We start from the raw sequence: 115343 nt of genomic DNA, 5'->3' as shown, positions 1-115343 counted from the left end.
ACCTATTAGTTACTACGGAGGCAAGCAAAACCTCGTATCTACCATAATTCCCTTATTTCCAAAACATCAGACCTATATCGAGCCCTTTGTCGGTGGAGGCGCCATCTTCTGGGCAAAGCGTCCAAGTGAAGTTGAAGTGATCAACGATTACAATAGGGAGTTGATCAATTTTTATGAGGTATGCAAAAATGAGTTTATCGAACTTGAAAAAATGGTACGTATAAGCCTTCACTCAAGATCCCTTCATTCTGATGCAACGGTGATGTACAATAATCCCCATCTGTTCACCAGGATACAGCGGGCATGGGCGGTGTGGGTATTGTCAAGCCAATCATTTTCCGCAATGCTGGATGGTACCTGGGGATACGATGTCATAAAGGGGACAACCTCTAAAAAGATAGCAAATAGACGGGAATCATTTACTGAAGAATATGCTATTAGGCTCCAGAACGTTCAGATTGAAAACACTGATGCACTAAGGGTGATCAGGTCACGGGATTACGAGGGGGCTTTTCATTACTGTGATCCGCCTTATTTCAATTCGGATTGCGGCCACTATGATGGCTATACAATTGAAGATTTTGAGGCTCTTCTCAGTACGTTATCGCAGTGCAAGGGTAAATTCCTTATCAGTAGCTATCCTAGCGATATACTCTCAGATTACACGGGGTCAAACGGCTGGTTTACAAAAAAGATAGAGCAGACGGTTAGTGTCGCTAATGGAACCGGTGGATCAGGCAAACGAAAGATTGAGGTAATGACAGCAAATTACGATCTTAGTAATCCAATGCAGCGCCTGACATTATTTGATATTTAATAGGTTTTAATGGCCGTTTAAATCTAATTTAAACGGCCATTAAATTACATGTATTCCCTAAGTGCCCATCCAAGGTGAAAGATATCTGTAGGATCGTACTGAAACCCCTCCCGCGGTTCAATCTCAATGCTCATCCTATTCAACTTGACTTCATATTTTTCAAAGAATCCAGAAACAAACATATGGTCTTCTTTAGCTTCGTTTATTGCCGCAATAACGTCACTGCTGGGTAATACTATTTTTATCATAGGGCTAAGGTAATATCAAAATATTTATCTTAATTACGGGATACCGTAAGGAATTAAAAAAGGTCGATAAATCGACCTTTTTTTGATAGTTCCGCACTCCAAGAGTTTTATACAGGGCTTCTCTGTCTCGTATCTTTTCGGCCTTTGATGTTTTGGCGGGCAACCGCGGCACTCACAGATATTTATCCGGTGCTATCAACCGCGACTCTGCCCCATTGGAGAATTACTTGGGGTTAATTTTATTATTTAGATCACTGATGACAGTATCAATAAGACTCTTTATGATGATTTCCTCTTCTGTATCGGCTTCTTTAATCAACGTTAATTCGTTGTCTTTAGGGCTGTAAAGATACTTTGGAGACTTGCGCGCAGCCAATTCAGCTAGGCGATCGTAATATGGTCTAAGCATTAATTGGGTACTTTTGACCAAACTTTCAACTTCATGCCTATCGGGGATTATTTTAACGTCGCTCATTGCAGATTTGTTTTGATTCAAATATATCGAATTAATATTTTTGATCACATTTCGTTTTAAAAATTAGTACATTTCGTTTTTGCGTTTATAGTTCTATAGTAATAGGTCATTTTAACGGGAAGATGAACTAGCGCACAGCATTGTGCTCCAAAAAATGTATGTTTTTTAAGTTTTTTTATTAATTTCAACCTATTATTTAATCCCTGATGGACGACTGTTTTTCAGTTCCATCGCCAAACTAAATCTAAATGAAAACAGAAGACGAAAAGTATTGTGTAGAGTGCGGTAAGTTAATCAATATCAAGGCGGAGGTGTGCCCATTTTGTGGTGTGAGACAGCCTATTTTTTATGCTAACCAACCTTTTCAACAGCAAAACAACACCTTTCAGGATGACAGGTGGTTACCAGCACTGTTATTTTGTTTTTTTCTCGGCCCTTTTGGAGCGCATCGATTCTACTTGGGGCAAATTGGTACTGCTGTTATTCAGCTGCTTACCTTGGGGGGATGTGGTATCTGGTATCTAATCGATTTGATTATGATTATTGTCGGAAAATATAAAGATGCCAACGGTAATTATATCAAGAGTCCAATTAACAATAATTAATGATTTTGCTCGTCCTGAAATACCTTAAATGTCATTGGATATATTCGTTGGTGCTAGGGTATTTCGGGATTGCCATTGGCTTGTATCTTTTTACAGATATCCATATCCTTATTCCCTGTCTTTGGGAGAGTATCAGTGGTTCTGATTGTCCCGGTTGTGGGTTAACAAGAGCCTTTATCGCCTTGCTGCGGATGGAATGGCAAGAAGCTTGGTTAGAAAACCCGCTGATTTATATGCTTGTCCCATTATTAACTGTGCTGATTTTGAGGGACTTTATTCGGTTTCGGGAAGTCCAATCAATGGAAGGATAAAAAAATAAAAAATGTTTTCACTTTATAAGTGATATGTCGTAACTTTGTCTCCCGTGAAAATTAAAGTAGAGTCTTTACTGGTAGGTGCCTTAGGAAACGGTTTGTCAATCGTAATGATGCATTGTTAATTGATATTTAGCCCATTTGAGGGCTTTTTTTATATCCAGTCAAGAAGGCTTTAAAATTCATAAAAGTAAGGATACACATTTTTATAATATTACATCGATAATGACCAACTACAGCAAATTGCCTGCAATTTTAGTTTTAGAAGATGGTACAGTTTATCACGGTAAAGCCGCTGGTAAAATTGGTACGACTACTGGGGAGATCTGTTTTAATACAGGAACAACTGGTTATCAAGAGATTTTTACAGATCCATCTTATTTTGGACAAATCATGGTAACGACCAATGCGCATATTGGTAACTATGGTATTGATGCGGATGATACCGAATCAAATCAAATTCAGATTGCTGGATTAGTTTGTAAAAACTATAACATCAACTACAGCCGCAAAATGGCTGATGAATCGATCCAAAGCTACTTTGAGGAAGGAAATTTAGTTGGTATTTCTGATGTGGATACCCGTTCATTAGTGCGCCATATTCGTGATAAGGGGGCGATGAATGCGATTATTTCTTCAGAAACATTGGATGTTGAAGAATTAAAACGTCAATTGGCGGAGGTTCCTTCAATGGATGGTCTTGAATTGTCTTCGAAAGTAACGACAGCTGAGCCTTATTTCTTCGGTAATGAAAATGCTTCGTTGCGTGTTGCAGTTTTGGATTTGGGAATCAAGAAAAATATCTTGCGCAATTTTGAGGCTCGTGATGTATATACAAAGGTTTTTCCTGCGAAGACAACATTTGAAGAAATGGAGCAGTGGAATCCGGATGGTTATTTCATTTCCAATGGTCCTGGGGATCCAGCACCGATGGATTATGCTATCGAGACTGTAAAAGCTATTTTAAACGCAAATAAACCGATGTTTGGTATTTGCTTAGGTCACCAGATTTTAGCATTGGCAAATGGCATCCGCACAAGCAAGTTGCATAATGGACACCGTGGTATCAACCACCCCGTGAAGAACATTATCGCCAACCGTTGTGAAATTACGTCGCAGAACCACGGTTTTGGAGTTGTGGCTGAAGATATCCAAAATTCTGAGAACGTCGAAATTACACACGTCAATTTGAACGATCAGTCTATTGAAGGTATCCGTATCAAAGGACAGAAAGCATTTTCGGTGCAATATCATCCAGAATCATCACCGGGTCCACATGACTCGCGCTACTTGTTTGATGATTTTGTAGCAATGATCAAAAACTAAATTGCACAATATTCTATAAAAAACCCTTCAGATTTTGAAGGGTTTTTTATTGTTTTTAGTTGAACAGTTATGCCGATGGAGCATATTTTATTTCATAATAAATAGGGGAATAAATACATTTTTTATTATATTTGATTGTGAAAAATGTCTGTAGATAAGAGTGTGTCTTATCTACACTAAGTAATGAAAATAAATTATAGTCTAATAAAGAGATGAGTTTAATTATCGATGTTCATGCGCGTCAAATTTTGGATTCGCGCGGTAACCCTACAATTGAGGTAGATGTTACTACACAAAATGGTTTTGTTGGTCGTGCAGCTGTTCCTTCAGGTGCTTCAACTGGTATTCACGAAGCAGTAGAATTACGTGATGGTGACAAGTCAAAATATCTAGGAAAAGGTGTTTTGAAAGCTGTTGAGAATGTAAACATTAAAATTGCAAAAGCGCTAGAAGGTGTAGATGTTTTCGAGCAAAATGCCATCGATAAAATCATGATTGATTTAGACGGTAGCGAAAATAAAGGAAACTTAGGCGCAAATGCTATTTTAGGAGTTTCTTTAGCTGTAGCGAAAGCTGCTGCACAAGAGTCACGTCAACCATTATACCGTTATATCGGTGGTGTAAATGCGAACACGTTACCTATTCCTATGATGAATATCATCAATGGTGGTTCACACTCTGATGCACCTATCGCATTTCAGGAATTTATGATCATGCCTGTGGGTGCGCCTTCATTCTCTGAGGCTTTGCGTTGGGGTACTGAGGTTTTCCATACGTTGAAAAAAATCTTACATGACAGAGGTCTTTCAACTGCAGTAGGTGATGAAGGTGGTTTCGCGCCAACTTTTGAAGGTACTGAGGATGCTATCGAAACAGTTTTGAAAGCGATTGAAATTGCCGGTTACAAACCTGGTCAAGATGTTTGTTTAGCGTTGGATTGTGCTTCTTCTGAGTTCTACAAAGATGGTAAATACGATTATACTAAATTTGAAGGTGATAAAGGAGCTGTGCGTTCTAGCGAAGAGCAAGCAAGCTATTTGGCTGAATTAACAGCTAAATACCCTATTATTTCTATAGAAGATGGTATGGCTGAAGATGATTGGGCTGGTTGGAAAACATTGACTGACAAAATCGGTGACCATGTTCAATTAGTAGGTGATGATCTTTTTGTTACCAATACAAAACGTCTTCAACAAGGAATCGATACTCATACAGCAAACTCAATTTTAGTGAAAGTAAACCAAATTGGTTCATTGACTGAAACAATCAATGCGGTTACTTTAGCTCAAAATTCTGGTTACACTTCTGTGATGTCACACCGTTCGGGCGAGACTGAAGATGCGACTATCGCTGACTTAGCTGTAGCACTGAACTGCGGTCAGATTAAAACTGGTTCTGCTTCACGTTCTGATCGTATGGCTAAATACAACCAATTGTTACGTATTGAGGAGGAATTGGGTGGTAATGCACGTTTCATCGGTAAAAACTTTAAATACGCTAAAAAATAAGCGAAAGCTTATTTTTTATATAAAAAGCCGAAGTATTTTCTACTTCGGCTTTTTTTGTGGGCAAAATATGCTGAATGATTTTTTCTATAGTTGGCTTTAGCACCGGAACTGATATCCTGTCTTAGAATAATGTATTTCCTGTGTTTTTGTTGGGATAGGTTAGATCCAAGTCGAATGTTGTATTCAGTTTTTTGATAAAATGTGTTGCCAGTAATGGCGATTCTATCTCAATATTCTGGTGGATAAAGAAATACAGTTTTTGCAACCCGTTTTCGCGCCATAGTTTCAGCACATCGATCCATTGATCTAGGCGATCGTAATCTGACGCGTGGTTGGCACCTACATACCGTATAAAAGCAGTCGGTGTGGTTAAGCGCATATGGAGCATGTCCCTACGGCCTGCGGTATCGACCAGTACGTTGGTCACGTTGGTTTCCTCCAGCAGCGCATAGAGTTCTTTTGTTACTTCGGGTTTGGAAAACCAATCTTTATTTCGTACCTCTAAGGCTAGAGGGACTTCTTTTGGCCAGTCATGAAGAAATAGTTTTAGACGGGCCATATCCTTTGGACTATAATTGTCGTGCATCTGTAAAAAGGCCATTCCCAGTTTCTCATCGAAATGAACAATGGAATCCGTAAACAACTTCACTTTATCACCCGTATTTAATAATCTGCTAAAATGGCTGATGGATTGTGGGATTTTTGGGAAGAACTTGAAGTTGGAAGGTGTTTTCTTTTTCCAGGTTTCTACCTGGTCTATGCCGGGCGAATTGTAGAATGTGGCATTGAGTTCAATGCTGTTAAATTGCGTGGAGTAATAAGCAAGTTCGTCTTTTGTACCTCTGGGGTAAAAGCCTTTTAAATCTTGTTTATTCCATTTTGCACAGCCTACAAATACCTCAAAAGGTTGACCGTTTTTGAAATGCTGTAATAGGGTTAAGGTTTCCGGTGGAGTAGGAGGAAGGGTAAAATCGATTTCCTCCGGATGTTCAACTTGGCCGAATTTCATATTAGTTTTTTCTTAATTTATAATCAAATAATAGATGAGCCAACAGTGCCAATACCGTATAACATGTGCCTACGACAATAACACCGGGCCATTGGAAGTGTTGCCATGCTTGTGCAGCAAAAAAAGTGCCTGTTGATCCGCCAATAAAATAACTGACCATGTATACGGTGTTTAGTCGGTTGTTGGCCCCGAGGTTCAGCGCATAGAAATCGCTTTGATTTAGGATGTGCATCGACTGTAGACCAAGATCAATGAGAATAACACCAAGAATGAGACCCCAATAGGTATAGCCAAAGAGGGTAAATAATAACCAGCTGAATAACATCAATAAGATCGCATATAAGATGATTTTTGCTTTGCCTATATAAATGGTTAGTTTATTGACAAAAGCAGCGGCAAGCGCACCACAGGCACCTACGAGACCAAAGGCTCCTGCAGTTGCGGGGCCATCAAAAAAAGGTGGGGCCGAAAGATGGAAAACAAGCGTTGTAAAAAATGCGGAAAAAGCCCCAAATCCCATAGCTCCACGAAATGCAGCCAACTGTAATACAGGTTGTTTTCTGGCAAAGTTCCAGACTGATCGCATCAATTCCTGGTAAGAACCTTTAAAATTAGGCAGCACCTCTGGTAGCTTGATTGCTATGGCGATGGCTGTAATGACCATAATTGCTGAGGCTATCCAGTACATTTCGCGCCATCCGAAATAGGAGCCGACAAACCCGCTTACAACTCTAGATAGTAATATACCGATCAGCAGGCCCGACATGACCATTCCGATCGCTGAAGCCTGCTTTTCTTTGCTCGCAAGCTCAGCGGCCATGGGCACAAAAACCTGCGGAATAACGGAGGTGAAACCTATCAGAAAGCTGAATAGCAGGATCGATAGGATAGAAGTGGACATGGCCATACCGACTAAAGAAAAAATAATGAAAAAGAAATCGATCAAGATCATTTTTTTTCGCTTAAACATATCCCCTAAGGGGACGATCAGTAACAGGCCAAAGGCATATCCGATCTGCGTTAACATGGCCGAATTACTGACCATGGCCTCGTCAATATGTAGGTCTTTGGCAATCAGGTCCAATAGTGGTTGATTGTAATAATTATTGGCGACAACCAAGCCTGTGGCGATGGTCATCAGCCACAAGGTTGCTTTGGATATTTCGTTTTCGGAATCTATTGTTTGCGACATGAGCGACTAATGTAATTCATCCCAGAGATCCTGAAATTTCTGTTTCAATGCTGCAACTTCCTGTTCCAATTGTCCAATTCGTTCGAGTAAGGTCTGGTCGTTCGAGGAGCTGCCTGCAGGAACGCTATTTTCATACGCTTCCAGGTTGATATCTCCTAATAAATGAATATAGCGGACTTCTTTATGCCCTATTTGTTTAGGCAGGGACTTCAAGTAGCCTTCTTGTGCCAATTTTTCCAATTGTTCATTGATTTCGCCCAATGATTCAAATTCATAAAGTCTTCCAGAGTTTGAATTAATTTCCCCGGCGGTCATTGGTCCTCTGAGTAGTAATAAGCAAACAATGGTTAATTCGGAAGGAACCAGTGGAAATTGTATGGCAAAATTGTGTTTATACTTTGTTACGCGAGATCCTCCGCCAACAACTGTCGAGATTAAGCCCTTTTTCTTTAATATATCCAATGTAGCGATAATATCTTCTTCTGTATATTGTACAACCGGTTTGCGGGAAGTTTTTTGGTTGCAAGCAGCTTGTAAGCTGTTGATCGTCATCGGATAATATTCTGGGGTTACTTTTGATTTTTCGATTAGTGAGCCTAGCACACGTTGTTCCATGGCAGACAATTGGGGCAAATGAGTTGTTTCCATTTATCTTGAAGAATATAAATTTATGATTGAATACAAGTATGCTGTTATGGCAACATAACATTGGCTTGCCGGATTGTTCCTTCTCAAAGATGCCCTTTTTCTCCTATAACTCCAAAAGATCTTTTTCTTATCTTCGCATGAGTAATATTAGATTTAAGGTGCTTAAGATAGCTTTTCGTTCAGAATTTGTTCACCCTGTCAAAGAGGGGCATCGTTTTCCGATGCTGAAATACGAGTTGATTCCTTTACAGTTAAAACATGAGGGGATGGCGGACGAGTCTAATTTTTTCAGTCCTGAACTTGCGAGCTTTGAATCATGTTGCCTGGTGCATGATCCAGTCTATGTCAAACAGCTATTTGATTTGACCCTAGATACTAAAATGATCCGAAGAATAGGTTTTCCGTTGAGCCAAAGTCTTGTTGATCGGGAACGTTATATTTTGGAGGGAGCAATTCAAAGTGCTAAATATGCCCTTGAGTATGGTGTTGCTTTTAGCATCGCCGGGGGGACGCATCATGCAGGTTATGATTTTGGCGAAGGCTTCTGTTTGATGAATGATCAAGCTACTGCAGCGGGCTATTTGCTGAAGCACAGATACGCTAGCCGCATCCTCATCATAGACCTTGATGTGCATCAAGGAAATGGTACTGCCCATATTTTTGAGGGGCATAAACAGGTATTTACTTTTTCTATGCATGGCGAGAAAAATTATCCATTTGTAAAACAGCGTTCTTATCTGGATATTGGCTTAGCAGATAACATTCGGGATCAGGAATATCTGGTATTATTGGAAGATAGTTTATCCGATTTGTTTAGGCGGATTGAACCAGATTTTGTTTTTTACCAGGCCGGTGTGGATATATTGAAAACAGATAAACTGGGGAAATTAGGTTTAAGTCCCGAGACCTGCAGCCGACGGGATGAATTGGTCTTTCAGATGTGCCATGGATACAATATTCCGGTTCAGGTGAGTATGGGGGGAGGGTATTCTCCCGAAATTAAAGATATTGTCAATGCACATTGTCAGACTTTTAAAATAGCAATAGATTTATATAATTTATAAGATAAGAATATGTTTTTTCACCAAGATGCGACGTTCGAAGCATTGTCTGTTCATCGTGTGGGCAATAAGGCACAAGATGAATTTTATATTTTGTCAGATGCACCTGTTTCTCTTGAAGGAGATGAAGTGTTACCTGGATTGTTGATGCAGTATTTTATGAGTCCTTTTGCGAAGGTGAATGAGGTATACCGCCTATATCATCCTAATGAAGAGTTGGAGCTCAATGAAGTTTTTTATTTTGTAAGACAATATTTTAGAGAGCAGCTTCCATTTCACGATTTCTCACAACAGATTTCAAAACACCTTTATGAAGTATCTACCCATCCAAAAATAAAGGGGGGCGAGGTGTATATTGTTGCCTTAAAGAATGTTCAGATAGAAGGAGAGGAACATGATGCCATTGGTATATTCAAATCCGAAAATAAGGAGACCTATCTGAAAGTGTATCCGGAACAAGGAGCTTTTATGCTGGGATATGAGCAGGAGGCGATCAATATCAATAAACTGGACAAAGGCTGTATTATTATCAATGTAGAAGAAGAAGAAGGTTATAAGGTGCTGGTTCTCGATCAGACAAATCGTCAACAGGAGGCGGTGTATTGGAAGGATGAATTTTTACAACTGCGCGTCCGGAATGACAATTTCAATCAGACAGGTAATTATCTAAAAGTGTATAAAAACTTTGTTCAGGAAAAATTAGACGAGACGTTTGAATTGGAAAAAGCGGATAAGATTGATTTGATGAACAAATCAATGAATTACTTTAAGGAAAAGGAAACTTTTGTTCAAGAGGAATTTGAAGAACAGGTATTGGGTAATCCACAGGCGATAGCGTTATTCCAGGATTTTAAAGCTGGTTTTGAAGATGAATTTGACTCTCCATTTCAGGCTAGTTTTGAAATTGCAGATAAAGCCGTGAAGAAGATGGAATCTTCCTACAAATCTGTGTTAAAGCTCGATAAGAATTTCCATATCTATGTTCATGGTAAGCGTGAGTATCTTGAGAAAGGTTATGATGAGGATAAGGGCATGAATTACTATAAGGTTTATTTTGAGAACGAAAGTTAATCATTTTATATTCTATTGAATGGAAAAGCGCGATAGAATAGTTGGTTTCACCGCTGTATTACTTCTAATTGGGATTTTTCTTACTTCTTTGATCGAGAGAAATAGCCAGTGGATTGAAGTATTCTATGCGCGAGGTTTTTACCGCTTTTATAGTTATGTGCCAAGAATTATTTTTGGCAATATTCCTTTTAGCTTAGGCGATCTATTCTATGTCACAGTGGTTATATTTGTGTTCTATTTAGCGGTTAAACTGATCGGAAATTTATGGAGGGGAAGATGGAAGGCGTCTTTTCGCTCGCTTTTGTTTATCATCAATCTGATATTAGGGCTCTATTTTTTCTTTTACCTCTCATGGGGTTTGAATTATTACCGTAAACCAATTAGTACAAATGTACAATTGCAAGTTGATAGCTTAAAGCTGGCCGACTATCTTGTCGTATTGAATAGATTTCTGGATAGTACAAATAGTTTACGGGAAACTGTGGATCCATCGCAGTGGGAAGAGCATAAAGATTCAATTCAAGAGGACTTGAATAATTGGGTAGGACAGGATACGACTTTCGGAGATTTCCTGTCAAGCGGGCACATCGGAGCAAAATCTCCGCTAAATAGTAAAATAGTTTCTCTTTTTGGGGTTTCAGGCTATTTTAATCCATTTACACACGAATCACAGGTTAATACTGTAATGCCTGTAACCTTTATCCCCTTTACAACGGTACACGAACTTGCACACCAGCAAGGGATTGGTTTTGAAGATGAGGCAAATTTTATTGCTTTTGTGCGCTTAGAGCAACATCCCCAAGCTTTTTATCGATACTCAGCTTATCTACAGACGACGCTTTATATGCTACGTGAACTTCAGCACATGTATCCTGATTTAGGAAAAGATTATAAGAGAAGATTAAGTGTGAAAGTATTGAACGATATGGAAAAAGAAAGGTATTTCTGGAGTCAGTATACGGGTTGGGTTGACGATGTGATGGGAATATTTTATAATCAATACCTCAAGCACAACAATCAACAGGAAGGCATAGCACGATACGATCGGATGACACGGTTGGTGTTGGCCTATGAGCTTAAAAGAAGAGGCTGTAGATAATAATGAGCCCATTAAAAAAGGCGTATTAGAGAATAATACGCCTTTTTTATGGATTAAGGAATTTTGTTATTGTGTTGAAATTAGTTCAAATGTACCTTCAGTTCCGGCACTGCCCGAATAAATTTGCCCTTGAGGCAAGCCTCTCAATCCGGTGGGAGCGGTTTTAATCCGATCATAGATGTTTCTCAAGTCCGTGTTTGCATTGACAGCCCGCCCACCTGCTGCAACATCTCCATAAATATAATTAGGCGCTTTTTTATTTGTTGTCTGAGGTTTAAGGCTACCAGTTGTTAAATTGACTTTAATTTTTCCTCCGTTACCATTCGGAAAAGTTTTGGTGCCATTAAAAGCGTCATCTCCCTTTGCAATGATATAAAGAGAACCTAATTTTTGAAAATTAGCATTGATGTCAAAATTTGCACCATTATTCTTTCCATCTGTTCCATAGATGGTTGCTTTATTTCCAATTTCAGCATAACCAATTGTTAGCTTGACATTTTTCTTACCATAGAACGAAAGGGTAGAATTGTCTTTCATGATTAAGGTATCGATGTGCATGACAACAGTAGAGTCTCTATTATCGATATTTTTTTTCGCTTTTTTGCCAATTTCCAGTTTAGAAATATGTTGTGTTTCTTGTGCTTTCCCAGTGAAGGTCATTGCAAAGCAAAGAAAAAAGCCTAGAATAAATTTAAATTTCATAAAACTTTTAATTAATTGTAACTAACTAGTAGTTTGACAAATAAAAGGTAAAAGAGTTTAAAATTTAGCGAGATATTTTACAATTAATTTGGCAGTTTTCTCTGATGCGCCAGGAGAACCTAGCTTTTCGGCTAAAATATCATAGTTTTCCATCACACTTGCACGGTGAGCTTTGTTATTGATAAGTTCACCTACTTCATAGGAGATATCGTATGCCGTGCATTCGTCTTGAATCAATTCCCGTACTGATAAGAAATTGTTAATTAGATTGACTAGTGAGATAAATTTAACCTTGATGACTAATTTGGCAATCCATACCGATATTGGGTTAGCTTTATAAACGACAACCTGAGGTACTTTCAAGATACCTGTTTCGAGTGTAGCCGTTCCACTCGTTACGACTGCGGCTTCTGCGTTATGGAGAATGTCGTAGGTTTGATTGAAGATTACGGGAATATCAATACCTTTAAAAAATTGCTTGTAGTAGGCTTCATCAAAATTAGGCGCACCGGCAATGACAAATTGATGTCCAGGAAAGAAAAATGGAAGTTCGGCCATGATGGGAAGGAGGTTGGCAATTTCCATTTCGCGGCTTCCGGGTAAAAGGGCGATCAAGGGTTTTTCTGAAAATCCATGCTGCTCCCTGAACTTTGGGTTGAATTGATAGGCTGAAATCGCATCCAACAGCGGGTTTCCAACGTAATCAACGGGCATGCGCCACTTTTTATAAAAATCTACCTCAAAAGGCAGAATACAAAACATATGGCCGACAATCCGTTTGATTTTCTTTACGCGGCCTTGATTCCAGGCCCACACTTTAGGGGAAATATAATAACATGTTTTGATGCCATTTTTTTTTGCAAAATCAGCAATTTTCAAATTGAAGCCAGGGAAATCTATAAGAATGACGGTATCCGGTTTTTCTTTCAATAGATCATTTTTAACAAGTTTGAGATTCCTAGATATCTTGGGCAGATTTTTTAAAACCTCTATAAAGCCCATAAAGGCCATTTCTGAAGTATGTATCAGCGCTTTTTTTCCCGCCTCTGCTTGCATGAGATTGCCCCCTACGATTTGGAAAGTCGCATCGGGGTCTTCAATTTTTAATGCTTTAATAAGATTGGCACCATGTAAGTCTCCTGAAGTTTCACCTGCAATAAGATAGTATTTCATATGTCAATGATTTTATTCTTTATGATCTTATGAGATATCTTTTTTTCGTTAAAACTGCGTTTAGTCTTAACCATGGATATTTCATTCAAATGATCGTTTTTGAACTGTTAAAGATAAGATTATTCTAGGTATATGATGAATTCGAGCATATTATTCCATATCTTTAATTAAAGATGTTCAAGTTTTGAAGAAAATATCCGAAGTATAAAAGGTAAATAGTAATTTTGTCTTATGCAACGATTGTGGTCCTTAATAAGAAATAAGTATTTGTTAGCCGCTTTGGCTTTTCTCGTGTGGATGTTGTTTTTTGATCGAAATGACTTTGCCACGCAGTATAGTTATCAAAAGCAGAAAGCGAATTTGGAAAGTGAACGCTCCTTCTACCTTAAGGAAAATGCGGCTATCATTAAAACAATAAACGATATTCGATCAAATCCGCAGGAAGTACAACGTATTGCACGTGAGAAGTATAAGATGAAAAAAGATAATGAAGATATTTATGTGATTACTAAAGTAGCACCTAAAGAGAATCATTAAGATCTACGATATGATATAAAATGAGAAACAACGGCCATCATGTTTACATGACGGCCGTTGTTATATAGTATATAGATATGGGTATTTTAATTTGCGGCTTGGGCTACTAGACCAATATATAAAGGTTTCTTTTCATCATTAGCCTTGCCTATGAGTATTAATGAATAATAATAACCTTCAACCAATTTAATGTCGCTACGTGTTGCGATAGTTTTTCCGGCTTTATCACGAGCGGTGACAGTGAATGTGCCACTCTTTTGAGCAATAAATCCCTGATGGGCACTTGCTGAATTTTGTGTTTCTTGTGCTCTATTGGTCCATTCTGAGGGGGAAGCCTGATCGCCTATTTTCAGGGTAACTAAATCTGTACCTTCAGCAAGATTAAAGAAGCGTAAACCAGACTCTGTATTTTTGATGTCTTTATTGATTCGATCTGTTGTGATCACCTGTACGGGTTTGGCTTTAGTTCCAAATAAAAAGGATGTATAGATGGTGCTATCTTTGATTGTTACAGTTGTATCCGTTAATTTCGTGTTATATTCAGCGGAGACTGCAATTCTACGTGCTCCTGTAAATAGCCCAATTTGAGCATAACTCTTGAATCCCAATGGATAATTAGGGTTTTGAAGCGGGCCGCCGTCTGCAAAATATATAACTGCATTGGCATCCGTGTATCCATTAACCATGGTAAGCAATGCGGCAGGAATTGGCTGGTCATCGTTATCTTTTAGACAGCTTGTTAAAAAGAATGCCGCTAAAGCAATAGCAATAAAATTAAATAATCTATAGTTTTTCATAACCGTGTAATATTAAAATTTGTTTTTGTGACTCACATTGCGCTTGTGTTGTCTATTATACGGAGATGACTGACACTTTGCTACAGCGATTTGTAAAAATAATAAAAATCCATATTCAGACCTCGTTTTTTATTCCGATGACCGTTGTAAATGAATATATAGAGTAGTTGGTTGGACCGACAGCGGATCAATAAGGGTTTCTAGGCAAAATTTAGTCGGTGTGAGGGGAGGGATTTGGTTATGTCCGCTGCGCATTCTGATTCTGGTTCGTGTTTGGTTTAGCGCGAGGATTTGGATTGTTAAACTAGTAATCCTAATTTTGAAGTATGAACAATAGAATCAAAAGAATTGCGAAGGGAATGTTTGAGCAGTTTAGGCATCGTAAAATTACGGAATCTGAATTTGTACAGGCGGAGGCAAAAGCGAGGAATCTAGGAGGCTATATGGACGACTTCAACGTATTAATTGCGATGTGTAAGGACACCATTACGGGGAAGTATAAAATGGACAAATGGAATTTATCGATTATTATTGGAACGATACTTTATGTGGTTTCGCCAATTGATGCAATTCCCGATTTTATTCTCGTGGGCGGGTGGATCGATGATGTGGCCATTGTGGGTTATGCGATTCGCAAACTCAGCGCTGAAATGGAACAGTACAAGCGTTCAAAGTTTCCTGTCGAAACGAGATAAATAAAAAAAGCTACTTTTCTAAAGTAGCTTTTTTTATTTATTATTGATGTTCAATTAGTGCTTAAAGTGTCTAACACCTGTTGTCACCATGGAAATTCCTTTTTCATTGGCCATATCAATTGATAATTGATCTTTAATTGAACCACCAGGTTGTAACACGGTTGCTATTCCAGCTTCCGAAGCAATCTCCACACAATCAGGGAAAGGGAAGAAGGCATCAGATGCCATTGCACAGCCTTTAAGGTCAAAACCGAAAGAAATTGCCTTCTCAATAGCTTGTTTCAATGCATCTACTCGAGACGTTTGCCCTACGCCTGAAGCAAACAAAGTACCATTTTTAGCAAATACGATTGTATTTGACTTGGTGTGTTTTACAATTTTGTTCGCAAAATAAAGATCCTCCAGTTGTTCTGCAGTTGGCTCTACTTGTGTTACCGTAACCATTTGTTCAGGTCCTTCAATCGTATTGTCTTTATCTTGAAGAATGACGCCATTCAATAAAGTTTTGAACTGTTGGCCAGGTAATGTAACCTCTTTACGAACCAAAATAATTCTGTTTTTCTTTGCGGTAAGTATATTGATCGCTTCTTCAGAATAAGAAGGTGCAATCAACACTTCGAAGAATAATTTATTAATCTCTTCAGCTGTTGCAGCATCAACTTGACCATTCGTTATTAAGACTCCACCGAAAGCTGAAACAGGATCACATGCTAAAGCATCTAACCAAGCTTGTTTGATTGTTGACCGTGAGGCAACTCCACAAGCATTTGTGTGTTTTAAGATCGCGAATGTAGGCTCTGTGAACTCATCAATCAAAGCAACGGCAGCATCAACGTCAACCAAATTGTTGTAAGATAGCTCTTTACCGTTCAATTTGTCAAACATCTTATCTAAGTCGCCGAAGAAAATACCTTTTTGGTGCGGGTTTTCACCATAGCGCAACACCTGCGCTTTTTGCTCAGATTGTTTAAAAACCTGAAGCGGATTTTCTTGATTGAAATAGTTGAAGATTGCCGTATCGTAATGCGAGGATGTATTGAATGCACGTTTAGCAAATTCTTTACGTTGTTCCAACGACGTATTACCTTCTTGGTTTGCTAGTATTTCTTCCAATTCTTTGTAATCATTTTTGGAAGAGATAATAACCACATCGTTAAAGTTTTTAGCGGCAGCGCGTATCAATGAAATTCCACCGATATCTATTTTCTCGATAATATCTTGTTCCGATGCACCGGAAGCAACAGTTTCTTCAAAAGGATACAAATCCACAATAACCAAATCGATCTCAGGTATTTCATACTGAGCAAGCTGTTGTTGATCCGACTCAAGCGGGCGGCGCGCCAAGATACCGCCAAATACTTTTGGATGCAATGTTTTTACACGGCCTCCTAAAATAGAAGGGTAGCTGGTGAGGTCTTCAACTGGAACAACATCTATACCTAAATCTTTGATAAATGTTTCTGTTCCACCAGTGGAATAGAAGGTAACACCGTATTTGTTTAATAATTCAACTAAAGGAGCGAGGCCGTCTTTATAATAGACTGAAACCAATGCATTTTTAATCTTTACAGGATGGTTCATTATGATGGATTTGTTTCGTGGCGCAAAGATAGGTATTTAAAATCTTGATATCAATAAATCAAGTACTTTTTAAATAGAAAGGAGAATCTGTTTACGAGATTCTCCTTTCTAGATTGTTTTAATTTTATACCAAATTGAGCTTTAATTTTAGCTCTTCAGAAATTTGGTTGGTGATTTCCCAGATTGGCTCTGGTTCATCGGTATTGTTAAATATGACCTGATCGCAAGTGTCCTGATACGGCAGTAGGTACTCGTTGTAGGAGGGTAGAACATGGTTTACCCATTTGTACATGACATCATCTTCAAAGTATCCCCGTTCAACCAGATCACGGTGTAAGCGTCGTCTTAACGCGATATCCTGATCAGCGCTTAAAAATATCTTATGATTGATTAAATTATTTATCTCTGTATAATAGAAAATGAATAGACCTTCAATAATTAAAATAGGTGCCGGTTTAATCTCTAATATTTTGGGTGTTAATGAAGGGTTGTTAAATGTATACTCTTCCTTATATATTGTCTCACCGTTAAAGAGAGCCTTGATATCTTTATAAAAAGCATCTCTGTCGATTGATGTCGGAATATCGAAGTTATAGAGCCTGTTTTCCTCCTGAGTTTTAGTATTGGCAGGGATGTAATAATCATCTTGGGAAATTAAGGTCACCTCATGTGGGTTAAAATGTTTTAAAAAGCTATTTAAAAAAAAAGTCTTCCCAGAACCACTACTTCCGGCAATTCCTATGACATACGGTTTGTTATTCATTCTTACTATGCTATAAAAGCTATTTTATTCTGTTAATTTTCTAGAGGTAATCCATACGCAATTTCAACCTGGAAGCGTTTATCAAGTGCGCCTATGCTCGCGGCGGCAGATTTTGACAACACGACAATTGCATTTTGGTTTTCGGCATTATCATTAAATTTACCAACCACTTTTGCATAAGTCACACTTTTGGTCATTGGGTTAGTAATTTTTAAAATAGTACCTACTGGAGCTGACTTATGAAGAGCGAGGTTGCTTGTACCTTGAGATGATAGCCCATCAATCCAGACGCCAATACCACGTTCGGACTTTTCACGTATTCCGTAGCGGTTTGTTGAAATTTGATTTTCTTCTTTATCATCACCGTCAGTAGAATCGGGGCTTACAATTTCGATTCCTTTAGGTTCAACTAATTTTGGTCGTTCAGGAGGCAGGGGCTGATTGGGGATCATGAGTTTCATTCCACCGCCAATAACATTATTTTTTAAGTTATTTGCTTTTTTGATGTCTTCAACAGAAATACTGAACCTTTTAGATATGGCATAAAGTGTCTCTTTCTCACCAACGATATATTCCGTGAAACCTTCTTGCTGCTGCGGATTACGCGGATTTTGCACTGTCATATTTCCACGGTCATTGTTTACTGTTGATTTCGCTTTACGACCTGTTGGAATCTTAACAATTTGACCCAGGCTTAATGTTCCATTACCGTTTATTTGGGTCAATTGGCCTACCGTCGTTTTATACTTTTTACTTAACTGGTAATAATTATCTCCTTTTTCAATTTTGAACAGCACGTATTCTTCACCATTGATTGCTTCTGTTCCTACTGAATCAGGGATAAAATCAGCGCGTAAAGAAGTTGAGTTTTTTGCTTCAACTTGTTGAATAGCTAATATCGCGATGGATAGAATAGCTATCTTTTTATATGTCTTTAATTCGAATAAAACTTTCATATATTTTGCAATTATACTAAATACGAAACAAACTCCCGTTTATTATCTGTCAAAAGGAATATTTGTTCGTGAATAAGAAAATAGATGTTGAAGAACTTTAGTCCTAGTTTGGAAACTGCAAGAGTAGTTGCTGTTATTTTTTCTTTTGTGGATTGCACTAACCTGATTTGATAACAATTATCTTTGTCTTTTTCATAGAAAACCCAAATAAAGTGGTCATTTACCCTATTAATCCAGATCTCGCCATCAATTGGGAAGTCCTTCAAAAAAAGGGGTATTTCACCATTGTAGATGATAGGATAGACGAGCGCACTGGCATAAGGTTTAATGGAATTCTCATTTTTGCTTTCAATCAACATCGTTTGGAGATTCAAAAATAGTTGTAATCCCTCTGCTATTACTTTGGGTCTAATAAGTAGTCCTTGGTCAACCATATTGATAAAAGTATAGTTGAACCAGGTTTCTTGTTGTTGTGGATTGTAACAATTGATTAGTTGTATGCCTGCATCAATTGGTGAATTATGCGCAATCTTCTTTAGTATCAATTTTTTACATTGGATTCCGCCTAATACCCATTCTTTGGCAATTGCCTTGAAGTCCCGTAAAACGTAAGTTCCTTCAAAAGTAATCACATTAAAATAGGGCAGGGTATCATCTGGATTTCTTGTCTCTACCGCAATCAATTTATTCTCCGCATCGATTTCGATCCGCCAAATCGGGTATGTAAAAATGAAATTGAATGCTTTTGAAATTGTGTGATTCGCCATGTAATTTTCAACCAAGAGGGCAAATTTACTAAAAGCTTTTAAATTATGGTTGCTGGGATGGTGATTAATGAAAAACGTCCAGACAAGCTGGACGTTTTTTCTGAGAAAAGGATCTCTTAAAATTTAGAGCCAATTGTCAATACCACATTGGTTCGTTGATTTTTTATATTGGCTATTGGACTTGTATTGCCAAAGTACTGTTCATCTATAAGGTAAGGTCTTTCTTCATATTTTATGGCATTATAAGCTCCTGTCAAATCAATATACATTCCCCGACCGAGTTTCGCACCAATACCTAAAGAAGCCGTATAGTTGGTATAATCTACATCTTTATAAGGATTGCCACTATAATTGAAACCAGCTCGACCACTTAATACATTATCAAATAAAACTTCACCACCGATTCGCGCATTAAATGCACCTTGGTAAGTATCTTTAATGTTTTGGTTCATGTTCTTTTCTAAACTTTTACTGTAGTTGCCAACATCTTTAAAACGCATGGCGGCATAATCTACCCATTCAACATCTGCGGTTATTAATCCTCTTGAAAAAACTTGACTAGCACCTACAGACAATTTATAGGGTGTATTCATATTGTATTCCAGGTAACTATGTCCTGCGTCATCACTGGTTCTGTATTCCTTGAAAGATTTATCTTCATCCCGATTAAAATAGCGGAATTCCGAATTGCTATAAGTTTCATCCCGAATACTCATAAATGTTGGCGACTTGGCTGTAAAGCCCATACTGAAAGTAGGTGTGAACTTATAGATTACCCCTAGTTTGAAATCTACACCTGTACCATCAGTTACTTGTATATAGTCATCAAATAACTCATAATCCTTGCCAAGAATTTTATTTTTTTCGACGTTTTTTGGATCTAAATATTCAGAACCTGGATTACGTTTTGCCAAATTTTCGGCGTTCAATGTTCTTCCATATTCAGTATACCAACTTGAATTGTCATAACTATAGGCTGTAAATCCTAAAGCTGCCCCCAAATATAATTTGTTGCTATAGTTTGCACCAAAAGATAATACAGATTCGGATTTACTGCCTTTTTCCAAAATAGAATTTACCTGATCAAAGCCATCCTTTCCATTAAAATTATCAAAGTCAGTAATAGGGAAATATCTTCCGTTATTGCCTGTTTCTTTATCAAATAATAAAGAGTTATTATAAACTTCCTGGCCCCAGCCATTCATACCGCCAGGTGACGATAGCTGGTCAGAATAAGCGTCAGAGATCGAACTTGTGTTATTTACTCCTCGATATTCTAGCAGATTATTATAGACATAATTGCGATTATAAGCAATACCGACATTGAAATTTAACCAGCCTTTATCTAAGTTGCCTCCGTTGCGATAAGTTGGCAAGTGAAAAACAATTCCAGCATTATCCAAGTTGAAATTATTCTTACTGCTATTTGAATTTTGGCCAAAATAGTCGGTTTTATTTTTATTGTTAAGGTATCTGGCTGTTACCGATACGTCAGACTGATTGAAGTAGCCCAAGCCGGCGGGGTTACTCGTAATCGAACTAATATCTCCACCTAATGCGGTAGAAGCGTTTCCCATGGCTTTAAAACGAGCTGTTCCACCATTGTCCCCTTGGGAAAATAAAAGTACATCTTTCGTATATTGCGCTTGAGTAGTCCCTGCTGCACCTAAAACGAATGCAGTTCCAAAAAGTAATTTTTTGATTGTCATATGCTGAAATGTCGTCAATAATAATCAGTAGCATACAAAATGTTGTATGCTACTGTTCAAATGCTTTTAACTATCGAGTACGTCCTCCACTTGATCTTGAGCTACCGCCTCCGGAGAAACCTCCACCCGAAGATCTCGAGCTACCACCGCCAGAGAAACCACCACTAGAAGAGCGGGATGAACCACTATCATAGCTTCTTGTTGGAGGCGTATAGGTTGGTCTTGACGTCGAGCTTGGGTTGCTAGAACGTGTTTCCATGGAACGGCTCATCGGACGAGATACCTCCCCAGAGCTTGTGCGTGACCGCGTGCCATTATTATAGTAGCCACCTGTACTGCGTGTACTATTCGGGTAGGAACCGTTTACTCGCTCGGATGTTCTTGAACGCGTACCGTCTGAATAACCCCTGTTTGATATGCCATCGGAAGTTCTTGTTCTTCCTCCTGTTCTATCGTATGATGAACTACGCGATGAAACTGAACCATCCGTATTTCTCGATCTGCCAGTTACAGATGTGATTCTTCCTCTCGAATCACGCGCTACGCCAGTGCGATCATATCCGCCGGAATTTCGGGCAACGCCGTTACGGTCATACCCGCCTGAAGTCCGGGTTCTTGATGATGAACTTCGCGTATTATAGTTATCTCTGTATACAGATCTACTTGAAGCGTAACGAGGTCTCGAATTGCCCCAATAACCACCACCCCAGTATCCATTTCCGTACCAGCCTGATCCCCAGTAGCCACCGCCATACCAGCCACCCCAAGGTCTATAGCCTCCATACCAAGGAGATCCCCAGCCCCAGCTAGATCCCCAACCCCATCCAAGGCCGATCGACCACGATGATCCCCAACCAGAGTTCCATCCCCAGCCCATTCCAAATGATGGTCCGTATCCGTACCAACCACCGAAGCCATAGCCATACCATGGGTCAAAAAATGGGTCGAAATAGGTCATCCCTGGAGTTGCGTAATAAAAACGGTTGATACGATTAGCGTATTCGAGATCTTCATAGGAATCACTGTTGTAATCCTGATCGGAATATTCATCATCATAATAACCACCTTGTGCCTGTCCATTTGGTTGGGCCTGATCTGCATCCGTGTAATAATAATCTGGGCTTTGGTAAACCTTTTGTCTCGCTTGCCCACTATTGCCATAGACATCGTCGCCATAGATTTGCCTACTCGTACCGCAGGAACCCAGCATGAACGCTCCTGTTATGGCAAGTGCTCCGATAAATAATCTATTTTTTTTCATAATATCCTAAATCGTTATTTTCGATTATACAGCCTTATTTACTATCTTAGACGCAAATTTCTCGACGGGGTTTAATCGAAGTAATCAAAAATACAAATATTTTTTATTGAACGCTTTTCGTATTAGAATTGCAGACGAGATTTAACGTAAGAATGTTACAATAATTTATCAATTTCATATGAGTAAAGGAATAACAAGTCGTGCAGAAGATTATTCGCAATGGTATAATGAGCTTGTGATCAAAGCTGATCTCGCTGAAAATTCAGCTGTACGAGGCTGTATGGTGATTAAACCATACGGGTACGCCATCTGGGAACGGATGCAAGCGATCTTAGATAAAAGATTTAAAGAAACAGGTCATAGCAACGCTTATTTCCCTTTATTCATTCCCAAATCGTTTTTTTCAAAAGAAGCTGCGCATGTGGAAGGTTTCGCTACCGAATGCGCGGTAGTAACTCATTATAGATTAAAAAACGATGGTACAGGTAAGATCGTAGTGGATGAAGAGGCGAAATTGGAGGAAGAGCTAATTGTACGTCCGACTTCTGAGACGATTATATGGAATACCTACCGTGGTTGGATTGAATCTTATCGTGATCTTCCAATTTTGGTCAACCAATGGGCCAACGTCGTACGATGGGAAATGCGTACACGTCTTTTCTTGCGTACTGCGGAGTTTTTGTGGCAGGAGGGCCATACAGCTCACGCAACCAGAGAAGAGGCTATTGAAGAAACCGAACGTATGCTTGATGTCTATGCGGAATTTGCTGAAAAGATATTGGCTGTGCCTGTTGTACGTGGTAGAAAAACAGAAAACGAACGTTTTGCGGGTGCCTTGGATACCTATTGTATTGAAGCATTGATGCAAGATGGAAAAGCATTGCAAGCAGGAACTTCTCATTTCCTCGGCCAAAACTTTGCAAAGGCGTTTGACGTGAAATTTACGTCTAAAGAAGGAAAATTGGAGCATGTTTGGGCGACTTCTTGGGGTGTTTCTACACGTTTGATGGGTGCATTGATTATGGCTCACTCAGATGATCAAGGATTGGTATTGCCACCAAAATTGGCACCAATTCAAGTTGTCATTGTTCCGATTTTTAAAACTGATGCAGAAAAAGCACAGATCGATGAATTCGTGAATCAGTTGACAAAAGAATTACGGGTGAACGACATATCCGTAAAATACGACGATCGGGACACTCAACGTCCGGGCTTTAAATTTGCAGAATGGGAGTTAAAAGGTGTTCCTGTACGTGTCGCAGTCGGGGCAAGAGATATGCAAAATGGTACGGTAGAATTAGCGCGACGTGATACCCAAACGAAGGAAACGGTTGCTCAGGAGGGCTTGGCCGGTACTATTGTACAATTGCTAGATACTATACAAGAAAATATATACCAAAAAGCATTAAATTTCAGGACATCGCATTTCACTGAAGTGAATTCGTATGATGAGTTTAAAGAAGTGCTGGAAGGTAAGGGTGGTTTTATCTCTTGTCATTGGGACGGAACAACAGAAACAGAAAAACGCGTAAAAGAAGAAACCAAGGCAACAATTCGTTGTATTCCTTTGGATGCGAAAGAAGAGGAAGGTGTTTGTATCTTTACCGGGAAGCCTTCAAATCGTCGTGTACTCTTTGCAAAAGCCTATTAATAGTCTTATCAGAATATGAGGATACTCATTTTGGGATGTGGTTGGCTTGCAGAATCTTTTGCGCTACATATGAAGTATCAAGGCCATGAGGTTTGGGCTAGTACGACAACATCTGAAAAATACCATCGGTTGAATGCCGATGGTATTTTTTCATTTATTCTAGACTTTGATTATGAAAACTTTCCAGCAAGGATAGATTTACCTACTCAATTTGACTTCGTATTAAACAGTATTCCGGCAAGTCAGAAAAATAGTGTATCGATTCTTGAAAACAGATTTTCGAATATTAAATCATTTTACAGGCACATTACTTGGAAGAAACAAGTCTTTCTGAGCTCTATTGGAATTTATCCGGATAAAGATGCTGTATTTGATGAATTCTATGCAGATACAACCGAGCTCTCATCAAAACTCTTGCTTGCTGAAGCATGCATGTTGGGATTGGCTGATACCATAATTTATCGATTAGGAGGTTTGTTTGGTAAAAACCGTGTTTTTGCCAAATATTTTTCCGAACGTATTTGTACGACGGGTGAACAGCCAGCCAATTTTGTTCATATCGATGATGTGATCAGACTGTTAGAGGCGGCATCTTGCAATGTGCTTAAACATACTGTATACAATGTTGTTGCTCCCTTACATCCTAAAAAAAAGGACGTAATTCTAGCGTCGGCAAAAAAATATGGCTATATTTTGCCACTTGCATTCGAAGCAACTAATACGATTCAAAAAATAGTTAGGGGTGAATTACTTCAAGAGGAACTGGAATATGAATATGTCCTGCCTGATCCTTTGCAATTTTAATTCATTTTTATTTTAAAAAGAAAAATGAATTTGTGACTACCAAGGTGAAAAAATTAAATAATTTCATTATTTTAACATCAATTCTACTATGGGAAATTTAAGTAGGGGGTCATATTTGCGGGAATTTACCCATATCGAGAAATTTTTGCCAGATATTGGTGTTTTCCTTTGAACAAACCGATAATAGATTAGTATTTTAACAGCATATTATAATAGAGCCATGACAAATGTAGAGAGACATCAATATATCTTAAAACAATTAAAGGAAGTCGGCGTAGTTCAGGTAATTGATCTATGTGAGGAATTGGGCGTTTCCTCTGTGACCATTCGGAAGGATTTGACCTTGTTGGAAGATAGTGGATTGTTGTTTAGGACGCATGGCGGGGCAACACAATATAATCCTTATACGACTGATCGTACCGTATTTGAAAAAGAGAAACTTCGTTCGGATGATAAAAGCAGGATCGGGAAAAAAGCGGCTGAAATGATTGAGGAAAATGATTCCATCATTATAGCTTCAGGAACGACCATGCAGTCGCTAGCAAAGCAGATTGTTCCTAAAGGAAATATTACTGTAGTGACTTCGGCATTGAATGTTGCAATGGAATTGATCAAATATCCTTCGGTTGAAATCATGCAGATGGGGGGGACGCTTCGCAAGACCTCAACATCCGTAACGGGAAAGTATGCAGAAAATATATTACAGGATTTTTATTGCAGTAAATTGTTTTTGGGTGTAGACGGGATTGACCTGGAGTACGGGGTATCAACGTCAAGTGCGCAGGAAGCTCAATTAAATCGCATTATGATCGATACGGCTCAAAAAGTTGTCGTTCTTGCAGATTCTTCCAAATTTGGAAGAAGAAGTTTCGGACGAATTTGTGGTTTTGATAAAATTGATATATTAATTACCGATGACAAAGTAAATACAAGCTTTGTGGAATCGTTAGAAAAAGCTGGGGTAAACGTCATAGTTGTTTAACACAGTTTAACAAAAAAAACTCAAAACTATGCTCGACTTTTTATCATAAAAAATGTCCCCAAAAGAGTGTTTAACTTTTTGGGGACATTTTTTCTATGGATAGTTTTTTTAGCTCAGTGCCGGCTCCTGCTGGCTTAAACAGTGGAAACTTCCCAGCCCCCAAATAATGTCAACGGAATTTATACCGATGACTTTACGTGTAGGGAAACAGCCTTGGATAATATCCAGTGCTCTTTGGTCATTTTTATCGTTGAAGATCGGTACAACAACGATATCGTTTGCAATGTAGAAATTAGCATAAGAAGCAGGCAATCTTGTTTCGTCATAGATGACCGGTGCTGGCATTGGGAGCTCAATGATATGCAGTGGCTCGCCATTTAAGAGCCTAAATGAACGAAGTGTTGCTAGATTTTCTTGAAGTATCTCGTAGTTTTCATCCGTTGGATCTTCCTCGACAACTGTTAAAACGGTGTTTTCGTTGACGAAACGTGTGATATCGTCAATGTGTCCATCTGTATCGTCTCCAACGATACCGTCTCCAAGCCATAAAACCTGTTCCTGACCGTAAAATTCTTTTAAATAAGTTTCTATCTGCTCTTTTGTCAGGTGTGGATTTCGGTTTTTATTCAATAGACAAGCCGTTGTTGTCATGATTGTTCCTGCGCCATTAAACTCAACTGAACCGCCTTCCATGACGATATCAGGGACAAATAGAGGAAGGTTGAATGTTGTGGCAATACGTGTCGGAACAATATCGTCCAGGTCGAAAGGAGGGTATTTTCCACCCCAGGCATTATAGCCCCAGTCAACTACTGCTTTTTGATTTGTTGCTTGGTTAATAATAAAAGCGGGACCGTGGTCTCTACACCAAGCATCGTTAGTCGGATTAAAGTAGAATTCGATATTGCTAAAATCTGTTGTCACTTCTTTGAGTGCGGTAATAGCAAAATTTTGCATTTCCTCATTAGCGACGTTAATCCTTACTTTTTGCCCTGCTGCTACGGCTTTAATAAATTCGCAATAAGGTTTGTATATTGTTTCGATCTTCCCGGGCCAAGATTCCTCTTTATGTGGCCAGCTCAACCATAAGGCTTCTTGCTTTGCCCATTCTGCAGGAAAAGAGAAGCCCTGTTGTTTTGGGGAATTGTCAAAATAGTCCAGGGTGAATGTTTTTTTTTGTTCCATACTTATTTTAGCGGGATTAAAAAAGCCATTTCAGTTTGTTTCAGCACAGTGGTATGCCTTCGAAACTGAAATGGCTAGCATATCCAATATTAGTCTTCGTCAATAAAACGTTTGGTGATCGGCGCGTATGTTTCGATTCTTCGGTCTCTCAAAAATGGCCAATGTTTTCTGAAATAGTCCGATTCATTTAAATCTAGTTCGACGACCTCAATTTCTTCTTTGTCATGTGAAGCAAGGTAGAGTAATTTACCTTGTCCATTCGTCACGAAGCTTCCACCCCAGAATTTCATTGCACCATTTTGTTCAAATCCCACACGGTTAACGGATACAACAGGAACGCCGTTTGCAACGGCATGGGAGCGTTGTATTGTTTGCCATGCATTATATTGATCTTTGTTGGTTTCTTCATCTTGGTCTGTTGCCCATCCGATAGCAGTAGGATAGAATAAAATTTCGGCACCCATCAATGCGGTAATTCGAGATGCTTCCGGATACCATTGATCCCAGCAAATTAAGATGCCTATTTTTCCAAATTTTGTTTTGAATACTTTGTAGCCTAAATCGCCTGGTGTAAAATAGAATTTTTCGTAAAACGCAGGGTCATCTGGAATATGCATTTTGCGATATTTTCCTAAATAGGAACCGTCTGCATCCAATACAGCGGTTGTATTATGGTACAGTCCTTCTGCTCTTTTTTCAAATAATGAAGCGATAATGACGATACCTGCTTCTTTAGCAACAGCCGATAGGGCGTCCGTTGATGGACCCGGAATAGCTTCAGCCAGTGCGAAATTGTCATAATCTTCCACATCGCAGAAATATAAAGAGGTAAATAGTTCTTGCAGACACACAATTTGCGCACCTTTTGCAGCGGCTTCTTTTACTTTAGCGATAGCTTTTTCGAGATTCTCTTGTTTGCTTGCGGTACAGCTCATCTGTACAACTCCAACTTTTACTTTGCTCATTCTTTAATGCTTATTTTAATACAGCACAAAGATACTATTCTTAATTTGGATTTGGTCGGTAGGAAAAACAAAAAGAGCTCTTAGAGCTCTTTTCGTAATCTTGCTACCGGAATGTTCAATGCTTCCCGATATTTTGCAACCGTTCGCCGCGCAATATTGTAGCCTTTTTCTTTGAGAATCTCAGTGAGTTTCTCGTCAGCCAAGGGTTTCCGTTTATTTTCTTTTGCGATGCACTCCTCCAATATTTTCTTAACCTCTTTATTGGATACTTCTTCACCAGAATCCGTTTGAATAGCTTCAGAGAAAAACGATTTTAAGAGAAATGTTCCAAATTCTGTTTGTACGTATTTTGAATTTGCTACCCGCGACACAGTTGATATATCCATATCGATTTTGTCGGCGATGTCTTTTAATATCATTGGTTTTAGCTTACGATCATCACCTGTGAGGAAATACTCATATTGGTATTCCATGATTGCATTCATTGTTTTTAGTAGGGTTTGTTGACGCTGTTTTATTGCATCAATAAACCATTTGGCTGAGTCAAGTTTTTGTTTGACAAATTGCACAGCCTCTTTCATTTTTTTATCCTTTTGATCCGATTTCTCGTAATGTTCAAACATGTGTTGGTAATCACGACTTATGCGGAGCTCAGGTGCATTTCGGCCATTTAAAGTCAAATGCAGTGTTCCATCATTATTGCTGATATGGAAATCCGGGATAATATGTAGTTGCTTGCCTGCTACTGCGCCAGAATCTCCTGGTTTTGGATTAAGTTTTAGAATTTCGTTGACTACGTTTTTTAAATCTTCTGATGAAACGCCTAAAGATTTTTCTAATTTATCATAATGCTTTTTAGTGAATTCTTCCAGGTAATTCGCTACGACTTTAATAGCGAGTTTGATTGTGGGATTTTGTGTGTCCTTTTTTTGTAATTGGATCAATAGGCACTCTTGCAGATCTCGTGCTCCAATTCCTGCAGGCTCAAAATCTTGAATTACCTTTAGCATATCCAATACTTCCTGTTCATCGGTCATTACATTTTGGCCAAAAGCGAGGTCGTCGACAAGATTGATGATGGGCCGGCGTAAATAGCCGTCATCGTCCAGACTGCCAATAATTTGCTGGCCAATTAAAAAGTGCTTGTCATCTAAAGCTAAAAGGTCTAATTGTTGTTGTAACTGCTCATAAAAGGAGTGCTGAATTGCAACAGGCATTTCTTTTCGGTCGTCATCGTCATCTCCGTAGTCATAGCCATTGCCATAATCTTTGAAATCATCTTCCTGGATATAGTCTTCTAAACTAAAGTCTTCTGAATCGAATCCGTCTTCATTGTCAAAGTTGTCATCTGGATCTTTATCGGGGTATTCTTCTATAGGATCGGTCATATTAGTCAAGCTACCATCTTCTAACGCAGGGTTTTCTTCTAATTCTTCCTTGATTCTCGCATCTAATGAAACAGTCGGAACCTGCAACAATTTTATAAATTGTATTTGCTGCGGGGACAATTTCTGTAATAGCTTTTGTTGTAATGTTTGTTTTAACATGCTAATAGTTGACTTTTTTACATCTAAATTTAAACAAATATCATTATTATTTTAAAATAAAATCGATAATAAATAAAAAATGGGTATAATATTTGTGGAACGCGGGAAAAAGTTGCAAAGAAATTTGAGACTAGGCCTTTTTCTACCTATAGGTCTTTTGTTGTTTAATCGTGGCTGTAATTTCCAAAATCCACCCTTTCGAATTATGTCGTATTTTACAGTTGTTTGGCAGGTGTTTTTTATTGTTAAAAAATGTAAATAGTTGATTACAGCGATTTATTTAGTTGTATATTTAGCCCCTGAAAATAGATAAAAAGGCATATTGGACAGGTGTAAAACCTTTTGCTGGTCGGATGTGTTGAATATAAGATAAATTTCCATTTATGTTTAAACGTATTAAGAATAGGATTCTTCGTTATCTTGTTATAGCAGTATATTTTATCATTATATTGGTGTGTGCTATACAATTGAATTTTTTGTGGCTCTTTGGTTATTCTCCAACAAAAAAGGATATCGTTATGCCTAGTGTTAATATCTCTACGGAATTATACACGGCAGATAGTGTTTTAATTGGACGGTATTTCGACGAGGACAGAAATCCAATTCCATTTGATAGTATTCCGAAGTCTGTTACTAATGCGTTGATTGCAACTGAGGATGTTCGTTTTTATAGCCATAATGGTGTTGATTTTTTTGGTCTAGGATCAGGTATTATCTCTACATTAAAAGGGGATAAACGAGGCGCGAGTACAATTACGCAACAGTTAGCTAAAAATCTTTATCGTACTCGTTATAATAAGGCCGGTGGATTGTTGACGCGTCTTCCCGTGGCGGGTCTAGTGATCACGAAGTTTAAGGAGTGGATGACGGCTTATAAATTGGAGCAACGTTATTCCAAAAATCAGATATTGGAGATGTATTTAAATACAGTATCCTTCAGTAATAATGCCTATGGGATTGAGACTGCTGCAAAGCGCTATTTTTCGAAAGGAGCGAATCAATTGAATCAGACCGAAGCTGCTGTTTTGATTGGCATGTTAAAAGGTACGACTTTATATAATCCTATTCGTAATCCCGAAAATGCTTTTGTGCGAAAAAACACCGTTTTAAGTCAAATGTATAAAGGTGGTTTTCTGAAAAAAGAAGAGTATGATAAACTGGTTAAGGAGAAGATTGTTTTGAATACAAATAGTCAAGATCTTAATGCGGGTGGAGATTCTTACTTACGTGCTGCAGTAGCTAAATGGTTGGAAAAATGGTCTGAGGATAACAATTATGATATCTATACAGACGGTTTGAAAATTTACACGACGATAAATTCTAAACTTCAAAAGCATGCTGAAGAGGCTGTGGCGAAACAAATGATTGAATTACAGCAACGTCTAAATAACACCTGGGAGGGCCAGGAGCCTTGGCGTGATTTATCAGGTAAGGTTATACCCAACTTCTTGGATAATTTGGCAAAGAAAACTCCTTATTATGCTTTTTTGAGTAAAAAATATGCGAATACCCCTGATAGCATCAATTACTTCCTAAATAAAAAGAAGAAGATCGATGTTTATAATTGGAAGGATGGTGGTAAGATCCAAAAGGATATGTCTACAATGGATTCTTTGAAATATTATGCCATGATGTTAAATGCAGGCATGATGTCTATGGATCCGTACTCGGGTGAAATTAAAGCATGGGTGGGTGGGATCAACCACCAATATTTTAAGTATGATCACGTGATGCAGGCGAAGCGACAAGCGGGGTCTACATTTAAACCTTTTGTATACTTGGCTGCTTTGGAGTCAGGGATGTCTCCGTGTGATAAGATTACGGATAAACCTGTTACGATCAAGATTGATAAAGGAGATTCTGTTGAAGTTTGGGAGCCTAAAAATGCAGATTGGAATTTTTCCTATCGTGAAATGTCGTTGCGTCATGCGATGGCGCGTTCCATTAATTCGGTTACGGTTCAGTTAACTGATATGGTTACGCCCGCGAAAGTTGTTGATGCGGCACATCGTTGTGGTATTACAAGTAAATTAAATCCTGTTGCCTCTGTGGGGTTAGGACCTAATGATGTTTCTGTTTTTGAAATGGTGAATGGGTACTCGACGATGATGAATCACGGTGAGCGTGTCTCACCTTTATTGGTGTCTAAGATCGAGGATCATGATGGTAATGTTATTGCCACTTTTCAGGCGGAGCGTAAACAAGTGGTGGATAAACAAGATGCCTGGTTGATGACGTATATGCTGCGGGGTGGTATGGAAGAACCTGGAGGTACATCTCAGGGATTGTGGGAATGGGATTTATTTGATAAGGAAAATGAAATCGGAGGAAAGACAGGTACTTCTTCCGAATATGTAGATGGTTGGTATATGGGAGTGACTAAAGATTTGGTGACAGGTGTTTGGGTTGGCTGTGACGAACGGAGTATTCACTTTAAAAATTCTCATTCGGGAGAAGGTTCTCGTACAGCATTACCAATATTTGGGGTGTATATGGAGTCTGTTTATAAAGACAAACAATTGGGATATACGCAAGGTAAGTTTCCTAGTCCTACTGTTGAAATTACGAAATCTTACAAATGCGAAACTCCGCGTTATAGTGATCCGGAACCAGAGCAAAGTGATTCGACACAAGTAGAAGAGCCCGCTGATGAAGGATTTATCGGGCCTGAGGAAGAGGGAACGGAGCATCCTGTTGAGCGTAATCATACTGAAGGTGCTGATAGCGGAACGAGTAGCGTGGGGTCATCCTCGTTGGAGGAGCTTGGTAGTCAAAACTGATAATAGTTAAAGATATATCTAAAAAATAAAGATGGCCGCCTAGTTTAACTAAGGTGGCTTTTTTTATGCTAGGCTGCGTGGTTGGAATCTCTCTTGGTGAACGTTTGGTGTTGCTGAGGGAAAAGATTATTCCAATTAGGATTATATTTACGGATGAGCCTTTCGACTTGCATGGTTGTAAAATGTTGCAGTTCACTTATTCTCTTATTGGCGGTCTCCGAATTTGTGAAAGATTCTGTGTAGATTATTCGATTTAAGCTAGGGCCCTGGTTGAAAATAAAATTATTGGACTGCTGTAGTTCCATTACTGTACTAAAGATGTTGGAACTGAGACCGATTTTAAAGTGTTTCCGATTGTTGTCAGTTGATATATATACAATAAAATTGTTCATAATGCTAAATTATTTGGACGTTTAAAATATATTTACTAATTTTATTGGCACAATATTACTAATAAAATTAGTTTTTGCAAAATATTTTTTTGAAAAAATAATATGTCAAATATTTCGTCCAATCTGAAATTCCTTCGAAAAGGAAAAAAAATCACCCAGCAACAATTTGCTGATCTTATGGAAATTAAGCGTGCGTCTGTCGGTGCATACGAGGAAGATCGAGCAGAGCCTAAATATGAGTTATTAAAGAAGATTGCCGAATTCTATGGTTTGACTATGGATGAGTTGGCAAACGATGTTATTGATGACAAATGGAAGCCGGTTCCTAAAAGCAATGCCTCAAATTTAAGGGTGCTTAGTGTGACTGTGGATGCAGATGATCGTGAAAATATCGAACTTGTTCCGGTTAAGGCTAGTGCGGGGTATTTAAATGGATATGGTGATCCAGAATATGTTGCTGAGTTGCCAAAGTTTTCGCTACCTATGTTTGGTCAGGGGACATTTCGTGCTTTTGAAATAAAAGGGGATTCGATGTTGCCTTTACCTTCTGGTTCTATTATTGTGGCCGAATACGTAGAAAATTGGCATGATATTAAACCAGGAAGTACCTATATTGTCGTGTCGAAAGAAGATGGTGTGGTGTATAAACGCGTTGCTTTTAAATTTAAAGAGGATAAAGGTTTGAAGCTTGTTTCTGATAATAAGACCTATGAGCCTTATTGGGTAGAGACTGCTGATATTCTTGAAGTGTGGAAGGCTAAGGCTTTTATCAGTACACAGCTGCCCGAACCTACTCCGGAGCCAACCATAGAAACCCTGACAAGCATGATGGCGCAAATGCAGAAGACGATTAATGCAGTGGTGGATGGTTCTAAATAGTGGAGAATTATCTACGTATTTTTATTATTTAGTCACGCTGTGAAGATGATTGCAAGGACTGAGGAGCGATCGATAGCTTATTTTTATAGGGACTGTAGGTATATTGAATATAAAAACAATCTATCTAAGTTTGTTTTTTATTTTATAAAATGCTATATTTGCATATCTGAAAGGAAGGGGGCTCGTATTGCCCCCTTTTTTTAATTCAATTAATTTAGCATTTCTAGAAACAGAACAATGCAGCATATAGAAAAGAGAGTTATTGAACTCATCGCGGAAAAAATTGCAGATCGCGAGGATTTGTTTATCGTCAGTGTGAAGATGCGCCCAAATAAAATTCTCGAGATTCTTTTGGACGGAGATAATGGTGTGAATATTGATGATTGCGCACAGGTGAGCCGTCATGTTGGTTTCCACTTGGAGGAGGAAAATGTAGTTGATGATGCTTACCGTTTAGAGGTTTCATCTCCAGGTATTGATGCTAATTTTGTTAATATCCGACAGTATCAAAAGAATATAGGTCGTACAGTTCAGGTAAAGTTGAACGATAATACAAAAGTTGAAGGTACATTATTGACCGTAGACGAGATGAAGATCAATGTTCTTCAAAAGATAAAAGAAAAAGGTAAAAAAGCACAAGAGGTAGAAAAAGAACTTCCTTTTGATCAAATAAAAGCAACAAAAGTGGTAATTTCATTTTAATAATAATGAGTAACAGCAACATCAATCTGATAGACTCTTTTCAAGAGTTTAAGGAGTTTAAGAATATCGATAGACCTACTGTTATTACAGTATTGGAAGAGGTTTTTCGTAGTATGATCCGTCGTCGTTTTGGTACGGATGAAAATGTGGATGTTATCGTGAATCCAGATAACGGAGATTTGGAGATTTGGAGGACGCGTGTCGTTGTTGAAGATGAGTTTTCAGAAGATGATGACCTTGAAATCGAATTAGCGGAAGCTAGAAAGCATGATGAAGATTTGGAAGTAGGTGATGATTTTATTGAACAGATCACATTGGAAAGCTTTGGTCGTCGTGCAATTTTAGCGGCACGTCAGACGCTTGTATCTAAGGTTTTGGAATTGGAAAAAGACGAGGTCTTTAAGAAATATAAAGATAGAGAAGGAGAGTTGGTCATTGGTGAGGTCTATCAGATTTGGAAAAAGGAGATCTTGGTATTGGATGAGGACGGGAATGAATTAATTCTTCCTAAATCAGAGCAAATCCCAGCTGACTATTTCAAAAAGGGAGATGGCATTCGCGCAGTTGTGCATAAAGTAGATATGATGAATAATAATCCGAAGATTATTATTTCACGTACTGCACCTGCGTTCTTACAACGTTTATTTGAACTTGAGGTTCCTGAGATTTTCGATGGTTTGATTACGATCAAGAAAATCGTTCGTGAGCCAGGGGAAAGAGCAAAGGTTGCTGTTGAGTCTTATGACGATCGTATTGATCCTGTAGGAGCTTGTGTTGGTATGAAGGGGTCTCGTATTCATGGTATCGTTCGTGAGCTGCGTAATGAGAATATTGATGTAATTAATTTTACAACAAATCATTCGTTGTACATCGCTCGTGCTTTGAGCCCTGCAAGAATTAGCTCAATCAAAATCGATGAAGAAAATAAGACTGCGGCTGTATATTTAAAATCGGATCAAGTTTCTTTAGCCATTGGACGTGGGGGACATAATATTAAATTGGCTGGTAAATTGACTGGTTATGAAATAGATGTTTATCGCGAAAATGACGAGTTTGATGAAGATGTCGATATCGAAGAATTCAGCGATGAGATTGAAAGCTGGGTTATTGATGAATTGAAGCGTGTCGGCTTGGATTCAGCGAAGTCGGTGTTGTCTCTTAGCGAGGAAGAGCTGGTTAGACGTACCGATTTGGAAGAGGATACTGTTCGTGAGATTGTACGTATTTTACAAGCTGAATTTGAATAAAATTCAGCTCGTTAATTTTTTTCTATCTAACATTCGGAATAAATTGTTTATGGATGGAAAAAAACATATTTTTGTAATTATATTAAAATAGTTTATATTATAGATGACTGAAGGAAAAGGAACAAACTTGCTTAAAGCAGCAAAGGAACTCAACATCGGGATACATACCGCCGTGGAATGTTTAGTGAAAAAAGGATATGATGTAGAAGCAAAGCCTAACACTAAATTGAGCGGAGAGATGTATGGTGTGCTGTTAAAAGAGTTTCAGGGAGACAAATCACTGAAAGATGAAGCTAAACAAATTGTGATTGGCAAAATTCGTCGTGAGGAGTCGCCGTCCTCTTCTCCTAAGGAATCATCTAAGAATGAGGATTTCGAAGATCATGATGAATCCAAGGAAATCTTGGTCAAGAATACAGTAGAAATCCCTTCTGTTAAGGAAACTACTCCTGCAAAAGTGGAGGAGCCCGTTCATCAAGGTGGTATGAAGGTGGTTGGTAAGATTGATCTTGACGCATTGAATAGAGGCGGAAGTAAGGTCAAGAAGGAAGAACCTGTTAAGGAGGAACCAAAAACCATTAAAGAAACGCCTGTAGAGGCTAAAGCTGAAGCTAAGGTGGAAGAAAAGAAGGAAGCCGAAGTCAAAGCGCCTATTGTTGAAGCGAAAAAAGAAGAACCAAAGGTTATTGAAAAGAAGCCGGAAGTTGTTGTACCAAAAGCTGAAATAGAAAAACCCGAAGTAAATAAAACTGAAGTAAAAGCAACTCCGGTTGTAGAGACAAAAACTGAACCTGTGAAGGTAGAAGACAAGAAAAAAGAAGAAACAGCGCCGAAAGCTGTGCCAGTAACTCCAATAGTGGAGCCTGCGAAAAAACAAGGAGATGAAATTATTTCTGCTCGTGCGGAAAGATTGACAGGTCCTAAAGTCATTGGTAAAATTGAATTACCATCTGCTAGACCTTCCCACAAACCAGTGGCTTCATCTTCAAATGCTGGAAATAATAATGAGAAACGTAAGCGTAAGCGTACGAATCCAAATGGTCCAGTAAACCCAAATGCGGGGCAAGGTCAAGGTCATAATAATCAAAACCGTGGACCGCGCGATGGTAACAATCCCAACAACCGGGACCAACAAGGAGGTAACCGAGGTGGGAATCATGGCCCTAACAACAACCCGAACAATCGTCAAGGGCAAAACAACAACCAACACCCAGGTAGACCGGGACAAGGAGGTAACAACCAACACTCAGGTAGACCAGGACAAGGTACGAGACCGCAACACGGTAATCGTTTTGACAATAGAGGTAAGGGAAGACCTGTTGAGAATAAGGAAGAACCTACTGAAAAGGAAATCCAAGATCAAATCAAAGCAACACTTGCTCGTTTGAGTGGTGCAGGTAAATCTGGTAAATTTGCGCAACGTGCCAAATTGAGACGTCAGAAACGTGATGATGTTGCTCAACATGCGGAAGAAGCTGCAATGGAGCAAGAAATGATGGCAAAAGTATTGCGTGTTACAGAGTTCGTAACTGCAAACGAATTAGCTAATTTGATGGACGTTCAGGTAACCCAAATTATTGCAACTTGTATGAGTTTGGGTATGTTCGTGTCAATTAATCAGCGTTTAGATGCGGAAACTTTAACCATTGTAGCGGATGAATTTGGTTATCAGGTAGAGTTTATCAAACCTGAGGATGAGGAGACTGCTGAATTGGAGGAACCGGATACAGAAGAGAACTTGATTTCAAGAGCGCCTATTGTAACGGTCATGGGACACGTCGACCATGGTAAGACCTCTTTACTGGATTATATCCGTAAGGCGAACGTTACTTCTGGTGAGGCGGGTGGTATCACCCAACATATCGGTGCATACGCGGTGAAATTGGAGGATGGTCGGAAGATCACTTTCTTGGATACTCCTGGTCACGAGGCTTTTACAGCGATGCGTGCCCGTGGTGCCAAAGTAACAGATATTGTTATTATTGTTATCGCAGCTGACGACGCCGTCATGCCGCAAACAAAAGAAGCGATCAACCACGCGCAGGCAGCAGGAGTTCCAATCGTATTTGCATTTACTAAAGTAGATAAACCGGGAGCAAATCCTGATAGAATCCGTGAGCAGCTTTCTGCGATGAATATCTTAGTTGAAGACTGGGGCGGTAAGTTCCAAGCGCAAGAGATTTCAGCAAAAACGGGGGAAAATGTTGACCTATTATTAGAGAAAGTTCTATTGGAAGCTGAGATGTTAGATCTAAAAGCTGATCCGAAAAAACGTGCTGTTGGTTCAGTAATTGAAGCAGCTTTGGATAAAGGTCGTGGTATCGTGACAACGGTGTTGATACAAAGTGGTACATTACGTGTTGGAGACCCTATTTTAGCGGGATCGCATTCAGGTAAGGTGAAGGCTTTGACTAATGAAAGAGGTGAACGTGTTAAAGAGGCGGGACCTTCTGTTCCAGTGCAAATCTTGGGTATGGCCGGCGCACCAACAGCAGGGGATAAGCTTTATGTTCTTGAAAGCGAGTCTGAAGCTAGAACTGTAGCTAACAAACGTCTTCAGTTACAACGCGAGCAAGGCATGCGTGCAACTAAACATATTACCTTGGATGAAATCGGTCGTCGTTTGGCTATCGGTAACTTTAAAGAACTTAATATTATCGTTAAAGGTGATGTGGACGGTTCTATTGAAGCATTATCAGATTCATTATTGAAATTGTCTACTGACGAAATTCAGGTTAATATCATTCACAAATCAGTGGGTGCAATCTCTGAATCAGATGTATTGTTAGCTTCTGCTTCCGATGCGATTATCATAGGTTTCCAAGTACGTCCAACACAAAACGCACGTAAGTTGGCAGAGAACGAGCAAATTGATGTACGTTTATATTCGATCATCTATGATGCGATTGATGAAATCAAATCTGCGATGGAGGGTATGTTGGCGCCGAAATTTGAAGAGAAAATCGTTGCTGAGGTTGAAATCAGAGAAACCTTCAAAATTTCTAAAGTGGGTACGATTGCCGGATGTATGGTTAAAGAAGGTAAGATCAATAGAAATAATGATATCCGCATAATCAGAGATGGTGTTGTAATTCATACTGGTAAACTGGCATCGTTGAAACGTTTTAAAGACGATGTGAAAGAAGTTTCAATGGGTTATGAATGTGGTTTGAATATTGACCGTTTCAACGATATTCAAGTAGGAGATATTGTTGAAGCTTACGAACAAGTTGAAGTGAAACGTAAATTGTAATCACTTAGTGGTACACTAATAAAACAGAAAGCGGCATTGATTTTAATCAATGCCGCTTTCTGTTTTAACGTTCGTATAGTTCTATTGGAACCTGATCAGGATCAAAGAAGAATGTAAAGCGTTTATTTGTTAACTCGTCTATTCTGATCCCTTCATGTGATACACCTGCTTTTTCGAGCTTATTTAATTCGATGTCGAGATTATCGACTTCGAATGCAAGATGTCTTAAACCGGCAGCTTCTGGAAAGCTGAGCCGATTAGGCGGTGATGGGAACGAAAAAAGTTCTATAATGTAATGATCGTTGAGTTTGAGGTCCAGTTTGTAAGAATCACGTTCCGCACGATAATATTCTCTAGCAATCTCCAGGCCCAGTATGCCCGTGTAGAATTTCTTTGAACGTTCATAATTGCTACAGATAATGGCAATATGATGTATCTTGTTGAGGTTTAATTTCATCTTTAAATACTTATCTCATGGCATTTGTTATATCTTTTGTCCGTTTAGGATATGGAGCATATACAGACTATTTTACCATGTCTCTCCTATTATTTTGCTCTTTCATATTGTTTAGGCCAAGGAACTTCAGCGTCTAATTCTTTGGCAAAATGTAATGGAAGGTGTGGATCATCAAGAAATCCCCGTGCGATTAAGATTAAATCTGCTTGCTTTCGCGTAATGATCTCGGATGCTTCAATAGCAGTTTTAATTAAACCTACAGTGGCAACGTTATTCTTGGTATTCTCCTTAATAGCGGTGGCGAAAGGGAGCTGATATGCTGGTCCTACATCTATTTTTTGATAGGAGACCAATCCTCCACTTGAAACATCAATCAGGTCTACCCCCAATGCATATAGCTGTTGTGATAAGGCTATGGATTGCTTTAAGTCCCAGCCGGCTTCGGCCCAGTCAGTTGCTGAAATACGTACCCATAAACTTTGGCTTGTTATTTCTTGTTTTACTCTTTTCACAATTTCAATAAGAAAGCGTATTCTATTTTCAAAGATCCCGCCGAAAGTGTCTTTTCGTAAGTTGCTCAGTGGTGAAAGAAATTGATGGATCAGATATCCATGTGCTGCATGGAGTTCAATAATTTCATAGCCGGCTTGGATTGCTCTTTTCGTCGCTGTTCCAAATTGTTCAATCAGATTTTCAATGGCGGAAACATCAAGTTCCTGTGGTTCATAATCTCCTGCATGGAAAGCTATTGCAGATGGAGCAACTGTTTGCCAGCCCTGAGGGTCCGTTGGTGAAAATTGATTCCTGCCAAGCCAAGGTTTATTGCTGCTTGCTTTGCGGCCTGCATGGGCAAGTTGTATGCCAGGTATGGAATTATTTGCTTTAATGAACTCGGTTATTTCTTTTAATTTTTCGATATGCTGGTCGTCCCATAAACCAAGGTCTCCATCACTGATTCGACCGTCAGGGCTAACTGCTGTTGCTTCTTGTATTACTGCTGCAGCTCCGCCGATTGCAAATTGGCCCAAATGAACCAAATGCCAGTTATTTGCAAAACCATCTTTTGCCGAGTATTGACACATTGGGGATACAACCAAACGATTTTTCAATTGTAAATTTCCGATGTTTACTGATGAAAATAATTGACTCATAATTGCTTGTTTATAGAAGATAGGAGCAATGAAAGCTCCTATCTTAATCAATTTCTTTGTATCATAAAAGAAAGCTATTAAAAGGGCTGTATTTGACCCTGATGAATAGCTATTCGATTATTAGGGATTTGTAGACCATAAAGAAGCTGATTTTAACATGGCTCTTCTTGGTAGTTTTAAATTAGCAATGATCAGCTCCGCGAAATCTTCAGGCTGAAGAACTTTTTCTGGATCACCATCGGTAAGTCCAAGATCTTTGGACATATCCGAGGCAATCGTACTAGGCATAAGTGTACATACCCGAATATTGTTTTTCCGTACTTCCCGCATTAAAGAATCGGCGAAGCCGATGACGCCAAACTTCGATGCACTATAAGCGGAAGTGGTGGCTGCGCCATTTAATCCGGCAGTCGAAGATACCATTATGATATCGCCTTGATTTTTTTCAATCAGTTGCGGAAGAATAGTTTTTGTAACAAAATATGTACCCAGGAGATTCGTTTGAATGATCGATGTCCAATCGGCAACATCCATGTCGAGCACAGTGGAAAACGATGCTACTCCCGCATTGTTAACTAATATGTCAAAGCTACCGAAGGTATTTTTCAATCGCTCGATCTCCTCCTGTACTGCACTATAATTTGATACGTCAAAGACGGCATAAGTGACCTCAGTGCCCAGCTCGGCAAGTTCCGTGGCCGTATCCTTTAAAGCAGCTTCATTTCTACCGGTAATCGCGATATGAACACCTTCTTTCGCTAATGCATAGGCAATCGCTTTCCCCAATCCTCGCGCACCACCCGTAATTAAGGCTCTTTTTCCTGTTATATTTTCCATAATATAAAAATAGGCATGATCTTTTTTATTCCTGTCAGATGATCCTAAGAAAGGCAATTTATTTTGCCTTTTTTAGGATATTTTCGATAATGGGGTAAGTATTGTTGCGTATGTCTTCAAATTGGTCCACATGACGCCATTCTGCTTTTGTGATATCTTCTGCAGTTTGCGGAATCAATTTAGGGACTTTGTTGACTCCCATTTCATACCAGTTCGTTGCTTTTAAGACGAATTCTCCATTTCGCAAAAAATAGGTATGGTATGATGTGGTGATTTTTTTTCCTAAGTAGTTGATTTTGATGCCACATTCCTCTTCAACTTCGCGTACAGCTGCTTCCCGCATTTTTTCATTTTCTTCCACTTTACCTTTCGGAAGATCCCATTTTCCTAATCGGTAGATAAAAAGATAGTCTCCATCACCATTTTTCACCAGCCCACCTGCAGCTTTAATGAGCTTAATTTTATTTTTTAAGTTTTGAAATACGGTTTCAAAATCCTTGTTGATGTAGAGATATGTTTTTGGAACTTTATCAATTTCAGATTGTTTGAAAAGTTTTTGGAGGTCAATCTCTTGAAAACTAATTGTTTGTGGGTTTTTGATTTTCGATGGAACAAAATCTGCTAAAATTAGCACGGTTTCGTTCATATAAATTTTATAAATTTGCGCCATGAATAATTTAAATGAGGTTGAACAAAAAGTTGCTGAATCCTTATTGCAAATTAAAGCAATAAAATTGCAACCTAAAAGTCCTTTTACATGGGCGTCGGGTTGGAAGTCTCCAATTTACTGTGATAACCGTATCACTTTATCTCATCCTGCGATTCGTACATACATTCGTCAAAAGCTTTCTAAGCTTATTCAAGAAGAGTTTGGATCAGTGGATATGATTTCTGGAGTTGCTACGGCAGGTATTCCACAAGGCGTTTTGGTAGCACAAGATTTGGGACTACCATTTTCTTATGTCAGAAGCTCAGCTAAGGATCATGGTCGTCAGAATTTAATTGAAGGTGAAGTAGTTAGCGGTCAACGCGTAGTTGTAATTGAAGATCTAATTTCGACAGGTAAGAGTAGTTTAGTGGCTGTAAAGGCGTTACGTGAGGCTGGCTGCAATGTTGTTGGCTTGGTGTCTATTTTTACTTATGGATTGCAACAAGCTACTGATAATTTTGCTGATGCAAAATGTCCTTATTTCAGTCTATGTAATTATGATGCTTTGATTCAGGTCGCTGCTGAAAATAGTTATGTATTGGAAGAGGATATTGAGATCTTGAAAAAGTGGCGATTGAACCCGGCTACTTGGGGCGACAATTTTCAATAAAGAGGATTAATTTATCGTTATGACTACTATTCAGAATACAACAGAAATCAACAAAAATGTCGGCGAGGTGTATGCGTTTTTGGCGGATCTCAACAATCATGAGCAGTTGATGCCTGAAAATATCTACAATTGGTCTTCGACTACGGACGAGGCGCGATTTACAATACAGAATATGGCAAAATTGGCTCTTCGCGTAGAAGAGCGTGTTGAGAATCATCTTATTAAGTTGACTCCTTTAGAGAAGGCACCTTTTGACGTAACTCTTCGTTGGGAATTGCAAGTTATTGCTGATACAGTGACAAAGGCAACCTTTATCATAGATGCTGATCTCAACATGATGATGAAAATGATCGCTTCTGGGCCGCTTCAAAAATTGGTTGACTTTCAGGTCAACAAATTAAAAGAAAAGCTAGGGTAGGTTGGTTCATAGCGAATATAAAAAAAGCTCGATTAGTAATAATCGAGCTTTTTTTATGCTAGTCTTTCATTGACTTTTTTCCAATTCACAATATTCCACCAATTTTTAATATAATCAGCTCTTTTGTTTTTATAGTGCAGGTAATAAGCATGCTCCCATACATCAAGACCTAAAATGGGAATACCTTTTACCTCTGCAACATCCATTAAAGGATTGTCTTGGTTTGGAGTAGAGCTAATTTTTAAGTTACCTGAGTCATCCAAAAGCAACCAGGCCCATCCCGAACCGAATCGTGAGGTTGCTGCAGCGGCAAACTGTTCTTTGAATTTGTCTAGAGAACCAAATGTCTTATTGATCATAGTCAATAATTTTTCGGATGGCTGGCTCGGCTTATCGGACAGACTTTCCCAAAAAAAGTTATGGTTCCAGGCTCCTCCAGCATTATTCCTTGCTTTTGGAGAGTACTTAGATATGTTTGCTAGAAGTTGCTCCTCTGAGGCTTCCTTGATGTTTTCAGCAAGAATGGCTTCGTTAACGGCATTAATATAGGCCATATGGTGCTTTGTATAATGGATTTCCATCGTCAACGCATCAATATTAGGCTCCAAAGCGGCATAACTGAATGGTAATTTTACTTGGGAAAACTTTAAGGTAGCGGCATGTAATTCAGTAGCTTTCGCGGAAGCAATATCTTGTAATATTGATCCAGATACAGCGATGCCTAGCGTAGCTTTTGCTGCATTTTGAAGGAAGTTTCTGCGTGTTTGCATATAATCTTATTGTGATTAGTTTTGATATAAATATAACGTGAAATTTTGCAAATATTGTCCAAGAATTGTCTGTTAATTGTAATACAACAAAATTGTTATAAATTCATCTGTAGAGCAGCATACTTTGTTTCGAATTTTGATGTACGGTAATTTTGCTACCCCTAATTTCTATTGTTTTAAAGGCATTTCATGGCAGTTATAGGACAGGTTGGCTAAAGAATTATAATTGTTTATAAAATCAAATTTAGCTAAGTTTGATCTATGTATACATTAAGGATTTCAAAAATCATCCCCCAACCTAATAATAACCTTACTTTTCAGCTTGAGTCTATAGCAGGAGACTATCCTTCCTATAAAGCTGGGCAGTTTATTACGCTTTCTTTTGTGTTTGGTGACCGTGAGGTACGTCGTTCTTATTCTTTTAATAGTTCGCCGGATAATAATGAGCCCTTAAGCATCACTGTTAAGCGTGTCGAAAATGGGGAAATATCTCGACTGCTCCACCATACTATTGTGGAGGGGGATATCGTCAACGCGATGGAACCTCAGGGTTTGTTTGTATATGAACCTGAACCGGAAAAGATTCGGACCTTATTTTTGTTTGCTGCTGGAATTGGCATCACACCCTTGTACGCTATTCTCAAAACAGCGCTTCTTGCGGAAAGTAAGTCTAAAATAGTGTTAATTTACAGTAATAGTACGCTGGAATTAACACCGTTTCGATCCGAATTGGAGGGTTGGGCAGACCGATTTCCTGATCGTTTAACAATTGTGTGGATTTACTCCAATAGTAAAAACTTGATGAAGGCCAGGTTGAATAGAGATTATATACATGCTATTGTTAACGATCATTTGTTTGGAAATAAGGAAGATGCCTTGTTTTATACCTGCGGTCCTGTGATTTATATGGATCTATGTCGTTTTACCCTTTTGGGGATGGGATTTGATTCCAATCAGATAAAACGAGAGACATTTCTATTGCCCCAAAATGAAGAGGATGATGATGACGAGACCGAAAAGGAAGTTGATACAACGACCTATGCTATCGAATTATATTTTCAAGGTAAAACCTATAATCTTGAAGTGCCATATAACAAATCTATTTTGGACATCGGGCTGGAACATAAAATTAAGTTGCCGTATTCTTGTAAATCCGGTATGTGTAGTACCTGTATTTCACAGTGTACAAGAGGTAAAGTAAGAATGGATTATAATGAGGTTTTAACAGATCGCGAAGTTGAACAAGGAAGGATACTTTTGTGCACGGGGCATCCGGTAGAAATGAATACGGCTATTGAAGTATTATAATTTAACATCTGTATTTAATCCGAAAATACAGTGTGTTGTTATAGGGCGTTATAGCTATTTAAAATTGCATATACACGTAAATTTACCTAAGTTTGAATATAACCGTTTTATAGCTAACTATTATGGGAAAATTACTCTGGAGCCCAACAGAAGAGCAAAAATCTCTAGCTGAGATCAATAAGTTTAAACAATATGTGGAGAATGAGCATGGCTTATTCTTTCCATCCTATCAGGACCTTTGGGCATGGTCAACGACGGAACTGGCTAATTTTTGGAAGAGTATAGCCGCCTATTTTAATTTAAAATTTCATTCAGCTCCTACAAACATTGTCGAGTTACCGGCAGATTCCACAAGCTTTATTGGGACAAAGTGGTTTAGTGGGGCTACTTTGAATTATGCTGAACACGTATTTCGGAACACAACGGAAAAGCGTCCTGCATTAATCTTTCAATCTGAACAGCATGCTAAAAGAGAGGTGTCATGGACTGAGTTGGAATCCATGGTTCTCAAACTCCAAGTCTATTTGAAAGAATTAGGTGTACAAAGTGGAGATCGTGTAGCTGGTGTATTGATTAATGGCATCGAAGCAGTTGCGTTATTTTTGGCTGCTAATTCCATCGGTGCGGTTTGGTCCTGTTGTTCGCCCGACTTTGGGGAGGCAAGTATTCAGGAACGTTTTGAGCAGATTGAACCCAAAGTACTCTTCGCAAATTCCAGTTATTACTATAATGGACGTCTTTTTGAAAAGGCGGAAAGTATTCAGCAACTTTCGCAGCGGCTACCATCATTAGTGGCTTGTGTTTTGATTGATGATCCTATTTGGGAAGAGATTCTGAAAAAGGATCTTACACAAGTTAAGCTCCAATTTACGGCAATGCCTTTTGATGCTCCAATATGGATTTTGTATTCTTCGGGAACTACCGGGAAGCCTAAAGCCATTACACATGGAGTTGGTGGTATGCTGCTGGAACATATGAAAGCACTTGGACTGCATCAAAATGTGCAAGACGGCGATCGATTTATGTGGTATTCTACTACAGGATGGATGATGTGGAATTATGCGCTTTCGGCCCTTTTAATGGGAAATACATTGTGTATATATGATGGAGCTACGAATTATCCCGACAAATTGAGTTTATGGAGGTTTGCACAAGAAAGTAAGGTGGATCATTTTGGCGTTGGGGCTGCTTATCTCATCTCCTGTCAAGATCAAGATTTAAAATCCATGGCTTATCAGCCGAAAACAATAGGGTCAACAGGCTCACCACTTCCGCCAGATGTGTTTGAATGGCTAAATGTACAGTTTCCAAAAAGTCAAATTGTCTCATTAAGTGGTGGTACAGACGTTTGCAGCGCCTTTCTTTCGGGGTGCACTTTGCGTGATGTTTATGCAGGAGAGATTCAATGCCGCACCTTAGGAGCTAAGATAGAAGCATTTGATGAGAATGGTCATCCACTTTATGGGGAGGTTGGAGAACTCGTTATTTTAGCTCCCATGCCCTGCATGCCCATCTATTTTTGGAACGATGGGGCGAATAAAAAATACTTCGATAGTTATTTTGATAAATATAGCGGTGTTTGGAGTCATGGTGACTGGATTAAGATTACTGACCATGATGGAGTAATTATGTACGGGCGTTCAGATGCAACTCTGAACCGTGGCGGCGTACGTATTGGTACTGCGGAGATCTATAATGTTTTAAATAGAACCGAGGGGGTCTTGGATAGTTTGGTTATTTGCGTAGATCATGAAAATGGATCATCTGATATGTTGCTTTTTGTTCAATTGGACACTGGCTTATTGAATGACATGTTAAAAAGTGAGATTAAACGGGTGCTTCGGCTGCAATATAGTCCGCGACATGTGCCTGACGATATTTTTCAAGTAGCGGCTATTCCTTATACGTTAAGCGGCAAAAAACTGGAGCTGCCTATTAAGAAAATCTTTTCGGGGATACCCGTAGAAAAAGCGGTGTCAGTAGACATTATGCGGAATCGAGAATCTTTGTTGGACTTTGAAGCGATTAGCAAAATCTGGAGAAGATCCTAAATATAGCTATAAAATAGCTAATTTAAAAACCCCTCAGATGACGAAGTTTGCCGTTTGAGGGGTTTTCGAATTTAACTTTACTCCACTCAGACCTGTATAACACCTACATTATACCGGTCTAAGATAGGTTTTTCGTTGGCAGCTTCAATTCCCATGCTGATAACTTTTCGTGTTTCTTCAGGTGCTATAATTCCATCAACCCATAGTCTCGCAGCAGCGTAATATGGGCTCAATTGCTCGTTGTACCGGTCTTCGATGGATTTAAGGAGGTCGTTTTTCTCTTCTTCATTAATTTCTTGACCTTTGGCCTTTAAAGCTGATTCTTGGATTTGAAACAGTGTTTTGCCTGCTGCGGCACCGCTCATGACTGCCATTTGGGCGGTAGGCCAAGCGTAGATTAGTCGTGGGTCATACGCTTTTCCACACATTGCATAATTTCCTGCGCCATAACTGTTTCCGACAATAAATGTAAATTTTGGGACTACGGAGTTGGCCATTGCATTGACCATTTTTGCGCCGTCTTTGATAATCCCCCCTTGTTCAGATCGGCTCCCTACCATAAAACCAGTGACGTCCTGAAAAAAAACAAGTGGAATGCGCTGCTGGTTGCAATTCATGATGAAGCGCGCCGCCTTATCTGCTGAATCACTATAGATAACCCCGCCCATCTGCATTTCCATGGTGTTGCCAGGTTTTTTGGCTTTAATGATCTCGCGTTGATTAGCAACGATCCCGACAGCCCAGCCATCTATGCGGGCGAGGCCGCATACAATGGTTTTTCCATAATCTGGCTTGTATTCTTCTAAAGTCTCTGCGTCTACAATTGCATTCAGGATATCCTGCATGCGATAAGGTTTTGTCCTGTCTTCGGGAAGAATCTCTACTATTTTACTCGGATCAGTTTTTGGGGGTAGGCTTATCTTTCTGTCGAAATTAGCTTTTAGATTTCCACCGATTTTATCGATAACATTTTTTATAGCATCTAAACAACTTTGGTCGTCGGGAAATTTATTGTCTGTTACGCCGGATATCTCCGAATGGGTAGAAGCTCCGCCGAGTGTTTCTGCATCTACAGTTTCACCTATCGCAGATTTGACCAAGTAAGGGCCTGCTAAAAATACAGATCCCGTTCCTTCGACGATAAAGGCGTAGTCGGACATAATAGGTAAATAAGCGCCACCTGCTACGCAACTTCCCATAATTGCTGCAATTTGAGGTATTCCCATGGAGGACATTCGGGCATTGTTACGGAATATACGTCCAAAATGTTCTTTGTCCGGAAAGATTTCATCTTGTAGCGGTAAAAATACACCGGCGGAATCTACTAAATAGATAATTGGCAAGTTGTTTTCCATAGCAATTTCTTGTGCGCGTAGATTTTTCTTGGCAGAAATTGGGAACCATGCCCCAGCTTTGACAGTCGCGTCGTTGGAGACAATGACGCATAGTTTGGATTTTACATAACCCAGTACCGCTGCGCATCCTGCGTTTATGCATCCACCATGTTCTTTGTACATTCCTTCGCCGGCAAACATGCCTATTTCAAGATACTCACGGTCTGGGTCCAGTAGATATTCTATTCTTTCCCAGGCTGACATTTTGCCTTTTTCTTTCAGTTTTTTTATTTTATCGATGCCGCCACCGAATTTTAAATTTTCTCTTTTTTGGCGAAGTAATGCGAGTAGCTCCTTCATAATTTATAATCTTGGTTTTAAAAACTGTTAAATTAAGAATTTCTTATTTTTAGATAAATTTAAAATAAAATTTTAAAATATTTGCAATTTTATTCCTAAATATTTTGATATATTTGAATTGAATTACCGATTGTAAATTTAATATTCATGCTTATGTTTATTGAAAATAAACAACAAATGGATATGATCAGACAAAGTGCACGAGATTTTGCACAGTATCATATCAAACCTTATGTGATGGAATGGGACGAAGCCCAAATATTTCCAATAGAAGTTTTTAAAAAGTTAGGCGAACACGGTTTTATGGGAGTAATCGTTCCTGAAGAATATGGCGGATCAGGGCTCGGGTATCAGGAATACATTACCGTTTTGGATGAAATCTCCAAGGTATGTGGTTCAATCGGACTTTCTGTGGCGGCGCATAATTCCTTGTGCACAAATCATATATTAAGCTTTGCCAGTGAAGAACAGAAGAAACGTTATCTTCCAAAGTTGGCGACAGCTGAATGGATCGGTGCCTGGGGGCTTACAGAAACCGGTTCCGGTTCTGACGCCGGTGGAATGACGACATTTGCGGAGAGAGATGGTGATCATTACGTGTTAAATGGTTCTAAAAATTTTATCACGCATGCCATCAGTTCTAGTGTTGCTGTCGTTATTGCACGAACTGGGGCTAAGGGGGATAAAAAAGGGATGTCGGCTTTCATTGTTGAGAAAGGTACACCTGGATTTACTGCGGGAAAGAAAGAAAATAAATTGGGGATGCGTGCCTCAGAAACTGCCTGTCTTTTTTTTGATAATTGTCGGATTCATCGGGATCAACTCATCGGTGAGGAAGGACAGGGCTTTGTACAGGCTTTAAAATTATTGGATGGCGGACGTATTTCGATTGCGGCACTTTCTTTGGGTATTGCCCGCGGAGCTTACGAGTGTGCGCTGAAATATGCACACGAGCGTGAGCAATTTGGGAAAAAGATTTACGAATTTCAGGCAGTTTCTTTTGCACTTGCAGATATGGCTACACAAGTAGAGGCAAGCGAATTGTTAACGAGGCAGGCGGGCTATTTAAAGGATCATGGGGACCGTGTTTCTAAAATTGGAGCGATGGCTAAACTTTATGCGTCGGAGGCTGCTGTTAGTGTCTCGAATGAATCTGTGCAGATCTTTGGTGGTTATGGATTTACAAAGGACTATCCTGCCGAGAAGTTTTTTAGAGATGCTAAACTATGTACCATAGGTGAAGGGACTTCAAGTATTCAGAAAATGGTGATCGCCAGAGAGATTGAGAAAGATATTTTATAGCATATGATGAGGGATCAAGTTGTATTGGTTGATTGCCCAAGAGACGCTGTTCAAGGGCTTCATAACTTTATTGAGACAGATAAGAAAATTAAACATATCAATACGTTAATCGAAAGTGAGCTGTTTGATGTTATTGATTTTGGATCTTTCGTTTCGCCGAAAGCAGTTCCGCAGTTGGCGGATACAAAAGCAGTCCTGGAAGGAATCAGAAAGAATGAAAAAGTGAAGTTATTGGCGATTGTCGCCAATCTTCGGGGAGTAGAAGAAGCCGTTCTAGAGGAAAAAATCGACTTTTTAGGGTATCCATTTTCAATATCGGAAACATTTCAACGTCGAAATACCAATATGGGCTTGGCGGCTTCTTATCAGCAAGTAAAAGAAATGAAACTTTTGGCAGACGCTAATCATAAATCTTTAGTTATTTATATTAGCATGGCTTTTGGGAACCCATACAAGGATCCGTGGTCCCCACTTTTGGTAGAAGAATGGATTGGGAAATTATACGATCTGGGTATCCGGGAATTTTCTTTGGCAGACACAACTTCAGAAGCCGATGCGAATCAGATTTCAGCATTATTCACTTTTGTTAAAGCCAGTTTTCCAAAACTGGAAATAGGTGCACATTTTCATGCGAGGCAAGCGGAGAGTCTTGCTAAGATTGAAGCCGCTTATCTCGCAGGTTGCCGTAAATTTGAAGGCGCATTGCTTGGTTATGGCGGTTGTCCATTTGCAAAAGATGATTTGGTTGGCAATATACCTTCAGAACTCTTGTTGCGTTATTTTGGACGAGGAACTGATGCTGAAATACTCGGATTGGAGCATAGCTTCAGGCAAATGATTTTGTAGGGATTTTTGAGATGGAAAAACTGAATTTTATAAAGGTGCACGTTGAGCAGCATGTGTTCAATTTGACGCTAGCTCGTTCGGATAAAAGAAATGCTTTTAGTCCGACTATGGTGAACGAAATTGCCTATGCATTGAATCTGGCGAATAGCAATCCCGATATTCGTTTAGTACAAATAGAGGCTGAAGGTCCGGTGTTCTGTGCGGGTATGGATCTTAAAGCTTTTGAGGATCCTACAGTAGATATTGGTAATCCGGCAATTCCAAAGGTTGAAAAGTCTTTGGCAGAAATATTTGCCTGTTTAGATAAGCCTTCAATCTGTGTTGTTAGGGGAGATGTTATTGCAGGTGGTTTTTTGATTGCATTATCTTGCACTTATTTGTTTGCACTGCCACATGTACGTTTTTCTTTGCCAGAAGTAAAAATCGGACTCTTTCCATTTCAGGTGTTGGCCTTGCTAATGGAATATATGCCTGAAAGAAAAGCGATGGATCTTTGTATCAGGGGAGATTCTTTTTCTGCGGGAGATGCGCTGGATAAGGGTATTCTGTCCGGAATTTTGGATGTTGAAGAAACTGCCTTGGTTGAATTGAGAGAAACTATTCTTAAAAATGCTCCTTTGGCTATATCGAGAGGTTTTGTTGCACTGCGAAGGCTAAAAGAGCAAGATTATGATGATAAGTATAACTTTCTCTTAGAGAGCTTGGCAGATTTGCGTAAAACCAATGATTTCAAGGAGGGAATGGATGCCATGCGTAATAAAAGAAAAGCCAACTGGAAAAATAGCTAATTAAAATGATCGAAAACTCGGTCTGCTTGTCAAGGGAGAGAATTCCCAAGGAATAGAACTAAGGATAATCAGTAAAGCTAGTCCAAACCAGATTAATAATGTTTTAAAACGTCGATCGTTTGTATCGGCGTTTTTGCTTTTATGGGCACCCAATGTCAGGCAAATTGCAGCCATAATCATCATGCTACTGTGCTCCATACTGAAGAAGCGAATTTGCCTCAGGTGGACTGCTTCGTCGAAATGTCGTAGGAAGTACTGTGTGATGGGGCTCAGTATATAGAGATTAATACCTAAAACTAGCTGAATATAGAAAGAAATAACCGTGGTTTTTACAAGAAATTGATCGATAGGGGAGAATAGAAGCTGCTGTTTTTTCTTATAAAAAAAGGTTGAAAGACTAATTGCTAGTATAATCAGTACTTCCCATCTCCATAAAGAATGCATCGCTAGAATGAAGGGATAAATGTAATTCATCATGAAAACAAAGATGGTAATAAAATAGATTTAAAGCTATTTTAAACTATACCAGCTTATAGAATAGATGCTGGTTTTTCATTAATTGTCTACGTCTTCTGATCAAAGGACTTGTATTTATATGTATTTTTACTTTATATAAGTACTTTATTGTTTTGGTTATTAGGTTGCTTTGTGTTGTTTTTAACTCTTGGTTAATGCTGTTGTTATGTGTAATTTGCCGTTTATCTATCAGGCGGAGAATAACGATTAGCTGGACCAAATAGGCCGTCCAAATGATCGAGAACGAAGGTATTCGCTTGTGAATAACTAATGATCGTCTGTATGCTTTATTTTTAGTTGTTTTTAGCCTCTCTGAGGTGATGTTTGTCATTCCCGAAGGGTTTGTGTGGTTTTGATTTGTTTTAGCTGAGAATGCGGCTATTTCGGGTTTTTGAAGGTGGTTGCGATTTGCGTGTTGTTTTTAAGGATAATGCACATCGATAAAAATGATGTTTTATTCGATTACGAATTTCATAATTTATTATAATAACAATTTGTTTATCATTGCATTATGTTTATTACATAAATTGAGTGTTTATGTTGTCCTATGCCCGATTGGCGCTATTAAAATAAAGTAATGCCTGAGCGTAAGCAAAGCCCTGCCTGTATTTTTTTAAAATATTTTTGGAATTATATAAAATTCGTTTCTATATTAGTGTATTAATTAAATAATACAGTAGTATGGTTACTATCCAAAATCTAAATTTCAGCTATAGTAAATCAAGGCCACTCTTTCTTCATATGGATCTTGAATTGAAGCAGGGGCATATCTATGGCTTGTTGGGGAAGAATGGTGCTGGTAAATCAACTTTGCTTAAGAATATTGCCGGTTTGGTATATCCTGTTTCGGGGCGAGTTGATGTGCTGGGGCATAACCCTAATCGAAGGGAACCTTCCTTGTTAAGAGAGATTAGTTTTATTCCGGAAGAGTTTTATCTCCCTGCCGTAAAATCGGAACAGTTTCTGAAGGCTAATGCAGGGTTCTACCCCAACTTCGATCAGGTATATTTCGATCAGCTTATTCGTGAGTTCGATATTCCTATTGAGCAAAAATTAGCAAACATGAGTTATGGACAGAAAAAGAAATATATTATTTCTTTCGGTTTAGCGTCTAACACGAAAGTGATCATCATGGATGAGCCAACGAATGGTTTGGATATTCCTTCTAAGGTTCAGTTTCGAAAGATCATGGCTTCTGCCATTACTGACGATCGATGTGTAATTATCTCCACACATCAGGTGCGTGATCTGGATAATCTTATTGATGCTGTTATTCTGCTTGATGATCATAAGGTTGCACTCAATGCTCCGATGCATGTGATTACTGATCGTTTATGCTTTAAAAAAGTAAGAGAATTGCCTTTGGATACACTCTATTCCGAAGAAGGAGTAGGCGGTTTTAATGTTATTCTCCCAAACTCGGTGGTAGAAGATTCGAAACTGGATTTGGAGTTGTTATTTAATGCTGTGTTACAGTGCAAGGAAAAAATTACGGACCTTATTAAACTTGATGAATATGTCAAATCTATTTAATGCTACGCGTTTTTTTGGACTGATTCGAAGACAATGGATTGGTTTTGGACGAATTTATCTGATGTCAATAGGGATTATTGCCGGGGTAATTTTTGGTTTTTATGCGGTTAATTTGGGGTCAAATTATGATGACATCAAAAAGAATACTGTTTATTCGTTGCTAAATTTCAGAGCACCGTTGTTTTGTATCTTGGGACTCTTTTTTGTAACGGTTATCTCGAGCAGTTATTTTGCTGATTTAGGGAAAAAGACCCGGGCGATTTTTGAGCTGATGATTCCGGCGTCACAATTGGAAAAGTTTCTGGTCAGCTTATTCTATACGGTTGTCGTGAGTATTGGTTCATACTTATTGGTCTTTTATTTGATCGATCTGGCATTTGTTTCTTATTTGAGGAGCGTTGGTTCTGTGGTTGTAAATGAAGTGCAGCCATCAGGGGAGACGGTCAGTGTGGATCTATGGCAGTACTTTTTCAAGATTCAATACCCTGAACCGGCTTATTATTTTTGTTTTATACCAATTCTTCTAAATGCAATTTTCTTACTTGGTGGGATCGTCTACCAAAACTATCAATATGTAAAGACGGCTATTTTTCTTGTGCTTTACTGTGTTGTTTGGATGTGTCTTTTTGTTTACTTAATGAAGACTCAGACCCAGGATACCGTAGGTACAATGGATAATAACTATTGGTCTGATTCAAATCATATTTTTGCATTGATCGGCGCTGTAGGAGTGTTACTTACCATAATGATTTGGGCGGTTGCTTTTTTAAGGTTAAAAGAAAAGGAGATTTAATATGGAGTTCAATGCAAATAAAGCCATTTACCTTCAGATTGCTGAGTATGTATGTGATCATATTTTGCTAGCGACCTGGAAAGTGGATGAAAAACTCCCCTCAGTAAGGGAATTGGCAGTTCAGATGGAGGTTAACCCCAATACTGTTATGCGGACCTACGATATGTTGCAGCAGAAAGAAATTATAGCCAATAAGCGCGGGATCGGTTTTTTTCTGACACAAGAATCGGTGAAGAATGTGAAGTTATATAGAAAGGCAATTTTTCTAGAAGAAGATCTTCCCTTGTTTTTTCGTAATATTTATTTATTGGAAATCGGTCTGGATGAGTTAGAGCAACGTTATAGACGGTTTGTAAGTCAGAATTTTAATCAAAATGAGTCATGAAATTAAGTACAAAAATAATAATGGGATTAGCAATAGGCTTATTCGCGGTTCCGATGCTTGTCGCGTCCTACCTTGTTCGTATAAATCGAGTGGATGCGAAAAAATATAATGCTGATGTTGAGCAGGAGGTATCTAAGCCAGGTGCGAAGGATGTTTATTACCGGTCGTTCCCCTTGGCAGCTTTCGATAAGCTTTATATTGTAGGTGCCAATGCAAGCGGTGTAGGGTTGTACTGGGTGAAAAGCGATAAGTTTATGGTTAAAGTTAATAAAAGTCAAGCCGACTTTGTGAAAGCGAATGTTGATCAATCTGGCAATCTTACCTTAGATCTTTTATCAGGAGGAGAGGGGTTTTATAAGTCAATCTATATTTTTTCACCTGATCTTAAGGTTTTAAAATTAAAAAATGCGGGTATTAACGAGTTGTCGGCCAAGTTGAACGAGTTGACTGTTGTAGGTGATAGCGTTGAGGTATTTTCCCTTGCGGAGAAATCCGTTATAAATACGTTGAACCTGAACCTGACAAATTCCACTATTGATGATCTTGGCGGGACGGACAGTAAGGGGAATTCTCTTGTTGGTCGTTTATTTGTTAACACGACGAATAGTGTTTTGGGACTTCCGCGTACGAATTATCAAAGTGCAGATATTGTGGCAAACAATTCAGAAGTTTATTTCAATAGGAAAGGACCTGAAGCCAAAGTTGGTCTTCTGAATATCAAAACTGAAGGGAAATCATCTGTCCGTTTAGATAGTTTGCAATGGGGAACATTGAACGGGAATCTATCCAATGATACTAAAATAGATTTGCCTGTCCATGCATTGCGATCATTGATTAAGTAAGGTTTAATTGGTGGATGTTGCGGTCGATCGTTAATAGTAGAGATCGGTATTTTCTGAAAAGGTCAAAATTCCGCTATGGAATTTTGACCTTTTCTTTAAAGGGATGATGTGGATTTTCGGTGTTCGATACTGCAGTCCAAAAAATACGTCTCGAATTCGAAATAATTCTTTTTGTTCTTTTTCTTTAACATCTGCAAGAGGAGTTCTACCGATTTTTCTGCCATAAGCTGTGTTGGTTGGGTGATTGTTGTTAGAGATGGATTGAGACTGTTGGCAAAAGGGGTGTTGCTAAAGCCAATTAAGTTCATGTCATCAGGAATTTTCACCTTCAATTTATTTAATATGTGCAAAACTTTTAGTGACAAGGTGTCTGTCGTTGAGAGGAGCGCATTTGGTGCTAGTGGCCCGTTTATTAGTGTGCTTATTTTGCTTTCCAGTTCATCATCGATATTGTCCTTGGGACTGGAATAAGAAATTTCTATAATATTTTCTTCTTTAAAGGGTACGCCGGCGTTGAAGAGTGCATCTTTATATCCTTTTATTCGGCTTACATTGCCACCGATATCTTTACATAGTAGAAGGATGATATTTTCTCTTCGGTTTCTGATCATTTCTTCTGTTGCCTGGTAGATGACCTTATTGTTTTGGATTCCGATTTTGAATGTGTCGAGCTGATGGTTTATTCGGTCGAAGATAATAACAGGACAAATCTGTTCCATCATATAAAACAAGAGTGATAAACTTGAATCATTTTTTACAGGAGAAATGATTACACCTTCGATATTGCTTTGTATACAAAGTTCTAGGGCTTCTTTTTCTTTTTTCTCATCGTTAAAAGTCTGTAATAGGATCAGTTTATAATTCGTCTGCGACAGGATGTGGGAAATCTCTTCATAGAAATCAAAGAAAAATGAGCTTGAGATAAACGGAACAATGATCGCTAATGTGTTTGAGCGCCCCGTCTTTAGGCTTTTTGCAGAGAAATTTGGTATATAATTGATTTTTTTTGTAAAATCTAAAATTAGTTTTTTTGTTTCTGCACTTATTTCATGGCTGTCGTTTAATGCTTTGGAAATGGTTCCTGGAGATAGGTTTAGCTGTTGGCCAATCTCTTTTAACGTAAATCTCTTCATGTGCTCGATCCTCTTTCATTGATTTCAAATGTTCTAGCGTTACTTTGATGGTGAAATAGCGCCAGAATTATTTTTGAATTATCGGTTGCTTTTTTGCTGTACTTAGTCCGTAAATTCTTGAAATTATAAAGATAAGATAAAAAACATGTTTTCAAATGGAGATCAAGAAAAGCGTTGTTGATGAAAAAGAAGTTTTCCGCAAGTGTTAAACAAAAAAAAGCTAATCCTGCGATTAGCTTTTCTTTAGTGATCCCGCTGGGATTCGAACCCAGGACCCATACATTAAAAGTGTATTGCTCTACCAGCTGAGCTACGGAATCCTTTCTGTTTTTGAAAGTGATGCAAAGGTAGAATTTCTTTTGATATATGCCAAATTATAGCATGCAAATTTTGACGAAAAGGCCTTAACTGTTAATAAATAAACGGATTATTTTTTTATCGCGCTTTTTTTGCATGGATTATTCGGTCTGCTCCATTGATATCTTTTATGAGTTTGACCTGTTCAAATCCTTTTTTGACCATAAGTTCCTTCATTTCTGGACCGAGATATTGATTGATTTCAAAATATAGATCTCCATCTGGGGTTAAATGTTTCAAAGCAAAGGATGAAATAACATCATAAAAAATCAATGGAGCGCTTTCTTCAATGAATAATGCGAGCTCAGGTTCATAAGCCAATACGTTTTGATTCATGTGCTGCTTTTCTCCCGGGGTTATATAGGGCGGATTGGATACAATGATATTATAGTGTTGGTCGGAGAAAATGTATTCCCATTCAAATATATCCGCATTGATAAATTGAACCTGAGTTTTTAAATTCTTAGCATTTTCTTGTGCTGTTTTTATCGCCTCTTTTGAGATGTCTATCGTTGTTACTAGGGCATTATTGAGATGCTTTGATAAGGTGATCGGGATGCAGCCAGAGCCAGTTCCGATATCTATAATTTTTAGGTTTTGAGAAGATTTGTGGTTTTTGATGATCAGATCGACAAGTTCTTCAGTTTCCTGGCGTGGAATGAGGACCGATTCATTGACCTGGAAAACTTCACCATAAAAATCTGCTTTATTGAGTATGTACTGTATAGGTCTGTGCTTTTTTAGATTCTGAAGGATGCTAAGTACTTCAGCCTTATCCGCCTCCTTGACGATATCTGTTTTTCTCAATTGATAATTGGTTCTATTTAACCCAAACTTTTCGGCAACAACCACTAAGAATATTGCTTTTATTTCATCCTCATCATATAACCCCTGAAGCTCATGTTGAAATAATAATTCGAAATCTTGAAGTATTTTCATGTGTCAAAGGTACGATTTTCATAGATTTGTATCCATGGATATGCACAAGCAATATATGCATCGTTGTTTGGAACTGGCCCAAATGGGCGCGGGTTCAGTGAGTCCCAATCCAATGGTTGGGGCTGTCATTGTTTTGGACGGTAAAATTATCGGTGAAGGATATACTTCTCCATATGGTGGACCACACGCTGAGGTCAATGCGGTACAGCAGGTTGTACAAAAGTATGGGGAAGAAGCAAAACGGCTTATCGAGGGAAGTATTTTTTATGTTAGCCTTGAACCTTGCGCGCATTATGGAAAGACACCGCCATGTGCCAATATGATTGCAGAGCTAAAACCCTTAAAAGTCTATATCGCTTGTTTGGACCCTTTCGCCAAGGTGAATGGCAAGGGAGTTGAGATACTGCGCGAAGCAGGTATTGAAGTTGAAATTGGTTTACTGGAAAAAGAGGCTGTATGGCTCAACCGTCGGTTTTTTACACGTATTGGTCAATTCCGCCCCTATGTTATTCTAAAATGGGCGCAGTCGAAGGACGGTTTTATGGGGATGCAAAATAAACAAATTTGGTTAAGCAATGCTGCTAGCCGACAGTTGGTTCACCGCTGGAGATCAGAGGAAGATGCTATTTTGGTCGGTACAAATACCGCAGTTGTAGATAATCCCAGTCTGACCGTAAGAGAATGGCAGGGTAACAACCCATTGCGTATTCTTTTAGATAGAGATCTTGCCATTCCACTAGATGCCAATATTCTAGATGATCAAGCTGATACAATCGTCTTCAATGCTAAAAAGACAGATTGGACATCAAATGTTAAGTATATTGAGCTTGAAAATTACGGGTTGTATCTGCCGCAGAATATTCTTTATCAACTATATTTAATGGATGTTCAGTCAATCATCATTGAAGGAGGGCGTGCTACGCTGCACATGTTTATCGATGCGGATCTCTGGGATGAGGCGAGGGTGTTTGAAACCGAAACAAAGCTATTTAATGGAATTACGGCTCCACAATTTAGTGGACAATTGCTTGAAAGTAAATTGGTTTCCAATGATCTTTTAAAGATCTATAAGAAACAGTGATTATTAAATTGTATATTTAGGGAATTAAGCCATAGCCGGTTAATTTAATTCTTAAATTACAATTATGTTAGTTACAGAAAACTTAATGCAGTTTATCTGGAAACTTCGGCTATTCCGTGCAAATGGGTTGCATTCTACGGATGGTGAACCCTTGGCCGTTGTTCATGTGGGGCAATACAATACAGATTCAGGCCCCGATTTCCTCATGTCACATATTAGGTGTAAAGATAATGATTGGTTTGGTCATGTCGAGATGCATATCCAATCTTCGGATTGGGATCGACATTGTCATCAAGAAGATACCGTTTATAATAACGTTATCTTACATGTGGTTTGGAGAAACGATAAAGTTATTTACCGAAATGACGGTACATCAATACCGACATTGGTGCTTTCGGAATATGTCGAACAGCATCTGTTGGAACGGTATTCAACGATGATGAACGCAAAAAGTTCGATACCTTGTGAGTTTCAGCTTGGTTCAATTGATCTTTTTAAAAAATCCATGTGGCTGAGTACTTTAGCTGTTGAACGCCTAGAAATGAAGGTTCAACAAGTTTTGTTGATTTTAGATCAATTTAATACGGATTGGGAAAAAACGTTATGGGTATGGATTTGCAGATGTATAGGATTAAAAGTTAATGCCGATACATTTCAGGAGCTTGGGGAGAAATTACCTTGGAACATTTTACAAAAATATCGTTCAAACCTATTTAAAATAGAAGCTCTTTTCTTTGGGGTTAGTGGGTTGTTAATTCAGGAGTCAGGAAGCGAGTATATGAAGCAGTTAGCCGGTGAATTTGAGTATCAAAAGCATATACACGGTATAGAGGTTGTTTATGGGGTTTGGAAGAGGATGAGAATGAGACCATATAATTTTCCCGAACGGCGAATTGCTCAATTAGCTGTCTTGTTTAGCAAGAACGAGTTGGGCGTTGCCAAGATTTTGGCTGTCGATGATTTGGAAAGAGCTCGAAAATTATTTAAGATAGCGTCTCTAAGTGATTATTTTGACGGACATTTTTCCTTTGGTACAAAAACGAAGATAAAAGAAACACTTCGGTTGGGTAATGAAACTATTGACACGCTTGTTATTAATGTGATTATTGTTTTTCTTTTTTCATACGGTAAATATTTCAGTATTCAGACCTATATTGATAGGGCCCTAACTCTTTTGGAGCAGCTTCCTTCAGAAAAAAATATGGTTGTGAGACAGTTTGCCCAATATGATTGGCAAGTTCAAAGCGCATTGCAAAGTCAGGGGATTTTACAATTAAAGAGATTTTACTGTGATCGGAAACGCTGCCTTCATTGCAGAATCGGATGCGAAATTTTAAAAAGAAATTAATTTTTTAAGATCTCTGCGATCTCTTTATGGCCTTTTTCAAAGGCCAGGTCCATTGGAGCTAACCCTGAAATATTGATGATTCTGGTGTCGGCTCCATTTTCGAGTAAGGCAACAATAAAATCGATATTACCATATTGGGCAGCGAAATGAAGTGGAGTTTCGCCAGTCGCTTGAATGGCATTGACATTAGCATTGGCCTCGATTAGCAACTTACCGATCTCTTCATTGTTGTTTGCAGCGGCAATATGTAGCGCAGTGGTGAGTTGTTCATTTTTGGTTACGACATTCGGATTGACTTTTTTGGACAGTAAAAGACGTACAATGTCTGTTTTGTTGAAATATGTTGCTAAAGTTAATGGCGTAAAGCCCTGTGACGACCATTCATTGACAACAGATGGTGCTTGCGAAATAATGGCCTCCAAGTATGAAGTTAACCCAGCCGCGCAAGCCTCATGGATAGTCATGGATTTGGTGTGTTGTAAAAGTATCCGTATGATCTGGGGTTTGTTGTAATAGCAAGCCAATAGTAGGGGAGAAATTCCATGACTCGTTGTTTCTTGTAAAAGTTCGGGATTCCCAATCAATAATAAGTCGATATCATGGCTTTTGCCTTCTTCAATATATTGTTCTAAAACGGAAAGGTTCATGTCTTAACAAATTGTCTAACGTTGTTACTAAAATAGACTTTATTGATGAGAATAAGCGTTTGATTTGCGAAAATATTTGTATTTAATTTTCCTTTGGATTGAACTGAAATTTGGAAGAAGTTTTTTTTTGCGGGGTGAATTGGATCTTAAAATCTGGGAAAAAGGAATTTTTAGGGTATTTTATATACACAAATGTGTAGTAATGCGCATAATGTTTTTGTAAATTAAAAAGTAGATGTACTTTTGTTAAGCCCCTCCCAAGGGCATGTTTTTCATAGGTAGATGTAGGGTCGGGTGTTTCTCACTACGACCCTTTTTTTATAGCTTTGTTTTTATTATTTTAAAAGAGATGTCTAAGAGAAAAATTGTTGTTGCCATTACTGGAGCTAGCGGCTCAATCTATGCTAAAGTTTTACTTAAAAAACTATTGGTATTAAAAACACAGATCGCAGAGGTTGGGATTGTGATGTCGAATAATGCGAAGGATGTATGGCGTGCGGAGTTGGGCGATGAGAGTTATCAGGATGTGCCGTTCAAGTTTTATGACAAGGGTGATTTCTTTGCTCCTTTTGCATCAGGATCGGCTCGCTATGATACGATGATTGTCTGTCCGTGTTCAATGGGGACATTATCAAGGATAGCCCACGGTGTGTCTTCTGATTTGACAACCCGAGCGGCCGATGTCGTGCTAAAAGAACGACGAAGATTGATTTTGGTTACCCGTGAGACACCACTAAGTATTATACATATCCAGAACATGAAATTGGTGACAGAGGCCGGAGGTATCATTTGTCCGGCATCACCTTCATTCTATAGCTTACCAAAGACTTTGGACGAAGTCGCAGAAACCGTGGTTGATCGGATTTTGAGTCTTGCTGGGTTTGAATTTAAACATTATCAGTGGGGAGAAAATGCCTAGTTATTCCTCGTTGAAATCTATTTTTAATGTTCTATAATAAATTTGTATTTTGTAACTTTGTTTCTCGAAATGAAGCAATCACGAGCATCACGCGAAAAAGTTATTTATAGCTATATGATTTATAGTGATAAAGCCACTGTCTGTCCATTCTTACTGCGCACGCTACCCGCTTCGATAAATAAGTTGTATCCTTTTAATTTCAATCACATTCATATATGAAAAGCTTATTGATTACTTCTGTTAAAGTAATTTTACCTGGTAACGAATTTCATCAGCAGCAAGTTGATGTATTTATCGAAAAGGGAAAGATTGCACAGATTGGAAAATCTGTCAAAGTAGCTGATAAAAACATAGAAACCTTAGATGGTGCCGGAAAAGTTTTAGCGCCAGGTTTTTTTGACCTACATGCCAATTTTGGAGAACCTGGATTAGAAACCAAAGAAGACATCGTTAGTGGAAGCGCAGCAGCTGCTGCTGGAGGATTTACTGGAGTAGCCGTAATGCCTAATACCGAACCGGCGATTCAAAGCCGTTCCGAGGTTGCACTTATTGTCAATACAGCGAAAGGAAATATTGTTGATGTACATCCAATTGGAGCGATCAGTAAAAAGAGAGAAGGGAAAGAACTGGCCGAGCTATTTGATATGAAGCAAACGGGTGCTGTCGCTTTTAGTGATGGAAACAGGAGTGTACAGCAGGCGGGATTAATGAGCAGAGCGTTGTTATACGCTAAGGGATTCGATGGATTGATTTTTTCACATGCTGAAGATGAGTCTATGGCAGGTGGAAACAAAATGAATGAAGGTGCGATGAGTACTTATTTGGGAATGAAAGGTATTCCTAACCTGGCCGAATCGTTAATGGTTTCTCGTGATCTGTATTTAGCGGAATATACTGGAGCTCCAATTCATTTTGCATCCATCAGCACTCCAGAAGCTGTCGATCTGATAAAAAAAGCGAAAGCAAAAGGTCTTCCAGTAACATGTGATGTTGCTGCACATCAATTGGTGTTTACTGACGATGATATTGTCGGTTTTGATAGTAATTATAAGGTAAGCCCCCCATTACGCACAAAGGCAGATCTGAAGGTATTACTTAAAGGCGTTAAGGACGGTACTATCGATGCTGTCGTTTCGCAACACACACCGCATGAAATAGAATTTAAGAATGTTGAATTCCATATTGCAAAAAATGGAATTATTGGACTGCAGACCGTATTACCACTCTTGGTTCGTGCTGGATTAAATGAAGAACAAATTGTCAATAGTCTTTCAGTTAGACCCCGGCAGATTCTAGGACTTGAAGTTCCTCTTATTGAGGAGGGAGCAATAGCCAATCTTGTCGTATTTGACCCTGTGAAGACTTGGAACTTCGATGAAACAACAAATAGATCTAAATCTAAAAATTCTCCATTATTTGGACAGACTTTAAAAGGTGCTGTCGAATTGATCATCAATAATAATCAAATCATAAAAAACGATTAAAACCATGGAAGCAAATATTAAAGCAGCCGTTGAGGCAGGTATATTAAATTATGGCAAGGTTGATGGGATCTCGACTGCCCCGGAATTTCTTGAAAAGATTATTGCCGTATTCAATACGGAAGCAAGTTATTTAGAGAAATTAGAACTGTTGGATCAATCTTTTGATGATTATCCACTTTTTGATGAGTTGCGTGAGGTTTATGTAGACCTTTTACTCATGAACTTTTTCTCCAATGATGTTTTAAAGCTTGAAGATGACTATTTGGATTCCGAGGAATGGGAGGCTATAGAAGATGAAACTATAGATAGGGGAACAGAATTGTTGAATATTTTTCTTTATTTAGGGGAATGCAAGGACGATGAGATTGAACCTGAATTGGATGATTTCTTAAAGGAATTTTTATTAGTTGATGAAGATGAATTTCAGGATGAGCATGAAATTTATGAAGATATCATTGCCAATCAAATTGTAGTAGATAGCCCGTATGCTGAAATTGCAAAAGTAGGAAAAGGATTAAATCCGAGAAGTGAAGTCTACGAACTTTTTTATCCTATCATGAGCTTCTTTAGTGAGTTGAAACCATCTGAAAAACAATTTGAAGAGTATGCAGAAGCGTCTTCCAATAAGGCATTTGATATTGCACTTTACCAAATAATTAGTACTTACTATAACAAATAATTTTTATGGCAGATTCAATCAACCAAAGTAATGTAGGATTTGATGCGGTAATTGACAAAAAGAAAAGTATTATTTACGGTGTTATCCTGGGAATAATTTCTTTCATTCTCGGATTAGTCGTCTTGTTTGTTGTCAAAGACTTAAATTCCTTTTGGGGGGTAATGTCGATGTCATTTATTGTTAATACTGGTCTTTTTGTTATTATTTCTGCGCTTTTCGCTTTCTCTCTTAGGAAAGCAAATGGTGGATACTGGAATTTTTCTATAGCATTAAAATCCATATTTATGATGCTTGCTATTTCCACTATTATTTCAACAATTGGGACACAGGCGTATGTTAATTTCATTAATCCAACTTTACAAGAAAAGGTGGAGACACATACAATTAATGTTACAATTGAGTATATGGAAAAGAACAATGTGCCGGATGAGGTTATCGATTCAAAAATCGCGGAACTTGAAAAGCAAGTTGATGCTATTGGAAAGATAACGTTAGGGCAGGTGCTCAAAGGGTTGGCTATCACGCTGATGTTTCAATTTGTTTTTGCATTACTATTATCAGCCTTGACAAAACGAGAAAAATTGGTGATCAAACAAGAGACCAATTAGTGTTTAATAAAATAAAATTGACCCTATAAGGTATTACTGAAAAAGTAATACCTTTGTTGGTATTATAATACTACATTTTTAGCATGATTAACATTCACATGGATATTTCTGTTGTTGTTCCTTTATTTAATGAAGAAGAATCCTTACCCGAATTGACAGCTTGGATCGACCGCGTTATGGCGGCCAATCATTTTTCCTATGAAATTATTTTAGTTGATGATGGGAGTAAAGATAATTCTTGGAAAGTTATCGAAGAGTTGAAGTTAAAGAACACGAATATTTCTGCGATAAAGTTCCGACGCAATTACGGAAAATCTGCGGCTTTAAATGTAGGCTTTGCTGCTGCACAGGGCGATGTGGTTATTACAATGGATGCAGATCTACAGGATAGTCCAGATGAGATTCCTGAACTGTATGATCGGATCGTGAATAAGGGAGCGGATTTAGTATCGGGTTGGAAGCAAAAACGCTATGACCCATTGACCAAAACAATCCCAACCAAATTATTCAATGGGGTGACAAGATCGATGTCTGGAATTTATAACCTGCATGATTTTAATTGTGGTCTTAAAGCTTATAAGAAAGATGTTGTCAAAAACATCGAAGTTTATGGCGAGATGCATCGTTACATCCCTGTTATTGCAAAATGGGCAGGATTTACCAATATACAGGAACAGGTAGTACAGCATTACCCACGTAAATATGGTACCACCAAATTTGGCCCGGGTCGTTTTGTGAAAGGTTTCTTAGATTTATTATCCATATTTTTTGTCGGGAAATTTTCGAAAAGACCGATGCACTTTTTTGGTGTTATGGGCGTGATTAGTTTTCTTGCAGGTTTATTTATCTCCATTTATTTAATTTGCCACAAATTGATGAGTATCGCCAGCGGCACACCATTTAGAGATATAACAGATCAACCTTTATTTTTCTTTGCGCTGACAGCGATTATTTTGGGAACACAATTATTTCTGACTGGTTTTTTGGCTGAATTAGTGTCTAGAAGCAGCTCCGATCGGAATGATTATCAAATTGAGAAAGTCATTTAATTAATTATGCGAATTGTGATTTTAGGGTCCGCTTATCCGTTAAGGGGCGGTGGGATAGCATCTTTTAATGAACGATTGGCATTTCACTTTCAGGAAGCAGGGCATGAAGTGGACATCTATTCTTTCAGCTTACAGTATCCTAATTTCCTTTTTCCCGGAAAGTCTCAATATTCGGATGAGCCAGCACCAACTGGCCTTCATATTAAGACCACGGTCAATTCCATTAATCCATTTAATTGGATTAAGGTAGGTAAAGAACTAAAAAAGGCAAATTATGATTTGCTTATTGTACGATTTTGGATGCCGTTTTTTGGACCTTGTTTGGGAACAATTCAACGACAAGTTCGAAAAAATAAACATACTAAGATTGTATGCATCGCTGATAATATCATTCCTCATGAACAACGGATAGGGGATAGCTTATTGATTCGTTATTTTTTAAAGTCTGTTGATGCTTGTCTCACCATGAGTAAAAGTGTGCTGGCAGATCTGAAAATGTTAAGCCCGAAAATGCCAGCGGTATATACGCCGCATCCACTCTATGATAACTATGGTGTACATCAGAGTAAAAAGGAAGCACGTCGATTACTTAAGATTGCCGAGGGGGATAAAGTCGTATTGTTTTTTGGTTTTATTCGTCAATACAAGGGTTTGGATATCCTCCTGGAGGCATTGGCTGATCCCAGAATACGTACCCTTGGGGTGAAATTGCTGCTCGCAGGCGAATTTTATGGTGACCCTGCTCCTTATTTGAACCTTATAAAAAAGTATAAACTGGAAGAGTTTATTTTTATGCATACTGATTTTATTCCTAATCAGGAGGTCGGAAGGTATTTTTCAGCGGCAGATTGTGTGGTCTTGCCCTATCGGAGTGCTACACAGAGTGGAATTACGCAGGTTGCTTATCATTTTGATTTACCGATGATTGTCAGTAACGTTGGGGGATTGCCTGAATTAGTTCAGCATGAGTATGTTGGTTATGTCGTGGAACCTGATGCCCGTCAAATGGCCGACGGTATTTTTTCATTTTACCACTACAATAAAGAAGAGCAATTTAGAACAAATATTATTGACGAGAAAAAGAAATATAGCTGGGATACTTTTGGCAATGAACTCCTTAAGTTGGTCGATTGATTGACATTCGTGATTTTATTTGTATATAAAATCAAATTTATCTAAGTTTGGGAGACTGAGGTAGAAATTTAAAAGGAGGAGAGATTTTGTTACCGTTTACACAAAGCAGTTTAACGAAAATAGAGGAGTTTTTCAAAGAGCAGGGGTATAAAGTGAGGTACGAGAAAGGTTCCTTTCGTACCGGTGCCTGTATGTTGCAGACGACAAAAGTGGTCGTAGTCAATAAGTTTTCGAATCTTGAAATAAAAATCCAGTCACTGTGGAATATATTACTGGATATTGATATTGATTCGGAGGTTATTTCTGAAAAATTTCTTCCACTATATGAAGATGTGTTGAAATCAAAAATTGTAGCTTGAGAATAACATTTTTAGGAACCGGAACATCACAAGGGGTGCCAGTAATAGCATGCCAATGTCAGGTCTGTCAATCTGAAGACAAACGTGATAAGAGATTACGTTCTTCTATTCTTATTGAATACAATCAGCATACATTGGTTGTCGATACCGGTCCTGATTTTAGATACCAGATGCTGCGCGAGAAAGTTAGGCATTTGGACGCCGTATTAATGACGCACTCACATAAAGATCATATTGCGGGACTGGACGATGTTAGAGCGTTTAATTATCAGCAGCATAGTTCTATTTCAATTTACGGCACCGAAGCACTTCATGAAGCACTAAAGCGTGAATTTTATTATGCATTTACGGAAATTAAATACCCAGGAGCGCCTAGACTGGATTTGGAAGAGATAAAGGCTGGTGTGCCATTGTCTTTATTCGGAAAGGAAATTATGCCTATCGAAGTCCTGCATTATAAAATGCCTGTGTTGGGCTTTAGAATTGGAGATTTCGCCTATATTACTGATGCGAAGTTCATTTCTGACGAATCAAGAAAATTATTGGAAGGAGTAAAGATTCTTGTCGTAAATGCTTTACAGAAGGAATCTCATATTTCACATTTAACGTTGGAAGAGGCGATTGAATTTGCCGATGATATTCATGCCGACAAAACCTATTTTACACATATTGGGCATCGAATGGGATTGCATGAAGTTGTTTCAGGAGAATTGCCCGAAAATATGTTTCTAGCCTATGACAGATTACAGTTGGATATAACCTAATCTATTTAATATAAAACTATAGTCCTTTTTTCGTTGTTATACCTATAAAAAATAAATTAGGTATTAAATTATAAGGAAATGGGAAATTTACTGTACATCATCGCCGTTATTTTAGTTATCATTTGGGCGATAAGCTTTTTTGGAGGTTATGCGGCTGGAAATAATATCATCCACATTCTTTTGGTGATTGCAATTATCGTTGTATTACTACGTGTTATTCGTGGCAATGCTTAACCATTTAAATTAGTTTTAAATAAAGTTGGGCAATTTGTAAGTCTTGGGGATAGGTGATTTTTATATTCTTAGAATCACCTTCAACAATATAAATACTTTTGCCCGTTTTTTCGACCACTGAAGCATCATCTGTAAAAAGTGGATCTTCATCTTGTTGGTAGGATTTTAACAACAATGCTCCGAGGAAGACTTGTGGAGTTTGTATCAGCCAAATCTGATTTCTATCTGTGGCGGTATTTGTGGATATATTTCCTAAACGCACCGATTCAACACTCTTTTGTGCCAATACAATTGCTTGGTGTTCGTAAGCTCCCTGAAAAGCCTTTCTAATTAAATGGTCCGAAATAATCGGACGAGCTCCATCGTGTACGGCGATGTAATCTTTAGGACCAATGTCGAAGTTTTGTTTAATGTAGTCTATACCGTTCTTTACGCTTTCGAAACGAGTTTTTCCGCCAAATGCAATATGTATTGGTCTGTCAAACTGATACTTTACACATAACTGGTTCCAATAGCTTTCCATTGCTTCACTGATTACCAAGATAACTTCTGAAATGGTGTTGGATTGATAGAAGCGATCAATAGTATGCATCACGATCGGCAGCCCATCCAAGTTAAGAAACTGCTTTGGAAGATCGCTTTTCATCCTGTTTCCGATTCCTGCAGCAACGATTATGGCAAAATTCATGGTATTATTGAAGGGTTTTTATTTAAAAAAAACGTGGATAGTTATGAAGCCATCCACGTTTTCTGTTTTTGTTATATCAAATCATTAGATAATTAACATGGCATCACCATAGCTATAGAATCTGTATTTTTCTTTTACTGCAACTTCGTATGCATTCATGACGTTTTCGTAACCAGCGAAAGCAGCAATCATCACCAAAAGTGTAGATTCTGGCGTGTGGAAGTTTGTAATCATCGAGTTTGCAATACTGAAATCGTAAGGAGGGTAGATGAACTTACTGGTCCAGTCAGAAGCCGCTTTTAAGTGATGGTCTGCAGAAACAGAAGATTCTATTGCACGCATAGAAGTCGTTCCTACAGCACACACACGACGTTTGTTATCGATAGCTTTATTAACAACGCGCGCAGCCTCATCAGTGATGATAAACTGTTCGGAATCCATCTTATGTTTGGTTAAATCTTCGACTTCAACGGTACGGAAAGTTCCAAGCCCAACGTGAAGAGTAACTTCTGCAAAATCAACGCCTTTTAGTTCCAAGCGTTTCATTAACTCTCTGGAGAAGTGAAGTCCCGCTGTAGGTGCAGCGACAGCCCCTTCATTTTTTGCATAGATTGTTTGATAACGGAATTTATCTTCCGGTGTAGCTTTACGCTTGATATATTTAGGAAGCGGAGTTTCACCTAAGATTTCGATATTACGGCGGAACTCTTCATCGGTACCGTCAAATAAAAATCTAATTGTACGACCACGAGAAGTTGTATTGTCAACCACTTCGGCAACCAATAAATCATCATCACCGAAATATAATTTGTTGCCTACACGGATTTTACGCGCAGGGTCTACCAATACATCCCAAAGACGAAGTTCATTGTTCAATTCACGCAACAAGAAAACTTCAATCGTCGCTCCAGTTTTTTCTTTATTACCGTAAAGGCGCGCTGGAAAAACTTTAGTATTGTTTAAGATCATGACATCCTTGTCATCGAAATAATCCAATACATCTTTGAAAATTTTGTGTTCAATTTTACCAGTATCTCTATGTAGGACCATCAAGCGTGATTCGTCACGATTTTCAGAAGGTTCAGAAGCAAGTAATGATTCTGGTAAGTTGAATTTAAATTGAGATAACTTCATCTTTAATAATAGTATATATTAATATCTGCCTTTCAGTGCATTACAGTGCACCAAATACCAGGCTGCCAAAAGCATACAAAGTTATAACTTTTTCGGGTATGGAAGAGCCATATTTCTAATTAATGTATATATTTTTGGGGATTTTGACATTAAATCAAAACTATATTGTATTTTAGAATACAATTATGCTATTTTTTAGATTGATATTGGAGAGTTGTCAGTTTGCTTTTTCGGCATTGAAAGACAATCGTACTCGCACCTTACTTTCGCTGCTGGGTGTGACCATCGGTATTTTTACGATTATTGGTGTATTTTCTGCAGTAGATACCCTACGGAATAATATAGAGGAATCAGTCAAGAAGATTGGCAGCAAAACACTGTATATCGAAAAATGGCCCTGGGATGGCGGCCCAAATTTCCCTTGGTGGAAATACTTGAATAGACCCGAACCCACATACAATAATTACCTGGATTTAAAAAGCCGGATGACGACGGCTGAGTATATGGCGTATATGATCAATATCGGCAATACGACTATTAAATATAAAAATAATTCGGCCCAAGGCTCATCGGTTAATGCTGCGACTTACGAAAATCTTTACATTCAAAATTTGAATATTATAGATGGTCGTTACTTTGCTGAAAGTGAGTCGAGGGGTGGAGCTCTTGTAACTGTGTTGGGCGCAAATATTGCAGAGGGGCTTTTTCCTAATGAGGAACCAGTTGGCAAATATATCAATATGTTAGGCCGAAAAATTCAGGTTATTGGTGTATTAAAGAAAGAAGGAAATGGTGTATTGATTAATACCTCTCCGGATGATACAGCCTTTATTCCGTTTGAGCTGGCTAGAAATTTGGTCAACTATGATAATTTCTCACCGAGTATAGCGATGGTTATTAAATCGAACTACACGCTTGGCGAGGCTGAGAGCGAAGCGAAAACACTTATGCGGTCGATTCGTCGTATATCACCACAACGGGAGGAGAATTTTTCCATTAACCAGACAACAATGATCACAGGTGCATTGGATCAGCTTTTTGGTATCATTAATCTGGCGGGTTTTTCAATTGGTATTTTTTCAATTTTAGTCGGCGGTTTTGGCATTGCCAATATTATGTTTGTAAGTGTCAAAGAACGTACACATATCATCGGAATTCAGAAAGCGCTAGGAGCTAAAAATTTCTTTATTCTTTCACAATTTTTAGTAGAGTCTATTGTACTTTGTTTGTTGGGTGGAGGGATTGGTCTCGTTGTCGTCTATTTTTTGGCTTTTGTGGTACAAGCTGCGACTGGCGTTGCTATTGTGGTCAGTTTGAAAATGGTAATGCTTACTGTTTCACTTTCTACTTTTATTGGGTTAATATCGGGCATTGTTCCAGCTTTAATGGCTTCTCGACTGGATCCGGTAGAAGCGATTCGGAGTAAATAAAAAAGGTATGTTTAAAAGGGCTCAATTTTCGATATTACATGGATTTTGGCTTTTAATCTTTGCTTACAGCTGCCTGTTGATGGCTGAAATTACTTTTCGCTATCGCGGCTTCTCTCTCGATGCTAATTTCTTGATGATTAAGCAGACCGAAATAGAATCACTTTGGTGGTATCGCTACGTTTTTTATATCCATGTTTGCACGGCTATCTTTGCCTTGCCTGCCGGCTTTACGCAGTTTAATACTTATCTATTGAATAAATATCCGCGAGTCCATCGAAGTATCGGGTATTTATATGTATTCGCCATTTTGGTTTTTGCCGCTCCTTCAGGTTTGCTTATTGGATCCGTGGCGAATGGCGGGTTAACCGCTATTATTGCCTTTGAATTATTGGGGCTTGGATGGTGCTATTTTACATGGCGGGCAGTTCGTTTGGCGAGTCAGCGAAAATTTGATAAACACCGTGATTTTATGATCCGTAGTTTTGCATTAACCTGCTCGGCATTGACCCTACGTTTTTGGAAGGTTGCTTTAGTATACTTCTTTCAGCCCAATCCCATGGATGTTTATCAAATTATTACATGGCTGGGATGGATACCTAATTTGTTGCTGGCGGAATTTATTATTTATCAAAAAAATCATAAATTATGAAGAAAAACCTTTGTTTACTGTTATTGCTTGGAGCAGTCCTTGGTTGTAAGGATGGGAAAAGTAAAAAGAATGAAACTGCCGAAATAAAAGATACTGTTGCCGTCGAGCGTGAGGCCCATCAGGAACTTTACGGTAATTGGGTTGGCGACTTTGTCGTTGATGAAAGAACACTTGGAGAAGATGAGGGTTTGCCAACAACGGATTACGCTCCGAAGATAAATCTGACGATAAAGAAAATTACCGATAAAGGAGGTGTTTATGGACAGAATGTTGTAAAGGGGAATCTGCGCTCTTTTGTGGGGAAGTTGGAAGAAAACGGTGCTGATATTCGCTTATTATTGGATGAACCTGGAGACAGAAAATCCGACGGGCGTTTTGAAATTAAGCTTAATCATGACACGCTAATTGGTAACTGGTCTGCGTATGACCAGGGTGTAAAGATCAAAAAGCGAAACTTTAAATTGTTGAAAAAACAATTTGCCTATAATCCAAATCTGATGCTTAAAAATCAGGATGGAGAGGAGGGGACGTTGGTTGACTGGATTAATGAAAAAAGAAAAGAGGAAACTGACGTGGATGGTGACTCAACGTATACATACATTATACAATATTATAGATCTGCATCTCCCGCAGTCTTTACTGTAAATGCGTCTAAGCAAAAGTTGACAGAGAAAGATCTGAAAAACCTCAAGAAATTAGATTTGGAAATTATTCGGAATACCATTTTCGCCCGACATGGCTATGCGTTTACTAAACCCAGCATTCGCCAATTTTTTGAGCCTGTAGATTGGTATGTACCTATTTCAAAAGATGTGAGTGCAGACTTAAGTCAACTGGAAAAAGATAATATAGCCTTGCTGACTAGGTTTGAAAGATATGCAACAGATAATTATGACACCTTTGGAAGATAATTCAGTTGGCATTACGAGACAATATTTATGCGATCAATCACACAAAAAAGGCTTTACATTGTAAAGCCTTTTTTGTGTTTTCAATAGGGATTTTTATCCATTCTTCCGAATGGAAATCGCATTTTTATGCGCCTGTAGTCCCTCGAGTTCAGCGAGTATTTCAACCACTGATCCGATTTGTTGAAGCCCGGTTTCGTTTATATGTTGAAAGGTAACTTTTTTAACAAAAGAATCTACCGATACGCCTGAATAGGAGCGTGCATAACCTGATGTCGGTAGTGTGTGATTTGTACCTGAGGCATAATCTCCTGCGCTTTCAGGTGTTAAGTGTCCTAAAAAAACAGAACCAGCATTGCTGATATAGCGTGTTAAGGATTCCCATTGGTCCGTCTCCAAAATAAGGTGTTCTGGTGCATAATCGTTTGAAAACTGTATGGCCTCCTGAAGCGTCTCAACAGTTACTGCATAGGAATTTTCAATCGCTTTTGAAGCGAGTTCCTTGCGTGGCAAAACCGCTAACTGGGCTACAAGGGCTGTGTTGACTGCATCAACTAGCGCATTGGATGTTGCAACCAGGACTGCTTGACTGTCGGCTCCATGTTCAGCCTGTGCCAAAAGATCTGCTGCCACAAATGCTGGGCTTGCCGATTCATCCGCGACGACCAGCACTTCGGATGGTCCTGCAGGCATATCAATACTGACATTTGCTAGCCCCTGTATGATGGATTTTGCTTTTGTGACAAACTGATTGCCCGGGCCAAAGATCTTATCCACTTTTGGTATGGTCTCCGTTCCAAAACCCATCGCTGCAACAGCCTGAGCACCTCCAACTAAGTATATTCTGTTTATCTTAAGTAATTTTAAACAAAAAGCGATAAAGCCATTGATTTTTCCATTGGATTGAGGTGGAGAACAAACGACGATCTCTTTGCATCCAGCTATCCTTGCCGGGACACCAAGCATTAAAAGCGTGCTTGGTAAAACTGCTGACCCGCCAGGGATGTAAAGTCCAACTTTTTCAATCGGACGGACTTCTCGCCAGCATTTTACACCGGGCATTGTTTCAACCGTACGCTCTCTTTTTAGCTGTGTACTATGGAATTTATGGATATTTTGAAAAGCGATTTCAAGTGCTCTCTGTTGATCACGGCCTATGGTAGACGCCAAAGCGTCGATATCTTCCTCGTCTAAATATAATCTGTCAAGTTCAACTTTATCAAATTTGGCGGCATATTCGCGCAGAACCACATCACCTTGTTGACGTACTTGTTGAATAATCTCCTGAACAACATCCTGAATTGCATTGTTGGGGTCCATATTTCGGGCAACTAATTGTTGTATTTCCTCTTTCCCTAGGGTCTTGTAATCATATTTTTTTAACATAGTCGTACCTCGCGTGTCAAGTTTAAAGGATGATTTTTTCAATTGGCATTACAACGATACCTTGGGCACCTTCAGCTTTTAACTTATTGATCTTATCCCAAAAGTCATCTTCCGTGATAACAGTGTGTACAGCAACCCAACCTTCTTCTGCCAGTGGAACAACCGTAGGACTCTTAACACCGTGTAATAAAGAAGTAATAGCCGGCAAATTTTTCTTTTCGACATTCAATACCACATATTTAGTTTCTTTTGCTAAAAGAACAGATTCGATACGTTGCACTAATTCCGCCAAAACTTCATTGCCTTCCAATCCCTTTCTTCCGACCAATATGGCTTCTGAATTTTTAACATCAGCAAAAGGCTTCAAACCATTACTTTTTAGTGTTCCACCGGTCGATACGATATCACAGATCGCATCACTAAGACCCAAACCGGGAGAAATTTCAACTGAGCCAGATATCAAACGGATATCTGCATTGATCTTATACTCGTCTAGAAAATTCTTTAGGATATTTGGATAAGAGGTTGCGATTGCTTTGCCGTTAAGGTCTTTAACGTCTTGGATGGTGCTATCTTTGGGAATAGCCAGTTTCAACGTACATTTTCCAAAACCAAGCCTCTTGATGTATTCTACTTTGGATTCGGTCTCATCAATGATGTTTTCACCGACGATGCCCAGGTCGGCTATACCTTGTTCCACATATCCCGGAATATCATCATCTCTCAGAAATAATATTTCGAGTGGGAAATTCCCAACCGTGGTGATTAAAGAACTTTTGTAGTTCTCGAAGTCTAAACCACAATTTTTCAGTAATTGAACAGATTTTTCGTTTAACCTACCCGATTTTTGGATAGCAATTTTAAGATTTTTCAACGCTTTATAAATGTTAGCAGTAAATTATTAATAATAAGAAATCAAACAAGAGGGAAGGTATTCTACGTAAGAACACATTAAATTAACATATCGCCACAATGGCGATGATGAAAATGAAAATGATGTACGCAAGTATAGACCATGTTTGTATTAATAACTGCAAGCAAATGTATAGTAAATTAATGGGAAATGCAAGACTATCATTTTAAAATTCTTATCCTAATGGACTTGTTGTTGAAATGAATTCAATTTTCTTGAAAAAATTGTAAAAACTAGGTCATTGATTGGGGAATACACTATAATTTAGACAAAAGACAATGCTGATTTCCTATCCTATAGTAAGCTGTTTGAATTACGCCAATAGTGAGCTGTGAAATTTTGTCCAATCGAAATGTTTCTTGATAGGGTGACAACTCTCATAAATTTCCTTATTTTTAAGGATTGGGGAGTGACTTATTAAGTTAATAACGGATAAAAGTGACAATAGTGGGGGGAGAAGTTGTTGTTTAATAAATTGGAGTAGTGTGTTTAGTGGTACCTAATTCAAGGGAATGGTAAATTAGATCAATTATTTGTTAGATGAAAAGATTAGCTTTTATTTTTATTTGTTGGGTTAACTGTCTTTATGGCCCTGTTCTAGGACAAGAAAGTCCAGCGTCTACGTTAGATATCCGGATATTGGAGTCCATAGCTGAGACTCGGACAGCGCCACAAACACAAACATTTAAAGTGCTTTCTGATATCAATAACTATGTTCAGATAGCCGTTCCTGTTGGTTTACTGGTGGCAGGTGCGGTCAACGATGATAAGGCAATGCGTCAGAATGCCCTGTATGTCGCCAGTAGTACGGCTGTAACAGCGCTAGTGAATGTTGGTTTAAAACATATCTTTAAGCGAAGTAGGCCATTTAAAAAATATCCTAATTTCATATCGGTTCGTACAGCCGGTGGGTATTCCTTTCCCTCTGGTCATACGTCATCTGCTTTTGCTACGGCTTCTGCTTTGTCTCGAGCCTACTCGAAGTGGTACGTCGTTGCGCCATCCCTTTTATGGGCGAGTAGCGTGGGATATTCAAGGATGTATTTGGGCGTACATTTTCCCTCCGATGTATTAGCAGGAGCTGTACTAGGAACGGGAGCGGCCTTTGCTTTGGATGGATTAAAGAAATAATATAGCAATAGAAAAAAAATGATACAAGAGGTTATTAAAATATTGGTTGTTGGATGTGGAAATATGGGCGCATCTCATGCGAAGGCATATCACGATTTAGATGGCTTTCAAATTGTGGGTCTAGTAGCTCGCGGGGAGAGCAAAAGTAAACTGAATGAGCAATTGGGAGGTAACTATAAACTGTTTGAATCTTATGAGGATGCACTTCAGGAAACGAAACCGGATGCCGTTTGTATTGCGACCTATCCAGATACACATAAAGCGTATGCTATAAAAGCCTTTCAGGCTGGCGCTCATGTTTTTATTGAAAAGCCTTTAGCTGAAGACGTGATTTCGGCGCAGGAAGTCGTCGATGCAGCGCTGCAATACGATAAAAAATTGGTTGTTGGATATATTTTGAGGTATCATCCCTCCTGGATCAAATTTATTGAAATATCCAAAACAATGGGAAAGCCACTTGTTATGCGTATGAACCTGAATCAGCAGAGCCATGGGTATATGTGGGATGTGCATAAAAATCTGATGTCTAGTTTAAGTCCCATTGTTGACTGCGGAGTTCATTATATTGATGTCATGTGTCAAATGGTGGGGGCGAAGCCATTGTATGTATCTGCAATAGGTGCACGGTTAACCGATGAGATTCCTGCCTGGAACTACAACTACGGACAATTGCAGCTGCATTTTGAAGATGGGTCCGTAGGATGGTATGAAGCCGGATGGGGACCAATGGTCAGTCAAAACGCTTTTTTTGTAAAGGACGTTTTTGGACCTAAGGGCGCCGTTTCCATTATCGCAAACAAAGCAAGCGATGAAGGTAAATCGGATTCGGTAGCATCCCATACACAAACAGAAAGCCTTCGCGTACATTACGCCGATTTAGATTCGGCAAACGAATTTACGAAGGTCGATGAGTGGGTCAACTTATCTGATGAGCCTGATCATCAAGAATTATGTAATCGGGAGCAATTATTCTTTCTGCAGGCGATTGTAGATAATTTGGACCTTTCTGATTCGATGGAAGATGCTGTTAATAGTCTACGGATTGCTTTGGCATGTGACGAAGCGGTGAAAACAAAACAGATGATAAAATTGTAGTTCATTTTGCTTAGCGATCACGTTTTTACATTTTATGGAAATATGAAGAGAAAAAAGTAAATAAATAAAAAAATAGAGCAAAAGATAGGCTTTTTGGTCTGTCTTTTGTTATTTAGCTACATATTTATCATTCTTATGAATAATTTACTCAGCGTTGCACTATTATTTGGATTATCAATTTCGACAACTTATGCGCAAGATAAGCAATGGCAGATGGAGTTGGTGTTTAAAGGCGAAGTTTCACCTGAAAAATTTGAAAATGAAGTTCCGGAATTTGCAAAAGAGTTTTATGAGCCATTTTTGAAAGGAAAAATGGCTTATCGGAATGTGGAAATTTTAACAGATGCCGATTATTCTTCCACTGTCGTGAATCAAAAAGCACATGCTATTTTAAATCGAAAATTAGCAAAAACATATTCGTATTCGGTCGGTGATGATATTGTTACTGCCGAAGCATACAATCCAGCCTATAAGATTGTCAGTGCGAAGTTAGGGGAGTCGGAAGGTCCCTATGTGCAGCTGCAAGATATGGGCGAGATCGAATCGATAGCGGGAATTACCTGTAAGAAAGCAAAGTTATTTATAAAAAACAATGCCGATTCTGCAGTAGCAACGGTATGGTATTCGGAAGCGGTGCCTACTTATTATTTGACGGCATTTTCATTTATCAATGATTTGCCTGGAGGTGTGCTCAAATTGTCTTTGGGTGAGAACAATGATCTTGGTTTTGAAACAACGAAAGTCACCAATGTATCTTCTGCGGCAGATTTCGAGCTTCCCAAAAATGCAAAGGTGATTGATATCTCGGGGGGAGGTAATACGAGTGAGGGGGAAGATGTGAGTTTATTTGAAGATACTTTCCCATTGGATAAGTCACTTAAATGGACCATGGTCAAGGATAAAGATACCAATGATGAATATTATGGTATAAAAAACATGGCGGGAGAAGATGTGCTGCCTTGCTCTCTTTTCTCTTTAGCGTATTTTAATGAGCAGACTGCTATTGTTTCAGATAAGGATAATTATTTTTGGTTGTTGGATAAGAAGGGGGGGAAGGTAAATAAGGAAGGGTTTGACTGGCTTACGCCAGCAAATCAAAAACTTGCTATTTTTCAGAAGGATGGTAATTTTGGATTGGTTACACAGGAAGGGAAAGTTCTGCTTGACAAGAAGGAAAATATCAGTAAATTTTTAGACAATTATTTGATGTTCTCTGAAAATGGTAAAGTTGGATTGTTGGATGAAAATGGAAAGATTTTATTAAAGGCGACCTTATTATTTCTAGATGCTGATAATGCTGGAAATGTGCTGGTCCGGGAGAAGGAAGGTGAAGAAACGAAGACGCTAGACCTGGACACTTTTTTAAAAACCTATGTGAAGTGATTTAAATGACATGCATTAATATAGATTGATAAAAAAAGGCTTTCGATACTGTCGAAAGCCTTTTTTGTGTCTATTTAATCGTGCATTTCACTATTAAGGAATGTTTAAAAACTTATGTGTTTGTAGTGAAATATCCCATTTAGGGTTTTCTTTTACGTAATCAATAATAGAAGGCGTCATTTCTTTAGATTTCGACCATTCAGGTTGAAGGTATAATCTGCAGTTTGGCCCTACAAGTTGTGCATATTCTTCTCCCCAAGCGAAATCGCTTTTATTGAAAACGATAACTTTAAGTTCACCAGCAGCTTCTAACACATCTTTGCGTGGTGCTTTGAATTTTTTTGGAGATAAACATATCCAGTCCCATTCACCACTCAGAGGATATGCACCAGAGGTTTCAATAAACGTTTTAATCCCTGCCTCATGAAGCCCTTTTGTTAGGTAATCCAAATTATAAATAAGCGGTTCGCCACCCGTAATGACAACAGTTTTTGCCGGATATTTCTTTGCATTTTCGATAATCGAATCTGCGGCTGTAAGGGGGTGGATAGATGCATCCCAGCTTTCCTTTACATCGCACCAATGGCAGCCAACATCGCAACCACCCAATCGTATGAAATAAGCAGCAGTCCCGGTATGGTAGCCTTCTCCCTGAATCGTGTAAAATTCTTCCATTAGGGGTAATAGTGTTCCGTCTTCTGGTACTTGATTTGACATAGTTAAAATTTCAGTCTGCAAAGGTAGCAAATATTAATGAGATGCTCAATTTGTTCTGTTGCTTTTAAGTAGCTGCCCTGTCATTTTTTTATATATAGTAGCTGGTATAATCTGCTTTTATCCCTTTGTTTTTAGGTTCATGTTTAAACAAAGCACATAGTTTACTGCTACCATGCTATCAGCCTATACTATGTTTTCTATTAACAGTGAAACAACACTCTTTTTGTAGAGGTATAACAGGGGGTTAATAGGGATTTACCCCTGTTAACCCCCTGCAATTACCCTGTTAATATATAACCTGATTTTCATTAATTGTTGGGATGTACCTCGGTACCATAGAGCGATATTGTTGGTCAATAAGATCAGATTATCAATCCGTTTTAAACTGCAACGATGAGGATGTAAAGTGTGTAAAGCCAATGAAGTCGGCGTATTTGAACAGTGGAGAGGTGGGGAGCCTGTAAATGCCCTGAATAATGCGTTGAATAGCGCAAAAAACCTGTTATTTTATCAGAATTTTTACTAAATTTGTGTCACAATTTATTTATTGAAAACGTAAGTGTAATAACATAATTGTACATGTTGTTTTATGTTTTCTATTTTTTAACAATTTAAAGATCATAGTTGTAAATGATTAAAATTACACTACCGGATGGTTCCGTAAGAGAGTATCAAAAAGGAATCACTGCTGCAGAGATTGCGTTATCCATCTCAGAGGGGCTTGCAAGAAACGTTCTTGCTGCCGAAGTAAATGGCGAAGTGTGGGATTCTGCCCGTGCTATTGAAAATGATGCTACTGTTAAGTTATTAACCTGGAATGATACCAAAGGTAAATCCACTTTTTGGCATTCTTCAGCCCACTTACTGGCTGAGGCTTTGGAGGCATTGTATCCAGGGATTAAATTTGGTATTGGTCCCGCGATTGAAACCGGATTTTACTACGATGTTGATTTTGGTGATCGTGAATTCTCGTCTGATGACTTTAAAGCCATCGAAGACAAGATGCTGGAGCTGGCTAAACGGAAAGAAACATTTGAACGTAAAGCTGTTTCGAAATCGGATGCATTGGCTTACTTTACTGAAAAAGGAGATGAGTATAAGCTAGATTTAATCAAAGACTTGGAAGATGGAAAGATTACTTTCTACACGCAAGGGGAATTTACAGATTTATGTCGTGGCCCTCATATTCCAAATACTGGGTTTATTAAAGCGATTAAATTGACTAATGTTGCCGGTGCTTACTGGAGGGGTGATGAGTCTCGCAAACAGTTGACACGTATTTATGGTGTTACGTTCCCTAAGGCATCGGAGCTTACAGAGTATTTGAAATTTATAGAAGAGGCGAAAAAACGCGATCACCGTAAACTTGGGAAAGAGTTGGAACTTTTTGCTTTTTCTGAAAATGTTGGTGCAGGTTTGCCACTTTGGTTGCCTAAAGGAGCTGCATTACGTCAAAAGCTGATAGACTTTTTGCAGAAAGCACAGTTAAACTCTGGGTATGAGCCTGTTGTTACGCCGCATATCGGGCATAAGCAGTTATATGTGACTTCTGGACACTATGAGAAATATGGCGCGGATTCATTTCAACCAATAAAGACTCCGATCGAAGGAGAAGAGTTTTTGTTAAAACCAATGAACTGTCCGCATCATTGTGAAATTTATAAAGTAAAACCACGCTCGTATAAGGACTTACCGGTTCGCTTTGCTGAGTTTGGTACTGTATATCGTTACGAGCAATCTGGTGAGCTTCACGGTTTGACAAGGGTTCGTGGGTTTACGCAAGATGATGCACATTTGTTTTGCCGTCCTGATCAGGTTAAAGATGAATTCAAAAAGGTAATAGACTTGGTTCTTTATGTATTTGGAGCGTTAGGCTTTAATGATTATACAGCACAAGTGTCATTACGTGATCCTGAAAACCGTACAAAATATATTGGTACTGACGAAAATTGGGCTTTGGCTGAGTCTGCGATTATTGAGGCTGCTGAAGAGAAAGGTTTACCGACAGTCGTGGAATATGGAGAGGCGGCTTTCTATGGTCCTAAGTTAGACTTTATGGTGAAGGATGCTTTAGGACGGAAGTGGCAATTGGGTACAATACAGGTCGATTATAATTTACCTGAGCGTTTTGAATTGGAATATACTGGAAGTGATAATATGAAACATCGTCCAGTAATGATTCACCGTGCACCTTTTGGATCTTTGGAGCGTTTTGTAGCTGTACTGATCGAACATTGTGCGGGACAATTCCCGTTATGGCTTGCACCTGAGCAATTTATCGTCTTGCCAGTGTCAGAAAAATACGAAGAATATGCGCAAAATGTTTTGAATTCGCTAAATAATTCCGATATTCGCGGACTGATAGACTTACGTGACGAGAAAGTGGGCAGAAAAATCAGAGACGCCGAAGTGAAAAAGCTTCCTTATATGTTGATTGTAGGGGAAAAAGAGGTGGAAAATGGCACAGTTTCTGTACGTAAACATGGCTCAGTGGAATTGGGAACAATGACTGCTGAGGCATTTAGAGATATATTAATTAAGGAAATAACCGTTTAATTTTTAAACATTTGGCATTAAAAAGACCCGGTGGTCCAAGACCACCAATGAGAAAGAAAGAACCAGATCACCGCATTAATGAGTTAATCAAGGTACCGGAGGTGCGCTTGGTAGGAGATAATGTGGAACAAGGAGTTTACCCTACGCGCAAAGCGTTAGAGTTGGCTGATGAGTTGGAACTTGATTTAGTGGAGATTTCGCCAAATGCTGTACCGCCGGTTTGTAAGATTATCGACTACAGTAAGTTTGTTTACGAACAGAAGAAGAAACAAAAGGAAATCAAAGCTAATGCAAAACAGACTGTTATTAAAGAAATCCGTTTCGGACCTAACTCTGGTGAGCATGATTTTGAGTTCAAATTGAAACATGCTATTAAGTTTCTAGAAAGTGGAGAGAAAGTTCGTGCTTATGTACACTTCAAAGGTCGTGCTATTGTACACAAGGATCAAGGTGAGATCTTGTTGTTACGCTTTGCTCAGGCTTTAGAGGATTACGGTAAGGTAGAGCTTTTACCGAAATTAGAAGGTAAACGCATGTTTTTAACAGTAGCTCCAAAGGCTCCTAAAAAATAATAAGAATTCTAACAGATTGATATAAAATTTATAAGTATTATGCCAAAAGTTAAAACCAATTCCAGCGCAAAGAAACGTTTCAAATTGACTGGAACAGGTAAAATTGCAAGAAAAAACGCTTTCAAAAGCCACATCTTGACAAAAAAGAGCACAAAACGTAAACGTAACTTAACACAAACAAGTTATGTATCTGATGGCGATATGGGCAACGTAAAACGTATGCTTGCTATCGGTAAATAAGTTTTATTCGATTTTATTAATAATAATTTTTTAACCGGGTACAAGGTTGTAAGTTCATTGAAATACATGACACCTTCTACCAAACTAATTTTAAAAATATGCCACGTTCGGTTAACGCAGTAGCTTCTAGAAGAAGACGCAAAAAAATCCTAGGCCTTGCAAAAGGTTACTTTGGATCACGTAGCAAAGTTTATACTATTGCTAAAAATACAGTAGAAAAAGGTTTACAATACGCTTACCGCGATCGTAAAACCAAAAAACGCGAGTTTAGAGCTTTATGGATTCAACGTATCAACGCTGGAGCTCGTCAACACGGAATTTCTTATTCCCAATTGATCGGTAAATTAAACGCTAAGAATATTGGTTTGAACCGTAAGGTTTTAGCTGACTTAGCTTTAAATAACCCAGAAGCTTTCAAAGCAGTTGTAGACGCAGTAAAATAGAGTTTTTAATCCGCTGTCAATTTGTTAGAGATATTAAAGGAGCCTGTTAGGCTCCTTTTTTTGTTGTAACGGATGCTGTATCTTTTTTGGGACGTTATGTTCCAAGTAAAACCAATACATGCTGTATTTCATTTTATTTCTTATTCCCCAATTATACTTTTGAGGCATTGACGTAGTATATTACAGCTCATATCCCTTTTAAATCTGAAATTAGGTTTGATTTTTGTTGAACTGTAGAAAATAGAGCATTATGAAACTAAGAACAATTACATTTGGATTTTCGCTTCTTTTGATCGGAAGCTTGGTTATAGCGGCCAAAGAGCCATTTTCCAAGGCTCTAACGAACGATGTGGTTAATCAACAGGGAAAAGTTATCTCGATTGAAGGGGTAAACAATAACCGTACAATAGAGGCCAAAGGAGGAGAGATCGTACAAATAGAAGGAGCTGACAATAAAGTTGTGATTCGTGGCAATGTGAGCAAATTGATTATTGAGGGGAAGGGGAATACAGTAACAGGCAATGACATCGCAACGGTAACGATAGAGGGAGCAGACAATAGGGTCAATATTGGTTCAGTAGAGACCGTTCAGATTGAGGGAGTCAAAAACCATGTCCATTATAAGTCTACGAAGAACAAATCTGGTCAGGTAAAAGTGTCTACTGAAGGCGCGGATAATATGGTGATGAAGATGAAATAATGTAAATCATATTTTCATAAAAAATGGTTTCGTATATTATTTACGAAACCATTTTTACGCGAGGTGGCAACTATGGTTTATCTGGATGATCCTCGGGATGACTGCTATTGGCTCTATCACCCTGGGATTGAAATTCCGCCTCAGCTTCGTTTTCTCTTTGTTTTGTAATTGAATAAGGCTTTAGAAAATCTTGATCAAAAGGATGAACTGTCGCAGCCTTCTGAATAATCTCATCGTTCTGATACGTCCGAATACAGGTGCCTTTTACACGTTCCGATTTATAGACGTAAGTTCCCCAAATACAGAAGAAAAAAATTGATTTTATAGTATCTTTATAATGTGTGAACAAGTCTTCTGTTTTATCAAAATAACTTTTGAACATAAGATGGGATACAATTCTATCAATAGTACAGAATACGGCCATAAATAGTGCAACCATAAAGAAGGTCTGAGCGAAAATATCGCGTTTCTTGACCAGCAAGATGCAGCTATAAATCAAACCCGCTAGTACCAATATATTACCGATTATTTCTAATAATAGTAAAGTTCTGTATAAAAAGGGGGAAACACCTTCCAGCTGATCTGCCGCCTGCCAAGTATTTAAATTAAAGAAGGACTGCTGGAAGAAAAATATACCGGATAGGGTCACTATATTTATAAATAGTACAATAAGCAGCACGATCATCCATCCGCCGATCTGATCGTGATAGATCTCGTCATAAGGTTTGATGATAAAAGCTCTGGTTTTATTATACTTTTTAACAATATACCAGATGATGGCTGGCACCAGAAGAACGAATAGGATTAATGAAAACCAATTAATTTCATTGACTGAAGAAGGGGTTCCTAAGCGAGGTATCCCATCTGTTACATATCCGTCATTGTCAAGATAAAAGCCATTATAAAAGATATCATCACGATCTGCAAAATCTGTATAATACTGTTTCAGGTCTTTTTGTTCGACAAAGGGTTCGTGGAAACTTAACGTGTATGAGAGCTTAATACTATCTTGATTTACTTCCAGTGTTTTACCGAAGACATACGCAGTCCTGTCAAAATAACTATTGTCCCTGTAATTACCAAATTCCTTTTTGCCTTTGTTGACAATATACATTTCGTAGGTTAGATCTGTTGGAAAAGAAAGGCTTAGGGGAGCAATACGATCCTCCATAATCTCTGGAAGCTTTTCATTGATATTTGTTCCCAACAAAGGAATATATTTTTTTGTAGATCCGCTTTCCTTCTTTCCAATGTTCTTTATTTTATACTTTTCGATGACCTCCACAATATTGTTCTCCATATCATCTTTGTATTGTATATGACCAGTTTTATTGATCTTGGGGTAGATCTTTGTATAATACTCTAAGTATTGCTTCTGTATGTCATTTTTGGCGCTACTTTGAAAATAACTGCGCATATCGTCCGCCTCATTTCCAACATAAGTTGTGTGGACATCCAGGGTAGCCTCAAATTTGCCTTCCAGTGTCAAGGTTTCCTTGACTTTAATATTGCCGGTAACATGCTGCGGTACGTCTGTAAGCTTTCCACTACCCATGGTGGAGAGTACTTTCCCATAAGCTGGGAAATACCTGTTTTTGATATCTCCACCCTGCTGAGTTATGGTGGGGTCAATATATTGGGAACGTCCACCAATATTAACTTCAATAACCATATGGTTGAAAGCATAGGGCGAGGGGAGCTCTTCCTGCAGGCCTCTATTCTTATAGGTATTGGCTAATACGAGTCCTACATCAATATTCTTGTTTTTGAGCATTGTAGCCAGCAGCATTGATTTATCCTTGCAATCGCCGTAGCGCTGGGAAAATACTTTTTCTGGAACATTTGCCCGGTGCGAATATTCTCCCATCTCAATACCCATATAACGTATCTCATTTTGTACAAAGTCGCAGGCTTTTTTCAGGTATGTATAGGGCTGTCCTTTGGACTCTTTCCAAAGTTGGTTGACGAAGGTTTGCAGTGTACTTGTCGTTGCTATTTGCGGGATGGGATTAATTTTACGGTTCCATTGATCAACTTCCTGCCAGGTATTGAATTCCGTGCATTGGATATATTTTAAAGGGCTGTACCATGACGGGCTATAATCTTCGTATTGAACCGTTTTGTCAGCCGTCAGCTCCCAGAAGAAATTTGTTGTATTTCCTGTTGACTGTTGCTGCACCTCAGGAGCGCCATTGAAACTCTTAAACTGAAGTTTGCGACCATTGGGTACAATATAGTTGAGATGGACCAGACCTGTAGGTTCATATCCCTGTAAGTAGTAGCTGTCGAAAAATTTCTGTTCAAATACTGGGTTTACACCTATTATTGAATAAGCAAATACAATCTTGTCGTCTTTACGTAAATCCTCCAAAACATAATGGGCCATTTGACTTCCGTTGTAGATAGATCTCGAAAGCTCTGTTTCGGAGGCAAGGAGCTTAAATTTTGCTTGCGGTAGTAGATTAATATCCTTGCCGTTGCGAATAACCTTTAGCTCATGTAGTTGAAGTTTTTGAAAATGCGGGTCAAAGGTTACCTGAATTTGCCCCAGATTTTCGATTCCAGTCTGATCAAATAGAACTTTTATGTCCTTATAATATTTTGTTTGGGTAGCCAAGTTTATTTGATGTTCGATTAGCTCATAGTAATATCCATCACTAATATCATCCAAATTTGGCTTTATGGCCTTTTTTGTAGTGGGCCGGAGCCAAGTTGGCGATGCCGTCTTTTGGATAGTTGTTTGGCTAAAAGACCAGGAAAATGCAGCTAGTACGAGTACAAAGGCAAATAGAAGATGGCTAAATCTTTTCATTAATTCATAATTTAGCCTAAGATAAGTAAAAATTGGAAGCAACGGTAGGCGAATTTAAGGAGTATTGGAAATTCGGCTTTAGTTGAGTCTAGGTTATCTAGCAACTAAAAAGGGTTGTCCGTATATACGAACAACCCTTTTAGTTGCTAATCCGGTAATTTTATAATTTACTTTCTCTTTTTTTCTTTTTCTTAACGACTTTAGGCATTTGAGCTTGCTTTGCTTCATATTGTCTCTCAATATATTGTATAATTTCTGAGGCAATATCTTTTTTTGTCGCTTTCTCGATGCCTTCCAAACCAGGAGATGAGTTTACTTCCAGTACTAAAGGGCCTCTGTCAGAAGGAATCATATCTACACCACAAACCGTAAGTCCTAGCTGTGCCGCAGCCGCAATTGCTGTTTCTCTTTCAGCTTTACTTAACCGGATAATCTGAGCGGTGCCACCCCGATGGATATTTGATCTAAACTCACCCTCTTTCGCCGTGCGTTTCATCGCTCCAACAACTTTGCCGTCAACCACGAATGCACGAATATCAGAGCCTTTAGACTCTTTGATGAACTCTTGGATCAGGATGTTATTGCCCAGGCCGTAGAACGCTTCTATAACAGAAGAGGCCGCTTTTTTGGTTTCGGCAAGTACAACACCGATACCTTGGGTTCCCTCGAGTAGTTTAATGACTAAAGGAGCTCCACCTACCATACTGATGAGATCGTCCACATCGGAGGCTGTGCGTGCAAATCCTGTAATCGGGAGTCCGATACCTGCCCCGGATAAAATCTGTAGGCATCTCAATTTGTCTCGGGAACGCGTAATGGCTTGACTGGGATTCGCGGAAATGACATCCATCACCTCAAATTGTCTAACGATAGCAGATCCATAGAATGTTACTGATGCTCCTATCCGGGGAATAATGGCATCAATATCACTGAGATCCTGTCCTTTATAATGAATACTGGGTTTACCTTGTTGAATGCCTACATAACATTTGCTGTGATCGATGACAACACATTCGTGTCCTCTTTGTTGTGCGGCTTCTACGAGACGACGAGTTGAGTATAAACTCTTTACTGTCGATAATACGGCAATTTTCACGATTTGTATATTGAATATATTTTGTGCTAAGATAACAAAATAGCTTGGCTAATTGTTTTATTTTACCAGGGTCTTCGTCGACAGATTTTCTTTGGAAACATCGACCAAAAATCTTTTGTTTAAGAAATTTTTACCCAACAGCATAGGATAGGTCATTTGTGATCTATTTCTAAAGGAGATCTTAATGCTAAATACCTGGTTATATAATGTTGCTGTTGTGCGGATATAGTAACGCTTTTCTTCTTGGCCAAAAGAACTTTTCACGAGTTTTGTCCTATAGAGTTTTAACTTCAGTGTTTTTGTTTCTTTTGTCCCAAAATTTGTTATAAGTTCACAGATAATCCAATCCTGACCATCTTCCTTAACGATCTCGTACGAATTGCAATGTAGTACCGATGAAGCAGCACCGGTATCGACTTTTGCTTCTATACCATATATTCCCAATTCAGGTAAATCAAGGGTCTCTTTCCAGCCCACAAGAAGTTTCTCTTTCATTTATACCAAATTGAAAAAATAGCCCTGTCGCCTGTATAAGCAGGGGACAGGGATGAAAATCTTTTATTCGTAGATAAATTCTCCGTAAGGAGAGGTTATAGTAACTTTTTTAGCAGTAGATTCTTCCACGCGACCTATGATTTGAGCCGGAATGCCAAACGACTCTGAAATAGCAATGATATCCGATGCAATTGACTCCGGTACATATAATTCCATACGATGTCCCATATTAAATACTTTGTACATTTCTTTCCAGTCTGTATTGGATTCTTTCTGTATTAATTCAAAAAGAGGTGGGATCGGGAAAAGATTATCTTTGATGACATGCACATTATCAACGAAGTGTAAAACCTTTGTTTGCGCTCCACCTGAGCAATGCACCATTCCGTCGATTTGTGAACGATACTTGTCCAGTATTTGTTTGATAACAGGCGCATAAGTACGCGTCGCCGAAAGAACAAGCTTACCCGCAGTTATTTTTTCTCCTGTTTCAACTTCGATTTCATTGGTGAGGTCCTGGCTTCCAGCGAAAACTAGTTCGTAAGGAACAGCTGGATCATACGCTTCAGGATATTTTTCAGCTACTTTTTTGTTAAATACATCATGACGTGCAGAAGTTAGTCCATTGGAACCCATTCCGCCATTGTACGTCTGTTCATAGGTTGCTTTTCCATTCGATGCCAATCCAACAATTACATTGCCACCTTTGATGCGATGATTTGAAATGACGTCTTCACGTTTCATACGACAGGTCACCGTACTATCAACAATGATGGTGCGAACAAGGTCGCCAACGTCGGCCGTTTCACCTCCTGTAGAATAGATGCCAATTCCCAAATCCCGAAGTTCAGATAGAATCTCTTCTGTGCCATTGATGATTTCTGCGATCACCTCTCCAGGAATAAGATTTTTATTTCTGCCAATCGTTGAGGATAAAAGAATGTTATCGATGGCTCCCACGCAAAGCAAGTCGTCAATATTCATGATAATTGAATCCTGTGCTATACCTTTCCACACTGAAATATCACCGGTTTCCTTCCAGTATACATAAGCCAATGAAGATTTGGTACCAGCACCATCCGCATGCATAATATTACACCAGTCTGGATCTCCACCCAAAATATCTGGAATTATTTTGCAAAATGCTTTGGGAAACAGACCCTTATCTATATTTTTTATCGCATTGTGCACATCCTCTTTCCCTGCGGATACGCCTCGTTGATTGTATTTTAAATCTGACATCTTAGGGCAAAAATAAGCAATAGGACTGAATTAAAGAACCTAATTCGTGTAATTTAATCACTTATTATTATGCGCCAATGTTGAATTAGATTTTCGAGATTACTTTTCGCATTGGCCGGACTTGTGCTGGGTAAGCATCTGTACATAATGTCTTCTCGTTTGTTGAAATGCTTTAAATACAAACTGTACGCTTTTTGTCCGTTAAAAATAATTTGTGTGATTGTGGGAAAGGTTTGCAGCAGCTCGTCAATCGGATTCGGAACTTCATTTTGTATGGCTAAATCCATACTGCCGGGACGAGAGGCTTCTGCACAAACATCCCAAAGACCAATGTTGTTTTTGAGTAATAAATCTATCTTCTCCGTATAATTTGTTTGTTCCGGTGCATTGAACAAATTGGTGATTACTTTCCAAAAGCGATTTTGTGGATGTGCATAATATTCATTTTCTGCCAGAGATTTATCTCCGGGCAACGAGCCAAGGATGAGTATTTCTGTCGTCGAATTGACTAAGGGTAGAAAGGATTTTTTGCGCATGATCAAAAATAGCAATTTTAAATTTTCCTTTGAAATATGAAAATTATTGTAGTATATTTATGATATTAAAATGATATCAAATATATATTAACAATTATGGAAAAACTAATTAAACCAATGTCAGGCTATTTAGCTTTATTGATAGCTGTTTTCTCGTTTGTGGCAGCTATATTTTCATTTGCGAGCGTAGAAGAAAGTTCGCTGTATGTTGTATTGGGAGTGGTATTAATGATTGCTACTTTTTTTATTTTAAAGGGATTGATGATTATTAATCCAAATCATTCACGTGTGCTGAATTTCTTCGGAAAATATGTAGGTACCGTTAAGGAAAATGGATTGTTTTTTGTCAATCCGTTGTATTCAACGATTAAAGTAAGTCTTCGTTCGGATAACTTACAGGGACAGACACTGAAAGTAAATGACAAGATGGGAAACCCAATTGAGATTGGGGCAGTGATCGTGTGGCAAGTGGGTGACACGTATAAAGCTGCTTATGATGTCAGTAACTACACATCTTATGTACGCACGCAGAGTGAAGCAGCAGTAAGACATTTGGCCGGAAGCTTTCCTTACGATAACTTGGAAGATGAAGGAGCGGAGATCACCTTGCGTGAAGGTGGGGATACCGTAAATCATATTCTTGAACAAGAATTGTCGGATCGTTTGGCGCCAGCTGGCGTTATTATTAAGGAAGCAAGAATCAGCCATTTGGCCTACGCGTCAGAAATCGCGGGTGCGATGCTTCAAAGACAGCAAGCCGCTGCAATTGTCGCTGCGCGCTCAAAGATTGTAGATGGAGCTGTAGGTATGGTTGAAATGGCACTAAAAAAGCTGTCTGAAAAAGATATTGTAGAGCTGGATAACGAGAAAAAAGCAGCAATGGTCAGCAATTTAATGGTTGTACTCTGTGGAGAGAAAGCAGCGACACCAATTGTAAATACAGGTACGTTGTACCAATAAACGAAATGAAATGGCGGATAAGAAAAACTTTATGCTACGCTTAGACGACCAAATGTACAAAGCATTGGAAAAATGGGCTGCAGATGAGTTTAGAAGTGTTAATGGGCAGATAGAATATCTTTTACATAAGGCACTGCAAGAAAATAAAAGATTGGGTGCAGAAAAAAAGACTGCTGATAAGAAATAGCCTATAGTAAGGAACGAAAACTGTACCTTTGGCCTCGCAATTAATAAAGCCAAAGGTACTTTTTATTTAATGTTTTAACGATAGAAGATGAAGATTAATCCAGCGTACAAGTTATTGGTCGTAAGTACAAGCACGATCCATGGGAGTGAGTTTTTAGCTTATATTAAGCACGATTTTGTCGAATTTATTCAGTCAGACGAATTGCTGTTTGTCCCTTTTGCGAGACCTTCAGGAATTTCCTTTGATGCTTATACCGCTAAGGTACAAGATGCCCTGAAAGATGAGGGCGTGACGGTTAGGGGGCTCCATGAGTTTGACAATATGAAGAAGGCTATTCAGGATGCTAAAGCTATTTTTATTGGTGGAGGAAATACATTTTTACTCTTAAAAACGCTGTATGATCTGGATTTGGTTCCGCAACTGCGCGTACAAGTAGCAAAGGGGATTCCATATGTGGGCACATCCGCGGGGTCCAATTTGACCGGATTAACAATTGGAACCACGAATGATATGCCTATTGTTTATCCGCCTAGTTTTAAAGCACTTGGTTTCTTACCTTTTAATATCAATCCACATTATTTGGATCCAGATCCAAATTCTACACATAAAGGAGAGACGAGGGAAACGCGAATTCAGGAATTTCATCAATTGAACAGCCAACCTGTTATAGGCTTGCGCGAAGGTAGCTGGCTGCACGTAAATGACGGGAACATTCTGTTGCAAGGTGATTTAAAAGCACGGTTGTTTAAGGCGGGGCTTGAACCTGTAGAGCTAGCACCTGGATTAATTAATTTTTAAGCTATTGTAAAGTTAATGGTCAAGGAACGTCAAATGGACCGTTCAGCGCAGTGGTAGACGATTTTATGAAAAGCTGGCCCTAATTCCCATTGGAAAAAATAGTTTTTCAGATTGTTGAAAATAATACAAAATAAGCTACTTTTGCGCTAAATCCATTAAAATTTTCTTCCAATGGAACAAAATTCAGCATTACACCCGGCCGATATCGCGGAAGAAATATCGCGTTTAAGTAAAGGGGAGCAACATCAAGAGTTTATGGACTATCCTTTGGAGGATAGATTGGAGATCTTTTCTTTTTTTGAAATGGATGTTCAATATACGTTGATCAAATCCATGACGGAGCATGAGCTGTCCGAATTGCTGAATAATTTGAAGCCGGATACCCGGAATGAATTATTGTCGGAATTGCCGGATGATCTGATTAAATATCTGATCAATCTATTGAATGAGCGCGAGAAGCAAATGGCTTTGGAGCTGATCGGATATAAAGAGGATAGTATAGCCCGACTTATGACACCAATGTATGTGCAAGTTCGTCCTTATTATACTGTTGATGATGTCTTTCGGCATATTAAAGTTTTTGGAAGGAAAGCTGAAACGCTCAATTTTATTTATGTAGTTGATGAGAAAAACGTATTGATCGATGACTTGAAAATTGGTCAATTACTACTATCGGATTCTTCTACTAAGATTTCCGACTTAATTGACTACAATTTTGCCGCGATTAAAGCCTCTACACCCATGGAAGAGGCCTTCGAGATTTTTCAAAAATATGACCGCAGTGCTTTGCCTATCGTTACAGAAGCAGGGGTGTTGGTTGGAATTGTGACATTTGATGATGTGTTGGACCGAATTGAAGATCGCGATACAGAAGATATCCAGCGATTTGGAGGGATGGAAGAATTGGATCTGGCTTATACCAAAACCCCCTTGTTGCAATTGATTCAAAAAAGAGCTGGCTGGTTAATCATCCTGTTTTTTAGCGAAATGCTTACCGCCTCAGCAATGGGCTTTTTTGAAGGGGAATTAGAAAAAGCGGTTGTGCTTGCTTTATTTGTTCCTTTAATTATATCCAGTGGAGGTAATTCGGGGTCACAGGCGGCATCTTTAATTATTCGTGCCATGGCGTTAGGTGAGTTAAAGCTTAAAGATTGGTGGTACGTGATGAAGCGCGAAGTTTCTTCTGGTTTGATCCTAGGTGGGATATTAGGTTCGATCGGATTTCTACGGATATTGGCCTGGCATTTTCTTGGTCTATATGACTATGGTCCTTATTGGATTTCAATTGGCTTTACGGTTGCGGTTTCCTTATTGTTTATTGTTTTATGGGGAACTTTGTCGGGATCGTTTATTCCATTTATCCTACGTCGGTTTGGATTGGATCCAGCGACAGCATCAGCGCCGTTTGTAGCAACGCTGGTGGATGTTTCCGGATTGATTATCTATTTTACTGTTGCAGCATTCTTTCTGCACGGAAAACTGCTGTAGTTCAGATATCATCTATCCATTCATTGCGGTCTGCACTCTTCTTTTTTGCATGTTTTTTTGTCCGATCTTGTGTTTATTTGAAGTAGTCCATAATGGAATACAAGGAGATAGACAAAGAAGCTGAAAGCGCATTGTCTTGTTTATAAATTGAGCCTGCGGTATAATTTTTCCTTTAAACCGCCTTTTTGCGCAATATAAATTCCTTTTTTTCCGGAAAATAAAAAAGCGACTATACACGCTATTGCTATAAATAAAATAGGTTGAATCCCAAATAATTCATAACCCATTACAATACAGGCGAGCGGGGTGTTTGTAGCGCCTGAAAATACGGCTACAAAGCCCATGGCAGCCAGCAGGCTGACGGGAAGTGGAATAATGGTGCTTAATGCACTACCTAAGGTTGCCCCGATAAAAAATAAGGGGGTGACTTCTCCGCCTTTAAACCCGGCCGAAAGGGTGAAAGTCGTTAAAAGCAATTTGATGATAAAGTCATAATAATTCGACTGATCGACAAATGCGTTCTGAATCATGGGGATACCAAGTCCAATATAGTTACTGCTATGGAATAACGTAATGATAAGTACCAAAATAATACCGCCAATCACTGGTCTAAGCAGAGGATATTTAATTCGTTTGAATTGAAGGCTAAAGAAATCGCTGGCAGATGTAAAAAGCCATGCTGTAATACCGAATAGAATACCTGCGGCGAGGCTAAATCCAATATTGGTCAAGGACAGCATTGGAATAACATCATGAATTGGATAATGGCTGTGTGATATATTCCATAATTGACAGCTGAAGTTCGCAAAATAGGCGGTAAATAAACAGGGTAGGGTGCCGAAATATCTTTTTTTGCCAATCAGTAGGACTTCCAGGCCGAATATCGTTCCGGCGAGCGGGGTGCCAAACACAGCGGCAAATCCTGCAGTGATGCCGATCGAAATTAAGATGCGACGTTCAGTTTTATCGAAGTCAAACCAGCGATTAAGCTGATCGGAAACTGCTCCACCTATCTGTACAGCAGTTCCTTCACGGCCTGCTGAACCCCCAAACAGATGTGTAAGTAAAGTTCCGAATAAGACAAGCGGCGCCATGATAAGCGGAATACGGCGTTGGGGATGAAGGTATTCTTCAATCAGCAGGTTATTTCCTTTGCTTGATGGATCGCCCCAATACTTATAGGACAATGCTATGGCAAATCCTGCTAGGGGAAGTCCATAAATTATCCAAGGATGAGCCTCGCGGTACTGCGTTACCCAATTGAGGGAAAAGAGAAAAAACGCACAAACAGATCCGACAATGAAACCTATCGCACTACAGGAGATAAGCCATTTAAGAAAAAAATGAAGATTGCTTTGATTTGAATGTGTTATAGCCATAAGTCTACACTTTATATAAAATTGTTGTTTTATACTAAAATAGTAGACGTCATCAGCTTATTAGGGCGGTTCAGGGCAGACATCATTGCCATATTTATTTCAAATCTACAAAAAACGAATGATAATAGCAACCCAGCCTGCGATCATAAGCAATCCGCCGAGCGGGGTAATTGGGCCAAGAAACTTTAGATTCTTTTTCCAGTATTCAGCAAACGATAGAAAATATATACTTACAGAGAATAAAATAGTTCCCAGTGTGATCAGATAAAATGCCACTCGTTCAGACTGAAGCTCAAACCGAAAATTGAATCCTAGAATCAATAGGGTTAGTGCAGCATACATTTGATATCGCACGCCGACCTCAAAGGATTCCAGTTTTTCAGCGGATAGGATTTTTTTGAATGCATGGGCTCCAAATGCACCTAGGATAATAGCGAGGCCGCCAAATAGAGCGGCTGTGATGATGACAACGTTTTGCATGCCTAAATTTACTAAATTGTGGGTTTAATCATATCAATATGAAGGATTCCATAATCAGGGTAGGGCTCGGAGATTTGTTTAAACCCTAATTTTTCATAAAAGGATTTTAAATGAAATTGCGCACCTATCTGTATCTCGCCTTCACCAAATTCTTTATAGAGAGATTCGATGGAATGAATCATTAATTGTTGACTCAAACCGGTTCCGCGAGCTTGCTCAGCGACAATGACCCGACCGATGGAAGCCTGCGAATAGGAGAGACCAGGGGGAACTAATCTCGTGTATGCAATGATATCATCATTGTGTTCTGCCCAAAGATGGAGACAAGCAAAGTCCTTATCGTCCAATTCAGGATATAAGCATTCTTGTTCCAAAACAAAAACTTCCATTCGAAGCTTTAAGATACGATAAAGTTCTTTATTGTTGAGTTCGTCAAACTTCTTGAGGTTCCACTGAAAATCCATCATTAAAATAAAAAAAAGAGTCAAATTAAATCGATATATCAGGGAAGACATACCCGATTTAATTTGACTCGAATGATTTGAAAACTTTTATGCGAGAAGACTTTTAACGACTTCAGAAATTGTTTTGCCATCAGCTTGTCCTGCAAGCTTTTGATTTGTCGCGCCCATTACTTTACCCATATCTTTAATGGAAGAAGCTCCTGTTTCTACGATAATTGCTTTGACAATGGTTTCAACTTCTTCTTTGCTTAACTGTTTGGGTAGGTAAGCCTCGATTACTTTTTCTTCCTCAACTTCAATTTCATACAGATCTTCACGGTTTTGCGTCTTATAAATTTCAGCAGATTCGCGACGTTGTTTGACAAGTTTTTGTAACACTTTAATCTCCGCCTCCTGGCTAAGATCTTCTGCATGACCTTTTTCTGTTTTCGCTAAGAGGATAGCTGCTTTAATCGCACGTAAACCACGTAATTTTGCCGTGTCTTTTGCGATCATTGCCGCTTTAATGTCTTGATTTATTTGTATTTCTAATGACATGATATTTAAATTATTTTCGATTGACAAGTGTGCCTGTAGCCTGTGCTGTAGGCATGATTAAGAGATCGTTTATATTGACGTGTGCAGGTCTGGTAATGACGAAAAGAATCGTTTCGGCAATATCTTTCCCTGTTAGAGGTTGTACACCATTGTAAACATTTTTAGCTCTTTCTCGATCTCCATGAAAACGAACTTCCGAAAACTCAGTCTCTACCATTCCGGGGTCAATAGAGGTTACTTTAATGCCTTGCGTTAGCAAATCAATACGCATCGCTTTAGTCAATGCGTCGACAGCATGTTTGGTCGCACAGTATACATTTCCATTCGGATACACCTCTTTCCCTGCAATAGATCCTAAATTAACGATATGAGCGCCGTTGTCGGTATCCATAAGCGGTATCACAGCTTTACTTACATACAATAAGCCTTTGATATTGGTATCAATCATTCTGTCCCAATCGCCGATATCACCATCTTGAATAGGATCTAATCCCTGACTCAACCCGGCATTGTTGATGAGAATATTTATTTTTTTCCATTCGGGGGGCAAACCTTCAATTTGGTTTGCAACTTGCTCAGCATCTCGGACATCGAGCTCAAATATATGGATCTGAATAGTCGGGTAGGCCGCAAGTAGTGTATCTCTTAATGTTTCTAAACGGTTTAACCTGCGCGCGCAAAGTAAAAGATTATACCCCTCTTTCGCTAAAACTTCGGCACAAGCCTGACCGATGCCGGAACTTGCTCCTGTAATAAAAACTGTTTTAGTCATATATTGTAACTAGTTGGTATTTAAAATTTAATCAGATTTTCCCTAAAAAACAGTGCCTCGGTCACCCTATTTTGTAGCAATATAGATGGTACAGATGCCAAACGTCTGTGGTCTAACAATAGTTTCATTAAAACCAGCTTTTTTGTTTATGGCCACGAACTTTTGGCCGTCCGGAAATTGAGCAACGGATTCCGGTAAATATTCATATGCACTGGAATCTTTTGAAAAGAATTTTCCAATGGTTGGTGTGATAAACTTGAAATAAAAATTATACAATTGTTTAATGGGGAACTTTTTCGGATTAGAAAATTCTAAAATAACAGCTTTCCCACCAGGCTTTAATACGCGGTATATATCCGATAAGCCCTTTTCCAGATTTTCAAAATTGCGGACACCAAATGCTACAGTAACTGCGTCGAAGGTATTATCTTCGAATTGAAGCCGCTCAGAATCTCCTAACTGAACTTCAAATTGATTCGCTAATCCCTTGCTTGCAATCTTTTTCTTGGCGACTTCAAGCATGCCTTGGGAGATATCGACACCAATAATCTTTTTTGGATTCAAGATTTTAATTGATTCCAGTGCAAAATCACCAGTTCCTGTCGCTACATCCAACATCAGTTGCGGTTTTATGGACTTTAAGGAATTGATGGCTTTTTTACGCCATATAATGTCAATACCCAAAGACATGAAATGGTTCAAAAAATCATAGGAATGCGAGATATTGTTAAACATATCTGCTACCTGTTTCTTCTTCCCATCGTTGGTGTCTTTGTAGGGCTTTAGTGTTGAGGAATCGTGCGTCATTTTACAAAGATACAATATATGAATATTTTTCGGCTAAAAAAGGGATTTGTTTTCATATCAAAGTCAGTTTATTTTGATGGTAGTGGAGGATATTGATTTGTTTTTGACTATTTTGCTTATTCACAATAGTTTAAGTTATTAACATTTTTTAAAGTATTGATTTTGAGTGGTGAATTTTTATTTTCAACATCTTTTCAACAGTAGGTGTTGAAAACTAATCCTGTAAATCTGTGTCCATCAAAGCTTTTTGGGGTTCGGATCTGATCGTCGAATTTCCCTGTTTGTAAATCCTCATGGTGGTGAATTTTATTTTTTATACATTTGTTATCCTATCTAAAATTTATAAGGATAGCAAAGCTATATTTCTGATATAATATCATGATGAACGACAGTAATTTTGAAGCGAATAACACGGATAATAACAAACGGGGTAATTATGGCGAACGTCGTACCAAATTAAATAATTTGGTGAGCGGTTTGGGTAAGCTTCCGCCGCAGGCAGTGGACCTTGAAGAAGCTGTTTTGGGGGCTTTGATGCTGGAGAAAAATGCACTGAGTGAAATTATTGATATTCTAAAACCGGAATCGTTTTACAAAGAATCACATCAAAAGATCTTTGAAGCGATTTTTGGCCTCTTTCAAAAGACTTCTCCAATTGATATATTGACAGTTACCTCGGAACTTAGACGGATGGGGGCTCTTGAAATGGTCGGCGGTGCCTACTATATTACGCAATTGACAGATCGCGTGGTTTCTGCAGCTAATATTGAGTATCATGCCCGTATTATTTCTCAAAAATATATTCAGCGTGAGCTTATTAAGGTTTCTACCGAAATTATCAATAGTTCATATGATGAAACATCAGATATCTTCGATCTTTTGGATCATGCCGAAAAAAGCTTGTTTGATATCGCGCAAAATAACTTGCGACGAGATTCAAGAAAGATGGATGATATTATGCGTGAGGCGATTTCTAATCTTGAAATGCTCCGGGATCGCACAGATGGTCTAACAGGTGTGCCTTCGGGTTTAACAGCCTTGGATCGTATGACTTCAGGTTGGCAGCCTTCTGATCTTGTTATTATTGCAGCACGTCCAGCGATGGGAAAAACTGCATTTGTACTTTCTGTCGCGCGTAATGCCGCTGTGGAACACGGTAAAGCAGTCGCCGTATTCTCGCTGGAGATGTCATCTGTTCAGCTCGTCAATCGTCTAATCGCTGGTGAAACCGAAATTGAGCAAGAGAAATTGAAAAAAGGAAATCTTGCTGATCATGAATGGCAGCAATTACATTCGAGAATTGGTCGATTAACTGATGCGCCTATTATTATTGATGATACGCCGGCGTTGAACGTGTTCGAATTTAGAGCAAAATGTAGGCGTCTAAAAGCACAATACGATATCCAAATGGTGATCGTCGATTACTTGCAGTTAATGCACGGTAAAGCAGACGGTAAAGGCGGGGGTAACCGGGAACAAGAGATTGGTAGTATTTCGCGTGCGTTGAAGTCTGTAGCTAAGGAACTAAATATCCCCGTGCTTGCATTGTCGCAATTGAGCCGTGCAGTAGAGTCAAGACCGGGCAATAGTAAGCGTCCTATGTTGTCCGATTTGCGGGAGTCTGGTTCTATTGAACAGGATGCTGATATGGTTCTTTTCTTATATCGACCTGAATATTATGGTTTGACAGAAGATGAAGAGGGACGTCCTACTGCCGGTGTCGGTGAAGTTATTATTGCAAAACACCGTAATGGTGAGACCGGAATTGTTCCACTTCGCTTTGTGGGTAAATTTGTGAAGTTTGTGGATTTAGAAGATGAGTTTTCGGGTATGGGTGGTGGAGATGGATTCGGTGATGCGCCGGCTACATTTTCTGCTTCGGCCTTGAATCCGTCGCCAAACTTTGCAGATGATTTTAGTGCTGGAGGTTTTAGTGGAGGTATTACTATGCCCTCCCGAATGAACGATATGCCTGATGATGCGCCATTTTAGTGGTTAATTTTACATAAGTATTCCTAAATAACAGAAAAAAACCGAATGATTTAAATTCGGTTTTTTCGTTTACCGCGTCCGGCTTGTTTTCGCTAGTAAAACAAGGTTATTATCCATTTTCAACGTGATGTATTAAGGGTGTACGCAAAAATAAATGTTTTAAAACTAAATGAACAAATGGGGTTAATGTTTTTTTGTCGTTTTGATTGTTTTTATTTTAAATAAAATCGGAACTTTGCGCGCCTTTGGGTTTATTAGAATGGTAGCTTTTAGACTTAGTATAACAGGTCTTAGACAAAAGTTGGTGAACAGTTTTTCGACAATGACAGGAAGCTAATGGATATTCATTATTTTGGATCGAGCAAGTTAGCTTTTATTTGGCTATTGATGGCAAAAACAAATAATATATTTCGATGAAAATAACATTACTTTGTATAGGTAAGACGGATGACAAATACCTAATTGAAGGTATTGAAAAGTACATTAAGCGATTAAAGTTTTATGTGAACTTCAGTATTGTCGTTATTCCCGATATCAAGAATGTCAAGAATCTTTCTGCTGAACAGCAAAAAGATAAAGAGGCTTTGCTGATTTTGAAACAGCTACAACCACAAGATCTAGTAGTTCTGCTAGACGAACATGGAAAAGAATTTCGCTCCATGGAGTTTTCAGCTTATTTGGAAAAAATGATGGTACAAAGTGTTCAGCATTTGGTATTTATTATAGGAGGCCCCTATGGGTTTGACCAAAAGATTTACGATCGGGCAAAATCAAAAATCGCTTTATCGAAGATGACGTTTTCGCACCAAATGATTCGTTTGTTTTTTACAGAGCAGCTTTATCGTGCTTTTTCCATCATGAAGGGGGAGCCTTATCATCACGAATAATATGGAAAAAAGTCCGTAACTTCATCATGAATAAAAACAAGCTTATGAATTTGCCCAACAAACGAGATTATCACTATAAAAGTGACGAAGGAGAGAAAAATAGCCAATTGAATAAATACATTATGATTGCTTGTATTATTATCGTGATCTTATTGGCCTATTTTTTCGCATAGCTTAATGTCTTTCCATACGGATTTAGTAAAAGAAATAAATCTCTTACTTAATATCCGTATGGAGGATATCAGCAGATGATTTTAATAAATTTTAATTGAATTGTTTAAGCAAGAACGCTTAATTTTTGGGAGAAGATTGGCAGGTTTTGCGCGTTCTTTTTGGGGCGGTGTTGTTTACGAATCCCCAGTTGGTCATATAGAATGACAAGGGATTAATTTCTAATAATTTTTTCATTTTTTCTTTTTTTACCATATAATAATTTATTGATTCGCTAATAGATGATCAATAATCGAGCCAAACTATGATATTTGTCATGTTCGAAAAGAAATATAGAAAATAAGGTCAATAAAAGTAGTTGAAAGTGTGTTTTTGAGGGCCAAGTCAAAATAAAACGCAGCCCATTTGAGAGGGGCTGCGTCGAATCAAGGAATTTATTTTTTATCAATTTTATATAATTTTCCGATATCTGTGATAGCGTACAGCGCGCCATCTTTTCCCTGCGTGATATCTCTAAATCGTTGTCCTTCACTACCTAATAGACGCTCTTCTCCAACCACCTTGTTATCCTTCAGTATAATTCTGGCAATGTGCATGCTGCTCAAACCGCAAATAAAGAGATTATTCTTCCATTCTGGAATATTCTGTCCGGTATAGAATGTAATTCCACTAGGAGAGAGGACCGGATCCCAATAATAGACAGGTTGTTCCAGACCGTCTTTTTGTTGTATACCCGCACCAACTTTATCGCCTTTATACTCTATACCATACGTAATCGTTGGCCATCCATAATTCTTGCCAGCTTCAATTCTGTTCAGCTCGTCGCCGCCCCGTGGACCAAATTCGGTTTCCCAAAGATCGCCGGTTTCCGGATTTAAGGCAAGCCCTTGAGGATTGCGGTGTCCATAACTGTAAATTTCCGGACGGACATTTGGCTTGCCTATAAATGGATTTCCTGGAGCAGGCTGTCCCTCAGTGGTGATGCGTAAGATCTTGCCCAATGCTGCATTCAGATCTTGTGCCAATGGTCTTGTAACCAAATCAGATCTTTCACCCGTACTCAAAATAATATTTCCTTCTTTATCAAAGATAATACGACCACCATAATGCAGATTCCCTTTATGAGCCGGAGTAGCTTGATAGATCACCTTAGCACTTTCTATCGATTTCTCGTCTGCAGACAGTTTTCCTTTTGCAACAGCCGTCAACGTCCCAGCAGCGGTATTATCAGAGAAAACCCAATAAATCATACGGTTTGATTCGAATTTTGGATCAAGACGTAACCCCAGAAGTCCACCTTGCCCACTGCTATTGACTTGAGGTAAACCTTTTATTGGGTCACTTAATTTACCGTCCGCCGTTGCAATGCGAAAATTCCCCTCTTTTTCTGAGATTAATAATCGGCCATCAGGCAGCGCAGTTATGCCCCACGGAGATTTTAATCCCTCAGCAATTACTTTACCTTCGAACGGCGTGCTTGTCTTTGCACCCTGAATTCTCGTTTGTCCGGCAAATGCTGGTTTATAACTTGTGTTTGCCTTCTGTGTTTCTACCGGAGGGTAACTTGTTGTATCAGTTGCAGTATTTGAACTGCTATCCGAACTCGAATTTGAATTTGCATGGTTGGAATTACATGCGGTTAATCCTAAAGATACTGTTAAGAGGCTTATTGTCAGTTTGGTTTTCATTATCTGTGACTTGTTTTTTGGTCTGATTATCTGCTTGAAGATATTAAAAATTAATGAAATATTATTTTACAGAATGTAATAATATAAATATATAACTCTATTAATGAGAAAGGGAGGATGCTAGCCAGCCAATAGATTTTAAATATTAAAAGAGTTATTTTTCCGCCAGGCAGTGTTTTACGATTCGGTGGAGTTCAGTTTCCTTGTTTACATAATAATCACTTATATCTAGAATCGTATTTGTGTTTAAATTGTAGATACACACCGGTACATAGTTAGGCTGGGCAGATGTCTCGAAAGTTTTAAAATAATCTGCACTTTCCTGAATACTTGAAAATCCTTTGGATTCACAATGTTGTGTATCCTGATTGTAAGCAATGGTTATAAAGTTCTTTTTCATTGTACTAGCCTTTTTATCAACATAACGAAGACCAGGAAGTAAAAGTTTTAAAAATCATTGCCTTTTATTTGTTAAACACTGATGTGGCTTGCGGCTATTGGCTTTCCAAAAAATATTTTTGCTTTACTTTCAAAGTCTCTTGGATCATCTGTCGTATAGAAGGCCAATTGTCCATTTTGGGAACAAATAGTTTCAATCTCCTGATGACGATGGAGATAGTCCCTTAAGCTATTTGCAACAATTGGACCCTGAGAAATGATATTGATATTGCTTGGTGTATATTTTTTGATTACGGGCAGCAATAATGGATAGTGGGTACAGGCAAGCACAATAGCGTCGATCTGATCGGACTGTTGTAAAAGTTCCCGTATATCTTTTTCTACAAAGTAATGAGCGCCTTCTGTATTGATTTCGTTATTTTCTACTAAAGGGACCCAAAAAGGACAGTCATGTTGAAAAACTTCTATTTCTGGATTAAATTTATGTATTTCTATTTTATAGGATTCAGATTTTACCGTTCCCGTAGTAGCTAAAATCCCGATCTTATTAGTTTTCGTAAAATTGTGTACAATTTCGGTAGTGGGTCTGATGACGCCGAGGACTCTCTTTCCCGGCGGTAGATCATGTTGTTGTATGGTTCTTAATGCTTTTGCTGAAGCTGTATTACATGCCAGAATAACAAGGTTACAGCCTAGATCAAAAAGTTTAAAAACACATTGTTTGGTATAGTTATAAACGGTTTCAAAAGAACGTGTCCCATAAGGGACCCGAGCATTGTCCCCTAAATAGATATAATCGTACTGAGGTAAAAGATGTTGAATTTCCTTAAATACGGAGAGTCCTCCGTAACCGGAATCAAAAATGCCAATCGGACCTGGTTTTGATAAATTATCCATAACACAATGTTATAAGTTCTTCCACTTATAACATTGTGTTACAAGTTTCAGCTTTATTGAAGCAAAGATGGTTTCTCTTTGTATATTTTCCAAATTAATTCGCCAAATAATGTATTTGTCCAAGCAAACCAATGTCTTGTGAATTTTTTAGGATCGTTTTTATGAAAAGACTCATGCATAAATCCAGTTCCGCCATGCGTATTGACCAGCGTTTTGATGCAATTGCGAATCTCATCATCATTTGTCGAAGTTTGTGCTCGCATAATAATGGACATCGGCCAGATCATATCTCTTCCTATGTGAGGTCCGCCAATGCCTTCCGCTGCTGTTCCCTTAAAAAAGAATGGATTTTTATCAGACAAAACAAAGTTACGTGTACGTTGATAAACTTCGTTATTTAGATCGACAGCCCCTAAATAAGGTAGAGCCAATAAGCTCGGAATATTTGCATCATCCATCATAAGATGGCTCGAAAAACCGTCTACTTCAAAGGCATATATCCGGCCTATTGTCGGATGGTCGATGATACCATATGTATTGACTGCTGTTTCGACCTCATTCGCAAGAGCTTCCATTTTGACAGCTAGTTCATGTTCATTTTTAACCTTTTTCAAAATTTCGGCAGATTGTCTAAGGCTAACGATCGCAAATAAATTGGATGGAATAAGAAAGGAGAAAATGGTAGAATCGTCTGACGGTCGAAAACTGGAGCAGATCAAACCAACTGGATTTACAGGATATCCGTAGCCATCTACTTGTAATGTATCGGAGCCTCTGGAGGTTGTACGTTCAAATTTGTACGGGCCTAGACTATCTTTACGCTGTTGCTCAACAAAAGTCTGATATATTTTATGTTGCGCTTCTAACCATTCTTCATTAAACGGGCTATTGTCATTCGTTTCTTTCCAATAATGATAAGCTAATCGAATTGGATAACACAATGAATCGATTTCCCATTTTCGTTCATGGATTCCAGGTTTCATATTTGTGTGATCACTGAACCATTCGCCTTTTTTGGTCGGATCGTTATAAAATGCATTGGCATAGGGATCAATATTGATGCATTTACTCTGCTTTTGGATTAAGCCAACAATAAGATCCTGTAGTTTTTTGTCCTTTTTCATAAAAGGAAGGTATGGCCATACCTGTGCACTGCTGTCACGCAACCACATGGCATCAATATCCCCTGTAATTACATAGGTATAATTTCTTCCGTTTTGAACATAGGGAAATACCGTAGTATCTAAGGTATTAGGAAAGCAGTTGTTAAATAACCAAGCCAGTTCCTTATTTTTAACATTTTTCTGAAATTCTACAATTGCATCTTCGATGACCTTGCTCGAGAAAAGTCTTTTCTCTTTACTTGTTCGTACAGTGGGAAAAGAATGTTCTTGAGCAAATGAAAATTTGCTTGTAAGTGCACCCGCGGTTAACAGGCTTGCGTTTTGGATAAATGTTCTGCGTTTCATGCTTGCTAGGACTGATTTTTATGTTATAAGGTTATTTACTAAAATGCAAGATATAAATATTTTTGAATAAAAGGAATAGCAAATACGATTTAGCATTATAAAATTGACTGAACATAGGAATAAAGTCATTTTTATTCGGTTAATTTGCGTTTAGGAATGCATTTTGCTAGAAAAAATAATCTTTGAAATAATTTTATGAGGCTTAATATAACAAAAAATAATAATTTACTCCGAATTGTGCTGGCAAGCATGGGGGTAGGTATTTCCTTCGGCGGTTTTGCCCAGATCAAGAGTCAGCCTTATTCGTATCATTTTTATCAAAAAATGAACGATGCGGTTTATTCTACTGAGACGAGGATGCACACTGCTGCTAAACCATTCGTCATCAAAGACTCTTTATTGTTAGCCAAGTTTGATTCAATCCAATCCAATAGGCCTGTTTCTTCGTCCAATTGGTTTATGCGTAAGATTTTTAATGAACATCTGGTGCAGGTTGAGAAAGAAGATTATACATTCTATGCTGATTTTTTACCGGATCTTTATATTGGAAAGGATATGTTAGGCGACAAGCGTCGGACATGGATGAATAGCAGAGGATTTCAGGTGGGATTGAACGTGGGTAATAAATTTACATTCAATACTTCCGCATTTGAGAGTCAGGCGGTATTTCCCAAATATTTGGATGACTATATCGTTGCCAATAAAGTTATCCCTGGTCAAGGGAATACAAAATTTCAGTCCAAAAATAAAATGGACTGGATGTATGCGACAGCCAGTATGACCTATGACGCACATAAGTATATTCAAGCGACGTTGGCCTATGACAAGAACTTTATTGGCGATGGGTATAGATCCATGCTGTTATCGGATTTTTCTTCAAACTATGCACATTTGAAATTGACGGGCACGATAGGAAACGTTCAATATACGTCGATCTGGGCCTACATGAATGATCCGACGCATCCGAGACAGGATTTGACTGGTACAACTCCTATGGAAGGGCAGAATAATACACGTTTGGGGGATGGTAAAAAATGGGGGGCTTTTCAATATTTGGATTGGAATGTGACCAATAAATTATCGATAGGATTTTTTCAGTCTGTTGTTTGGGCTGCGCAGGATGAAGCTGGAAAAAGAGGTTTTGATTTCAGTTATATTAGTCCTATTATCTTTATCCGACCTGTTGAAAATAATAATCGTACTTCGCCGGACAAAATGTTTTTGGGGTTAACTTCCAAATATAAACTACCCTATAATTTGACGGCATATGGTCAGTTCTTATTGGGGGAGTTTACCGCGAAAGAGTTTTTTGCTGGGAATGGATATGCGCATAACAAATGGGGAGCACAACTTGGTGTCAGGGGATATGATATGTTTGGTGTGAAAAACCTGAACTTTTTAGCCGAGTATAATACAGCCAGACCATATACTTACGCACACTTTAAGTCGTATTCAAACTATAGTAACAATGCCGAGCCATTGGCTCATCCGAAAGGGGCAAACTTTAGAGAGCTTGTTGGCCTTGTGAATTATGCATGGGATAGATGGGACTTTTCGTTACAGGGTATGTTTACCCAAAATGGACTTGATCTGCCTGATGGAAGTAATATGGGCGGTAACATCTTCCAATCCTATAATACAATACCAAATCTATATGGAAATCATATTGCACAAGGTATAAAGAATAATATCTATTATGCGGATGCTAAGGCTGCCTACGTGCTTAATCCCAAGTATAACCTTCGTTTGGAACTTGGTTATACCCAACGTTACGCAAAAGCACAATATGAAACACCTGTAGTCAATAAATCTGGCGTAGTGTCATTTGGACTTCGTTCAAGTTTCCGGGCAATTTATAACGATTTATAGAAATTTTTATAAACCGATCTATAATTAAAATAAACTATATTGATTTGGCGAAAAATGCTGTAAAACCAATATAGTTTATTTTTAAATTTAGTTTTAGCACAAATTGACAATTTGGGGAGACGCTTGGATACAATTAGAATAAATATCCGATCGTGGACGATCCCTTCTTATGATGTGTTAGGGCTTAAAAACGATTTGCTTAAACAGAAAATGGCATGGGTTCGCTTAGTTAGCCAATGGACCAGCACAAAACTAATGTTATTCCAATGAAAAAAATCCTCGTACTGAATGGCCCAAATTTAAATTTGTTGGGTGTAAGGGAGAAATCAATTTATGGTAGCCAGGACTTCCTGAGCTATTTTGAAGAACTAAAACAACAATTTGAAACAGTGGAATTAGCCTATTTTCAAAGCAATTCTGAAGGAGGATTAATCGATAAGATACACGAAGTCGGTTTTGAATTTGATGGAATTGTGTTGAATGCCGGAGCGTATACTCACACTTCAGTTGCGATTGGGGATGCAATCGCAGCAATCACAACACCTGTTATTGAAGTTCACATAAGCAATGTCCATCAAAGAGAGGAATTTCGTCATCATTCGTTCCTCGCAAAGAATTGTAGAGGGGTGATATGTGGTTTTGGCCTGGATAGCTACAGATTGGGTATAGAGGCGTTTATTAAATAATATCTTCTTTTGCAAGGAAGAGAAAAAATAGCTATAAAACAAAAAAGCGGGAATTCCCGCTTTTTTGTTTTATAGCTAACAGACTTGTTCTAACCAATAAGACTTCTGATTTCGACTTCGTCTGCTTTGATCTGAGCTTTCATTTCTTCAAGTGAGTCAAATCGTTCATCGTGTCGGATAAAATGAAGGAACTTTACGCGGAGTGTCTTGCCATAAATATCCTGATCGAAATCGAATAGGCTGATTTCAATAGCCCGATTCATGCCATCGACAGTGGGCCTGGTTCCTATATAGCCCATGCCTTTCGCGATGGATACTGGACTTTCCTCTTTATACTCTCCCGTAGTGATGTTTTGGATATGATTATAGATGTATACCTCAACAGCATAAATACCATAGGCTGGTATTAGTTTATGAGGTTCGTGAACCTGAAGGTTGGCTGTTGGAAATCCGATGGTACGACCAATTTGGTCGCCTCTAATCACCGTTCCCGTTAATTCAAAAGGATAACCTAAATAGAGATTAGCCGTTCTTATATCGCCTTTTATAAGCGCTTCACGTACGCGCGTGGAGGACACTGCAATATCATTGATGTCTTGCTCCGGAATTTCGTCAACGCTATAGTCAAATATAGATGCAAACTGCTCCAAATCGCCCATCGAACCCTTTCGATCTTTGCCAAAATGGTGATCATAGCCTATCACAATCTTTTTTGTGCCCAATTTGCCAACAAGAACATTGCTAATATATTCTTCCGGAGTCTGATTGGAAAAATCACGGGAAAAAGGAATGATAATTAAGTGGTCAATTCCCACTTTGCTTAATTGACTGACCTTTTCTTCGATATCGTTGATCAGGCGTAAACTATCATCGTCTGGATTGATAATCAATCGTGGATGTGGAAAAAAAGTAAGCAAAATTGTCTCACCATTAATTTTATGAGCTGCTTCCTTTAGGTGAGCCAATATTTTTTGATGGCCAATATGAACTCCATCGAAAGTACCGATGGTTACAACTGCATTTTCAACTGGTGAGAAATCATCTAAACTTCTGTAGATTTTCATTTATAGGAGTTTTTGCAAAAATAAGATAAAGAATCAATAAAATGGGACGGTAAAGTTATTTAATGATTTCTTTATGACGTTTTATTTCAGCGATAAGTTGTTCAAGGTTCCAAGCATTTTCTACGCGATAATCTCCACTTTTGGTGCGTCGCAAGGAACTCAGATGTGATCCACTCTGTAAGAATTTTCCAAAATCGTAGGCCAACGATCTGATGTAAGTTCCTTTTGAACAGGATATACGAAAATATACGTTGGGGAGCTCGATTCTTTCAATGATAAAGCTATTGATACGTACCTGGCGGGACTTTATTTCAACCTCCTCGCCACGACGGGCCTTTTCATAGACACGTTCGCCATTAATTTTTATGGCTGAATGGGCAGGGGGAAATTGCTGAATATCGCCTTCAAAGGATTTTGCTGCTTCGAAGATCATGTCCTCCGTGATGTGATCGATTGAAAAGGTTTGGTCAATTTCTGTTTCCAGATCGTAAGAAGGCGTCGTCGCTCCTAAGGTGATCGAACCCGTGTATTCTTTGTCCTCAGCTTGGTAGCTGTCTATTTTTTTTGTTAGTTTTCCAGTGCATACAATGAGTAGCCCCGTTGCCAGTGGATCTAAAGTCCCTGCATGACCGACTTTTAATTTTAATGGCTTGATTGAGTTTCTAACTTTACCAACAACGTCAAAACTTGTCCATGTTAAAGGTTTATCGATCAACAACATTTCTCCTTCAGCAAAGTTGAACTTTGCTGAGTTTTCACTAACCTCTATATTTTCCATCCAAAGATTTTAGATAATTTGTAAACTATGACCCGAAAGTAGGAGGGCAAGAATAATTACACCAACGATGATTCGGTACCAACCAAATGCTTTAAAACCATATTTGGTTAAAAAGCCGATAAAAGACTTAATGGCGACGATTGCAACAACGAAACCAATTAGATTTCCGATAATAAGCAAATTAAGTTCTTCTCCCGTGAAGGTGTTACCTTCTTTAAAGAACTTTAAAAGCTTTACGGCAGAAGCGCCAAACATCATAGGCAAAGCAAGGAAAAAGGAGAATTCCGCAGCAGCTTTACGTGTTAGTTTCTCGGCCATACCACCAATAATTGTGCTTGCAGATCTTGAGGTACCCGGAATTAATGCAAGACATTGGTATACCCCGATCATAAAAGCTTGTTTGTAGGAAACCTTGTCCGAATCTTCAACAGTTGGTTTGTTGAACCACTTGTCAACAAAAAGTAAAACGAGACCGCCGACGACCAACATCACGGCGACCATTAATGGACTCTCCAGTAATGCATCAATATAATCGTTGAATAACAAGCCCAACACAGAGGCGGGGATAGCTGCAATGATCAATTTGTAGTAAAATGATAGTGTTTTAAAGAAACGCTTGTAGTATAACACCAATACGGATAATATCGTTCCTAACTGGATGACAATTGTAAATAATTTGACAAAAGCCGATGGTTGAATACCCATTAGGGCAGTAGCAATGATCATATGACCTGTCGAAGACACAGGCAAAAACTCCGTTAATCCTTCAATGATAGCAAGGATGATAGCTTCAATAATAGACATCTGTTTGAGGTAAGATTACGCTTTAATTTGATTTGTTTTTGGGACGATATAGGATTGCCGCGAATCCGATCGCAAATCCAAGAACAACAACAATAGGGGCCAAGGTGATCTTGGTAAAGCTATAAATGTCAGTTTCACCAGACATCAATGTAAAGCCAATGACTACAATAGCTAAGCTCGCTATAAACAGTTGGTAATTTACTTTGGAGAATACAAATGAACCTTTATTGACTGATTCAGTAGATTTCTTTATTTGAGCCATTTTTATCTGTATAAATCGTTAGATTGTGCCTTTAAATATTTTGTTACTGCGAAATAGGTGCTAAGTCCCGAAATGAGAATTCCAATCAGGATTACGCCTAAAAAGATCACTGCAAATTCAAACCAGTTGCGTAAAAAAACCAGTTCCGGTATTTGCTGTTGTGCAAATTTCAGCGTTAGAATGAGCAGTAAAATCGCGATCAAAGATCCCAATAAACCATGAATGATGCCATATGTTATAAATGGTTTACGAATAAAGTTTTTAGTCGCCCCAATCAATTGCATACTTTTAATTAAGAAACGCTGCGAATAGATCGCAAGACGTATCGTATTATTGATTAAAGCTACGGCGATAATCAGTAAGATAACCGCAAAAGCAAGAACAATCATTCCGATGATGCGTACGTTTTTGTTGACCATGTCAATTAATGACTCTTGGTATACAACTTCTTTAATTTTATTGTTTTTGGAAATCTTTTCAATAAAAGTTTTAATGCTATCTGTATTGGCATAATTCTCTTTCATGTAAACATCTAAAGAAGGCAATAGTGGGTTATGCCCCAGATATTGTACGAAATCTTCACCAAGATCTTCTTTCAAGTTTTTTGCAGCCAATTCTTTACTGATATATTCGGTGCGAAGTACGTAAGGATCTTTTTCAAGGTCTTTTTGTAGTGAAAGGACATCACCTTCACTTGTGCCATCATTTACGATGACATTTAAGACGATATTTTCCTTAACGTATTTCGAAAGATTTTTAGCGTGCACCAAGAGTAACCCTAACATACCTGTTACCAGCAACACGAGAGCGATACTGATAACCGTAGATACATATACAGATTTTGTTTTTCTTTTTTGTGTGCTTAATTCGTATTCTGACATAATAAGCAAAAATTTATTTGCGAAAGTAACTATTTGAGTGGAAGATTTCGAATTAATCTTGTAATTACTTTGATAAAATCTATTCGAACGCTGTTTTCTTCCTATGTTTAATTAACTTTTCAATACTATAATTTATTGTTCAAACTACAAAACTTTTATCACATTTTAGTATTAAAATCGTAATTTCGCAAGTCATAAAAATTCCTTACGAATAAAAATGGAGTATAATCACAAATCATTAGAGAAAAAGTGGCAAAAATTTTGGGCGGATCATCAAACGTATAAAACGTCCGATACGCATCAAAAGCCAAAATACTATGTATTGGATATGTTTCCTTATCCTTCCGGAGCGGGGCTGCACGTTGGTCACCCGCTGGGATATATTGCTTCGGACATCTTTTCAAGATATAAACGTTTGAAAGGTTTCAATGTATTGCATCCGATGGGATATGATTCTTTTGGACTTCCTGCAGAGCAATATGCCATTCAAACTGGTCAGCATCCTGCTGTTACGACTGAGGTAAATATCAATCGTTATCGTGAGCAAATGGATAACATTGGGTTCTCTTATGACTGGAGTAGAGAAGTACGTACTTCTGATCCGTCATACTACAAATGGACACAGTGGATTTTTATGAGATTGTTTGATTCTTGGTATAATAAAGAGTCAGATAAAGCTGAACCGATCGAAACATTAATCGCTAGGTTTGTTGCAAGTGGCTCTGCTGGCATTTTAGCAGTTTCCGATGAAGATGTCTTGGAATTCAGCGCTGATGAATGGAAATCTTTTGACGAAGAAAAACAACAACGGGAATTGTTGAAATATCGGATTGCTTATTTGCGTGAAAGTACAGTAAACTGGTGTGCCGCTTTAGGTACAGTGTTAGCGAACGACGAGGTAATCAACGGTGTCTCTGAACGTGGCGGTTATCCTGTGGAGCAAAAGAAGATGATGCAGTGGTCTATGCGTATTACGGCCTATGCGGATCGTTTGTTGAAAGGTTTAGATACAATTGATTGGCCAGAGCCTTTGGTTGAAATGCAACGGAACTGGATCGGGAAATCTGTAGGTGCCTCCGTGAAATTTCCCGTGCCACAATTAAATACAAACATAGAGGTATTCACTACACGTGTAGATACCCTATTTGGCGTTTCGTTTATCGTATTGGCTCCAGAGCATGAATTGGTGGCTGCATTGACTACTCCTGAGCAGCAAGCTGAAGTGGATGCCTATATCGAGAAAACGGCGAAAAAATCTGAATTGGATCGTATGGCCGATACGAAAACAGTTTCTGGTGCTTTTACAGGTTCTTATGCTAAACATCCTGTTTCAGGACAAGATGTACAAATTTGGATTGCAGATTATGTACTTGCCGGTTATGGTACAGGTGCTGTAATGGCTGTTCCGAGTGGCGATCAACGTGACTATGTGTTTGCTAAACATTTTGCTCTTCCTATTATTCCTATTTCGGATACCCAACATATTGAAGAAGAAGCTGATCCTAATAAAGACGGGAAATATATCAATTCCGATTTTATCAATGGTATGACTTACCAAGAGGCGGTCCCTGCGTTGATTGCTAAATTGGAAGAATTAAAATTAGGTAAAGCAAAAATAAACTTCCGTATGCGTGACGCTATTTTTGGTCGTCAGCGCTATTGGGGAGAACCCGTTCCTGTCTACTTTAAAAATGGATTACCTTATTTAATTAAAGAAGAAGAATTACCGCTCTTATTGCCCGAGGTTGATAAATATTTACCGACAGAATCAGGAGAACCTCCTTTAGGAAGGGCAAAAGATTGGAAATATGAAGATCAATATGAGTATGAATTGAGTACGATGCCAGGATGGGCGGGCTCTTCATGGTATTGGTTTAGATATATGGATCCAAAAAATGAAGGTAATTTTGCGTCTAAAGAAGCAGTGGATTATTGGAAAGCCGTAGATTTATACATCGGTGGCTCTGAGCATGCTACTGGACACTTGTTATATTCGCGTTTTTGGAACAAGTTTTTGAAAGATTTGGGCTATCAAAATGAGGAAGAGCCATTCCGCAAATTGATTAATCAGGGCATGATTCAAGGGCGCTCTAATTTTGTGTATCGCGTGTTGGATGAAGAGGGTAGAGGTACAAATCGATTTGTATCCTATGGGTTGAGAAACGAATATAAAACAATTCCATTACATGTCGATGTAAATATAGTCTATAATGATCAGTTGGATTTGGAAAAATTCAAAGCTTTCAGACCTGACTTTGCCAACGCCGAATTTGTGTTGGAAAATGGTAAGTATATCTGCGGCAGCGAAGTGGAGAAAATGTCAAAATCCAAATTCAATGTGGTCAATCCGGACGATATTATCGAATCCTATGGAGCAGATACATTACGACTATATGAAATGTTTTTGGGGCCTTTGGAGCAAGCTAAGCCTTGGAATACAAATGGGATTGAAGGGGTTTATAAGTTTTTACGTAAAGTATGGCGACTGTTCCACGATGCTGAGGGTAGTTTCACTGTTTCCGATGAAGATCCATCCAAAGCAGAGTTTAAAGCCTTACATAAAATTATCAAAAAGGTGGAAGACGATATTGAGCGTTTTTCATTCAATACTTCAGTTTCAGCCTTTATGATCTGTGTCAATGAATTGACCGAGTTGAAATGCAATAAAAGACAAATATTGGAACAGCTTGTCATTATTCTTCAGCCTTATGCACCACATATTACGGAAGAGTTGTGGGCGCTGTTGGGTAATGAAGCTGGTACACTATCTTACGCTTCATATCCTGTATTTAAACCAGAATATTTAGTTGAATCGGAATTTGCTTATCCGGTGTCTTTCAATGGTAAGATGAAATTTAATCTGTCATTGGCACTTGATTTAGATCAAAAAGCAGTAGAAGATACGATTAAAGCCCATGCTGATGTACAACGGCATTTAGATGGGAAGGCGATCAAAAAGATTATTTTTGTCAAAGGAAAAATAATCAATATCGTCATTTAATCCACTCAATACAGTATAAAAAGCCGTTTTATCAATAGGATAAAACGGCTT

General features: G+C 38.6%; 114 protein-coding genes, 1 tRNA gene and 1 riboswitch (1 of these 116 cut by a window edge). Of the genes, 61 read left to right on the top strand and 54 right to left on the bottom strand.

The genetic code is table 11. The features are described from left to right. Window positions 1-817: the 3' portion of a DNA adenine methylase gene (locus B2O97_RS06930; RefSeq protein ID WP_286767150.1), read on the top strand. It extends 20 nt beyond the left edge of the window; only the last 817 of its 837 coding nucleotides appear in the window; the start codon falls outside the window, past its left edge; its stop codon occupies window positions 815-817. A gap of 44 nt (window positions 818-861) precedes the next feature. On the opposite strand, the gene B2O97_RS06925 is transcribed toward B2O97_RS06930, so the two are convergent. Next, window positions 862-1065 (bottom strand): hypothetical protein, encoded by a 204-nt coding sequence (locus B2O97_RS06925; RefSeq protein WP_286767149.1) that lies wholly within the window; start codon window positions 1063-1065, stop codon window positions 862-864. Between the two features lie 223 nt (window positions 1066-1288). Next, window positions 1289-1540: a hypothetical protein gene (locus tag B2O97_RS06920; RefSeq protein WP_286767148.1), complete on the bottom strand. Its 252-nt coding sequence runs from the start codon at window positions 1538-1540 to the stop codon at window positions 1289-1291. 248 nt (window positions 1541-1788) lie between these two features. On the opposite strand from B2O97_RS06920, the gene B2O97_RS06915 reads away from it, so the two are divergent. The 4 genes from B2O97_RS06915 (at window position 1789) to eno (ending at window position 5293) form a co-directional block, all read left to right on the top strand. Beyond that, on the top strand, window positions 1789-2145 hold the full coding sequence (locus tag B2O97_RS06915; RefSeq protein WP_046675450.1) for a TM2 domain-containing protein: 357 nt from the start codon (window positions 1789-1791) through the stop codon (window positions 2143-2145). Beyond that, on the top strand, window positions 2145-2456 hold the full coding sequence (locus tag B2O97_RS06910) for a DUF2752 domain-containing protein (RefSeq protein ID WP_286767147.1): 312 nt from the start codon (window positions 2145-2147) through the stop codon (window positions 2454-2456). Before B2O97_RS06915 ends, B2O97_RS06910 begins: the two co-directional genes overlap by 1 nt. A 228-nt stretch (window positions 2457-2684) precedes the next feature. Beyond that, entirely contained in the window at window positions 2685-3785 is a 1101-nt protein-coding gene (gene carA / locus B2O97_RS06905) for a glutamine-hydrolyzing carbamoyl-phosphate synthase small subunit (RefSeq protein WP_112376111.1), read from the top strand. Window positions 3786-3997: 212 nt separating this feature from the next. Next, window positions 3998-5293, top strand: a complete 1296-nt coding sequence (eno, locus tag B2O97_RS06900; protein ID WP_286767146.1) for a phosphopyruvate hydratase — start codon at window positions 3998-4000, stop codon at window positions 5291-5293. 121 nt (window positions 5294-5414) lie between these two features. On the opposite strand, the gene B2O97_RS06895 is transcribed toward eno, so the two are convergent. From B2O97_RS06895 to B2O97_RS06885, 3 genes are read right to left on the bottom strand one after another with little or no spacing between them, the layout of a single operon-like run. Continuing rightward, window positions 5415-6302 carry a DUF72 domain-containing protein gene (locus B2O97_RS06895; protein WP_286767145.1) on the bottom strand — a complete coding sequence of 296 codons (888 nt, stop codon included), beginning with the start codon at window positions 6300-6302 and terminating at the stop codon, window positions 5415-5417. Between the two features lies 1 nt (window position 6303). Further along, window positions 6304-7494: an MFS transporter gene (locus tag B2O97_RS06890; protein WP_201638987.1), complete on the bottom strand. Its 1191-nt coding sequence runs from the start codon at window positions 7492-7494 to the stop codon at window positions 6304-6306. A gap of 6 nt (window positions 7495-7500) precedes the next feature. Next, a complete protein-coding gene (locus tag B2O97_RS06885) occupies window positions 7501-8142 on the bottom strand; it encodes a YceH family protein (protein WP_070567799.1) in 642 nt (213 codons plus the stop codon). A gap of 137 nt (window positions 8143-8279) precedes the next feature. On the opposite strand from B2O97_RS06885, the gene B2O97_RS06880 reads away from it, so the two are divergent. Genes B2O97_RS06880 through B2O97_RS06870 form a run of 3 tightly spaced genes read left to right on the top strand, consistent with a single transcriptional unit; the run spans window position 8280 to window position 11373 of the window. Continuing rightward, window positions 8280-9206 carry a histone deacetylase family protein gene (locus B2O97_RS06880; protein ID WP_286767144.1) on the top strand — a complete coding sequence of 309 codons (927 nt, stop codon included), beginning with the start codon at window positions 8280-8282 and terminating at the stop codon, window positions 9204-9206. 9 nt (window positions 9207-9215) lie between these two features. Next, the gene (locus B2O97_RS06875; RefSeq protein WP_286767143.1) at window positions 9216-10274 is read left to right on the top strand and encodes a nucleoid-associated protein; all 1059 of its coding nucleotides are present in this window, start codon (window positions 9216-9218) and stop codon (window positions 10272-10274) included. 19 nt (window positions 10275-10293) lie between these two features. Next, complete coding sequence (locus B2O97_RS06870) at window positions 10294-11373, top strand: DUF3810 domain-containing protein (protein WP_286767142.1); 1080 nt, start codon at window positions 10294-10296, stop codon at window positions 11371-11373. A gap of 66 nt (window positions 11374-11439) precedes the next feature. On the opposite strand, the gene B2O97_RS06865 is transcribed toward B2O97_RS06870, so the two are convergent. Both B2O97_RS06865 and lpxB read right to left on the bottom strand, forming a co-directional pair. Next, the gene (locus B2O97_RS06865; RefSeq protein WP_046675459.1) at window positions 11440-12075 is read right to left on the bottom strand and encodes a hypothetical protein; all 636 of its coding nucleotides are present in this window, start codon (window positions 12073-12075) and stop codon (window positions 11440-11442) included. 57 nt (window positions 12076-12132) lie between these two features. After that, entirely contained in the window at window positions 12133-13248 is a 1116-nt protein-coding gene (gene lpxB / locus B2O97_RS06860) for a lipid-A-disaccharide synthase (protein ID WP_070567791.1), read from the bottom strand. 231 nt (window positions 13249-13479) lie between these two features. On the opposite strand from lpxB, the gene B2O97_RS06855 reads away from it, so the two are divergent. Next, on the top strand, window positions 13480-13785 hold the full coding sequence (locus B2O97_RS06855) for an FtsB family cell division protein (RefSeq protein ID WP_070567789.1): 306 nt from the start codon (window positions 13480-13482) through the stop codon (window positions 13783-13785). Between the two features lie 86 nt (window positions 13786-13871). Here B2O97_RS06855 and B2O97_RS06850 read toward each other — a convergent pair whose 3' ends face one another. After that, window positions 13872-14582: a DUF4397 domain-containing protein gene (locus B2O97_RS06850; protein WP_070567787.1), complete on the bottom strand. Its 711-nt coding sequence runs from the start codon at window positions 14580-14582 to the stop codon at window positions 13872-13874. 326 nt (window positions 14583-14908) lie between these two features. On the opposite strand from B2O97_RS06850, the gene B2O97_RS06845 reads away from it, so the two are divergent. Beyond that, window positions 14909-15277, top strand: a complete 369-nt coding sequence (locus B2O97_RS06845; protein WP_053003880.1) for a YkvA family protein — start codon at window positions 14909-14911, stop codon at window positions 15275-15277. A 54-nt stretch (window positions 15278-15331) separates the two neighbouring features. Here the strand turns inward: B2O97_RS06845 and purH are convergent, their stop codons facing one another. The 6 genes from purH to B2O97_RS06815 form a co-directional block, all read right to left on the bottom strand. Beyond that, the gene (gene purH, locus B2O97_RS06840) at window positions 15332-16858 is read right to left on the bottom strand and encodes a bifunctional phosphoribosylaminoimidazolecarboxamide formyltransferase/IMP cyclohydrolase (protein WP_070567785.1); all 1527 of its coding nucleotides are present in this window, start codon (window positions 16856-16858) and stop codon (window positions 15332-15334) included. A 124-nt stretch (window positions 16859-16982) separates the two neighbouring features. Beyond that, on the bottom strand, window positions 16983-17621 hold the full coding sequence (locus B2O97_RS06835) for a uridine kinase family protein (RefSeq protein WP_046675464.1): 639 nt from the start codon (window positions 17619-17621) through the stop codon (window positions 16983-16985). Window positions 17622-17653: 32 nt separating this feature from the next. After that, a complete protein-coding gene (locus tag B2O97_RS06830) occupies window positions 17654-18577 on the bottom strand; it encodes a LysM peptidoglycan-binding domain-containing protein (RefSeq protein ID WP_070567783.1) in 924 nt (307 codons plus the stop codon). Window positions 18578-18588: 11 nt separating this feature from the next. Next, window positions 18589-19344: a hypothetical protein gene (locus tag B2O97_RS06825; RefSeq protein WP_070567781.1), complete on the bottom strand. Its 756-nt coding sequence runs from the start codon at window positions 19342-19344 to the stop codon at window positions 18589-18591. Window positions 19345-19460: 116 nt separating this feature from the next. Continuing rightward, window positions 19461-21053, bottom strand: a complete 1593-nt coding sequence (locus tag B2O97_RS06820; RefSeq protein ID WP_070567778.1) for an OmpP1/FadL family transporter — start codon at window positions 21051-21053, stop codon at window positions 19461-19463. 70 nt (window positions 21054-21123) lie between these two features. Further along, the gene (locus B2O97_RS06815; RefSeq protein ID WP_083296034.1) at window positions 21124-22314 is read right to left on the bottom strand and encodes a hypothetical protein; all 1191 of its coding nucleotides are present in this window, start codon (window positions 22312-22314) and stop codon (window positions 21124-21126) included. 178 nt (window positions 22315-22492) lie between these two features. On the opposite strand from B2O97_RS06815, the gene proS reads away from it, so the two are divergent. The 3 genes from proS to agaR all read left to right on the top strand — a co-directional run bounded on the left by proS (window position 22493) and on the right by agaR (window position 25751). Further along, a complete protein-coding gene (gene proS / locus B2O97_RS06810; RefSeq protein WP_046675471.1) occupies window positions 22493-23965 on the top strand; it encodes a proline--tRNA ligase in 1473 nt (490 codons plus the stop codon). 15 nt (window positions 23966-23980) lie between these two features. Continuing rightward, on the top strand, window positions 23981-24769 hold the full coding sequence (locus B2O97_RS06805; RefSeq protein WP_070567772.1) for a hypothetical protein: 789 nt from the start codon (window positions 23981-23983) through the stop codon (window positions 24767-24769). Window positions 24770-24989: 220 nt separating this feature from the next. After that, entirely contained in the window at window positions 24990-25751 is a 762-nt protein-coding gene (gene agaR / locus B2O97_RS06800; protein WP_070567770.1) for a transcriptional repressor AgaR, read from the top strand. A gap of 108 nt (window positions 25752-25859) precedes the next feature. Here agaR and B2O97_RS06795 read toward each other — a convergent pair whose 3' ends face one another. From B2O97_RS06795 to rpoN, 3 genes are all read right to left on the bottom strand, one after another. Next, on the bottom strand, window positions 25860-26936 hold the full coding sequence (locus B2O97_RS06795) for an agmatine deiminase family protein (RefSeq protein ID WP_070567768.1): 1077 nt from the start codon (window positions 26934-26936) through the stop codon (window positions 25860-25862). A gap of 89 nt (window positions 26937-27025) precedes the next feature. Then, the gene (locus B2O97_RS06790; protein ID WP_070567766.1) at window positions 27026-27901 is read right to left on the bottom strand and encodes a carbon-nitrogen hydrolase; all 876 of its coding nucleotides are present in this window, start codon (window positions 27899-27901) and stop codon (window positions 27026-27028) included. Window positions 27902-27981: 80 nt separating this feature from the next. Beyond that, entirely contained in the window at window positions 27982-29448 is a 1467-nt protein-coding gene (rpoN, locus tag B2O97_RS06785) for an RNA polymerase factor sigma-54 (RefSeq protein ID WP_070567764.1), read from the bottom strand. 383 nt (window positions 29449-29831) lie between these two features. Between rpoN and B2O97_RS06780 the strand changes: the two genes are divergently transcribed. Next, window positions 29832-32228 (top strand): penicillin-binding protein 1A, encoded by a 2397-nt coding sequence (locus B2O97_RS06780; protein WP_286767141.1) that lies wholly within the window; start codon window positions 29832-29834, stop codon window positions 32226-32228. A gap of 68 nt (window positions 32229-32296) precedes the next feature. Here the strand turns inward: B2O97_RS06780 and B2O97_RS06775 are convergent, their stop codons facing one another. After that, the gene (locus tag B2O97_RS06775; RefSeq protein WP_112376125.1) at window positions 32297-32620 is read right to left on the bottom strand and encodes a GIY-YIG nuclease family protein; all 324 of its coding nucleotides are present in this window, start codon (window positions 32618-32620) and stop codon (window positions 32297-32299) included. A gap of 102 nt (window positions 32621-32722) precedes the next feature. Here B2O97_RS06775 and B2O97_RS06770 point away from each other — a divergent pair, with 102 nt between their 5' ends. From B2O97_RS06770 to infB, 4 genes are all read left to right on the top strand, one after another. Then, window positions 32723-33499: an XRE family transcriptional regulator gene (locus tag B2O97_RS06770; RefSeq protein ID WP_070567758.1), complete on the top strand. Its 777-nt coding sequence runs from the start codon at window positions 32723-32725 to the stop codon at window positions 33497-33499. 237 nt (window positions 33500-33736) lie between these two features. Then, complete coding sequence (gene rimP, locus B2O97_RS06765; RefSeq protein ID WP_070567756.1) at window positions 33737-34201, top strand: ribosome assembly cofactor RimP; 465 nt, start codon at window positions 33737-33739, stop codon at window positions 34199-34201. 5 nt (window positions 34202-34206) lie between these two features. Continuing rightward, a complete protein-coding gene (gene nusA, locus B2O97_RS06760) occupies window positions 34207-35448 on the top strand; it encodes a transcription termination factor NusA (protein ID WP_070567754.1) in 1242 nt (413 codons plus the stop codon). A 103-nt stretch (window positions 35449-35551) separates the two neighbouring features. Beyond that, window positions 35552-38701 carry a translation initiation factor IF-2 gene (infB, locus tag B2O97_RS06755; RefSeq protein ID WP_070567751.1) on the top strand — a complete coding sequence of 1050 codons (3150 nt, stop codon included), beginning with the start codon at window positions 35552-35554 and terminating at the stop codon, window positions 38699-38701. 64 nt (window positions 38702-38765) lie between these two features. Here infB and B2O97_RS06750 read toward each other — a convergent pair whose 3' ends face one another. From B2O97_RS06750 to B2O97_RS06735, 4 genes are all read right to left on the bottom strand, one after another. Continuing rightward, the gene (locus B2O97_RS06750; RefSeq protein WP_070567749.1) at window positions 38766-39158 is read right to left on the bottom strand and encodes a VOC family protein; all 393 of its coding nucleotides are present in this window, start codon (window positions 39156-39158) and stop codon (window positions 38766-38768) included. 89 nt (window positions 39159-39247) lie between these two features. Then, window positions 39248-40309 carry an NADH:flavin oxidoreductase/NADH oxidase gene (locus B2O97_RS06745; protein WP_070567747.1) on the bottom strand — a complete coding sequence of 354 codons (1062 nt, stop codon included), beginning with the start codon at window positions 40307-40309 and terminating at the stop codon, window positions 39248-39250. Between the two features lie 120 nt (window positions 40310-40429). Further along, the gene (locus B2O97_RS06740) at window positions 40430-41146 is read right to left on the bottom strand and encodes a 3-ketoacyl-ACP reductase (protein ID WP_070567745.1); all 717 of its coding nucleotides are present in this window, start codon (window positions 41144-41146) and stop codon (window positions 40430-40432) included. A 58-nt stretch (window positions 41147-41204) separates the two neighbouring features. Then, a complete protein-coding gene (locus tag B2O97_RS06735) occupies window positions 41205-41792 on the bottom strand; it encodes an NUDIX domain-containing protein (RefSeq protein WP_236560231.1) in 588 nt (195 codons plus the stop codon). A 22-nt stretch (window positions 41793-41814) separates the two neighbouring features. On the opposite strand from B2O97_RS06735, the gene pyrE reads away from it, so the two are divergent. Both pyrE and B2O97_RS06725 read left to right on the top strand, forming a co-directional pair. Next, window positions 41815-42465 (top strand): orotate phosphoribosyltransferase, encoded by a 651-nt coding sequence (gene pyrE / locus B2O97_RS06730; RefSeq protein WP_070567741.1) that lies wholly within the window; start codon window positions 41815-41817, stop codon window positions 42463-42465. Between the two features lie 19 nt (window positions 42466-42484). Beyond that, on the top strand, window positions 42485-42883 hold the full coding sequence (locus B2O97_RS06725) for an SRPBCC family protein (RefSeq protein WP_070567739.1): 399 nt from the start codon (window positions 42485-42487) through the stop codon (window positions 42881-42883). A gap of 53 nt (window positions 42884-42936) precedes the next feature. Here B2O97_RS06725 and B2O97_RS06720 read toward each other — a convergent pair whose 3' ends face one another. Further along, a complete protein-coding gene (locus tag B2O97_RS06720; protein ID WP_070567737.1) occupies window positions 42937-43653 on the bottom strand; it encodes a superoxide dismutase in 717 nt (238 codons plus the stop codon). A gap of 261 nt (window positions 43654-43914) precedes the next feature. Between B2O97_RS06720 and B2O97_RS06715 the strand changes: the two genes are divergently transcribed. Together B2O97_RS06715 and B2O97_RS06710 are read left to right on the top strand one after the other, a co-directional pair. Further along, window positions 43915-44961, top strand: a complete 1047-nt coding sequence (locus B2O97_RS06715) for a ferredoxin--NADP reductase (RefSeq protein WP_070567735.1) — start codon at window positions 43915-43917, stop codon at window positions 44959-44961. A gap of 122 nt (window positions 44962-45083) precedes the next feature. Further along, on the top strand, window positions 45084-47012 hold the full coding sequence (locus B2O97_RS06710) for an acetoacetate--CoA ligase (RefSeq protein WP_286709868.1): 1929 nt from the start codon (window positions 45084-45086) through the stop codon (window positions 47010-47012). 86 nt (window positions 47013-47098) lie between these two features. Here B2O97_RS06710 and B2O97_RS06705 read toward each other — a convergent pair whose 3' ends face one another. Further along, a complete protein-coding gene (locus tag B2O97_RS06705) occupies window positions 47099-48706 on the bottom strand; it encodes an acyl-CoA carboxylase subunit beta (RefSeq protein ID WP_070567731.1) in 1608 nt (535 codons plus the stop codon). 153 nt (window positions 48707-48859) lie between these two features. Here B2O97_RS06705 and B2O97_RS06700 point away from each other — a divergent pair, with 153 nt between their 5' ends. Genes B2O97_RS06700 through B2O97_RS06690 form a run of 3 tightly spaced genes read left to right on the top strand, consistent with a single transcriptional unit; the run spans window position 48860 to window position 51642 of the window. Then, the gene (locus B2O97_RS06700) at window positions 48860-50008 is read left to right on the top strand and encodes an acyl-CoA dehydrogenase family protein (RefSeq protein ID WP_070567729.1); all 1149 of its coding nucleotides are present in this window, start codon (window positions 48860-48862) and stop codon (window positions 50006-50008) included. A 3-nt stretch (window positions 50009-50011) separates the two neighbouring features. After that, window positions 50012-50854, top strand: coding sequence for a hydroxymethylglutaryl-CoA lyase (locus B2O97_RS06695; protein ID WP_112376131.1), 843 nt, complete (start codon window positions 50012-50014; stop codon window positions 50852-50854). Between the two features lie 11 nt (window positions 50855-50865). Next, window positions 50866-51642: an enoyl-CoA hydratase/isomerase family protein gene (locus B2O97_RS06690; RefSeq protein ID WP_070567727.1), complete on the top strand. Its 777-nt coding sequence runs from the start codon at window positions 50866-50868 to the stop codon at window positions 51640-51642. Here B2O97_RS06690 and B2O97_RS06685 read toward each other — a convergent pair whose 3' ends face one another. After that, on the bottom strand, window positions 51643-52119 hold the full coding sequence (locus tag B2O97_RS06685; protein WP_083296033.1) for a hypothetical protein: 477 nt from the start codon (window positions 52117-52119) through the stop codon (window positions 51643-51645). A gap of 720 nt (window positions 52120-52839) precedes the next feature. Here B2O97_RS06685 and B2O97_RS06680 point away from each other — a divergent pair. The 4 genes from B2O97_RS06680 to B2O97_RS06665 are packed head-to-tail and all read left to right on the top strand — an operon-like array spanning window position 52840 to window position 55711. Further along, window positions 52840-53691, top strand: a complete 852-nt coding sequence (locus B2O97_RS06680; protein WP_070567725.1) for an ATP-binding cassette domain-containing protein — start codon at window positions 52840-52842, stop codon at window positions 53689-53691. Further along, window positions 53675-54484 (top strand): hypothetical protein, encoded by an 810-nt coding sequence (locus B2O97_RS06675; RefSeq protein ID WP_139145036.1) that lies wholly within the window; start codon window positions 53675-53677, stop codon window positions 54482-54484. The genes B2O97_RS06680 and B2O97_RS06675 overlap by 17 nt, the downstream gene beginning before the upstream one ends. A 1-nt stretch (window position 54485) precedes the next feature. After that, entirely contained in the window at window positions 54486-54869 is a 384-nt protein-coding gene (locus tag B2O97_RS06670; RefSeq protein WP_070567719.1) for a GntR family transcriptional regulator, read from the top strand. Next, complete coding sequence (locus tag B2O97_RS06665; protein WP_070567717.1) at window positions 54866-55711, top strand: hypothetical protein; 846 nt, start codon at window positions 54866-54868, stop codon at window positions 55709-55711. The genes B2O97_RS06670 and B2O97_RS06665 overlap by 4 nt, the downstream gene beginning before the upstream one ends. 95 nt (window positions 55712-55806) lie before the next feature. Here B2O97_RS06665 and B2O97_RS06660 read toward each other — a convergent pair whose 3' ends face one another. From B2O97_RS06660 to prmC, 3 genes are all read right to left on the bottom strand, one after another. Then, window positions 55807-56844 (bottom strand): LacI family DNA-binding transcriptional regulator, encoded by a 1038-nt coding sequence (locus B2O97_RS06660; protein WP_070567715.1) that lies wholly within the window; start codon window positions 56842-56844, stop codon window positions 55807-55809. Between the two features lie 247 nt (window positions 56845-57091). Continuing rightward, window positions 57092-57164, bottom strand: a tRNA-Lys gene (locus B2O97_RS06655). Window positions 57165-57279: 115 nt separating this feature from the next. Then, entirely contained in the window at window positions 57280-58140 is an 861-nt protein-coding gene (gene prmC / locus B2O97_RS06650; RefSeq protein WP_070567713.1) for a peptide chain release factor N(5)-glutamine methyltransferase, read from the bottom strand. A gap of 34 nt (window positions 58141-58174) precedes the next feature. Between prmC and ribD the strand changes: the two genes are divergently transcribed. After that, window positions 58175-59221 carry a bifunctional diaminohydroxyphosphoribosylaminopyrimidine deaminase/5-amino-6-(5-phosphoribosylamino)uracil reductase RibD gene (gene ribD, locus B2O97_RS06645; protein WP_070567711.1) on the top strand — a complete coding sequence of 349 codons (1047 nt, stop codon included), beginning with the start codon at window positions 58175-58177 and terminating at the stop codon, window positions 59219-59221. 64 nt (window positions 59222-59285) lie between these two features. Continuing rightward, a complete protein-coding gene (locus B2O97_RS06640; RefSeq protein ID WP_070567709.1) occupies window positions 59286-60569 on the top strand; it encodes a DUF2851 family protein in 1284 nt (427 codons plus the stop codon). Here B2O97_RS06640 and B2O97_RS06635 read toward each other — a convergent pair. Continuing rightward, the gene (locus tag B2O97_RS06635) at window positions 60566-61216 is read right to left on the bottom strand and encodes an ankyrin repeat domain-containing protein (RefSeq protein ID WP_070567707.1); all 651 of its coding nucleotides are present in this window, start codon (window positions 61214-61216) and stop codon (window positions 60566-60568) included. The two genes, B2O97_RS06640 and B2O97_RS06635, sit on opposite strands and share 4 nt — an antisense overlap. 349 nt (window positions 61217-61565) lie before the next feature. Here B2O97_RS06635 and B2O97_RS06630 point away from each other — a divergent pair, with 349 nt between their 5' ends. From B2O97_RS06630 to B2O97_RS06590, 9 genes are all read left to right on the top strand, one after another. Next, on the top strand, window positions 61566-62135 hold the full coding sequence (locus B2O97_RS06630; RefSeq protein ID WP_070567704.1) for a UbiX family flavin prenyltransferase: 570 nt from the start codon (window positions 61566-61568) through the stop codon (window positions 62133-62135). A gap of 215 nt (window positions 62136-62350) precedes the next feature. Next, complete coding sequence (locus tag B2O97_RS06625) at window positions 62351-63619, top strand: dihydroorotase (protein ID WP_070567702.1); 1269 nt, start codon at window positions 62351-62353, stop codon at window positions 63617-63619. Between the two features lie 4 nt (window positions 63620-63623). Further along, a complete protein-coding gene (locus B2O97_RS06620) occupies window positions 63624-64298 on the top strand; it encodes a hypothetical protein (RefSeq protein ID WP_070567700.1) in 675 nt (224 codons plus the stop codon). Between the two features lie 5 nt (window positions 64299-64303). Next, window positions 64304-64906 (top strand): DUF4199 domain-containing protein, encoded by a 603-nt coding sequence (locus B2O97_RS06615; RefSeq protein WP_070567698.1) that lies wholly within the window; start codon window positions 64304-64306, stop codon window positions 64904-64906. Window positions 64907-65004: 98 nt separating this feature from the next. Further along, a complete protein-coding gene (locus tag B2O97_RS06610; protein ID WP_046674669.1) occupies window positions 65005-65955 on the top strand; it encodes a glycosyltransferase family 2 protein in 951 nt (316 codons plus the stop codon). Window positions 65956-65961: 6 nt separating this feature from the next. Then, the gene (locus B2O97_RS06605; RefSeq protein ID WP_070567696.1) at window positions 65962-67089 is read left to right on the top strand and encodes a glycosyltransferase; all 1128 of its coding nucleotides are present in this window, start codon (window positions 65962-65964) and stop codon (window positions 67087-67089) included. A gap of 86 nt (window positions 67090-67175) precedes the next feature. Beyond that, a complete protein-coding gene (locus B2O97_RS06600; protein WP_070567695.1) occupies window positions 67176-67448 on the top strand; it encodes a hypothetical protein in 273 nt (90 codons plus the stop codon). After that, entirely contained in the window at window positions 67445-68212 is a 768-nt protein-coding gene (locus tag B2O97_RS06595) for an MBL fold metallo-hydrolase (RefSeq protein WP_286767140.1), read from the top strand. The genes B2O97_RS06600 and B2O97_RS06595 overlap by 4 nt, the downstream gene beginning before the upstream one ends. A 78-nt stretch (window positions 68213-68290) precedes the next feature. Then, window positions 68291-68446 carry a lmo0937 family membrane protein gene (locus tag B2O97_RS06590; RefSeq protein ID WP_104382583.1) on the top strand — a complete coding sequence of 52 codons (156 nt, stop codon included), beginning with the start codon at window positions 68291-68293 and terminating at the stop codon, window positions 68444-68446. A 4-nt stretch (window positions 68447-68450) separates the two neighbouring features. Here B2O97_RS06590 and B2O97_RS06585 read toward each other — a convergent pair whose 3' ends face one another. Together B2O97_RS06585 and queA are read right to left on the bottom strand one after the other, a co-directional pair. Continuing rightward, window positions 68451-69134 carry a 2-C-methyl-D-erythritol 4-phosphate cytidylyltransferase gene (locus B2O97_RS06585; protein ID WP_070567691.1) on the bottom strand — a complete coding sequence of 228 codons (684 nt, stop codon included), beginning with the start codon at window positions 69132-69134 and terminating at the stop codon, window positions 68451-68453. An 84-nt stretch (window positions 69135-69218) separates the two neighbouring features. Next, window positions 69219-70268, bottom strand: coding sequence for a tRNA preQ1(34) S-adenosylmethionine ribosyltransferase-isomerase QueA (queA, locus tag B2O97_RS06580; protein ID WP_070567689.1), 1050 nt, complete (start codon window positions 70266-70268; stop codon window positions 69219-69221). Window positions 70269-70453: 185 nt separating this feature from the next. Here queA and B2O97_RS06575 point away from each other — a divergent pair, with 185 nt between their 5' ends. The 3 genes from B2O97_RS06575 to B2O97_RS06565 all read left to right on the top strand — a co-directional run bounded on the left by B2O97_RS06575 (window position 70454) and on the right by B2O97_RS06565 (window position 73258). Next, window positions 70454-71698: an ABC transporter permease gene (locus B2O97_RS06575; RefSeq protein ID WP_175442026.1), complete on the top strand. Its 1245-nt coding sequence runs from the start codon at window positions 70454-70456 to the stop codon at window positions 71696-71698. 79 nt (window positions 71699-71777) lie between these two features. After that, the gene (locus B2O97_RS06570) at window positions 71778-72347 is read left to right on the top strand and encodes a DUF2306 domain-containing protein (RefSeq protein WP_236560230.1); all 570 of its coding nucleotides are present in this window, start codon (window positions 71778-71780) and stop codon (window positions 72345-72347) included. Next, entirely contained in the window at window positions 72344-73258 is a 915-nt protein-coding gene (locus B2O97_RS06565) for a YARHG domain-containing protein (protein ID WP_070567683.1), read from the top strand. The genes B2O97_RS06570 and B2O97_RS06565 overlap by 4 nt, the downstream gene beginning before the upstream one ends. A gap of 93 nt (window positions 73259-73351) precedes the next feature. Here B2O97_RS06565 and hisD read toward each other — a convergent pair whose 3' ends face one another. Together hisD and hisG are read right to left on the bottom strand one after the other, a co-directional pair. After that, window positions 73352-74641, bottom strand: coding sequence for a histidinol dehydrogenase (gene hisD / locus B2O97_RS06560; protein WP_070567681.1), 1290 nt, complete (start codon window positions 74639-74641; stop codon window positions 73352-73354). Between the two features lie 22 nt (window positions 74642-74663). Continuing rightward, window positions 74664-75515: an ATP phosphoribosyltransferase gene (gene hisG, locus B2O97_RS06555; RefSeq protein WP_070567679.1), complete on the bottom strand. Its 852-nt coding sequence runs from the start codon at window positions 75513-75515 to the stop codon at window positions 74664-74666. 579 nt (window positions 75516-76094) lie between these two features. Here hisG and B2O97_RS06550 point away from each other — a divergent pair. The 3 genes from B2O97_RS06550 to B2O97_RS06540 all read left to right on the top strand — a co-directional run bounded on the left by B2O97_RS06550 (window position 76095) and on the right by B2O97_RS06540 (window position 79163). After that, on the top strand, window positions 76095-76685 hold the full coding sequence (locus B2O97_RS06550; RefSeq protein ID WP_070567677.1) for a phosphatase PAP2 family protein: 591 nt from the start codon (window positions 76095-76097) through the stop codon (window positions 76683-76685). Between the two features lie 18 nt (window positions 76686-76703). Beyond that, a complete protein-coding gene (locus B2O97_RS06545) occupies window positions 76704-77780 on the top strand; it encodes a Gfo/Idh/MocA family protein (RefSeq protein ID WP_070567675.1) in 1077 nt (358 codons plus the stop codon). Window positions 77781-77915: 135 nt separating this feature from the next. Beyond that, window positions 77916-79163 (top strand): hypothetical protein, encoded by a 1248-nt coding sequence (locus B2O97_RS06540; protein WP_070567673.1) that lies wholly within the window; start codon window positions 77916-77918, stop codon window positions 79161-79163. A gap of 93 nt (window positions 79164-79256) precedes the next feature. Here the strand turns inward: B2O97_RS06540 and B2O97_RS06535 are convergent, their stop codons facing one another. Next, on the bottom strand, window positions 79257-79880 hold the full coding sequence (locus B2O97_RS06535) for a 7-carboxy-7-deazaguanine synthase QueE (RefSeq protein ID WP_046674459.1): 624 nt from the start codon (window positions 79878-79880) through the stop codon (window positions 79257-79259). Window positions 79881-80510: 630 nt separating this feature from the next. Here B2O97_RS06535 and thrS point away from each other — a divergent pair. From thrS to B2O97_RS06510, 5 genes are all read left to right on the top strand, one after another. After that, complete coding sequence (gene thrS / locus B2O97_RS06530; RefSeq protein WP_286767139.1) at window positions 80511-82436, top strand: threonine--tRNA ligase; 1926 nt, start codon at window positions 80511-80513, stop codon at window positions 82434-82436. Between the two features lie 11 nt (window positions 82437-82447). Beyond that, complete coding sequence (gene infC, locus B2O97_RS06525) at window positions 82448-83008, top strand: translation initiation factor IF-3 (protein ID WP_083295912.1); 561 nt, start codon at window positions 82448-82450, stop codon at window positions 83006-83008. A 39-nt stretch (window positions 83009-83047) separates the two neighbouring features. Next, entirely contained in the window at window positions 83048-83248 is a 201-nt protein-coding gene (rpmI, locus tag B2O97_RS06520) for a 50S ribosomal protein L35 (RefSeq protein ID WP_002993964.1), read from the top strand. A 98-nt stretch (window positions 83249-83346) separates the two neighbouring features. Continuing rightward, entirely contained in the window at window positions 83347-83691 is a 345-nt protein-coding gene (rplT, locus tag B2O97_RS06515; protein WP_046674462.1) for a 50S ribosomal protein L20, read from the top strand. A 250-nt stretch (window positions 83692-83941) separates the two neighbouring features. Further along, window positions 83942-84391 carry a DUF3060 domain-containing protein gene (locus B2O97_RS06510; protein ID WP_070565655.1) on the top strand — a complete coding sequence of 150 codons (450 nt, stop codon included), beginning with the start codon at window positions 83942-83944 and terminating at the stop codon, window positions 84389-84391. Between the two features lie 70 nt (window positions 84392-84461). On the opposite strand, the gene B2O97_RS06505 is transcribed toward B2O97_RS06510, so the two are convergent. From B2O97_RS06505 to B2O97_RS06485, 5 genes are all read right to left on the bottom strand, one after another. Then, complete coding sequence (locus B2O97_RS06505; protein WP_286767138.1) at window positions 84462-87203, bottom strand: DUF3857 domain-containing protein; 2742 nt, start codon at window positions 87201-87203, stop codon at window positions 84462-84464. Window positions 87204-87363: 160 nt separating this feature from the next. Beyond that, window positions 87364-88299, bottom strand: a complete 936-nt coding sequence (rimK, locus tag B2O97_RS06500; protein ID WP_070565651.1) for a 30S ribosomal protein S6--L-glutamate ligase — start codon at window positions 88297-88299, stop codon at window positions 87364-87366. Window positions 88300-88356: 57 nt separating this feature from the next. Continuing rightward, on the bottom strand, window positions 88357-88794 hold the full coding sequence (locus B2O97_RS06495; protein WP_070565649.1) for an ATP-dependent zinc protease: 438 nt from the start codon (window positions 88792-88794) through the stop codon (window positions 88357-88359). 63 nt (window positions 88795-88857) lie between these two features. Next, window positions 88858-90036 (bottom strand): AIR synthase related protein, encoded by a 1179-nt coding sequence (locus tag B2O97_RS06490; RefSeq protein ID WP_070565647.1) that lies wholly within the window; start codon window positions 90034-90036, stop codon window positions 88858-88860. Window positions 90037-90089: 53 nt separating this feature from the next. After that, complete coding sequence (locus B2O97_RS06485; protein ID WP_070565645.1) at window positions 90090-90572, bottom strand: DNA-deoxyinosine glycosylase; 483 nt, start codon at window positions 90570-90572, stop codon at window positions 90090-90092. 96 nt (window positions 90573-90668) lie between these two features. Between B2O97_RS06485 and B2O97_RS06480 the strand changes: the two genes are divergently transcribed. The 4 genes from B2O97_RS06480 to mgtE all read left to right on the top strand — a co-directional run bounded on the left by B2O97_RS06480 (window position 90669) and on the right by mgtE (window position 94005). Beyond that, window positions 90669-91532: an SPFH domain-containing protein gene (locus tag B2O97_RS06480; RefSeq protein WP_286767137.1), complete on the top strand. Its 864-nt coding sequence runs from the start codon at window positions 90669-90671 to the stop codon at window positions 91530-91532. A gap of 10 nt (window positions 91533-91542) precedes the next feature. Further along, complete coding sequence (locus tag B2O97_RS06475; protein ID WP_153848792.1) at window positions 91543-91719, top strand: ribbon-helix-helix domain-containing protein; 177 nt, start codon at window positions 91543-91545, stop codon at window positions 91717-91719. Between the two features lie 87 nt (window positions 91720-91806). Then, a complete protein-coding gene (gene pepE, locus B2O97_RS06470) occupies window positions 91807-92517 on the top strand; it encodes a dipeptidase PepE (protein ID WP_286767136.1) in 711 nt (236 codons plus the stop codon). A gap of 171 nt (window positions 92518-92688) precedes the next feature. Next, entirely contained in the window at window positions 92689-94005 is a 1317-nt protein-coding gene (mgtE, locus tag B2O97_RS06465) for a magnesium transporter (protein ID WP_070565637.1), read from the top strand. Between the two features lie 140 nt (window positions 94006-94145). On the opposite strand, the gene B2O97_RS06460 is transcribed toward mgtE, so the two are convergent. From B2O97_RS06460 to ubiE, 6 genes are all read right to left on the bottom strand, one after another. Further along, window positions 94146-95384: a voltage-gated chloride channel family protein gene (locus tag B2O97_RS06460; RefSeq protein ID WP_286767135.1), complete on the bottom strand. Its 1239-nt coding sequence runs from the start codon at window positions 95382-95384 to the stop codon at window positions 94146-94148. Between the two features lie 36 nt (window positions 95385-95420). Further along, window positions 95421-95483: riboswitch (Fluoride riboswitch) on the bottom strand. Window positions 95484-95489: 6 nt separating this feature from the next. Continuing rightward, window positions 95490-95864, bottom strand: a complete 375-nt coding sequence (locus B2O97_RS06455; protein WP_286767134.1) for a DUF423 domain-containing protein — start codon at window positions 95862-95864, stop codon at window positions 95490-95492. A gap of 11 nt (window positions 95865-95875) precedes the next feature. Beyond that, a complete protein-coding gene (locus B2O97_RS06450; RefSeq protein ID WP_286767133.1) occupies window positions 95876-96379 on the bottom strand; it encodes a GNAT family N-acetyltransferase in 504 nt (167 codons plus the stop codon). A 36-nt stretch (window positions 96380-96415) separates the two neighbouring features. Further along, window positions 96416-96865 carry a GatB/YqeY domain-containing protein gene (locus tag B2O97_RS06445; protein WP_070565629.1) on the bottom strand — a complete coding sequence of 150 codons (450 nt, stop codon included), beginning with the start codon at window positions 96863-96865 and terminating at the stop codon, window positions 96416-96418. A gap of 10 nt (window positions 96866-96875) precedes the next feature. Further along, window positions 96876-97637: an SDR family oxidoreductase gene (locus tag B2O97_RS06440; protein WP_286767132.1), complete on the bottom strand. Its 762-nt coding sequence runs from the start codon at window positions 97635-97637 to the stop codon at window positions 96876-96878. 66 nt (window positions 97638-97703) lie between these two features. Then, on the bottom strand, window positions 97704-98444 hold the full coding sequence (gene ubiE, locus B2O97_RS06435; RefSeq protein ID WP_286767131.1) for a bifunctional demethylmenaquinone methyltransferase/2-methoxy-6-polyprenyl-1,4-benzoquinol methylase UbiE: 741 nt from the start codon (window positions 98442-98444) through the stop codon (window positions 97704-97706). 381 nt (window positions 98445-98825) lie between these two features. Here ubiE and dnaB point away from each other — a divergent pair, with 381 nt between their 5' ends. From dnaB to B2O97_RS06420, 3 genes are all read left to right on the top strand, one after another. Then, window positions 98826-100436 carry a replicative DNA helicase gene (gene dnaB, locus B2O97_RS06430; RefSeq protein ID WP_370445164.1) on the top strand — a complete coding sequence of 537 codons (1611 nt, stop codon included), beginning with the start codon at window positions 98826-98828 and terminating at the stop codon, window positions 100434-100436. 413 nt (window positions 100437-100849) lie between these two features. Continuing rightward, the gene (rlmH, locus tag B2O97_RS06425; protein ID WP_286767130.1) at window positions 100850-101323 is read left to right on the top strand and encodes a 23S rRNA (pseudouridine(1915)-N(3))-methyltransferase RlmH; all 474 of its coding nucleotides are present in this window, start codon (window positions 100850-100852) and stop codon (window positions 101321-101323) included. Between the two features lie 26 nt (window positions 101324-101349). Continuing rightward, entirely contained in the window at window positions 101350-101496 is a 147-nt protein-coding gene (locus B2O97_RS06420; protein ID WP_172462499.1) for a hypothetical protein, read from the top strand. A gap of 432 nt (window positions 101497-101928) precedes the next feature. Here the strand turns inward: B2O97_RS06420 and B2O97_RS06415 are convergent, their stop codons facing one another. The 4 genes from B2O97_RS06415 to B2O97_RS06400 form a co-directional block, all read right to left on the bottom strand. Then, complete coding sequence (locus tag B2O97_RS06415) at window positions 101929-103182, bottom strand: PQQ-dependent sugar dehydrogenase (protein ID WP_201638990.1); 1254 nt, start codon at window positions 103180-103182, stop codon at window positions 101929-101931. Window positions 103183-103336: 154 nt separating this feature from the next. Beyond that, the gene (locus B2O97_RS06410; protein ID WP_115050731.1) at window positions 103337-103582 is read right to left on the bottom strand and encodes a hypothetical protein; all 246 of its coding nucleotides are present in this window, start codon (window positions 103580-103582) and stop codon (window positions 103337-103339) included. A 71-nt stretch (window positions 103583-103653) separates the two neighbouring features. Further along, window positions 103654-104478, bottom strand: coding sequence for a glutamate racemase (gene murI, locus B2O97_RS06405; protein ID WP_070565597.1), 825 nt, complete (start codon window positions 104476-104478; stop codon window positions 103654-103656). A 53-nt stretch (window positions 104479-104531) separates the two neighbouring features. Then, entirely contained in the window at window positions 104532-105947 is a 1416-nt protein-coding gene (locus tag B2O97_RS06400; RefSeq protein WP_286767129.1) for a glycoside hydrolase family 125 protein, read from the bottom strand. 195 nt (window positions 105948-106142) lie between these two features. On the opposite strand from B2O97_RS06400, the gene B2O97_RS06395 reads away from it, so the two are divergent. Both B2O97_RS06395 and aroQ read left to right on the top strand, forming a co-directional pair. After that, complete coding sequence (locus B2O97_RS06395; protein ID WP_286767128.1) at window positions 106143-107816, top strand: gliding motility protein RemB; 1674 nt, start codon at window positions 106143-106145, stop codon at window positions 107814-107816. A gap of 266 nt (window positions 107817-108082) precedes the next feature. Beyond that, a complete protein-coding gene (gene aroQ, locus B2O97_RS06390; RefSeq protein ID WP_070565703.1) occupies window positions 108083-108502 on the top strand; it encodes a type II 3-dehydroquinate dehydratase in 420 nt (139 codons plus the stop codon). A gap of 89 nt (window positions 108503-108591) precedes the next feature. On the opposite strand, the gene B2O97_RS06385 is transcribed toward aroQ, so the two are convergent. The 5 genes from B2O97_RS06385 to B2O97_RS06365 are packed head-to-tail and all read right to left on the bottom strand — an operon-like array spanning window position 108592 to window position 112291. Further along, the gene (locus B2O97_RS06385; RefSeq protein ID WP_070565590.1) at window positions 108592-109566 is read right to left on the bottom strand and encodes a bifunctional riboflavin kinase/FAD synthetase; all 975 of its coding nucleotides are present in this window, start codon (window positions 109564-109566) and stop codon (window positions 108592-108594) included. Window positions 109567-109621: 55 nt separating this feature from the next. Next, window positions 109622-110344 (bottom strand): tRNA pseudouridine(55) synthase TruB, encoded by a 723-nt coding sequence (gene truB, locus B2O97_RS06380; protein WP_070565588.1) that lies wholly within the window; start codon window positions 110342-110344, stop codon window positions 109622-109624. A gap of 9 nt (window positions 110345-110353) precedes the next feature. Further along, window positions 110354-111148, bottom strand: a complete 795-nt coding sequence (locus B2O97_RS06375) for an undecaprenyl-diphosphate phosphatase (protein ID WP_070565586.1) — start codon at window positions 111146-111148, stop codon at window positions 110354-110356. A 22-nt stretch (window positions 111149-111170) separates the two neighbouring features. Next, window positions 111171-111410 carry a DUF3098 domain-containing protein gene (locus B2O97_RS06370; RefSeq protein WP_046674488.1) on the bottom strand — a complete coding sequence of 80 codons (240 nt, stop codon included), beginning with the start codon at window positions 111408-111410 and terminating at the stop codon, window positions 111171-111173. A gap of 2 nt (window positions 111411-111412) precedes the next feature. Further along, window positions 111413-112291: a cell division protein FtsX gene (locus B2O97_RS06365; RefSeq protein ID WP_046674489.1), complete on the bottom strand. Its 879-nt coding sequence runs from the start codon at window positions 112289-112291 to the stop codon at window positions 111413-111415. A 217-nt stretch (window positions 112292-112508) separates the two neighbouring features. Here B2O97_RS06365 and leuS point away from each other — a divergent pair, with 217 nt between their 5' ends. Continuing rightward, window positions 112509-115292 carry a leucine--tRNA ligase gene (leuS, locus tag B2O97_RS06360; RefSeq protein WP_070565584.1) on the top strand — a complete coding sequence of 928 codons (2784 nt, stop codon included), beginning with the start codon at window positions 112509-112511 and terminating at the stop codon, window positions 115290-115292. The last annotated feature ends 51 nt before the right edge of the window (window positions 115293-115343 follow it).

Origin of the sequence: Sphingobacterium sp. UBA865 (genome assembly GCF_002295765.1) — a bacterium.
Classification (GTDB): domain Bacteria; phylum Bacteroidota; class Bacteroidia; order Sphingobacteriales; family Sphingobacteriaceae; genus Sphingobacterium; species Sphingobacterium multivorum.
The sequence above is the reverse complement of the archived record's forward strand: the minus strand, read 5'-3'. Positions and strand labels throughout refer to the sequence as shown.

What these genes read in the sequence shown, in the direction of transcription:
- B2O97_RS06400 (WP_286767129.1), bottom strand. Translation starts at nt 105,947, where the DNA reads ATGAAACGCAGAACATTTATCCAAAACGCAAGCCTGTTAACCGCGGGT.
- B2O97_RS06865 (WP_046675459.1), bottom strand. Translation starts at nt 12,075, where the DNA reads ATGAAATTTAAATTTATTCTAGGCTTTTTTCTTTGCTTTGCAATGACC.
- pyrE (WP_070567741.1), top strand. Translation starts at nt 41,815, where the DNA reads ATGAATAATTTAAATGAGGTTGAACAAAAAGTTGCTGAATCCTTATTG.
- rplT (WP_046674462.1), top strand. Translation starts at nt 83,347, where the DNA reads ATGCCACGTTCGGTTAACGCAGTAGCTTCTAGAAGAAGACGCAAAAAA.
- aroQ (WP_070565703.1), top strand. Translation starts at nt 108,083, where the DNA reads ATGAAAAAAATCCTCGTACTGAATGGCCCAAATTTAAATTTGTTGGGT.
- B2O97_RS06720 (WP_070567737.1), bottom strand. Translation starts at nt 43,653, where the DNA reads ATGCAAACACGCAGAAACTTCCTTCAAAATGCAGCAAAAGCTACGCTA.
- B2O97_RS06820 (WP_070567778.1), bottom strand. Translation starts at nt 21,053, where the DNA reads ATGACAATCAAAAAATTACTTTTTGGAACTGCATTCGTTTTAGGTGCA.
- B2O97_RS06615 (WP_070567698.1), top strand. Translation starts at nt 64,304, where the DNA reads ATGGCAGATTCAATCAACCAAAGTAATGTAGGATTTGATGCGGTAATT.
- B2O97_RS06915 (WP_046675450.1), top strand. Translation starts at nt 1,789, where the DNA reads ATGAAAACAGAAGACGAAAAGTATTGTGTAGAGTGCGGTAAGTTAATC.
- purH (WP_070567785.1), bottom strand. Translation starts at nt 16,858, where the DNA reads ATGAACCATCCTGTAAAGATTAAAAATGCATTGGTTTCAGTCTATTAT.
- rimP (WP_070567756.1), top strand. Translation starts at nt 33,737, where the DNA reads ATGCAGCATATAGAAAAGAGAGTTATTGAACTCATCGCGGAAAAAATT.
- B2O97_RS06745 (WP_070567747.1), bottom strand. Translation starts at nt 40,309, where the DNA reads ATGAGTCAATTATTTTCATCAGTAAACATCGGAAATTTACAATTGAAA.
- B2O97_RS06420 (WP_172462499.1), top strand. Translation starts at nt 101,350, where the DNA reads ATGAATAAAAACAAGCTTATGAATTTGCCCAACAAACGAGATTATCAC.
- B2O97_RS06370 (WP_046674488.1), bottom strand. Translation starts at nt 111,410, where the DNA reads ATGGCTCAAATAAAGAAATCTACTGAATCAGTCAATAAAGGTTCATTT.
- B2O97_RS06815 (WP_083296034.1), bottom strand. Translation starts at nt 22,314, where the DNA reads ATGAAAAAAAATAGATTATTTATCGGAGCACTTGCCATAACAGGAGCG.
- B2O97_RS06490 (WP_070565647.1), bottom strand. Translation starts at nt 90,036, where the DNA reads ATGTCAGATTTAAAATACAATCAACGAGGCGTATCCGCAGGGAAAGAG.
- B2O97_RS06740 (WP_070567745.1), bottom strand. Translation starts at nt 41,146, where the DNA reads ATGGAAAATATAACAGGAAAAAGAGCCTTAATTACGGGTGGTGCGCGA.
- B2O97_RS06700 (WP_070567729.1), top strand. Translation starts at nt 48,860, where the DNA reads ATGTTTATTGAAAATAAACAACAAATGGATATGATCAGACAAAGTGCA.
- B2O97_RS06630 (WP_070567704.1), top strand. Translation starts at nt 61,566, where the DNA reads ATGTCTAAGAGAAAAATTGTTGTTGCCATTACTGGAGCTAGCGGCTCA.
- rlmH (WP_286767130.1), top strand. Translation starts at nt 100,850, where the DNA reads ATGAAAATAACATTACTTTGTATAGGTAAGACGGATGACAAATACCTA.
- infB (WP_070567751.1), top strand. Translation starts at nt 35,552, where the DNA reads ATGACTGAAGGAAAAGGAACAAACTTGCTTAAAGCAGCAAAGGAACTC.
- B2O97_RS06565 (WP_070567683.1), top strand. Translation starts at nt 72,344, where the DNA reads ATGAAGAAAAACCTTTGTTTACTGTTATTGCTTGGAGCAGTCCTTGGT.
- B2O97_RS06715 (WP_070567735.1), top strand. Translation starts at nt 43,915, where the DNA reads ATGTATACATTAAGGATTTCAAAAATCATCCCCCAACCTAATAATAAC.
- B2O97_RS06480 (WP_286767137.1), top strand. Translation starts at nt 90,669, where the DNA reads ATGGAAAAACTAATTAAACCAATGTCAGGCTATTTAGCTTTATTGATA.
- B2O97_RS06770 (WP_070567758.1), top strand. Translation starts at nt 32,723, where the DNA reads ATGTCAAATATTTCGTCCAATCTGAAATTCCTTCGAAAAGGAAAAAAA.
- B2O97_RS06660 (WP_070567715.1), bottom strand. Translation starts at nt 56,844, where the DNA reads ATGAAGAGATTTACGTTAAAAGAGATTGGCCAACAGCTAAACCTATCT.
- B2O97_RS06510 (WP_070565655.1), top strand. Translation starts at nt 83,942, where the DNA reads ATGAAACTAAGAACAATTACATTTGGATTTTCGCTTCTTTTGATCGGA.
- proS (WP_046675471.1), top strand. Translation starts at nt 22,493, where the DNA reads ATGAGTAAAGGAATAACAAGTCGTGCAGAAGATTATTCGCAATGGTAT.
- B2O97_RS06830 (WP_070567783.1), bottom strand. Translation starts at nt 18,577, where the DNA reads ATGAAAGTTTTATTCGAATTAAAGACATATAAAAAGATAGCTATTCTA.
- queA (WP_070567689.1), bottom strand. Translation starts at nt 70,268, where the DNA reads ATGAAGTTATCTCAATTTAAATTCAACTTACCAGAATCATTACTTGCT.
- carA (WP_112376111.1), top strand. Translation starts at nt 2,685, where the DNA reads ATGACCAACTACAGCAAATTGCCTGCAATTTTAGTTTTAGAAGATGGT.
- eno (WP_286767146.1), top strand. Translation starts at nt 3,998, where the DNA reads ATGAGTTTAATTATCGATGTTCATGCGCGTCAAATTTTGGATTCGCGC.
- agaR (WP_070567770.1), top strand. Translation starts at nt 24,990, where the DNA reads ATGACAAATGTAGAGAGACATCAATATATCTTAAAACAATTAAAGGAA.
- B2O97_RS06540 (WP_070567673.1), top strand. Translation starts at nt 77,916, where the DNA reads ATGAATAATTTACTCAGCGTTGCACTATTATTTGGATTATCAATTTCG.
- B2O97_RS06835 (WP_046675464.1), bottom strand. Translation starts at nt 17,621, where the DNA reads ATGAATAACAAACCGTATGTCATAGGAATTGCCGGAAGTAGTGGTTCT.
- B2O97_RS06725 (WP_070567739.1), top strand. Translation starts at nt 42,485, where the DNA reads ATGACTACTATTCAGAATACAACAGAAATCAACAAAAATGTCGGCGAG.
- B2O97_RS06680 (WP_070567725.1), top strand. Translation starts at nt 52,840, where the DNA reads ATGGTTACTATCCAAAATCTAAATTTCAGCTATAGTAAATCAAGGCCA.
- B2O97_RS06665 (WP_070567717.1), top strand. Translation starts at nt 54,866, where the DNA reads ATGAAATTAAGTACAAAAATAATAATGGGATTAGCAATAGGCTTATTC.
- B2O97_RS06575 (WP_175442026.1), top strand. Translation starts at nt 70,454, where the DNA reads ATGCTATTTTTTAGATTGATATTGGAGAGTTGTCAGTTTGCTTTTTCG.
- B2O97_RS06875 (WP_286767143.1), top strand. Translation starts at nt 9,216, where the DNA reads ATGTTTTTTCACCAAGATGCGACGTTCGAAGCATTGTCTGTTCATCGT.
- B2O97_RS06690 (WP_070567727.1), top strand. Translation starts at nt 50,866, where the DNA reads ATGGAAAAACTGAATTTTATAAAGGTGCACGTTGAGCAGCATGTGTTC.
- B2O97_RS06795 (WP_070567768.1), bottom strand. Translation starts at nt 26,936, where the DNA reads ATGGAACAAAAAAAAACATTCACCCTGGACTATTTTGACAATTCCCCA.
- B2O97_RS06395 (WP_286767128.1), top strand. Translation starts at nt 106,143, where the DNA reads ATGAGGCTTAATATAACAAAAAATAATAATTTACTCCGAATTGTGCTG.
- mgtE (WP_070565637.1), top strand. Translation starts at nt 92,689, where the DNA reads ATGGAACAAAATTCAGCATTACACCCGGCCGATATCGCGGAAGAAATA.
- B2O97_RS06450 (WP_286767133.1), bottom strand. Translation starts at nt 96,379, where the DNA reads ATGTCTTCCCTGATATATCGATTTAATTTGACTCTTTTTTTTATTTTA.
- B2O97_RS06635 (WP_070567707.1), bottom strand. Translation starts at nt 61,216, where the DNA reads ATGAACCTTTCCGTTTTAGAACAATATATTGAAGAAGGCAAAAGCCAT.
- B2O97_RS06750 (WP_070567749.1), bottom strand. Translation starts at nt 39,158, where the DNA reads ATGAAATTAAACCTCAACAAGATACATCATATTGCCATTATCTGTAGC.
- B2O97_RS06460 (WP_286767135.1), bottom strand. Translation starts at nt 95,384, where the DNA reads ATGGCTATAACACATTCAAATCAAAGCAATCTTCATTTTTTTCTTAAA.
- B2O97_RS06410 (WP_115050731.1), bottom strand. Translation starts at nt 103,582, where the DNA reads ATGAAAAAGAACTTTATAACCATTGCTTACAATCAGGATACACAACAT.
- B2O97_RS06495 (WP_070565649.1), bottom strand. Translation starts at nt 88,794, where the DNA reads ATGAAAGAGAAACTTCTTGTGGGCTGGAAAGAGACCCTTGATTTACCT.
- B2O97_RS06570 (WP_236560230.1), top strand. Translation starts at nt 71,778, where the DNA reads ATGGCTGAAATTACTTTTCGCTATCGCGGCTTCTCTCTCGATGCTAAT.
- B2O97_RS06685 (WP_083296033.1), bottom strand. Translation starts at nt 52,119, where the DNA reads ATGATGAATTACATTTATCCCTTCATTCTAGCGATGCATTCTTTATGG.
- B2O97_RS06415 (WP_201638990.1), bottom strand. Translation starts at nt 103,182, where the DNA reads ATGAAAACCAAACTGACAATAAGCCTCTTAACAGTATCTTTAGGATTA.
- B2O97_RS06375 (WP_070565586.1), bottom strand. Translation starts at nt 111,148, where the DNA reads ATGTCTATTATTGAAGCTATCATCCTTGCTATCATTGAAGGATTAACG.
- B2O97_RS06670 (WP_070567719.1), top strand. Translation starts at nt 54,486, where the DNA reads ATGGAGTTCAATGCAAATAAAGCCATTTACCTTCAGATTGCTGAGTAT.
- B2O97_RS06545 (WP_070567675.1), top strand. Translation starts at nt 76,704, where the DNA reads ATGATACAAGAGGTTATTAAAATATTGGTTGTTGGATGTGGAAATATG.
- B2O97_RS06910 (WP_286767147.1), top strand. Translation starts at nt 2,145, where the DNA reads ATGATTTTGCTCGTCCTGAAATACCTTAAATGTCATTGGATATATTCG.
- B2O97_RS06550 (WP_070567677.1), top strand. Translation starts at nt 76,095, where the DNA reads ATGAAAAGATTAGCTTTTATTTTTATTTGTTGGGTTAACTGTCTTTAT.
- B2O97_RS06845 (WP_053003880.1), top strand. Translation starts at nt 14,909, where the DNA reads ATGAACAATAGAATCAAAAGAATTGCGAAGGGAATGTTTGAGCAGTTT.
- B2O97_RS06505 (WP_286767138.1), bottom strand. Translation starts at nt 87,203, where the DNA reads ATGAAAAGATTTAGCCATCTTCTATTTGCCTTTGTACTCGTACTAGCT.
- nusA (WP_070567754.1), top strand. Translation starts at nt 34,207, where the DNA reads ATGAGTAACAGCAACATCAATCTGATAGACTCTTTTCAAGAGTTTAAG.
- B2O97_RS06585 (WP_070567691.1), bottom strand. Translation starts at nt 69,134, where the DNA reads ATGAATTTTGCCATAATCGTTGCTGCAGGAATCGGAAACAGGATGAAA.
- prmC (WP_070567713.1), bottom strand. Translation starts at nt 58,140, where the DNA reads ATGAAAATACTTCAAGATTTCGAATTATTATTTCAACATGAGCTTCAG.
- dnaB (WP_370445164.1), top strand. Translation starts at nt 98,826, where the DNA reads ATGAACGACAGTAATTTTGAAGCGAATAACACGGATAATAACAAACGG.
- leuS (WP_070565584.1), top strand. Translation starts at nt 112,509, where the DNA reads ATGGAGTATAATCACAAATCATTAGAGAAAAAGTGGCAAAAATTTTGG.
- B2O97_RS06775 (WP_112376125.1), bottom strand. Translation starts at nt 32,620, where the DNA reads ATGAACAATTTTATTGTATATATATCAACTGACAACAATCGGAAACAC.
- B2O97_RS06590 (WP_104382583.1), top strand. Translation starts at nt 68,291, where the DNA reads ATGGGAAATTTACTGTACATCATCGCCGTTATTTTAGTTATCATTTGG.
- B2O97_RS06780 (WP_286767141.1), top strand. Translation starts at nt 29,832, where the DNA reads ATGTTTAAACGTATTAAGAATAGGATTCTTCGTTATCTTGTTATAGCA.
- rpoN (WP_070567764.1), bottom strand. Translation starts at nt 29,448, where the DNA reads ATGTTAAAACAAACATTACAACAAAAGCTATTACAGAAATTGTCCCCG.
- B2O97_RS06610 (WP_046674669.1), top strand. Translation starts at nt 65,005, where the DNA reads ATGGATATTTCTGTTGTTGTTCCTTTATTTAATGAAGAAGAATCCTTA.
- B2O97_RS06870 (WP_286767142.1), top strand. Translation starts at nt 10,294, where the DNA reads ATGGAAAAGCGCGATAGAATAGTTGGTTTCACCGCTGTATTACTTCTA.
- B2O97_RS06485 (WP_070565645.1), bottom strand. Translation starts at nt 90,572, where the DNA reads ATGCGCAAAAAATCCTTTCTACCCTTAGTCAATTCGACGACAGAAATA.
- rpmI (WP_002993964.1), top strand. Translation starts at nt 83,048, where the DNA reads ATGCCAAAAGTTAAAACCAATTCCAGCGCAAAGAAACGTTTCAAATTG.
- hisD (WP_070567681.1), bottom strand. Translation starts at nt 74,641, where the DNA reads ATGTTAAAAAAATATGATTACAAGACCCTAGGGAAAGAGGAAATACAA.
- B2O97_RS06925 (WP_286767149.1), bottom strand. Translation starts at nt 1,065, where the DNA reads ATGATAAAAATAGTATTACCCAGCAGTGACGTTATTGCGGCAATAAAC.
- B2O97_RS06710 (WP_286709868.1), top strand. Translation starts at nt 45,084, where the DNA reads ATGGGAAAATTACTCTGGAGCCCAACAGAAGAGCAAAAATCTCTAGCT.
- B2O97_RS06365 (WP_046674489.1), bottom strand. Translation starts at nt 112,291, where the DNA reads ATGTCAGAATACGAATTAAGCACACAAAAAAGAAAAACAAAATCTGTA.
- truB (WP_070565588.1), bottom strand. Translation starts at nt 110,344, where the DNA reads ATGGAAAATATAGAGGTTAGTGAAAACTCAGCAAAGTTCAACTTTGCT.
- B2O97_RS06735 (WP_236560231.1), bottom strand. Translation starts at nt 41,792, where the DNA reads ATGAACGAAACCGTGCTAATTTTAGCAGATTTTGTTCCATCGAAAATC.
- pepE (WP_286767136.1), top strand. Translation starts at nt 91,807, where the DNA reads ATGAAGATTAATCCAGCGTACAAGTTATTGGTCGTAAGTACAAGCACG.
- B2O97_RS06675 (WP_139145036.1), top strand. Translation starts at nt 53,675, where the DNA reads ATGTCAAATCTATTTAATGCTACGCGTTTTTTTGGACTGATTCGAAGA.
- B2O97_RS06640 (WP_070567709.1), top strand. Translation starts at nt 59,286, where the DNA reads ATGTTAGTTACAGAAAACTTAATGCAGTTTATCTGGAAACTTCGGCTA.
- B2O97_RS06920 (WP_286767148.1), bottom strand. Translation starts at nt 1,540, where the DNA reads ATGAGCGACGTTAAAATAATCCCCGATAGGCATGAAGTTGAAAGTTTG.
- murI (WP_070565597.1), bottom strand. Translation starts at nt 104,478, where the DNA reads ATGGATAATTTATCAAAACCAGGTCCGATTGGCATTTTTGATTCCGGT.
- B2O97_RS06695 (WP_112376131.1), top strand. Translation starts at nt 50,012, where the DNA reads ATGATGAGGGATCAAGTTGTATTGGTTGATTGCCCAAGAGACGCTGTT.
- ribD (WP_070567711.1), top strand. Translation starts at nt 58,175, where the DNA reads ATGGATATGCACAAGCAATATATGCATCGTTGTTTGGAACTGGCCCAA.
- B2O97_RS06625 (WP_070567702.1), top strand. Translation starts at nt 62,351, where the DNA reads ATGAAAAGCTTATTGATTACTTCTGTTAAAGTAATTTTACCTGGTAAC.
- B2O97_RS06880 (WP_286767144.1), top strand. Translation starts at nt 8,280, where the DNA reads ATGAGTAATATTAGATTTAAGGTGCTTAAGATAGCTTTTCGTTCAGAA.
- ubiE (WP_286767131.1), bottom strand. Translation starts at nt 98,444, where the DNA reads ATGACGCACGATTCCTCAACACTAAAGCCCTACAAAGACACCAACGAT.
- B2O97_RS06620 (WP_070567700.1), top strand. Translation starts at nt 63,624, where the DNA reads ATGGAAGCAAATATTAAAGCAGCCGTTGAGGCAGGTATATTAAATTAT.
- thrS (WP_286767139.1), top strand. Translation starts at nt 80,511, where the DNA reads ATGATTAAAATTACACTACCGGATGGTTCCGTAAGAGAGTATCAAAAA.
- B2O97_RS06475 (WP_153848792.1), top strand. Translation starts at nt 91,543, where the DNA reads ATGGCGGATAAGAAAAACTTTATGCTACGCTTAGACGACCAAATGTAC.
- lpxB (WP_070567791.1), bottom strand. Translation starts at nt 13,248, where the DNA reads ATGAAATACTATCTTATTGCAGGTGAAACTTCAGGAGACTTACATGGT.
- B2O97_RS06855 (WP_070567789.1), top strand. Translation starts at nt 13,480, where the DNA reads ATGCAACGATTGTGGTCCTTAATAAGAAATAAGTATTTGTTAGCCGCT.
- B2O97_RS06790 (WP_070567766.1), bottom strand. Translation starts at nt 27,901, where the DNA reads ATGAGCAAAGTAAAAGTTGGAGTTGTACAGATGAGCTGTACCGCAAGC.
- B2O97_RS06850 (WP_070567787.1), bottom strand. Translation starts at nt 14,582, where the DNA reads ATGAAAAACTATAGATTATTTAATTTTATTGCTATTGCTTTAGCGGCA.
- B2O97_RS06825 (WP_070567781.1), bottom strand. Translation starts at nt 19,344, where the DNA reads ATGGCGAATCACACAATTTCAAAAGCATTCAATTTCATTTTTACATAC.
- B2O97_RS06455 (WP_286767134.1), bottom strand. Translation starts at nt 95,864, where the DNA reads ATGCAAAACGTTGTCATCATCACAGCCGCTCTATTTGGCGGCCTCGCT.
- B2O97_RS06385 (WP_070565590.1), bottom strand. Translation starts at nt 109,566, where the DNA reads ATGAAAATCTACAGAAGTTTAGATGATTTCTCACCAGTTGAAAATGCA.
- B2O97_RS06440 (WP_286767132.1), bottom strand. Translation starts at nt 97,637, where the DNA reads ATGACTAAAACAGTTTTTATTACAGGAGCAAGTTCCGGCATCGGTCAG.
- B2O97_RS06890 (WP_201638987.1), bottom strand. Translation starts at nt 7,494, where the DNA reads ATGTCGCAAACAATAGATTCCGAAAACGAAATATCCAAAGCAACCTTG.
- B2O97_RS06445 (WP_070565629.1), bottom strand. Translation starts at nt 96,865, where the DNA reads ATGTCATTAGAAATACAAATAAATCAAGACATTAAAGCGGCAATGATC.
- B2O97_RS06705 (WP_070567731.1), bottom strand. Translation starts at nt 48,706, where the DNA reads ATGAAGGAGCTACTCGCATTACTTCGCCAAAAAAGAGAAAATTTAAAA.
- B2O97_RS06895 (WP_286767145.1), bottom strand. Translation starts at nt 6,302, where the DNA reads ATGAAATTCGGCCAAGTTGAACATCCGGAGGAAATCGATTTTACCCTT.
- B2O97_RS06885 (WP_070567799.1), bottom strand. Translation starts at nt 8,142, where the DNA reads ATGGAAACAACTCATTTGCCCCAATTGTCTGCCATGGAACAACGTGTG.
- B2O97_RS06605 (WP_070567696.1), top strand. Translation starts at nt 65,962, where the DNA reads ATGCGAATTGTGATTTTAGGGTCCGCTTATCCGTTAAGGGGCGGTGGG.
- B2O97_RS06535 (WP_046674459.1), bottom strand. Translation starts at nt 79,880, where the DNA reads ATGTCAAATCAAGTACCAGAAGACGGAACACTATTACCCCTAATGGAA.
- B2O97_RS06805 (WP_070567772.1), top strand. Translation starts at nt 23,981, where the DNA reads ATGAGGATACTCATTTTGGGATGTGGTTGGCTTGCAGAATCTTTTGCG.